This is a genomic window from Micromonospora sp. PTRAS2, from assembly GCF_054052245.1.
The window spans coordinates 514,169-629,511 of sequence record NZ_JBSWBU010000002.1 but is presented as its reverse complement, the minus strand read 5'-3'; the positions used below and the strand labels follow the sequence as shown (position 1 = coordinate 629,511).

Annotated in this window: 95 protein-coding genes and 1 pseudogene (2 of these 96 running past the window's edge); 62 read left to right on the top strand and 34 right to left on the bottom strand. The window is 74.7% G+C overall.

Annotated elements, in window-relative coordinates; translation table 11 throughout:
* The 8 genes from ACVMYR_RS08705 to ACVMYR_RS08670 form a co-directional block, all read left to right on the top strand.
* Nucleotides 1-5,400 carry the 3' portion of an amino acid adenylation domain-containing protein gene (locus ACVMYR_RS08705; RefSeq protein ID WP_457121515.1) on the top strand. Its footprint begins 2,664 nt before the window's first position, so only the last 5,400 of its 8,064 coding nucleotides appear in the window; its start codon lies off the left edge, out of view; the stop codon is at nt 5,398-5,400.
* Nucleotides 5,397-13,220, top strand: a complete 7,824-nt coding sequence (locus ACVMYR_RS08700; RefSeq protein ID WP_457121514.1) for an amino acid adenylation domain-containing protein — start codon at nt 5,397-5,399, stop codon at nt 13,218-13,220. Before ACVMYR_RS08705 ends, ACVMYR_RS08700 begins: the two co-directional genes overlap by 4 nt.
* A 5-nt stretch (nt 13,221-13,225) precedes the next feature.
* Nucleotides 13,226-15,037, top strand: a complete 1,812-nt coding sequence (locus ACVMYR_RS08695) for a carbamoyltransferase family protein (RefSeq protein ID WP_457121513.1) — start codon at nt 13,226-13,228, stop codon at nt 15,035-15,037.
* Nucleotides 15,034-18,576: a non-ribosomal peptide synthetase gene (locus tag ACVMYR_RS08690; protein ID WP_457121512.1), complete on the top strand. Its 3,543-nt coding sequence runs from the start codon at nt 15,034-15,036 to the stop codon at nt 18,574-18,576. Before ACVMYR_RS08695 ends, ACVMYR_RS08690 begins: the two co-directional genes overlap by 4 nt.
* On the top strand, nt 18,557-19,759 hold the full coding sequence (locus tag ACVMYR_RS08685; protein ID WP_457121511.1) for a cytochrome P450: 1,203 nt from the start codon (nt 18,557-18,559) through the stop codon (nt 19,757-19,759). Before ACVMYR_RS08690 ends, ACVMYR_RS08685 begins: the two co-directional genes overlap by 20 nt.
* A complete protein-coding gene (locus tag ACVMYR_RS08680) occupies nt 19,760-20,983 on the top strand; it encodes an MFS transporter (RefSeq protein ID WP_431892446.1) in 1,224 nt (407 codons plus the stop codon).
* Nucleotides 20,980-22,701 carry a condensation domain-containing protein gene (locus tag ACVMYR_RS08675; RefSeq protein ID WP_457121510.1) on the top strand — a complete coding sequence of 574 codons (1,722 nt, stop codon included), beginning with the start codon at nt 20,980-20,982 and terminating at the stop codon, nt 22,699-22,701. The genes ACVMYR_RS08680 and ACVMYR_RS08675 overlap by 4 nt, the downstream gene beginning before the upstream one ends.
* A 62-nt stretch (nt 22,702-22,763) precedes the next feature.
* The gene (locus tag ACVMYR_RS08670) at nt 22,764-23,714 is read left to right on the top strand and encodes a lytic polysaccharide monooxygenase auxiliary activity family 9 protein (protein WP_457121509.1); all 951 of its coding nucleotides are present in this window, start codon (nt 22,764-22,766) and stop codon (nt 23,712-23,714) included.
* Nucleotides 23,715-23,720: 6 nt separating this feature from the next.
* On the opposite strand, the gene ACVMYR_RS08665 is transcribed toward ACVMYR_RS08670, so the two are convergent.
* Nucleotides 23,721-24,074: a hypothetical protein gene (locus tag ACVMYR_RS08665; RefSeq protein WP_396789389.1), complete on the bottom strand. Its 354-nt coding sequence runs from the start codon at nt 24,072-24,074 to the stop codon at nt 23,721-23,723.
* Nucleotides 24,075-24,204: 130 nt separating this feature from the next.
* On the opposite strand from ACVMYR_RS08665, the gene ACVMYR_RS08660 reads away from it, so the two are divergent.
* Both ACVMYR_RS08660 and ACVMYR_RS08655 read left to right on the top strand, forming a co-directional pair.
* On the top strand, nt 24,205-25,104 hold the full coding sequence (locus tag ACVMYR_RS08660; protein WP_457121508.1) for a helix-turn-helix domain-containing protein: 900 nt from the start codon (nt 24,205-24,207) through the stop codon (nt 25,102-25,104).
* On the top strand, nt 25,104-25,304 hold the full coding sequence (locus ACVMYR_RS08655) for a DUF397 domain-containing protein (protein WP_077936422.1): 201 nt from the start codon (nt 25,104-25,106) through the stop codon (nt 25,302-25,304). Before ACVMYR_RS08660 ends, ACVMYR_RS08655 begins: the two co-directional genes overlap by 1 nt.
* 171 nt (nt 25,305-25,475) lie before the next feature.
* Here ACVMYR_RS08655 and mgrA read toward each other — a convergent pair whose 3' ends face one another.
* The gene (mgrA, locus tag ACVMYR_RS08650; RefSeq protein ID WP_077936423.1) at nt 25,476-26,465 is read right to left on the bottom strand and encodes an L-glyceraldehyde 3-phosphate reductase; all 990 of its coding nucleotides are present in this window, start codon (nt 26,463-26,465) and stop codon (nt 25,476-25,478) included.
* A gap of 76 nt (nt 26,466-26,541) precedes the next feature.
* On the bottom strand, nt 26,542-27,114 hold the full coding sequence (locus ACVMYR_RS08645; protein WP_158229383.1) for a cellulose binding domain-containing protein: 573 nt from the start codon (nt 27,112-27,114) through the stop codon (nt 26,542-26,544).
* 192 nt (nt 27,115-27,306) lie between these two features.
* Here ACVMYR_RS08645 and ACVMYR_RS08640 point away from each other — a divergent pair, with 192 nt between their 5' ends.
* The 3 genes from ACVMYR_RS08640 to ACVMYR_RS08630 all read left to right on the top strand — a co-directional run bounded on the left by ACVMYR_RS08640 (nt 27,307) and on the right by ACVMYR_RS08630 (nt 31,406).
* Nucleotides 27,307-28,770 (top strand): magnesium chelatase, encoded by a 1,464-nt coding sequence (locus ACVMYR_RS08640; protein WP_431892456.1) that lies wholly within the window; start codon nt 27,307-27,309, stop codon nt 28,768-28,770.
* A 1-nt stretch (nt 28,771) separates the two neighbouring features.
* On the top strand, nt 28,772-30,724 hold the full coding sequence (locus ACVMYR_RS08635; protein WP_457121507.1) for a VWA domain-containing protein: 1,953 nt from the start codon (nt 28,772-28,774) through the stop codon (nt 30,722-30,724).
* A gap of 100 nt (nt 30,725-30,824) precedes the next feature.
* Nucleotides 30,825-31,406, top strand: a complete 582-nt coding sequence (locus ACVMYR_RS08630; RefSeq protein ID WP_396789384.1) for a hypothetical protein — start codon at nt 30,825-30,827, stop codon at nt 31,404-31,406.
* A gap of 411 nt (nt 31,407-31,817) precedes the next feature.
* Here the strand turns inward: ACVMYR_RS08630 and ACVMYR_RS08625 are convergent, their stop codons facing one another.
* A complete protein-coding gene (locus ACVMYR_RS08625) occupies nt 31,818-32,792 on the bottom strand; it encodes a GlxA family transcriptional regulator (protein ID WP_256091644.1) in 975 nt (324 codons plus the stop codon).
* Between the two features lie 70 nt (nt 32,793-32,862).
* Between ACVMYR_RS08625 and ACVMYR_RS08620 the strand changes: the two genes are divergently transcribed.
* The gene (locus ACVMYR_RS08620; RefSeq protein ID WP_457121506.1) at nt 32,863-34,182 is read left to right on the top strand and encodes an MFS transporter; all 1,320 of its coding nucleotides are present in this window, start codon (nt 32,863-32,865) and stop codon (nt 34,180-34,182) included.
* Here ACVMYR_RS08620 and ACVMYR_RS08615 read toward each other — a convergent pair.
* Nucleotides 34,104-34,388, bottom strand: coding sequence for a DUF427 domain-containing protein (locus ACVMYR_RS08615; protein WP_077936429.1), 285 nt, complete (start codon nt 34,386-34,388; stop codon nt 34,104-34,106). The two genes, ACVMYR_RS08620 and ACVMYR_RS08615, sit on opposite strands and share 79 nt — an antisense overlap.
* 54 nt (nt 34,389-34,442) lie before the next feature.
* Between ACVMYR_RS08615 and ACVMYR_RS08610 the strand changes: the two genes are divergently transcribed.
* From ACVMYR_RS08610 to ACVMYR_RS08575, 8 genes are all read left to right on the top strand, one after another.
* The gene (locus ACVMYR_RS08610) at nt 34,443-35,840 is read left to right on the top strand and encodes an FAD-binding oxidoreductase (RefSeq protein WP_077936430.1); all 1,398 of its coding nucleotides are present in this window, start codon (nt 34,443-34,445) and stop codon (nt 35,838-35,840) included.
* The gene (locus tag ACVMYR_RS08605) at nt 35,837-37,180 is read left to right on the top strand and encodes a class I SAM-dependent methyltransferase (protein ID WP_457121505.1); all 1,344 of its coding nucleotides are present in this window, start codon (nt 35,837-35,839) and stop codon (nt 37,178-37,180) included. The genes ACVMYR_RS08610 and ACVMYR_RS08605 overlap by 4 nt, the downstream gene beginning before the upstream one ends.
* An 86-nt stretch (nt 37,181-37,266) precedes the next feature.
* Nucleotides 37,267-38,115 (top strand): SRPBCC domain-containing protein, encoded by an 849-nt coding sequence (locus tag ACVMYR_RS08600; RefSeq protein WP_396789379.1) that lies wholly within the window; start codon nt 37,267-37,269, stop codon nt 38,113-38,115.
* A gap of 61 nt (nt 38,116-38,176) precedes the next feature.
* Nucleotides 38,177-38,410: a zinc-ribbon domain-containing protein gene (locus ACVMYR_RS08595; RefSeq protein ID WP_077936433.1), complete on the top strand. Its 234-nt coding sequence runs from the start codon at nt 38,177-38,179 to the stop codon at nt 38,408-38,410.
* Between the two features lie 88 nt (nt 38,411-38,498).
* On the top strand, nt 38,499-38,648 hold the full coding sequence (locus tag ACVMYR_RS08590; RefSeq protein WP_228986461.1) for a hypothetical protein: 150 nt from the start codon (nt 38,499-38,501) through the stop codon (nt 38,646-38,648).
* A gap of 276 nt (nt 38,649-38,924) precedes the next feature.
* Nucleotides 38,925-40,265, top strand: coding sequence for an MFS transporter (locus ACVMYR_RS08585; protein ID WP_457121731.1), 1,341 nt, complete (start codon nt 38,925-38,927; stop codon nt 40,263-40,265).
* A gap of 11 nt (nt 40,266-40,276) precedes the next feature.
* Nucleotides 40,277-41,404, top strand: a complete 1,128-nt coding sequence (locus ACVMYR_RS08580; protein ID WP_457121504.1) for a hypothetical protein — start codon at nt 40,277-40,279, stop codon at nt 41,402-41,404.
* Nucleotides 41,401-42,948 carry a hypothetical protein gene (locus tag ACVMYR_RS08575; RefSeq protein WP_457121503.1) on the top strand — a complete coding sequence of 516 codons (1,548 nt, stop codon included), beginning with the start codon at nt 41,401-41,403 and terminating at the stop codon, nt 42,946-42,948. The genes ACVMYR_RS08580 and ACVMYR_RS08575 overlap by 4 nt, the downstream gene beginning before the upstream one ends.
* A gap of 27 nt (nt 42,949-42,975) precedes the next feature.
* Here the strand turns inward: ACVMYR_RS08575 and ACVMYR_RS08570 are convergent, their stop codons facing one another.
* Nucleotides 42,976-43,590 (bottom strand): winged helix-turn-helix domain-containing protein, encoded by a 615-nt coding sequence (locus ACVMYR_RS08570; protein ID WP_457121502.1) that lies wholly within the window; start codon nt 43,588-43,590, stop codon nt 42,976-42,978.
* Between the two features lie 57 nt (nt 43,591-43,647).
* Between ACVMYR_RS08570 and def the strand changes: the two genes are divergently transcribed.
* Nucleotides 43,648-44,196 carry a peptide deformylase gene (gene def, locus ACVMYR_RS08565; protein WP_091274183.1) on the top strand — a complete coding sequence of 183 codons (549 nt, stop codon included), beginning with the start codon at nt 43,648-43,650 and terminating at the stop codon, nt 44,194-44,196.
* A 146-nt stretch (nt 44,197-44,342) separates the two neighbouring features.
* A complete protein-coding gene (locus ACVMYR_RS08560) occupies nt 44,343-46,637 on the top strand; it encodes a putative bifunctional diguanylate cyclase/phosphodiesterase (RefSeq protein WP_457121501.1) in 2,295 nt (764 codons plus the stop codon).
* Nucleotides 46,638-47,064: 427 nt separating this feature from the next.
* On the opposite strand, the gene ACVMYR_RS08555 is transcribed toward ACVMYR_RS08560, so the two are convergent.
* Nucleotides 47,065-48,609 carry a GntT/GntP/DsdX family permease gene (locus ACVMYR_RS08555; protein ID WP_457121500.1) on the bottom strand — a complete coding sequence of 515 codons (1,545 nt, stop codon included), beginning with the start codon at nt 48,607-48,609 and terminating at the stop codon, nt 47,065-47,067.
* 49 nt (nt 48,610-48,658) lie between these two features.
* Nucleotides 48,659-50,212: a gluconokinase gene (locus ACVMYR_RS08550; RefSeq protein WP_457121499.1), complete on the bottom strand. Its 1,554-nt coding sequence runs from the start codon at nt 50,210-50,212 to the stop codon at nt 48,659-48,661.
* Between the two features lie 247 nt (nt 50,213-50,459).
* On the opposite strand from ACVMYR_RS08550, the gene ACVMYR_RS08545 reads away from it, so the two are divergent.
* Nucleotides 50,460-51,656, top strand: coding sequence for a hypothetical protein (locus tag ACVMYR_RS08545; RefSeq protein WP_091274190.1), 1,197 nt, complete (start codon nt 50,460-50,462; stop codon nt 51,654-51,656).
* 45 nt (nt 51,657-51,701) lie between these two features.
* A complete protein-coding gene (gene yidD / locus ACVMYR_RS08540; protein WP_077936442.1) occupies nt 51,702-52,076 on the top strand; it encodes a membrane protein insertion efficiency factor YidD in 375 nt (124 codons plus the stop codon).
* Between the two features lie 97 nt (nt 52,077-52,173).
* Here the strand turns inward: yidD and ACVMYR_RS08535 are convergent, their stop codons facing one another.
* Complete coding sequence (locus tag ACVMYR_RS08535) at nt 52,174-52,551, bottom strand: VOC family protein (protein WP_077936443.1); 378 nt, start codon at nt 52,549-52,551, stop codon at nt 52,174-52,176.
* A gap of 78 nt (nt 52,552-52,629) precedes the next feature.
* On the opposite strand from ACVMYR_RS08535, the gene ACVMYR_RS08530 reads away from it, so the two are divergent.
* Nucleotides 52,630-53,634 carry a trypsin-like serine peptidase gene (locus ACVMYR_RS08530; RefSeq protein ID WP_457121498.1) on the top strand — a complete coding sequence of 335 codons (1,005 nt, stop codon included), beginning with the start codon at nt 52,630-52,632 and terminating at the stop codon, nt 53,632-53,634.
* 3 nt (nt 53,635-53,637) lie between these two features.
* Here the strand turns inward: ACVMYR_RS08530 and ACVMYR_RS08525 are convergent, their stop codons facing one another.
* On the bottom strand, nt 53,638-56,700 hold the full coding sequence (locus ACVMYR_RS08525) for a DUF3427 domain-containing protein (protein ID WP_457121497.1): 3,063 nt from the start codon (nt 56,698-56,700) through the stop codon (nt 53,638-53,640).
* A gap of 412 nt (nt 56,701-57,112) precedes the next feature.
* Between ACVMYR_RS08525 and ACVMYR_RS08520 the strand changes: the two genes are divergently transcribed.
* Entirely contained in the window at nt 57,113-57,358 is a 246-nt protein-coding gene (locus ACVMYR_RS08520) for a hypothetical protein (RefSeq protein WP_457121496.1), read from the top strand.
* Nucleotides 57,359-57,441: 83 nt separating this feature from the next.
* Here the strand turns inward: ACVMYR_RS08520 and ACVMYR_RS08515 are convergent, their stop codons facing one another.
* Together ACVMYR_RS08515 and ACVMYR_RS08510 are read right to left on the bottom strand one after the other, a co-directional pair.
* Nucleotides 57,442-58,296 (bottom strand): DUF6232 family protein, encoded by an 855-nt coding sequence (locus ACVMYR_RS08515; RefSeq protein WP_457121495.1) that lies wholly within the window; start codon nt 58,294-58,296, stop codon nt 57,442-57,444.
* Nucleotides 58,297-58,872: an RNA polymerase sigma factor gene (locus ACVMYR_RS08510; RefSeq protein ID WP_457121494.1), complete on the bottom strand. Its 576-nt coding sequence runs from the start codon at nt 58,870-58,872 to the stop codon at nt 58,297-58,299.
* A 125-nt stretch (nt 58,873-58,997) separates the two neighbouring features.
* Between ACVMYR_RS08510 and ACVMYR_RS08505 the strand changes: the two genes are divergently transcribed.
* From ACVMYR_RS08505 to ACVMYR_RS08480, 6 genes are all read left to right on the top strand, one after another.
* Nucleotides 58,998-59,324, top strand: a complete 327-nt coding sequence (locus ACVMYR_RS08505) for a hypothetical protein (protein ID WP_457121730.1) — start codon at nt 58,998-59,000, stop codon at nt 59,322-59,324.
* A gap of 65 nt (nt 59,325-59,389) precedes the next feature.
* Nucleotides 59,390-59,992 (top strand): hypothetical protein, encoded by a 603-nt coding sequence (locus ACVMYR_RS08500; protein WP_457121493.1) that lies wholly within the window; start codon nt 59,390-59,392, stop codon nt 59,990-59,992.
* Nucleotides 59,993-60,047: 55 nt separating this feature from the next.
* Entirely contained in the window at nt 60,048-60,896 is an 849-nt protein-coding gene (locus ACVMYR_RS08495) for a sugar phosphate isomerase/epimerase family protein (protein ID WP_457121492.1), read from the top strand.
* A 75-nt stretch (nt 60,897-60,971) separates the two neighbouring features.
* On the top strand, nt 60,972-61,580 hold the full coding sequence (locus ACVMYR_RS08490) for a type IV toxin-antitoxin system AbiEi family antitoxin domain-containing protein (protein WP_457121491.1): 609 nt from the start codon (nt 60,972-60,974) through the stop codon (nt 61,578-61,580).
* A complete protein-coding gene (locus ACVMYR_RS08485) occupies nt 61,577-62,473 on the top strand; it encodes a nucleotidyl transferase AbiEii/AbiGii toxin family protein (protein WP_457121490.1) in 897 nt (298 codons plus the stop codon). Before ACVMYR_RS08490 ends, ACVMYR_RS08485 begins: the two co-directional genes overlap by 4 nt.
* Nucleotides 62,474-62,531: 58 nt before the next feature.
* A complete protein-coding gene (locus ACVMYR_RS08480) occupies nt 62,532-63,848 on the top strand; it encodes an AAA family ATPase (protein WP_457121489.1) in 1,317 nt (438 codons plus the stop codon).
* Between the two features lie 47 nt (nt 63,849-63,895).
* On the opposite strand, the pseudogene ACVMYR_RS08475 reads toward ACVMYR_RS08480, so the two are convergent.
* Together ACVMYR_RS08475 and ACVMYR_RS08470 are read right to left on the bottom strand one after the other, a co-directional pair.
* Nucleotides 63,896-64,054: pseudogene (locus tag ACVMYR_RS08475) on the bottom strand (dihydrofolate reductase family protein); the annotation flags it as partial.
* Nucleotides 64,055-64,227: 173 nt separating this feature from the next.
* Nucleotides 64,228-64,866, bottom strand: coding sequence for a pentapeptide repeat-containing protein (locus ACVMYR_RS08470; protein ID WP_457121729.1), 639 nt, complete (start codon nt 64,864-64,866; stop codon nt 64,228-64,230).
* On the opposite strand from ACVMYR_RS08470, the gene ACVMYR_RS08465 reads away from it, so the two are divergent.
* Nucleotides 64,852-65,247, top strand: coding sequence for a hypothetical protein (locus ACVMYR_RS08465; protein ID WP_457121749.1), 396 nt, complete (start codon nt 64,852-64,854; stop codon nt 65,245-65,247). The genes ACVMYR_RS08470 and ACVMYR_RS08465 overlap by 15 nt on opposite strands.
* A 483-nt stretch (nt 65,248-65,730) precedes the next feature.
* On the opposite strand, the gene ACVMYR_RS08460 is transcribed toward ACVMYR_RS08465, so the two are convergent.
* A complete protein-coding gene (locus ACVMYR_RS08460; RefSeq protein WP_457121488.1) occupies nt 65,731-67,149 on the bottom strand; it encodes a hypothetical protein in 1,419 nt (472 codons plus the stop codon).
* Between the two features lie 142 nt (nt 67,150-67,291).
* The gene (locus ACVMYR_RS08455) at nt 67,292-68,200 is read right to left on the bottom strand and encodes a fibronectin type III domain-containing protein (RefSeq protein ID WP_228986455.1); all 909 of its coding nucleotides are present in this window, start codon (nt 68,198-68,200) and stop codon (nt 67,292-67,294) included.
* Between the two features lie 112 nt (nt 68,201-68,312).
* Here ACVMYR_RS08455 and ACVMYR_RS08450 point away from each other — a divergent pair, with 112 nt between their 5' ends.
* Both ACVMYR_RS08450 and ACVMYR_RS08445 read left to right on the top strand, forming a co-directional pair.
* Nucleotides 68,313-68,882 (top strand): GNAT family N-acetyltransferase, encoded by a 570-nt coding sequence (locus ACVMYR_RS08450; protein WP_457121487.1) that lies wholly within the window; start codon nt 68,313-68,315, stop codon nt 68,880-68,882.
* A 122-nt stretch (nt 68,883-69,004) separates the two neighbouring features.
* Nucleotides 69,005-70,093: an FAD-binding oxidoreductase gene (locus ACVMYR_RS08445; RefSeq protein WP_431892482.1), complete on the top strand. Its 1,089-nt coding sequence runs from the start codon at nt 69,005-69,007 to the stop codon at nt 70,091-70,093.
* 63 nt (nt 70,094-70,156) lie between these two features.
* On the opposite strand, the gene ACVMYR_RS08440 is transcribed toward ACVMYR_RS08445, so the two are convergent.
* Both ACVMYR_RS08440 and ACVMYR_RS08435 read right to left on the bottom strand, forming a co-directional pair.
* Nucleotides 70,157-71,008, bottom strand: a complete 852-nt coding sequence (locus ACVMYR_RS08440) for an aldo/keto reductase (protein WP_077936463.1) — start codon at nt 71,006-71,008, stop codon at nt 70,157-70,159.
* A gap of 146 nt (nt 71,009-71,154) precedes the next feature.
* Nucleotides 71,155-72,357 carry an endonuclease gene (locus ACVMYR_RS08435; protein WP_457121486.1) on the bottom strand — a complete coding sequence of 401 codons (1,203 nt, stop codon included), beginning with the start codon at nt 72,355-72,357 and terminating at the stop codon, nt 71,155-71,157.
* A gap of 271 nt (nt 72,358-72,628) precedes the next feature.
* Here ACVMYR_RS08435 and ACVMYR_RS08430 point away from each other — a divergent pair, with 271 nt between their 5' ends.
* The 4 genes from ACVMYR_RS08430 (at nt 72,629) to ACVMYR_RS08415 (ending at nt 75,096) form a co-directional block, all read left to right on the top strand.
* Nucleotides 72,629-72,952: a hypothetical protein gene (locus tag ACVMYR_RS08430; RefSeq protein WP_457121485.1), complete on the top strand. Its 324-nt coding sequence runs from the start codon at nt 72,629-72,631 to the stop codon at nt 72,950-72,952.
* 87 nt (nt 72,953-73,039) lie between these two features.
* Entirely contained in the window at nt 73,040-73,702 is a 663-nt protein-coding gene (locus tag ACVMYR_RS08425; RefSeq protein WP_043962149.1) for a ribosomal eL19 family protein, read from the top strand.
* 264 nt (nt 73,703-73,966) lie between these two features.
* On the top strand, nt 73,967-74,608 hold the full coding sequence (locus ACVMYR_RS08420; RefSeq protein ID WP_431892488.1) for a DUF6642 family protein: 642 nt from the start codon (nt 73,967-73,969) through the stop codon (nt 74,606-74,608).
* Nucleotides 74,609-74,631: 23 nt separating this feature from the next.
* On the top strand, nt 74,632-75,096 hold the full coding sequence (locus ACVMYR_RS08415; protein ID WP_077936465.1) for a PPOX class F420-dependent oxidoreductase: 465 nt from the start codon (nt 74,632-74,634) through the stop codon (nt 75,094-75,096).
* 11 nt (nt 75,097-75,107) lie between these two features.
* Here the strand turns inward: ACVMYR_RS08415 and ACVMYR_RS08410 are convergent, their stop codons facing one another.
* Nucleotides 75,108-75,752: an NAD(P)-dependent oxidoreductase gene (locus ACVMYR_RS08410; protein ID WP_077936466.1), complete on the bottom strand. Its 645-nt coding sequence runs from the start codon at nt 75,750-75,752 to the stop codon at nt 75,108-75,110.
* A gap of 106 nt (nt 75,753-75,858) precedes the next feature.
* Complete coding sequence (locus ACVMYR_RS08405) at nt 75,859-77,085, bottom strand: serine hydrolase domain-containing protein (protein ID WP_396791762.1); 1,227 nt, start codon at nt 77,083-77,085, stop codon at nt 75,859-75,861.
* Nucleotides 77,086-77,157: 72 nt separating this feature from the next.
* Here ACVMYR_RS08405 and ACVMYR_RS08400 point away from each other — a divergent pair, with 72 nt between their 5' ends.
* From ACVMYR_RS08400 to ACVMYR_RS08390, 3 genes are all read left to right on the top strand, one after another.
* Nucleotides 77,158-77,751, top strand: a complete 594-nt coding sequence (locus ACVMYR_RS08400; protein WP_077936468.1) for a pentapeptide repeat-containing protein — start codon at nt 77,158-77,160, stop codon at nt 77,749-77,751.
* A gap of 388 nt (nt 77,752-78,139) precedes the next feature.
* Entirely contained in the window at nt 78,140-79,081 is a 942-nt protein-coding gene (locus ACVMYR_RS08395; RefSeq protein ID WP_256091654.1) for a hypothetical protein, read from the top strand.
* Nucleotides 79,082-79,202: 121 nt separating this feature from the next.
* Nucleotides 79,203-79,541 carry a hypothetical protein gene (locus ACVMYR_RS08390; RefSeq protein ID WP_077936469.1) on the top strand — a complete coding sequence of 113 codons (339 nt, stop codon included), beginning with the start codon at nt 79,203-79,205 and terminating at the stop codon, nt 79,539-79,541.
* Nucleotides 79,542-79,797: 256 nt separating this feature from the next.
* Here ACVMYR_RS08390 and ACVMYR_RS08385 read toward each other — a convergent pair whose 3' ends face one another.
* Nucleotides 79,798-80,523: an MIP/aquaporin family protein gene (locus ACVMYR_RS08385; protein WP_077936470.1), complete on the bottom strand. Its 726-nt coding sequence runs from the start codon at nt 80,521-80,523 to the stop codon at nt 79,798-79,800.
* A gap of 238 nt (nt 80,524-80,761) precedes the next feature.
* On the opposite strand from ACVMYR_RS08385, the gene ACVMYR_RS08380 reads away from it, so the two are divergent.
* Nucleotides 80,762-81,040, top strand: a complete 279-nt coding sequence (locus tag ACVMYR_RS08380; RefSeq protein ID WP_077936471.1) for an iron-sulfur cluster biosynthesis family protein — start codon at nt 80,762-80,764, stop codon at nt 81,038-81,040.
* Here ACVMYR_RS08380 and ACVMYR_RS08375 read toward each other — a convergent pair.
* Nucleotides 81,027-82,100: a beta family protein gene (locus tag ACVMYR_RS08375; protein WP_431892491.1), complete on the bottom strand. Its 1,074-nt coding sequence runs from the start codon at nt 82,098-82,100 to the stop codon at nt 81,027-81,029. The genes ACVMYR_RS08380 and ACVMYR_RS08375 overlap by 14 nt on opposite strands.
* Before the next feature lie 87 nt (nt 82,101-82,187).
* Between ACVMYR_RS08375 and ACVMYR_RS08370 the strand changes: the two genes are divergently transcribed.
* The 3 genes from ACVMYR_RS08370 to ACVMYR_RS08360 all read left to right on the top strand — a co-directional run bounded on the left by ACVMYR_RS08370 (nt 82,188) and on the right by ACVMYR_RS08360 (nt 85,733).
* Nucleotides 82,188-83,081 carry a sulfotransferase domain-containing protein gene (locus ACVMYR_RS08370; RefSeq protein WP_457121484.1) on the top strand — a complete coding sequence of 298 codons (894 nt, stop codon included), beginning with the start codon at nt 82,188-82,190 and terminating at the stop codon, nt 83,079-83,081.
* A 302-nt stretch (nt 83,082-83,383) separates the two neighbouring features.
* Complete coding sequence (locus ACVMYR_RS08365) at nt 83,384-83,776, top strand: cupin domain-containing protein (protein ID WP_077936473.1); 393 nt, start codon at nt 83,384-83,386, stop codon at nt 83,774-83,776.
* 172 nt (nt 83,777-83,948) lie between these two features.
* Complete coding sequence (locus ACVMYR_RS08360; protein WP_077936474.1) at nt 83,949-85,733, top strand: glycoside hydrolase family 15 protein; 1,785 nt, start codon at nt 83,949-83,951, stop codon at nt 85,731-85,733.
* 25 nt (nt 85,734-85,758) lie between these two features.
* On the opposite strand, the gene ACVMYR_RS08355 is transcribed toward ACVMYR_RS08360, so the two are convergent.
* Nucleotides 85,759-86,949, bottom strand: a complete 1,191-nt coding sequence (locus ACVMYR_RS08355) for a threonine synthase (protein WP_457121728.1) — start codon at nt 86,947-86,949, stop codon at nt 85,759-85,761.
* 161 nt (nt 86,950-87,110) lie between these two features.
* Between ACVMYR_RS08355 and ACVMYR_RS08350 the strand changes: the two genes are divergently transcribed.
* Complete coding sequence (locus ACVMYR_RS08350) at nt 87,111-87,896, top strand: aldo/keto reductase (RefSeq protein ID WP_431892494.1); 786 nt, start codon at nt 87,111-87,113, stop codon at nt 87,894-87,896.
* A 76-nt stretch (nt 87,897-87,972) separates the two neighbouring features.
* On the opposite strand, the gene ACVMYR_RS08345 is transcribed toward ACVMYR_RS08350, so the two are convergent.
* Together ACVMYR_RS08345 and ACVMYR_RS08340 are read right to left on the bottom strand one after the other, a co-directional pair.
* The gene (locus tag ACVMYR_RS08345) at nt 87,973-89,091 is read right to left on the bottom strand and encodes a GH12 family glycosyl hydrolase domain-containing protein (RefSeq protein WP_077936476.1); all 1,119 of its coding nucleotides are present in this window, start codon (nt 89,089-89,091) and stop codon (nt 87,973-87,975) included.
* A gap of 130 nt (nt 89,092-89,221) precedes the next feature.
* Entirely contained in the window at nt 89,222-90,043 is an 822-nt protein-coding gene (locus tag ACVMYR_RS08340) for an IclR family transcriptional regulator (protein WP_457121483.1), read from the bottom strand.
* Between the two features lie 229 nt (nt 90,044-90,272).
* Between ACVMYR_RS08340 and ACVMYR_RS08335 the strand changes: the two genes are divergently transcribed.
* Both ACVMYR_RS08335 and ctaD read left to right on the top strand, forming a co-directional pair.
* Nucleotides 90,273-91,379, top strand: a complete 1,107-nt coding sequence (locus tag ACVMYR_RS08335; RefSeq protein WP_077936478.1) for an FAD-dependent monooxygenase — start codon at nt 90,273-90,275, stop codon at nt 91,377-91,379.
* 203 nt (nt 91,380-91,582) lie between these two features.
* On the top strand, nt 91,583-93,340 hold the full coding sequence (gene ctaD / locus ACVMYR_RS08330) for an aa3-type cytochrome oxidase subunit I (protein WP_077936479.1): 1,758 nt from the start codon (nt 91,583-91,585) through the stop codon (nt 93,338-93,340).
* A gap of 346 nt (nt 93,341-93,686) precedes the next feature.
* Here the strand turns inward: ctaD and ACVMYR_RS08325 are convergent, their stop codons facing one another.
* The 4 genes from ACVMYR_RS08325 to ACVMYR_RS08310 all read right to left on the bottom strand — a co-directional run bounded on the left by ACVMYR_RS08325 (nt 93,687) and on the right by ACVMYR_RS08310 (nt 99,758).
* Complete coding sequence (locus ACVMYR_RS08325) at nt 93,687-95,000, bottom strand: MFS transporter (protein ID WP_457121482.1); 1,314 nt, start codon at nt 94,998-95,000, stop codon at nt 93,687-93,689.
* A 72-nt stretch (nt 95,001-95,072) separates the two neighbouring features.
* Nucleotides 95,073-95,654 carry an isochorismatase family protein gene (locus tag ACVMYR_RS08320; protein ID WP_396791635.1) on the bottom strand — a complete coding sequence of 194 codons (582 nt, stop codon included), beginning with the start codon at nt 95,652-95,654 and terminating at the stop codon, nt 95,073-95,075.
* Nucleotides 95,655-95,698: 44 nt separating this feature from the next.
* Nucleotides 95,699-96,985 (bottom strand): nicotinate phosphoribosyltransferase, encoded by a 1,287-nt coding sequence (locus ACVMYR_RS08315; protein ID WP_043962169.1) that lies wholly within the window; start codon nt 96,983-96,985, stop codon nt 95,699-95,701.
* Nucleotides 96,986-97,001: 16 nt separating this feature from the next.
* Nucleotides 97,002-99,758 (bottom strand): LuxR C-terminal-related transcriptional regulator, encoded by a 2,757-nt coding sequence (locus tag ACVMYR_RS08310; protein ID WP_457121481.1) that lies wholly within the window; start codon nt 99,756-99,758, stop codon nt 97,002-97,004.
* Nucleotides 99,759-99,956: 198 nt separating this feature from the next.
* Here ACVMYR_RS08310 and ACVMYR_RS08305 point away from each other — a divergent pair, with 198 nt between their 5' ends.
* From ACVMYR_RS08305 to ACVMYR_RS08255, 11 genes are all read left to right on the top strand, one after another.
* Nucleotides 99,957-101,543, top strand: a complete 1,587-nt coding sequence (locus ACVMYR_RS08305; RefSeq protein WP_457121480.1) for a hypothetical protein — start codon at nt 99,957-99,959, stop codon at nt 101,541-101,543.
* 127 nt (nt 101,544-101,670) lie between these two features.
* Entirely contained in the window at nt 101,671-101,961 is a 291-nt protein-coding gene (gene clpS, locus ACVMYR_RS08300; RefSeq protein WP_043962170.1) for an ATP-dependent Clp protease adapter ClpS, read from the top strand.
* Nucleotides 101,962-101,963: 2 nt separating this feature from the next.
* A complete protein-coding gene (locus ACVMYR_RS08295) occupies nt 101,964-102,458 on the top strand; it encodes a DUF2017 domain-containing protein (RefSeq protein ID WP_176734059.1) in 495 nt (164 codons plus the stop codon).
* A 54-nt stretch (nt 102,459-102,512) separates the two neighbouring features.
* The gene (locus tag ACVMYR_RS08290) at nt 102,513-103,001 is read left to right on the top strand and encodes a Mov34/MPN/PAD-1 family protein (protein WP_074473645.1); all 489 of its coding nucleotides are present in this window, start codon (nt 102,513-102,515) and stop codon (nt 102,999-103,001) included.
* Nucleotides 103,002-103,077: 76 nt separating this feature from the next.
* Nucleotides 103,078-103,446: a MoaD family protein gene (locus tag ACVMYR_RS08285; protein ID WP_077936488.1), complete on the top strand. Its 369-nt coding sequence runs from the start codon at nt 103,078-103,080 to the stop codon at nt 103,444-103,446.
* An 11-nt stretch (nt 103,447-103,457) separates the two neighbouring features.
* Nucleotides 103,458-104,423 carry a PLP-dependent cysteine synthase family protein gene (locus ACVMYR_RS08280; RefSeq protein ID WP_043962174.1) on the top strand — a complete coding sequence of 322 codons (966 nt, stop codon included), beginning with the start codon at nt 103,458-103,460 and terminating at the stop codon, nt 104,421-104,423.
* Nucleotides 104,424-104,688: 265 nt separating this feature from the next.
* Nucleotides 104,689-105,435, top strand: coding sequence for an MBL fold metallo-hydrolase (locus tag ACVMYR_RS08275; RefSeq protein WP_077936489.1), 747 nt, complete (start codon nt 104,689-104,691; stop codon nt 105,433-105,435).
* 98 nt (nt 105,436-105,533) lie between these two features.
* Nucleotides 105,534-106,682 (top strand): glycosyltransferase family 4 protein, encoded by a 1,149-nt coding sequence (locus tag ACVMYR_RS08270; RefSeq protein WP_457121479.1) that lies wholly within the window; start codon nt 105,534-105,536, stop codon nt 106,680-106,682.
* 175 nt (nt 106,683-106,857) lie between these two features.
* Nucleotides 106,858-107,583, top strand: a complete 726-nt coding sequence (gene rph / locus ACVMYR_RS08265; protein WP_229403925.1) for a ribonuclease PH — start codon at nt 106,858-106,860, stop codon at nt 107,581-107,583.
* Nucleotides 107,580-108,197 carry an RdgB/HAM1 family non-canonical purine NTP pyrophosphatase gene (gene rdgB / locus ACVMYR_RS08260; RefSeq protein WP_043962179.1) on the top strand — a complete coding sequence of 206 codons (618 nt, stop codon included), beginning with the start codon at nt 107,580-107,582 and terminating at the stop codon, nt 108,195-108,197. Before rph ends, rdgB begins: the two co-directional genes overlap by 4 nt.
* Before the next feature lie 34 nt (nt 108,198-108,231).
* Nucleotides 108,232-109,152, top strand: coding sequence for an AEC family transporter (locus tag ACVMYR_RS08255; RefSeq protein WP_077936492.1), 921 nt, complete (start codon nt 108,232-108,234; stop codon nt 109,150-109,152).
* 79 nt (nt 109,153-109,231) lie between these two features.
* Here ACVMYR_RS08255 and hutH read toward each other — a convergent pair whose 3' ends face one another.
* The 5 genes in view from hutH to hutU are tightly spaced (at most 16 nt apart) and all read right to left on the bottom strand, a layout consistent with a single transcriptional unit that may run on beyond the window.
* Nucleotides 109,232-110,770, bottom strand: a complete 1,539-nt coding sequence (gene hutH, locus ACVMYR_RS08250) for a histidine ammonia-lyase (RefSeq protein ID WP_457121478.1) — start codon at nt 110,768-110,770, stop codon at nt 109,232-109,234.
* Nucleotides 110,758-111,936 (bottom strand): imidazolonepropionase, encoded by a 1,179-nt coding sequence (gene hutI, locus ACVMYR_RS08245; RefSeq protein ID WP_077936499.1) that lies wholly within the window; start codon nt 111,934-111,936, stop codon nt 110,758-110,760. The genes hutH and hutI overlap by 13 nt, the downstream gene beginning before the upstream one ends.
* Complete coding sequence (locus ACVMYR_RS08240; RefSeq protein ID WP_457121477.1) at nt 111,936-113,324, bottom strand: formimidoylglutamate deiminase; 1,389 nt, start codon at nt 113,322-113,324, stop codon at nt 111,936-111,938. Before ACVMYR_RS08240 ends, hutI begins: the two co-directional genes overlap by 1 nt.
* A gap of 16 nt (nt 113,325-113,340) precedes the next feature.
* Entirely contained in the window at nt 113,341-114,582 is a 1,242-nt protein-coding gene (locus ACVMYR_RS08235; RefSeq protein ID WP_457121476.1) for an allantoate amidohydrolase, read from the bottom strand.
* Nucleotides 114,576-115,343: the 3' portion of a urocanate hydratase gene (gene hutU / locus ACVMYR_RS08230; RefSeq protein WP_457121475.1), read on the bottom strand. 930 nt of this gene lie beyond the right edge of the window; the window shows 768 of its 1,698 coding nt (coding positions 931-1,698); the start codon falls outside the window, past its right edge; its stop codon occupies nt 114,576-114,578. The genes ACVMYR_RS08235 and hutU overlap by 7 nt, the downstream gene beginning before the upstream one ends.

Here is a 115,343-nt window from a genome sequence, read left to right as displayed (position 1 = left end):
GGCTTCCGGGTGGAGCTGACCGAGATCGAGGCCGTCGCCCACCAGTTCCCCGGCGTCACCGGCACTGCCGTCACCATCCGGCCCGACGACGCGGGGGCCCCGCAGCTCATCGCGTACGTGGTGCCGGAGGCCGGCTCGACGGTGCCGGTCGCCGAGCTGCGGCAGTGGCTGGCCGACCGGCTGCCCGACTACATGGTGCCGGCGCGCTTCGTGGAGCTGGCGGCGATCCCGCTGACGCCGAGCGGCAAGACCGACCACCGGCGGCTGCCCGACCCCGTCGAGGAGGCCCGCCCCGCCGGCAGCGGCGACTACGTCCCGCCGCAGGGCCCGGTGGAGCGGCGGCTCGCCGAGATCTGGGTCGACGCGCTCGGCCCCGTCCAGGTGGGCCGGCACGACAACTTCTTCCACCTCGGCGGCGACTCGATCCGCAGCATCCGGGTGCTCGGCGCGGCCCGCGCCAGCGGCATCTCCTTCGAGCTGCAGGAGCTGTTCCACCGCCCCACGATCGCCGAACTCGCCGCCGCCTGCACGGTCGTCGACGTCCCCGACGCGCCGACGCGCCGCCCGTTCGAGCTGGTCGACGCCGCCGACCGGGCCCACCTGCCGGGCGGGCTCGTCGACGCGTACCCGATGACGGCGTTGCAGGTCGGCATGGTCTACGAGATGACCCGCGACCCGGAGCGGCTGCCGTACCACAACGTCGACAGCATGAAGGTGCGCGCGCCGTTCGAGGCCGACGCCTTCTCCCGGGCGGTCGCGCACGTCGTGCGCCGGCACCCGATCCTGCGTACGGCGCTGTCGCTCACCGACTACAGCGAACCGCTGCAGCTCGTGCACGCCGAGGCGGTCCTGCCGGTCGGCTGCGACGACCTGCGCGACCTCGACGAGGCGGCGCAGGACGAGATCGTCCGGGCCTACCTGGAGCACCAGCGGGTCACCCCGTTCGACCACGACCGCCCGCCGCTGCTGCGGATGCACGTGCACCGCCGCTCCGACGACGTGTTCCAGTGGACGCTCACCGAGCACCACGCCGTGTTCGACGGCTGGAGCCTGCACTCCACGCTCAGCGAGATCATGCGGGTCTACCAGGGCCTGCGCGACGGCGTCGAGCCGGCGGACCCGCCGCTGACCGCGCAGTACCGCGACTTCGTCGAGCTGGAACGCGCCGCCCTCACCTCGACCGAGACCGAACGGTTCTGGCGCGAGCGGCTGGCCGAACCGCCGGACACCCGGCTGCTGCGCTGGCCCGACGGGCCCGTCCCGGAGCTGCCCGGCGAGCAGCGCTTCCTGGGCGAGTGGTGGTATGCCACCGACGCCCGCCAGCGCTACGGCTCGGTGGAGACCGTGCTCAGCCCCGAGCTCTGCGCGGCGCTGGGGGACCTGGCCAACCGGTGCGGCACCCCGCTGAAGGCCCTCTTCGTCGCGGCCTGCCTGCGTACGGTCGGCTACGCCACCGGCGCGACGGACGTGCTGGTCGGCGTGACCGCCAACGGCCGGCCGGAGGAGGCCGGCGGCGACGACGTGCGGGGGCTGTTCCTCAACACGCTGCCGTTCCGGCTGACGCTGCCCGACGGCAGGTGGACGGACCTGATCGCCGCGGTCTTCGCGGCCGAGCGCGACATGCTGCCGCACCGCCGCTTCCCCATGGCCGAGATGCAGCGCCGGCTCGGCATGGACCAGCCGGTCAACGTCAACTTCGTCTACAACCACTTCCACGTGATGGCCGAGATGCTCTCCGGCCGGGGCACCGAGATTCTCGACGGCAAGATCGGCAGCTTCTCCACCGTCCGCGCCGAGCCGACGAACTTCCCGCTCAACATCGGGGTCGTCCGCGACCCGGTCTCCGACCGGGTGCTGCTGGCCATGGACTTCCACACCGACGCCGTCCGGGCCGAGCAGGTCCGGCTGCTGCGCGACTGGTTCGTGGCCGCCCTGTGGGACATGGTGACCGCGCCGGACCGCCGGTACCTGCGCGAGCCGCTGGCCGGCGCTGCGGAGCGGTCCCTGCTCGCCTCCTGGTCGGCGGCGGCCGCGCCGCCCCCGGAGCCCGCCGACCGCGCGCTGCTGGTGCACGAGTTGGTGGGTCGGTGGGTGGAGGGGTCGCCGGGTGCGGTGGCGGTGGTGTGTGGGGAGGTGGTGTTGACGTATGGGGAGTTGGGTGCGCGGTCGGATGTGGTGGCGGGGTTGTTGCGGGGGTTGGGGGTTGGTGGGGGTTCGTTGGTGGGGGTGTGTGGTGGGCGGTCGGTGGAGTTGGTGGTGTGGTGTTTGGGGGTGTTGAAGGCTGGTGGGGCGTATGTGCCGTTGGATGTTGATTATCCGGCGGAGCGGTTGTCGTGGATGTTGGTGGATTCGGGTGTGTCGGTGGTGTTGGGGGCTGCGGGTGCGGCAAGCCGGTTGCCGTCGGGTCCGTGGCGGGTGGTGGAGGTTGACGGGGAGGTTGTGGGGCCGGTCGGCGAGGTCCCGCCGCCGGTAAAGGTGACTGCGGACAGTGCGGCGTATGTGATCTACACGTCGGGGTCGACCGGCCGCCCCAAGGGCGTCGTCGTCCCGCACTCGGCCGTCGCCCGGCTGCTGCACTGGGGCGAGGAGTTCCTGACCGCCGGCCCCGACGACGTCTGGTCCATGTTCCACAGCTCGTCGTTCGACTTCTCCGTGTGGGAGATCTGGGGCGCGCTGAGCACCGGCGGCCGGGTCGTCGTGGTGCCCTACTGGGTCTCCCGCAACCCCGAGGACTTCCACCGCCTGGTCACCGACGCCGGGGTCACCGTGCTCAACCAGACCCCCTCCTCGTTCGCCCAGTTCGAGGACGTGGACTCCCGGTCCGACCGGCCCCACGCGCTGCGCTGGGTGGTCTTCGGCGGCGAGGCCCTGGAGCACGCCTCGGTGCGCCGGTGGGCCGCCCGGCACGGCTGGGACCGCCCGCGACTGGTCAACATGTACGGGATCACCGAGACCACCGTGCACGTCACCGCGCGCACCCTCGGGCCCGACGACGTCGGCGACGGCCTCAGCCGGATCGGCCGCGAGGTGGCCGGCCTGACCGCCCACGTCCTCGACCCGAGGCTCGTGCCCGTGCCGCTGGGCGCGGTCGGCGAACTCTACGTCGGCGGCGCGCGGCTGGCGCGCGGGTACGTGGGGCGGCCCGGACTCACGGCGGAGCGGTTCGTCGCCGACCCGTACGCCCGCCCGCCCGGCGGCCGGCTGTACCGCACCGGCGACCGGGTGCGGCTGCGCCCCGACGGCGACCTGGAGTACGCCGGACGCGTCGACAACATGGTCAACATCCGGGGCTTCCGGGTCGAACCCGGCGAGGTCGAGGCGACGATCGCCCGGCACCCGGACGTCGGCGCGGCCGTCGTGGTGACCCGCCCCGACGAGGCGGGACGCGCCGGGCTCGTCGGCTACGTCACCCCCGCCGGCTCCGCCACCCTCACGGCGGCGCAGGTCCGCGAGTGGCTGCGCCACCAGCTTCCCGAGTACCTGCTGCCGGCGCGGCTCGTGGTGCTCGACGCGCTGCCGCTGACCCCGACCGGGAAGGTCGACCGGGCGGCGCTGCCCGAGCCCGAACTCGACGGGTCGCTCACCGGACCGGCCCCCCGCACCCCGGCCGAACGCATCCTGTGCGAGCTGTTCGCCGAGCTGCTCGGCGTGCCCGAGCTGGGCATCGACGGCAGCTTCTTCGGCCTCGGCGGCGACAGCATCATGTCCATCCAGCTCGTCAGCCGGGCCCGGCGCGCCGGCCTGCAGCTCAAGCCGAAGGACGTCTACCAGCAGCGCACCGTGCGCGCCCTGGCCGCCGTGGCGACCACCGTGGACGGCGTCGACGCCGGCCCCGCCGACGACGGCACCGGCACCGTGCCGCTGACGCCGATCATGGCCTGGGCGCGGGAGGAACTCGGCGGCCCGCTGGACGCGTTCAGCCAGTCGATGCTGGTGCGGGTGCCCGCCGGGCAGACCGTCGAGCGGGTCCGCGAGGCCGTGCAGGCGCTGCTCGACCACCATCCCGCGCTGCGGATGCGGGCCCGCACCGGGCCGGGCGACGGGCCGTGGGAGCTGGAGATCCCGCCCGCCGGGGCGGTACGCGCCGACGACTGCCTGCGCGTCGTCGACCTCGCCGACGCCGACGCGGCCGACCGGCCGGCGCTCATCGCCGCGCAGGCGCGGGCCGCCCGCGAGCGGCTGCGCCCCGCCGACGGCGTACTCGTGCAGGCCGTGTGGTTCGCCGCCGGCCCGCACGTCGGGAACCGGCTGCTGCTGGTCGTGCACCACTTCGCCGTCGACGGGGTGTCGTGGCGGATCCTGCTGGCCGACCTGCGCGCGGCCTGCGCCGCGCTCGACGCGGGGCGGCGGCCGGAGCTGGAGCCGGCGGGCACCACGCTGCGCAGCTGGGCGCGGCAGGTCGCGGCGCTGGCCGGGGAGCCGACCCGCGACGACGTGCCAGACCGCGACGACGTGCCAGACCGCGACGACGAGGCGACCCGCGCCGACGAGCTGGCCGCCTGGACGCGGCTGCTGGACCGGCCCGACCCACCCCTGGGCGACCGGCCCCTCGACCGCCGCGTCGACGTCCACGGGCGGCTGCGCAGCGTCACCCGCACCGCGTCGCCGGCCTGCACCTCCGCCGCGCTGACCACCGCGCCGGCCGCGTACCGGACGGGGGTGGACGAGATCCTGCTCAGCGCGCTGGCGCTGGCGCTGCCGCCCTGGCTGGCCCGGCGGGGCCGGGGCGGCTCCGACGGGGTGCTGGTCGCCCTGGAGGGGCACGGCCGCGACGGGCTCGTCCCCGACGCCGACCTGTCCCGCACGGTCGGCTGGTTCACCCGCATCCACCCCGTCCGGCTCGACCCGGGCCCCGTCGACGGGGCGCAGGCGCGCACCGGCGGCCCGACCGTCAGCGCCGCCGTCAAGCGCGTCAAGGAGCAGCTCAACGCCCTGCCCCCGGCCGGCGGGTACGGCGTGCTGCGCTACCTCGACCCCCGGACCGGCCCCGCGCTCGCCCGGATGCCGGCCCCGCAGGTGGCCTTCAACTATCTCGGCCGGTTCCCCGCCGCCGAGCCGGACGACTGGGGACCGGCGGAGGAGGGCCTCGTGCTGCGGGGCGGGGCCGACCCGGGCGACCCCGTGCCGCACGCCCTGGAGATCGGTGCCGTCACCGTCGACGGCCCGGCCGGGCCGCAGTTGCGTACCACCTGGTCGTGGCCGGCGGGGCTGCTGGCCGAGACCGACGTGGCCGACCTGGCCGACGACTGGCACGCCGCCCTGGAGGCCGTCGTGGCCAGCTCGGCGACACCGTCCGCCGGCGGTCACACGCCGGCGGACCTGCCGCTGGTCTCGCTGACCCAGGACGAGATCGACGACCTTGAGCAGGAACTCGCGGCGGAACAGGGAGCGGTGTCATGACGACGTCGAACATCGAGGACATCCTGCCGCTGGCGCCGTTGCAGGCCGGGATGATGTTCCACTCCTGGCAGCGCAGCGCCGGCCCGGAGGTGCAGACCGCGCAGCTCATCCTCGACCTGCACGGTCCCCTGGACGCCGCCGCCCTGCGCGCCGCGGCGGAAGGGCTGCTGCGCCGGCACCCCAACCTGCGGGCCAGCTTCCGGGAACGCCGCTCCGGCGCGCCCGTGCAGGTGATCACCACGGGGGCGGGCCTGTCGTGGACGGAGGTGACCGTCGAGCCGGGGGAGGACCCCGACGCCGCCCTCGCCCGGCACACCGAGGCCGACCAGGGCCGCCGCTTCGACCTGCGCCGGGCCCCGCTGATCGTGTTCCGGCTGATCCGCGTCGACGGCCACCGGCACCGGCTCGTCGTCACGTACCACCACATCCTGCTCGACGGCTGGTCCACGTCCCTGCTGATCCGCGAGCTGTGCGCCCTCTACGAGCACGGGGGCGACGGCGCGGCGCTGCCGCCACCGGTGCCGTACCGGGACTTCCTCGCCTGGCTCGCCGCGCAGGACCGGCCGCGCGCCGAGGCGGCCTGGCGGGCGGCGCTGGCCGACCTGGACGGGCCGACCCTCGTCGCCCCCGCCGACCCCACCCGCGCCCCCGTCTGGCCGGGCAGCCTGCCCGGCGAACTCGGGCCGCAGGACACGGCGGACCTCGTCGCGTTCGCCCGCCGGCACGACCTCACCGTCAACACCGTCGTCCAGGCCGCGTGGGCGCTGCTCGTCGGCCAGCTCACCGGGCGCTCCGACGTGACGTTCGGCGCGGCCGTGTCCGGGCGGACCCCCGAGCTGGCCGGCGCGGAGAGCATGGTCGGCCTGCTGATGAACGTCGTGCCGGTGCGCGTGCGGCTGCGCCGCGACGAACCGCTGTCGGCGCTGCTGACGCGGATCCAGCACGAGCAGGCGCACCTCATCGAACACCACCACCTGGGCCTCGCCGACGTGCAGAAGGTCGCCGGGACGGGCGAGCTGTTCGACACCTGCGTCGCGTTCGAGAACTTCCCCGAGTCCGGGGAGCTGCGCTGCGGGCCCCTGCGCGTCGAGGCGGGCGCGGACGACGCCGCCCACTACCCGCTGAGCCTCAACGCGGCGGCCGGCACCCGGCTGCGGCTGCGGCTGTCGTACCGGCCGGACCTGTTCCCGGCGGCCTTCGCCCGGGGCCTGCTGCGCCGGTTCACCCGGCTGCTGACGGACCTGCCCGCCGCGACGGCGACCCGCACCGGGCGGCTCGACCTGCTCGGTGTCGAGGAGCGGCACCGGCTGTCGACCCAGTCCCGCAACCCCGACCCGGTGCCCGTGGCGACGCTGCCGGCCCTGGTGGAGGCGTGGGCCGCCCGCACCCCCGACGCGGTCGCCGTGCGCTGCGGCGCGCGCAGGCTGACGTACGCCGAACTGAACGCCGCCGCGAACCGGCTCGCCCACGCGCTCGTCGCCCGGGGCATCGGCCCGGAGCGGCTCGTCGCGCTCGCCCTGCCGCGCGGCATCGACCTCGTCACCGCGATCCTCGCCGTCACCAAGGCCGGCGGCGGCTACCTGCCGGTCGACCCGGAATACCCGCGCCCCCGCGTCGAGCAGATGCTCGCCGACGCCGAGCCGGCCTGCGTGGTGTTCGCCGGGGCGGACGCCGCGCCGGTGGCCCGCGCCGCCGCCGAGGCCGCCGGCCTGCCCCGCCTCGACCTGCACGACCCGGCGCTGGCGGCGGAACTGGCCGGCCGCCCCGACCGCGACCCGACCGACCGGGACCGCCGCGTCCCCCTGCTGCCGACGCACCCCGCGTACGTGATCTTCACGTCCGGGTCCACCGGCCGCCCCAAGGGCGTCGTCGTCACCCACCGGGGCGTCAGCAGCCTCGCCGCCACCCAGGCCGCCCACCTCGGCGTCGACGGGCGGGCCCGGGTCCTCCAGTTCGCCTCGCCCAGCTTCGACGCCTCCTTCTGGGAGCTGTGCATGGCGCTGACCTGCGGCGCGGCGCTGGTCGTGCCGACCGAGCGGCTACTCGTCGGCGAGCCGCTCGCCGAGTGCGTCCGGGCGCACGGGGTCACCCACGCGACGCTGCCCCCGGCGGTGCTCACCCAGCTCGCCGTGCAGCCGCTGCCGACCCTGCGCTCCCTGGTGCTGGCCGGCGAGGCGCTGCCCGCCGAGCTGGTGACCCGCTGGGCGCCGGGCCGCCGCATGGTCAACGCGTACGGCCCGACGGAGACGACGGTGTGCGCCACCATCAGCGCCGACCTGCGCGCCGACCGGGTCGGGGCGGGGGCCGCCGTGCCCATCGGCCGCCCGGTGCGCAACTGCCAGGTGTACGTCCTCGACGACAGCCTCCGGCTCGTCCCCGCCGGGGTGGCCGGCGAGCTGTACGTGTCGGGGCGGGCGCTGGCCCGCGGCTACCTGCGCCGGCCGGGGCTGACCGCGACCCGGTTCGTCGCCGACCCGTACTCGGGGCCGGGCGAGCGGATGTACCGCACCGGCGACCTGGTGCGCTGGCGTCCCGACGGGGAACTGGAGTTCGTCGGCCGGGTCGACGACCAGGTGAAGGTGCGGGGGCACCGGATCGAGCCCGGCGAGGTGGAGGCGGTGCTGACCCGCCACGACGCCGTCGCCCAGGCGGCGGTGGTCGTCCGCGAGGTCGGCACGGGCGGCCGGCAGCTGGTCGCGTACCTGGTCGGGGCGGCGGGCGGACCCGCCCCCGACCCGGCGGCCGTGCGCGCCTTCGTCGCCGCCCACCTGCCCGAGTTCATGGTGCCGAACATCTTCGTGCGGCTCGCCGCCCTGCCGCTGACCCCCAACGGGAAGGTCGACCGGCTGGCCCTGCCCGCGCCCGGCCAGGAGCCCGCGCCCGGCGACGACCTGCCCGGCACCGCCACCGAGAAGCTGCTGTGCGACCTGTTCGCCGAGGTCCTCGGGGTGCCCACCGTCGGCGTGCGGGACAGCTTCTTCGGCCTCGGCGGCGACAGCATCTCCTCGATCCAGCTCGTGAGCCGGGCGCAGAGCGCGGGGCTGGCCATCCGGCCCCGGGACGTCGTCGCCCACCCGACCGTCGCGCGGCTGGCCGCCGCCGCCGACCTCGCCGCCGACGTCGCCGCCGACCGCACCCGCGACGCCGCCGTCGCCCGCGCCGACGACGGGGTCGGCGAGCTGGACCCGACGCCGATCATGGAGTGGCTGCGGGCGGCCGGCGGGCCGGTGGACGGCTACTACCAGTCGATGGTGGTGCGCGTGCCGGCCGGGCTCACCGAGGCCGACCTGCGCGCCGCCGTGCAGGCGGTCCTCGACCGGCACGACACGCTGCGGATGCGGCTGGACCGGCCGTCCTGCCCCGACGGCCCGTGGCGGCTCGACGTGGCCGCGCCGGGCAGCGTGCCGGCCGCCTCGGTGCTGACCCGGGTGCCCGTCGACCCGGCCGATCCGGAGCCGGCCCTGCGGGCGGTCGTGGCCGCGCACGCCCGCGCGGCGCAGGCCCGGCTCGCGCCGGCCGCGCGGGTCATGCTCCAGGCCGTCTGGCTCGACGCCGGCCCGCAGGCCCGGGGCCGGCTGCTGCTGGCCGCCCACCACCTCGCCGTCGACGCCACCTCCTGGGGGATCCTGCTGCCCGACCTGGCCGCCGCGTGGGCCGCCGCGTCGGCGGGCACCCGGCCCGAGCTGGCCCCGGTCACCACCTCGTACCGGCGGTGGTCGGCGCTGCTCGCCGAGGAGGCGACCCGGCCGGCGCGCGCCGCCGAGCTGGACCTGTGGCGCGGGGCGCTCGCGACACCCCCGCCGCCCGTCGGCACCCGCCCGGCCGACCCGGCCCGGGACACCGCCCGCACCGCCCGCAGCCTGGCCCAGACCGTGCCGGCGGAGCTGTCGGCGGCGCTGCTGCGCCGCGTCCCCGACGCGTTCCACGCCGGGGTCGACGAGGTGCTGCTGGCCGCGCTGACCATCGCGGTCGCGTCCGCCCGGCCCGGCGGGCTGCTCGTCGACGTCGAGAGCCACGGCCGGCAGCCGCTGACCGAACACGTCGACCTTTCCCGCACCGTCGGCTGGTTCACCAGCCTGTTCCCGCTGCGGGTGGACCCGGCCGGCGTGGACTGGGCGGACGTGTGGGCGGCCGGGGCGGGCGTCGGCACCGTCGTCAGGGAGGTCAAACAGCGGCTGCGGGCCGTGCCCGACAACGGCATCGGGTACGGGCTGCTGCGCCACCTCAACCCGGCCACCGGCCCCGAACTCGCCGGGCTGGGCCGCCCACAGCTCGGCTTCAACTATCTCGGCCGGCTCGGCGGCGGCGCGGCGGAGGCCGACTGGACGCCCATCGCGCAGGACGCCCTCGGCGGCGACGTCGACGCGGACATGCCGCTGCCGCACGCCGTGTCGCTGAACGCCGTGACCGTGGACACCGCCGACGGGCCCCACCTGCGGGCCACCTGGACCTGGGCCGGCGACGCCGTGCCGGAGCACCGGGTCCGCGAGCTGGCCGACGCGTGGCTGCGCGCGCTACAGGTGCTGGCCGACAGCGCGGCGGCACCGGCGGCGGGCCGGATCCCGTCGGACTTCGACCTGGTCGACGTCGGGCAGGCCGAACTCGACGCCATCGGGGCCGAGTACCCGCGCCTGACGGACCTGCTGCCGCTCGCGCCGCTGCAGGAGGGCATCCTCTACCACGCCACGTACGCCGAGGCCGGCGCGGACGTCTACACCGCCCAGCTCACCCTGGAGCTGACCGGCCCGCTCGACGCGCAGGCGCTGCGCCGCGCCGCCCAGGGCCTGCTCACCCGGCACCCGCACCTCGGGGCGGCGTTCCGGCAGCGGCTCGCCGGCCCACCGGTGCAGGTCATCGGCGACGGCGTGGAGCTGCCGTGGCAGGAGACCGACCTGTCGGCGCTGCCCGACGCGGAACGCGACGCCGAGGCCGCCCGGATCGCCGACGCCGAACGGCGGCGGCGGTTCGACCCGGCCCGGCCGCCGCTGCTGCGGTTCAGCCTGGTCCGGCTCGACGCCGGGCGGCACCGCCTCGACTTCACCCACCACCACATCCTCCTCGACGGCTGGTCGCTGTCGCTGGTGGTGCGCGACCTCATCGCCGGCTACGAGCACCACCGGGGGGCCGCCGCCCCGCCGCCGCCCGCGCCGTTCCGCAGCTATCTGGCGTGGGTGGCCCGGCAGGACCGGTCCGCCGCCGAGGCGGCGTGGCGGGCGGCGCTGGGCGGGCTGGCCGAGCCGACCCTGCTGGCCGGGCCGGGCGCGGCGCACCCCACGGTGCTGCCGCGCGACGTCGACCTGGAGCTGGACGAGGAGCTGACGGCGGCGCTGACCGCCCTGGCCCGGGCGCGCGGCGTGACCGTCAACACCGTGCTCCAGGGGGCCTGGGGCGTGCTGCTCGGCTACCTCACCGGCCGCACCGACGTCGTGTTCGGCACGCCGGTGGCGGGACGCCCGCCGGACCTGCCCGGCGTCGAGCAGATGGTCGGGCTGTTCCTCAACACGCTGCCGGTGCGGGTGCGCACCGGCCCGGGGGAGACGTTCGGCGACCTGCTGACCCGGCTGCACGGCGAACAGTCGGCCCTCGTGCCGCACCAGCACCTCGGGCTGGGCGCGGTGCAGCGGCTCGCCGGCACCCAGGGCACCCTCTTCGACACCCTGTACGTCTTCGAGAACTACCCCGTCGCGCTCGACGGCGCGCCGGCCGTGGGCGAGGCCCGGATCACCGCCGTGGCGGGCCGCGACGCCACCCACTACCCGCTGGCCGTCGTCGTGCTGCCCGGCGCCCGGATGCGGGTCCGCGTCAGCCACCAGCCCGACCTGGTCGACGCGGCGACGGCGGCGGCGGTGCTGGAGCGGCTGGCGGCGCTGCTGCGGGCGGTCGTCGCCGACCCGGCCACCCCGGTGGCCCGGCTCGCCCCGCTCACCGGCGCGGAACTGCGCCTGCTCGCGGACGCCAACGACACCGCCCACCCGGTCGAGGCCGCCGACGACCCGGCCGACCCGGCCCCGCCGCTCACCCTCGCCGGGCTGGTCGAGGCGCAGGCGCGGCGCACCCCCGACGCGGTCGCCGTCCGCTGCGGCGACGAGGAGCTGAGCTACGCCGGCCTCGACGCCGCCGCCAACCGGCTGGCCCACCTGCTGATCGCGCGCGGGGCCGGCCCGGAGCGGGTGGTGGCCGTCGGGCTGCCCCGCTCCCCGGCCAGCCTCGTGGCGATCCTCGCCGCCGTGAAGGCGGGCGCGGCGTACCTGCCGGTGGACCCGGACTACCCGGCCGCGCGGCGGGCGCTCATGGTCCGTGACAGCGCGGCCGTCTGCGTCGTCGCGACCCGGGACACCGCCGGACAGCTGGTCGCCGACGGCTGCCCCGCCGACCGCTGCGTCGCCGTCGACGACCCGGCCGTGGTGGACCTGCTCGACCGGCAACCCGCCACCGCACCCACCGACCGGGACCGGCGCGCCCCGCTGCGCCCTCAGCACCCCGCCTACGTCATCTACACGTCCGGCTCGACCGGGCGGCCCAAGGGGGTGGTCGTCCCGCACGCCGGCATCGTCAACCGGCTGCGCTGGATGCAACAGGAGTACGGGCTGAGCGCCGCCGACCGGGTCCTGCACAAGACCAGCCTCAGCTTCGACGTGTCCGTGTGGGAGATGTTCTGGCCGCTGTCCACCGGCGCGGCGGTCGCCGTCGCCGACGCCGAGGAGCAGCGCGACCCGACCCGGCTGGCCCGGCTGATCGCCCGGCACGGGGTCACCACCGCCCACTTCGTGCCGTCGGTGCTCGCCGCGTTCCTGGCCGAGCCGGTCGCCGCGCACTGCGCCGGCCTGCGCCGGGTGATCTGCAGCGGCGAGGCCCTCGACCCCGACCTGGCGCACCGCTTCCACGCCACCTGCGGCGCGGAGCTGCACAACCTGTACGGGCCCACCGAGGCGTCCGTGGACGTCACGTACTGGCCCGTGCCGGCCGGCGCGCGCCCGGCGTACGTGCCGATCGGCCGGCCCATCTGGAACACCCGGGTGCACGTGCTCGACGGCTGCCTGCGCCCCGTACCGCCGGGCGTGGTGGGCGACCTCTACCTGTCAGGCGTCGGCCTGGCCCGGGGCTACCTGGGCCGGCCCGCCCTGACCGCCGGGCGGTTCCTGGCCGACCCGTTCGGCGGCCCGGGGGAGCGGATGTACCGCACCGGCGACCGGGCGGCCTGGGACGCCGCCGGCCAGGTGGTGTTCCACGGGCGCGACGACCAGCAGGTGAAGGTGCGGGGCTTCCGCGTCGAGCTGGGCGAGATCGACGCCGCGCTGGCCCGCTGCGCGGGCGTGGCCGCCGCGGCGACGACGGTCCGGGAGGACGTGCCGGGCATCCGCCGCGTCGTCGGCTACGTGGTGCCGCAGCCGGGGACCCCGTTCGACCCGGCCCGGCTGCGCGCCGAGCTGGCGGCGAGCCTGCCGGCGTACCTGGTGCCGGCGGCGCTCGTCGAACTCGCCGCGCTGCCGCTCGCGCCGAACGGCAAGCTCGACCGCGCCGCCCTGCCCGCGCCGCTGCCGCCGGCCGCCGAAGCGGACACCGCAGCCGGGGCCCACGCCGGGGCGGTCACCGCCTGGGAGGCCCGGTTGTGCGCGCTGTTCGGCGAGGTGCTCGGCGTGCCCGCCGGGGTCGACGACGACTTCTTCGACCTCGGCGGGGACTCGCTCACGGCGATGCGGCTGGTGCACGGCGTCGAGGCGCTCGGCGTCGACCTGGAGGTCCTGGAACTGATGCTGCACCCCACCCCCGGCCGACTGGCCGCGCACCTGCCCGAACCCACCCCTGCGAACGAAGGTTGACGACAATGCTGACGCTGGGATTCAGCGGCCTCGACCGCGGCACGGCGCTCAAGCGCGCGATACTCGGCGACGGGTGGCGGCGGGAACAACGGATCGTCCAGGGCCTGGACTCCGCGGCGGCCCTGGTCGACGAGACCGGGGTGATCGCCGCCGCCGCGCAGGAACGCTACGACGGCGACAAGGGCACCGGCCGCTTCCCCCACGACGCGATCGACGCCTGCCTGCGGGCGGCCGGGGCGACGATGCGCGACGTCGAGGTCGTCGCCCACGGCTTCCGGTACGAGCCGTCCCCCGTCTGGCGGCTCGACCACCTCGCCACCCGGTGGTACGAGGAGGTGTACGCCCAGCGCGTCCAGCGGGACACCTTCCGCGCCCACTACCCGCCCGCCGTCGCCGAACCCCGCTTCGTCCACGTGCGCCACCACGTGGCCCACGCCGCCAGCAGCTACTACCTCAGCGGCTTCGACGAGGCACTGGTGGTCGTGGCCGACGGCATGGGCGAGCAGGAGTCGCTGACCGTGTTCGAGGGCCGGGGCGCGTCGCTCGACCAGTGCGGCAGCTACCCGATCATGAGTTCGCTGGGCATCCTCTACAGCGTCTTCACGCACTACCTGGGCTTCCAGCCCGGCATGGACGAATACAAGGTGATGGGCCTGGCCCCGTACGGGGACCGGCAGCGCTACCGCGGCCCGCTCGACGAGTTCGTCCGGCTCGACGCCGACGGCCGGTTCGCCGTGCCGCTGCTGTCGGCCAACAAGTCCCCGATGGAACGCGAGACGCACCAGGGCGTGCTGCGCCGGCTTGAGGAGAAGCTCGGCCCGGCGCGCGAGCCCGACGCCGAGCTGGCGCAGCACCACATGGACGTGGCCGCCGCCCTCCAGGACGCGCTGGAACGGACGCTGCTGCACGTGCTCACCGAGTACCGCCGCCGCACCGGGTTGCGCCGGCTCTGCCTGGCCGGCGGCGTCGCGCTCAACTGCTCCGCCAACGGGGTGATCCTGCGCAGCGGCCTCTTCGACGAGGTGTTCGTGCAGCCGGCCGCCGGTGACGACGGCACCGCCCTGGGCGCGGCCCTGGCCGCGCTGCGCGAGGCGCGGCCGGCGGCGCCGGCCGGCATGGACATGCCGTACTGGGGGGACGACCTCGCCGCCGCCGACGTCGCGGCGGCGCTGCGAGACCTCGGCCCCGGCTTCGCCGTCGCGCGGCACGCCGAGGAGGACCTGGTCCGCGAGACCGTGGCGCTGATCGAGGGCGGTGCCACGGTGGCGCTGTGCCAGGGCCGGATGGAGTTCGGCCCGCGCGCCCTGGGCAACCGCAGCATCCTCGCCGACCCGCGCTCGCCGACGATGCGCGCCCACCTCAACACGGTGGTCAAGCAGCGCGAGGAGTTCCGCCCGTTCGCCCCGGCGGTGCCCGTGGAGGACGCCGCCACCTACTTCGACATCCCGCCGGGGACGCAGGCGGCGTTCCGGCACATGCTGATGGTCACCGGCGTGCGGGAGCCCTACCGGGACCGGCTGCCCGCCGTCACCCACGTCGACGGGTCCGCCCGGGTGCAGGTGGTGCAGCGCGAGTCCGCGCCGCTGTTCTGGGGGCTGCTGCGCGAGATGGGCCGCCGGACGGGGCTGCCGGTGCTGGTCAACACGTCGTTCAACCTGCGGGGCCAGCCGATCGTCCGCACCCCCGCCGAGGCGGTCGCCACGTTCGCCCGGTCCACCCTGGACGCGCTCGTCCTCGGCGACCACCTGGTCCGGCGCACCGGCACGGGTGCCGGCGCCGGTGCCGGTGCGGGTCACGACGCGGGGAGCGCCGCGTGAGCATCGACAACGAGCCGGCGACGGCCGACGCCGCGCCGTACGCCGAGATCGTGCACGCCGCCTTCGGGCAGGTGCTGCGGCGGGACCGGATCGACCCGTACGCCGACTTCTTCGACCTTGGCGGGCAGTCCCTCCAGGCCGTCGAGGTGGCCCTCGAACTGCGCCGGCGCACCGGCATCGCCGTCGACCTGGACCTGCTGTTCACCTGCCGGCGGCCCGTCGACGTGGCCGCGCACCTGGCCCGGCACGCGCCGTCGGCGCGCGAGACCTCGATGTCGCCCACCGAGGAGCGGCTGCTGTTCTCCGACCGGCTGCACCCGGGCTCGCCGCTGTACTGCGTCCCGGTGCGCTACCGGTTCGCCGGCGACGTCGACGCCGAGGCGCTGCGCGCCGCGCTGCAGGACCTGGTGGACCGGCACGAGGCGCTGCGCACCTGCTTCACGGCGGACGGCCGGCGGCTGGTCCGGTCGGCCGCCGCGCTGCCGTGGACGGTCGTGGACCTGTCCGGGGAGGAGCCTGCACGGGCCGCCGCCGAGGCCCGCCGGTACGTCGCGGAGGAGGCCCGCCGGCCGGTGCCCACCGACGTGCCGCCCCTGGCGCGGGCCTGCCTCGTCACCGAGCCCGGGGACCGCGCGGTCCTGCTGCTCACCCTGCACCACCTGATCGCCGACCAGCACTCGCTGGACCTGCTCGACCGCCAGCTCCAGCAGTCGTACGGCGACCGCGTCGGCCTGTCCCGGGACCTGCCGCCGCTGCGCCGCCGGGGCCTGGCCGGACGCCCCGACGCGGCGGCGGCGCGTGCCCACTGGCGGGGGCAGCTCGCCGGGCTGGGCGGCCGGATGGCGCTGCCGGCCGACCGGCCGCGCCCCGACGTGGTGGGCCCGGCCGGCGAGGTGGTGACCGCCCCGGTCGACGCCGCGCTGGTGGCCCGCCTCGCCGAACTCGCGGCGGCCTGCGCGGCGTCGGAGTTCATGGTGCTGCTCGCCGCGTACGCGGCGTTCCTCGCCCAGGTCGCCGCGCCCGGGGGCGCGGCGCATGCGCCGGAGGTCGTGGTCGGCGCGCCGCTGGGCGGGCGGACGGCCGACGACGAGGACACCGTCGGCATGTTCGTCAACGTCCTGCCGGTCCGGGTGCGCGTCGGGCCCGACACCACGTTCCGGCAGCTCGTCACGCAGGTGCGCGGGCAGGTCAGCGCGGCGCTGGCCTACCAGTGGACGCCGTTGCAGGAGCTGGTGGCCGACGCGACCGCCGCAGCCGGTGCCGCCGGGCACCCGCTGACCCAGGTCAGCATCTCGCACGTCGACGACCGCGCCTGGCACTGGGCCCCGGCCGGGGCCACCGCCGCCCGCGACGTGCTGTCGACCGGCACCGCCAAGTACGAGCTGCTGTGGACGGTCACCACCGGCGCGACGGCGGCGACGTCGGCGCTGGAGGCCGCCGCCGACCTGTTCACCCGGGGCCGGGCCGAGGAACTGCACGGCCGGCTGCTGGCCGACCTCGCCCGGCTCAGCGCGGCCCCGGACGCCCCCGTCGCGGCGACGCTGTCCATCCCGGAGGCCCCGCCCGCGCCGGTCGCGTCGGCCCCGTCGGCCGCGTCGGCCCCGTCCCGGCCCGTCGGCCGGGTCCCCGGCGGGTACACCCGCCAGCCCGCCGACCGGCCGGTGCACGAGCTGGTGGCGCAGCGGGCGCGCGCCTACCCGGAGGCGGTCGCCGTCCGGCACGGCGGAAAGAGCCTGCGCTACGGCGAGCTGGACGCCGCCGCCGCCGGGCTCGCGGGGCACCTGGTCGAGGCGGGTGTACGGCCGGGGGAGCGGGTCGCCGTGGCCGCCGAGCGGGGCGCGGACGCGGTCACCGCGTTCCTGGCCGTGCTGCGCGCCGGGGCGGCGTACGTGCCCGTCGACGTCGCCCAGCCGCCCGCCCGCAGCCGGACGATCCTGCGCGACAGCGGCGTGCGGCTCGCCCTGTGCCAGCCCGGCGCGCAGGAGCACGTGCCGGCCGGGGTGCCGACCGTCGACCTGGCCGCCGCGCTGGCCGGGGCCGCCGACCGGCCCGCCCCGCCGCCGGTGCCGGTGACCGTCCGGCATCCCGCCTACGTCATGTACACCTCCGGCTCCACCGGGACGCCGAAGGGCGTGGTGATCCCGCACGAGGCGATCCTGCGGCTGGTGCCGCGCTCCAACTTCCTGAGCCTGCACCCGGAGGACGTCGTCGCGCACCTGTCGAACACCGCCTTCGACGCGGCCACCCTGGAGGTCTGGGGCGCGCTGTGCGCGGGCGCGACGCTGGCGGTGGTGCCCCGCGACGTGGCCCTGTCGCCGCACCGGATGGGGCGGTTCCTCGCCGACACCGGCGTCAGCGTCATGTTCACCACGAACGCCCTGCTCAACGCCATCGTCGCGCACGTGCCCGACGCGTTCGCCGGGCTGCGGGTGCTGCTCATCGGCGGCGACCAGTACGCGCTGGAGCCCGTGCGGCGGATGCTGGCCGCCGGCGCGCCACAGCACCTCGTCAACGCGTACGGGCCGACGGAGAACACCACCTTCTCCGCCGCCCACGAGGTGACCGCCGCCGACCTGGACCGGGGTGTCCTGCCGATCGGCGGGGCCATCGACGGCACGTACCTGCGGGTCCTCGACGACCGGCTGGCCCCCGTCGCGCCCGGCGGCACCGGCGAGCTGTACGTCGGCGGCCAGGGACTGGCCGACGGCTACGTGGGCGACCCGGGGCGCACCGGCGCCGCGTTCGTCGCCGACCCGTTCGCCGCCGAGCCCGGGGCGCGGCTCTACCGCACCGGCGACCTGGTGCGGCTGCTGCCCGACGGCGGCGTCGTGTTCCTCGGCCGCCGCGACGACCAGGTCAAGGTCAGCGGGTTCCGGGTCGAGCTGGGCGAGGTGGAGCGGGTCCTCGGCGACTGCCCCGAGGTGGGCGAGGGCGCGGTGCTGGCGGTCGCCGACGCCGACGCCGTGGAGCTGGTCGCCGTGCTGACCGGCCCGGCCGACCCCGGCGAGGTGCGGGAGTTCCTGCGGGCCAACCTGCCGGCGTACATGGTGCCGGCGCGGTGCCACCGGGTGCGGCGGCTGCCGACGACCAACAACGGCAAGGTGGACCGGCCGGCGCTGCTGGCGGAACTGGGCCGCGCCGCTGCCCCCGCCCCGGACCCGGCCCCGACACCCGCCGAGGTGGCGTCGGTCGACCCGGTCGCCGCCGGCCTCGCCGACATCTGGCGGGACCTGCTCGGGGTCGCCGACGTCGCCGCCGACAGCCACTTCTTCGCCCTGGGTGGCACCTCCATCAAAGCCCTGCACCTGGTCGGCGCGGTGCACCGGCGGTTCGGCGTGGACCTGCGGATCGTCACCGTGTTCCGCCGGCCCGCCTTCGCCGACCTGGCCCGCGAAATCGCCGACCTGGCCCGCGAGACGACCGACCCGGCGGGGGAGACCACCGACCCGGCGGGGGAGGCCGCCGGCCCGGCCGGGGAGAGCACCGGCCTGGCCGGGACCGAGCGGAGGGGGCACGGCGATGGACCTGGGCGACCCTGACCTCTACCTCGACCCCGACCGGTTCGCCCGCTGGCGCGACCGCGCCGCCGCCGACGCCGTGCTGTGGAGCGATGCCGGCACGTCGCCGGGCGGCTTCTGGTCGGTGTTCTCGCTGGCCGCGTGCCGCGCGATCCTCGCGCCGAAGGCGCCGTTCACCTCCGAGTACGGGATGATGATCGGCTTCGACCGCGACCACCCGGACAAGGCGGGCGGCGGGATGCTCGTGGTCGCCGACGGCCCCCAGCACGGCCGGCTGCGCAGCGTGATCATGCCGTTCCTGTCCCGGGCGATGGCCGAGTCCCTCGACGACATCGTCCGGCAGGAGGTGCGCCGGCTCGTCGCCGACGCCGTCTCGGCCGGCGGCGTCGACGTCGCCGCCTCGCTCGGGCCGGTGATCCCGGCGAGCGTCGTCTGCCGGATCCTCGGCGTGCCGGCGGACGACCGCGACATGCTCATCGAGCTGACCAACCACGCGTTCGGCGGCGCGGACGACACCTTCGACCGGATGTCGCCGGAGGCGGCCCACTCGGAGATGATCCTCTACCTCGCCGACCTGGTGGCCGACCGGCGGCGCAGCCCGGGCGACGACCTGATCAGCGCGCTGGCCGCCGACAGCCGGTTCGACCTGCGCGAGGTGCTCCTCAACTGCGACAACGTCCTCGTCGGCGGCAACGAGACGACCCGCCACGCGATCGCCGGCTGCTTCCACGCGCTCGCCACGTCCCCGGGGACCCTCGCCGGCCTGCGGGCCGACCCGGGCCTCGTCGGGCCGGTCGTCGAGGAGGTCATCCGGTGGACGTCGCCCGCGATGCACGTGCTGCGGGTCGCCACCGACGACGTCGACCTGCCCGGCCAGCGGGTGTCGACCGGCGACGCGGTCGTGGCGTGGCTGCCGGCGGCCAACCGGGACCCCCGCCACTTCGACGCCCCCGACGAGTTCCGCCCCGGCCGCACCGCCAACCACCTGGGCTTCGGGTACGGCCCGCACCACTGCCTGGGCGCGGCGCTGGCCCGGCTGGAACTGCGGGCGCTGCTGCTCGCCCTGGCCGAGTTCGCGGGGGCGGTGGCCGTGCTCGGGGAGCCGGTGCCGCTGCGCTCCAACCTGGTCCACGGCTATCGCCACCTTCAGGTGCGGCTGGAACCCGTCGGCCGCCCCGCCAACCACCGAGAGGCGCTGAGTTGAGTGACCGCGTTCAGGGACGGCCGGTTTCGGCGGCTGTACATCGGCGACGCACTGTCGGGCTTCGGCGACACCGCGCTGCTGCTGGCCCTCGGCATCTGGGTCAAGGACCTCACCGGCAGCAACTCGGCCGCCGGCGTGGTCTTCCTGGCCATGGGCCTGCCGGTGCTGTTCGCCCCGCTGGCCGGGCGGCAGATCGACCGGGTACGCCGCAAGACACTGCTGATGGTCACCAACGGCATCGCCGGGCTGGTGGTGCTGGCGCTGCTCGGGGTGCGCAGCGCCGAGGACACCTGGATCATCTACGCCGTCGCCATCGTGCACGGCTGCGTCGCCACGGTGCTCACGGCGGGGCGCAACGCCCTGCTCAAGGACCTGCTGCCCGACCGTGACCTGCCGTCGGCCAACGCGGCGTTCGGCACGCTGTTCGGGTTCACCCGCATCCTCGCGCCGCTGGTCGGCTCCGGCATCTACGCCGCGTTCGGCGGCCACCTGCTGGCGCTGATCGACGCGCTGACCTTCCTCGCCGCCATCACCGCGCTCGCGTCCGTACGCGTCGCCGAGTCGCCGCCGGAACCCACCGGCGAACGGTTCGGCACGGAGCTGCTCGCCGGCCTGCGGCACATCCGGTCGGTCCCGCTGCTGTCCCAGGTCACCCTGGTCAGCGCCGTCGCGTTCGGGGCGGTGGGGTTCCTGGAGCCGATCATCTTCGTGGTGGTCGAGGACGGGCTGCACCGGCCGGCGGCGTTCTTCGGGGTGATCGTCAGCGTCCAGGGCATCGGCTCCATCGCCGCCGGGTTCACCGGCGCGTGGCTGCTGCGCCGCGCCGGCGAGGCCCGGGCCATCGGCGGGGCGCTGGTCGGCCTGGGGCTCGGCTGCGCGGCCCTGGCCGTCGGCGCGACCCCCGTCGTGCTGGGCGGGGCGATCGGGATCGGGCTCGCGGTCACCTGGTTCTCGATCGGCTGGAACACGCTGCTGCAGCGGCACACCCCCTCGCGGCTGCTGGGCCGGGTCTTCACCACGGCGGGCATGCTGGTGACGGTCCCGCAGACGGCGTGCATCGGGGTGGCCGCCGTCCTCATCGGCGTCGTGGACTACCGCGTCCTGCTGGCCGTCCTGTCGCTGGTGATCCTGCTGTCGGGGCTGCGGCTGCTGACCCGCCCGAGGCCGACGCCCGTGCCCGCCGAGGAGAAGACCGACCAGACCGAGCTGGAGGTGGCCCCGTGACCGCGGCCGAGACCCCGACCCTCCACCGGACGGTGCGGGTGCCCTTCGCGGGGCACCGCGCGGGCCGCTGGCCGCTGCCCCACGGGCAGAGCAACGTCTTCGACTGGATGCCGCACGAGGGCACCGGCGCGGTGTTCGTCGTCCACGCCGACCTGCCCGCCGGCCGCACCGTCGACGACGTGCTCGACGCGGCCGGCGCGCTGGTGTCCCGCCACGAGGGGCTGCGAACGGTCTACGAGGTGGGCCCCGGCGTCGAGCGGGCCCAGGTGGTGTCCCGGTCCGGCCACGTCGAGGTGACGCTGCTCGAACTCGGGCCGCAGGCGCGCGACCGCACCTGGATCACCGATCCGCCCCGCCCGTTCGACCACGGCGCCGACTTCCCCGTCCGGATGGCGGTCACCACCGACGCCGGGGTGCCGGTGCGGGCCGTCTTCGAGTTCTCCCACACCGTCGCGGACCTGGTGGGGGCGAACATCGTGCTGGACGAGTTCGTCGGACTCGTCGCCTCGCCCGCCGACCGCACGGCGGGCGGCCACGCTGACCAGCATCGAGCCGACCCGCCGGCCTGGCAGCCCGCCGACCAGGCCGAATACGAGCAGACCCCCGAGGCCCGCCGGCGGATGACGAGGACGCTTGACTACTGGCGCAGGCAGCTGGAGACCATGCCGCCCTGCCTCGTCTCCACCCCGGCCCGCCGGGAGGGGGAGCCGGAGCACCGGCTCGCGACGCTGCGCTCCACCCCCGTCGCCGCGGCCCTCGCCGAGATCGCCAAGCGGGCCAGGGTCACCCCGGCCAGCGTCCTCGTCACCACCACGGCGACGCTGCTGTGCTGGTGGACCGGCACCGACCGGGCGATGCTGGAGGCCCTCTACAGCAACCGGGCGCTGCCCCGCATGCAGAACTTCGTCGGCAGCATCGCGCAGAGCGCGCTGGTCCCGTTCGCGCCGGCCCCCTCGTTCCACGAGACCCTGCGGCAGACGCACCTCAACATCTTCAACGCCTACCAGTACGCCTACTTCGACGCGACCGCCGTGGAGGAGCTGGTCCAGTCGATCGGCTCCCAGCGGGGCTGCCAACGGCACCGCGACCTGGTGATCAACGACATGAGCACCTCCCGGGGCGGCGTCTTCGACGGGCGGGCCGGGGTGCCGGTGCGGGGCACCGAGGTGGAGAGCGGCCTGGAGACGCAGACCACCGGCCCGGTGCAGCTCGTCATCCTGCGTACCCGGCCCACCGTCGTGGTCGGCCTCACCCACGACGTACGGCACGTCACCACCGACGAGGCGGCGGAGCTGCTGTGGTCGATGGAGCGGATCCTGCTGACCGCCGCCGAGCGGGACATCGACTACAGCATGCTCGGCGACCTCGTCGGGCTCGACCGGGTCACGCGCGGCGACAACTGGGTGGAGATCGACTCCGCCTGGATCGACCTCGCCCTCAGCGAGCAGGTGCTCCGGGAGGCGACCGGCGACCCGTACGCCAGGATCGTGCTGCGGAACGGGCCCGTCGGCGCCCGGTCGCTCGTCGGGTACGCCGCCCCGGCCGACCCGCGCACGGGCCCGCGCGACGTGCACCGGGCGATCATGGCGACGCTCGGCGGCCGGCACGGCGCGACCGCCCCCGACTCGTACGTCCTCTGCGCCCACCCGCCCCGCCACCCCGAGGACCCGGCCGCCTGGCAGGCGCAGCCGTTCCGCGCGGCGGGCACGGGCAGGTAGGGGCAGCGCCCGTCGAACCTTTGCCGCCCCGCGTCCGTACCACTGTGCGGGAGGTCGACACCATGGCCGTACGCCGCACGTTCGCCGCCGCCGCCGCGGTCGCCGCCGCGACCGTGGCGCTCGCCGCGCCCCCGGCGTACGCCCACGGGGCCCCCACCGACCCGCTGAGCCGCGCCGCCGCGTGCCGGCCCGGCGGCCCCCACGCCGCGACCCCCGCCTGCCGGGCGGCCGTGTCGGCCGGCGCGGCGGTCCGCGAGTGGGACAACATCCGGGTGGCCCGCATCGACGGGCGGGACCGGCAGCGCATCCCCGACGGGGAGCTGTGCAGCGGCGGGCTGTCCGCCTACCAGGGGCTGGACCTGGCACGCTCCGACTGGCCGGCGACCGAGCTGACGGCGGGCGCGAAGTTCACCTTCCGCTACCGCACGACGATCCCGCACCGGGGCACGTTCCGGCTCTACTCGACCGTTGACGACTACGACCCGAAGCGGCGGCTGACCTGGGTGGACCTGGAGACCGAGCCGTTCCTCACGGCGACCGACCCGCCGATCCGCGACGGGGCGTACACGATGACGGGCCGGCTGCCGGCGGGCCGTGCCGGGCGGCACCTCATCTACACGATCTGGCAGAACTCCGACACCCAGGACACCTACTATTCCTGCTCCGACGTCATCTACCGCGAAGCTGCGGCCCCTCGCGGCGGCGCGGCGGCGGAGAAGCCGGCGACCACCGCCGCCGCATCGGCGGGGGAGACGGAGCCGGCGAACGCGCCCGAGGTGCTGGCCGCCGACGCGGGCACGCTGGGCGAGACCGTCGGGGGCGCGCCCGGGGTTCCGGTGTCGTCGGTGAGCCGGCTCGGCCCGGGCGGGTGGCCGGTCGCGGCGGGCGCGGCGGTCGCGCTGGTCGTGTTGCTGGCCGCCCTGGTCGTACGCCTGCGCCGGCCCGCCACCCCGCCACCCGGCCGCCCCTGCGGGGTACGCAACCACCGCGCGGGCCGCCGCCGGGTCTGGTGACGTTGCTTAACCGAGGCGGCTGTCGATCTCGGCCGGCTTCTCGACGGGGACCAGGACACCGCTGCCGGACCAGTTGATGTCCTCGCTGGCGAGGGCCTTGTCCGGCTCGCCGTCCTCGTCCAGGGTGGAGTAGCCGGCGTGGTAGCGGCCGAAGCCGTATCCACCGGCCGCCAGGGTGGCCAGCGCCCAGGGCAGCAGCCCGTCGCGCAGCTTGTCCGGCACCTGCTGGTCGACGGGCACCCGGACGACCCCGAGCAGGTCGTACCACTCGTCGGGCGTGCCCGCTTTGCGCACCCGGCAGAGCGAGAACGCGTGCCGCACCTCCGGCTCCAGACCAATCCACCTGACCTCGTTCAACATGCTGCCTCCTCGGTGACGGTCTTGGAGAGAGCATCGCCGATGATGGCGCTTATATCAAGAGCGTGGTGTGCGGTGAGTCTTTGTACTATGGTCGCCGATGTGCCTGCGACCGTGAACGGATGGGGTTGAGATGACGACGAACGCCGCAAGAACCCGCCGCAAGTCGACGCCGCCGCTCGCGTCGCCCACGGTGCAGGCGTGGGAGCTGGGGCTGCGCCTGCGGGAGCGCCGCGAAGAGGTGGGCATGACGGCGGTCGCGGCGGGCCGCGCCAGCGGCATCACGCAGGCGTACATCTCCGGGGTGGAGGCCGGGCGGGTCAAGCTGCCGGGCGACCGGCTGGCCCAGCTCGTCAAGATCTACGAGATCGACCCGTCCGACGCCGCCGAGCTGGAGGCGCTGCGGGTCGGTGCGATGCAGCGGGCCTGGTGGCACCAGTACTCGCAGCTCTTCCCGGCCGACTTCCTCCGCTTCCTCGGCTACGAGGCGGGCGCGGAGCACATCCGCACCTACGACAACGAGCTGCTCCACGGGCTGTTGCAGACCGAGGGGTACGCCCGTGCGGTCATCCGGGGCGGCAACACCTACGTCCGGCTGACCGAGATGGACCGGCGGGTCGCCGCCCGGATGGCGCGGCAGCGGCGGCTCGGCGACGACCACCCGATCCGCGTGACCACCGTGATCGCCGAGGGCGTGCTGCGGCAGCAGGTGGGCGGCCCGGCGGTGATGCGCGCCCAGCTCGACCACCTCGACCGGCTGCTCACCGAGCGCCCCGAACAGATCGAGATCCGGGTGATGCCCTTCACCGCCGGGGCGCATCCCGCGCTCGGTGGTCCCTTCCAGATCCTGTCGTTCCCCTCGCCCCGGCTGCCCGACCTCGTGTGGCAGGAGGTGCTCACCTCCAGCGACATCATCGACCAGTCCAGCCGGGTCGCGGACTATGTCGTGACGTTCGCCGAGGCGCGGGAGCGGGCGTTAGGCTCGGCGGAGTCGCTGGAGCTGATCCGGCGGATCGCGAAGGAGATGACGTGATGGCCGCTCTCCCCACCCCCGACCGTGGCTGGTTCAAGTCCTCCCGCAGCTCCAACAACGCGGCGTGTGTCGAGGTGCGGTTCGTCGGCGGCGCGGTCGACGTCCGCGACACCAAGGACCGCACCGGCCCGACGCTCGCCTTCGACAGCCGCTCCTGGGCGAGCTTTGTCGCCGGGTTCAAGGCTGGCGCGGCGAGCTGACGAGTTCTCTCCCGCCTGCGCCCAGAGCCGCCATCCCTCCGGCGCTGGCGGCCACGAGGGATCGAGCGGCGAACCGGGGGTGAATCTTGGAAGAATTCGGCCCCCAGAGGGGCCCTTTGCTTCCAAGATCTCCCATTTCCGACCGCACCCCACCCTCTCGGGTGGTGACGCTCAGCCGAGGTGGCCGTCGATCTCGGCCAGCTCCTCGGCGGTGAAGTCCAGGTTGTCCAGGGCGGCGACGTTCGCCTCCAGTTGGGCGACGCTGCTCGCGCCGATGATCAGGCTGGTCATGCGCGGGTCGCGCAGCGCCCAGGCGAGCGCGAGCTGGGCCAGGGACTGCCCGCGCCGCGCCGCCACCTCGCCGAGCGCCCGGATGGTGGCCATCTTCTGCTCGTCGAGGTCGCTCTCGTTGAGGAAGACGCTGGTGCGTACCCGGGAGTCCTCGGGGATGCCGCTCAGGTAACGGTCGGTGAGCAGCCCCTGGGCGAGCGGGCTGAACGCGATGCAGCCGGCACCCACCCGCTCCAGCGTGTCCAGCAGGCCGTCGCGCTCGGTCCAGCGGTCGAGCATCGAGTACGACGGCTGGTTGATCAGCAGCGGCGTGCCGAGGTCCCGCAGGATCGCGGCGGCCCGCTCGGTCTTCTCCGAGTCGTAGTTGGAGATGCCGACATAGAGGGCCTTGCCGGAGCGGACGATCGCGTCGAGCGCGCCCATCGTCTCCTCCAGCGGGGTGTCCGGGTCGAACCGGTGCGAGTAGAAGATGTCGACGTAGTCCAGCCCCATCCGGCGCAGCGACTGGTCCAGCGAGGCGATCAGGTACTTGCGTGAGCCCCACTCGCCGTACGGGCCGGGCCACATGTCGTATCCGGCCTTGCTGGAGATCACCAGCTCGTCCCGGTAGGGCTTCAGGTCCGTGGCGAGCATCCGGCCGAAGTTCTCCTCCGCCGATCCGGGCGGGGGGCCGTAGTTGTTCGCCAGGTCGAAGTGGGTGATGCCGAGGTCGAAGGCGCGCCGGACGATGTCCCGCTGCCGCTCGTACGGCCGATCCGGCCCGAAGTTGTGCCACAGCCCGAGCGATACGGCCGGCAGCCGCAGCCCGCTGCGCCCGCTGCGCCGGTAGGTCATCGTCTGGTAGCGCTCGTCCGAGGCAAGGTAGGTCACGGTTTTGACCCTATCGCCGGGCCGGTGGCCGGGACAGCGGCAGCTCGTCGGCGCTGCCCCGGCCATCGTGCGGCCGTCAGACGGCGATGCAGCTCAGGGTGGGTGCGGTGGCGGGGCCCGTGCCGATCATCCCGAAGGCGGTGCTGGCCCCCGGGGCGATCCGGCCGTTCCAGTCGGTGTTGCCGATGGTGACCACGCCGTCGATGGTCGACGAGATCGTGGCGTTCCAGATGTCGCGTACGCCCTGGCCCTCGGGGAGCGTCAGGCGCACCGCCCAGCGGGCCATCGGCGAGGTGCCGGTGTTGCGCACCGTCACCTCGGCGTGGAAGGCCCCCGGCCAGTCGCTGACCAGCCGCCACGTCGCCGAGCAGCGGAGCGCGGTCGTCGGCGTGGGGGTGGGGGTCGGGTAGTCGGTCGGGTACGGCGGGCCCGTGGTCGGCGTCGGCGTCGGGTTCATCGGCGTCGTGCTCGGCGTCGGGGGAGCCGGCGTCCAGGCCGGCACCACTGCGGGCGGGGCGGCGGCACCGGCTGCTCCCGCCGCCTCGGCGGCGGTGGCCGCCGAGGCGAGGCTCGGGGCGACGGGCGCGAGCAGCAGCGCGCCGGCCAGCACCAGCAGGCCGGGACGGAATCTGGGACGCGGACGGTTCATGGCGGCCTCCGGGACGAGAGCGGCGATTGGTGTTGCTGGGAGCGCTCCAACCATCGATGTGCGCCTATCAAATTGTCAATCGGTGATCCGTCTCGTCGCGCCGGTCCCGCCGTTCACGGCGGTTAGGAAGGGGCCCTTCCTCTACAGAATGCGTTAACAGGGGGCCCTTCCTTGCAACGTGGGCGCGCTAGCGTGGGTCGGGTGACTGAGCCCAACCAGGTTCTCCCGGTCCCGCCCGCCGACCTGCCCGCCACCCTCGGCGCGCTGCGGGCCGCCGGGCACCACTACCGCACGGTCAAGCAGGAACTCCGCGACAACCTCCTCGCCCGGCTGCGCGCCGGCGGGGACCGCTTCCCCGGCATCGTCGGCTACGACGACACGGTGCTGCCCGAGGTCGAGCGGGCGCTGCTCGCCGGCCATGACATGGTGCTGCTCGGCGAGCGCGGCCAGGGCAAGACCCGGCTGATCCGCTCCCTGGTGGCGCTGCTCGACGAGTGGACCCCGGTCATCGCCGGCTCGGTGCTCAACGAGCACCCGATGCACCCGCTCACCCCCGCGTCCCGCGCCCTGGCCGCCGAGGCCGGCGACGACCTGCCGATCGCCTGGCTGCACCGCAGCATGCGGTACGGCGAAAAGCTGGCCACCCCCGACACCAGCGTCGGCGACCTGATCGGCGACGTCGACCCGATCCGGATCGCCCAGGGGCGCACCCTCGGCGACCCGGAGACCATCCACTTCGGGCTGGTGCCGCGCACCAACCGGGGCATCTTCGCCGTCAACGAGCTGCCCGACCTCGCCGAGCGCATCCAGGTGGCGCTGCTCAACGTGCTGGAGGAGCGCGACATCCAGGTGCGCGGCTACCAGCTGCGGCTGCCGCTGGACCTGCTCCTGGTGGCCAGCGCCAACCCGGAGGACTACACCAACCGGGGCCGGATCATCACCCCGCTCAAGGACCGCTTCGGCGCGGAGATCCACACCCACTACCCGCTCGGCCTGGAGCTGGAGCTGGCCCTGATCCGGCAGGAGGCCGACCTGGTCGCCGACGTGCCGGAGCACGTGCTGGAGGTGCTGGCCCGGTTCGCCCGCGCGGTGCGCGACTCCCCGTCGGTCGACCAGCGCTCCGGCGTCTCGGCCCGGTTCGCGATCGCCGCCGCCGAGACCGTCGCCGCCGCCGCGCTGCGCCGTTCCGGCCTGCTCGCGGCCGGTGCCACCACCGACGGGGTACGCGAGGAGGCGCCCGTCGCCCGGGTCGGCGACGCGGTGTCGGTGACCTCCACGCTGCGCGGCAAGGTCGAGTTCGAGAGTGGCGAGGACGGGCGGGAGGTCGAGATCCTCGCCCACCTGCTGCGTACCGCGACCGCCGACACGTTCCGGGCCCGGCTCGCCGGGCTGGACCTGTCCGGCTTCACCGCGCTGGTGGACGACGGCCGGGTCGTGGAGACCGGCGAACTGGTCGCCTCGGCCGATCTGCTGCGCCAGGTCGGCACCGTGCCGGGGTTGGCCAAGGCCCTCGACCGGCTCGGGCTGGGCGACGCGCCGACGCCCGAGCAGGCGGCGGCCGGCGTCGAGTTCGTGCTGGAGGGGCTGCACCTGACGCGCCGGCTGGGCAAGGACGTCACCGACTCCGGGCGCACCGTCTACGGCGGCCGGGGCTGAGGTGGCCGGCAACCGGTTCCGGTACGGCCAGTGGCGCGGCGGCCCCGACCCGCTCGCCCCGCCGTACGACGTGCGGGCCGCCGTCGACTCGGTCGGCGCGGAGGTGCTGGCCGGCGGCAACCTCCGCGAGGCGCTGCGCGACCTGCTGCGGCGCGGCCCGCAGGGGCGCGGCGGCCTCGACGACCTCGCCGCCCGGGCCCGGCGGCTGCGCCGCGAGGCGCTGCGCCGGGGCGACCTCGACGGGGCGGTGACCCGCGCCCGGGCGCTGCTCGACCAGGCCCTCGCCGCCGAGCGGGACGAGCTGCGCGGGCGCGACGACGAGGCGGCCCGCTTCGCCGAGGCGGTGCTGGACAACCTGCCCCGGTCCACCGCCCGCGCCGTGCGGGAGCTGGCGGGCTACGAGTGGGCCAGCGAGGAGGCCCGGCAGACGTACCGGCGGATTCTCGACGGGCTGCGCGGCGACGTGCTGGAGCAGCGCTTCGCCGGCCTGCGCGACGCGGCGCGGGCCGCCGGCGACCCGCAGGTCCAGCGGCAGCTCGCGGAGATGATGCGCGACCTCAACGAGCTGCTGGCCCGGCACGCCCGGTCGGAGGACACCACCGACGCGTTCGCCGAGTTCATGCGCCGCCACGGCGAGTTCTTCCCGGAGCAGCCGAGGGACGTCGACGAGCTGGTTGACGTGCTGGCCCGGCGGGCGGCGGCCGGGGAACGGCTGATGCGGTCGCTGTCGGACCGGCAGCGCGAGGAGCTGGCCGGGCTGATGCGCGAGTCCCTCGGCGAGCGGCTGGCCGGCGAGCTGGCCGCGCTCGACGCGAACCTGCGGGCGTTGCGCCCCGACCTGCACCGGGGCGGGGGCGAGCGGGTCCGCGGCGAGCAGCCGCTCGGCTACGGCGAGGCGACCGGGGCGCTCGCCGAGATCGCCGAGCTGGACGAGCTGCTCGACGCCCTGGACCAGGAGCATCCCGGCGCGACTCTGGACGACGTGGACGTCGAGGCGGTGGCCCGGACGCTGGGCCGCGACGCGGCCGACGACGTGCGCCGGCTGCGGGAGCTGGAGCGGGAGCTGCGCCGGCAGGGCTGGGTGACCCGGGACGCCGACGGGCTGACGCTCAGCCCGAAGGCGCTGCGCCGGCTCGCCGGGACCGCGCTGCGCCAGGTCTTCGCCGACCTGACGGCCGGGCCGCGCGGCCAGCACGACCTGCGTACGGCGGGCGCGGCCGGCGAGGTCAGCGGGGCGTCGCGGCAGTGGGAGTACGGCGACGAGCAGCCGATCGACGTGGTGCGCACCCTGCACCGGGCGGTCCGTCGGGCGGGGCCGTCGGTGCCGGTCCAGCTCGCCGCCGAGGACTTCGAGGTGGCGGAGACGGAGCGCCGGGCGTCGGCGGCGGTGGCGCTGTGCGTGGACCTGTCGTACTCGATGATCTCGCAGGGGCGGTGGGGGCCGATGAAGCAGACGGCCCTGGCCCTGTCCCACCTGATGGCGACCCGTTTCCCGCAGGACGCGCTGCAGATCATCGGGTTCGGCCGGCAGGCCGCGCCGCTGACCCAGGCGGAGCTGGCGGCCGTCGAGCCGGACATGCAGCAGGGCACCAACCTCCAGCACGCGTTACGCCTGGCGGGTCGGCACCTGCGCCGGCACCCGGGTGCGGAGCCGGTGGTCCTCGTGGTCACCGACGGCGAGCCCACCGCCCACCTCGACCCCGACGACGGCCAGGCGTACTTCCACTGGCCGCCACTGGAGGAGACGATCGCGGCGACGATCCGGGAGGTGGACCGGCTGACCCGGGCCGGCGCGATGCTCAACCTGTTCATGCTCGGCGAGGATCCCGGCCTGCGCCGCTTCGTCGACGCGGTGGCCCGCCGGTCCCGGGGCCGGATGTTCACCCCTGACCTCGGCGACCTCGGCGAGTACGTGGTCAGCGACTACCTGCGTGCCCGCCGGGGCCGCCGCTGAGCGCCCGCCGGCCCGGCTGCGCCGGTGACCCGGTCCCGTCCGGGTGACCCCGGTGCGGTAGCGCTGCCCGGCCGGGCCGGCACCGGGGTTGACTGACATCGTGGACAGCGAGGCTCTGCGGCGGGCGTACGACGAGGTGCTCGCCGAGGTGGCGGCCGGCGGGTTCGAGCCGCCCGGCGACGGGGAGCTGAGCGCCGAGCAGATCGTGGCGCACCTGGTGGCCAACGACGAGCTGATGAGCGAGGCGACCGAGGCGGTGCTCGCCGGCTCCCCGTTCGCGTACTACGACCTGGACGCCATCCACCGCCCGCAACTCGACGCCCTCGTCGCCGAGTACGCCGACCCGGGTGCGGGCGGTGGATGGCCGGCGGCGGGCGGGTCGGCGGCGCTGGGCGGGTCGGCGGCGGCGGGCGGGTCGGCTGCGCTGAGTGGGTCGGCTGCGCTGGGCGGGCTGGCCGACCGGCTGCGGGAGACCAGCCGGCGGCTCTGCGCGTTGGTCGACCGGCTGGGCCCGGCGGCGCAGACGCCGGTCGAGACCAGGCTGCACGAGGACGTCGACCTGCGGGTCGACGAGACCCTGCCCTGGGCCCGCACCCTCGACCTGCACGCCCGGGTCCACCTGCCGAAGCACCTCGCCCAGCTCCGGGCCCTGCGCCCGCAGTTCCACGCCCACCGCGCCTGACCCGGCGACGGCAACGGCAACGGCGACGACGGCGGCGGCCCGGCAGCTCTGGCAGGCGCGGCTGGGCCGGGAGCCGCGCCCGAGCACCGAGCCGAATCGCCTTCGGCACGCGCCACCCCCACCAACCGGCAGGTGACACGCTGCAACCGCAGCCGCCGGGGCCACACACCCGCGCGCCCCCTTTGCTCTGCACCCGCATACGCAACGCTTACGCTGCGCAATCCGCCTCGCCCCCGCCCGAAGGCTCGCGCCTTGGGTATCTGGCCAGTTCAACGGCGCTGCTGCGTGGGTGGGTGCAGAGCAAAGGGAAGGGGATCGGTGGGGCGAGGTGGGAGAAGGGTGACGCAGCGTCAGCTCGGCCGGTCGGGCGTACGCGGCGGTCAAGGAATTACGCCGTGTCACCGAGCTGGGTCAGGCGCGGGTCCGGAAGGCCCTGCGGTATGCCGACGGGGAGACGCCGACCCGCCCGTGCAGGCGTTGGCGCAGTGCGGTGGCGGTGCCGAAGCCGGACCGGTGGGCCACCTGCTCGACGCTGAGGTCCGTCGTCTCCAGCAGCAGCCGGGCGTGATCGGTGCGCTGCTGCAGCAGCCACTGGGCCGGGCTGAGCCCGGTCTCCGAGCGGAAGTGCCGGGTGAAGGTGCGCACGCTCATCCGGGCGTGCGCGGCCAGGTCGCGCAGGGCCACCGGCTCGTGCAGCCGCTGCCGGGCCCACTCGCGGGTGGCGGCGGTGCCGTTGGCCGGGTCGCGGGGCACCGGGCGCTCGATGTACTGGGCCTGCCCGCCGTCTCGCCACGGCGGCACCACGCAGCGCCGGGCCGCCCGGTTCGCCACGTCGCTGCCGTGGTCGGTGCGCACGACGTGCAGGCAGAGGTCGATGCCGGCGGCGACCCCGGCGGAGGTGAGCACGTCGCCGGAGTCGATGAAGAGCACCTCCGGGTCCAGCTCGATCGTGGGGTGCAGCCGGCGGAACAGCCCCGCGTACGCCCAGTGGGTGGTGGCCCGCCGGCCGTCGAGCAGGCCGGCGGCGGCGAGCACGAACGCGCCCGTGCAGATCGACATGACCCGGGCACCCCGGGCGTGGGCGTCGCGCAGCGCCGCCGCCACGGCCGGGTCCACCGTGCCGTCGGTCATCGGCCCGCCGCCGTGCACCCCGGGCACGACCACCGTGTCGGCGGCGGCGACCAGCTCCAGCCCGTGGTCGGGCAGCACCTGGAAGCCGGCGGTGCTGCGGACCGGCTGGCCGCCTGCCGTGCAGGTGCCTACCGCGTAGAAGCGGTCGCCGTCGGGGGTGCGGGCCGCGCCGAGCACCTGGGCCGGGGTGCCGAGGTCGAGGCCGACCACCCCGTCCACGGCGAGCACCGCGACCCGGTGCGGGGCGAACGTCATGGCCCGATTATTGCGCACCATGGCAGTCCGGCCACTCGTCGCCGGGCGGTCGGGGCCCGAGACTCGGTGCGTGACCCGTACCCGTCGTTTCCACCCGGCCTGGGCCGTGGCCGCCGTCGCCTTCGTCGCGCTGGTCGGCGCGGCCGGCTTCCGCGCCACCCCGTCGGTGCTGCTGCACCCGCTGCACGCCGAGTTCGGCTGGCCGCTGGCCACCGTCTCCGCCGCTGTCTCGGTCAACCTGCTGCTCTACGGGCTCACCGCACCCTTCGCCGCCGCCCTGATGGACCGCTTCGGCATCCGCCGGGTGGTGACCGTCGCCCTGGTGCTGGTGGCCCTCGGCAGCGGGCTGACGGTCTTCATGACGGCGAGCTGGCAGCTCGTCCTCTGCTGGGGCGTGCTGGTCGGGCTGGGCACCGGGTCGATGGCGCTGGCCTTCGTGGCGACCGTCACCGGGCGCTGGTTCGTCGCGCGGCGGGGCCTGGTGACCGGGGTGCTGACCGCCGGCGGGGCCGCCGGCCAGCTCGTCTTCCTCCCGCTGGTCGCCGTGCTCGTGCGCGACCACGGCTGGCGCGCGGCGGCGCTCGTCGTCGCCGGGGCCGCGCTGGCGGTCGTACCCCTGGTGGGGTGGCTGCTGCGGGAGCACCCGGCGGATCTCGGCGTGCCCGCCTACGGCGCGGCGGAGGTGGTCCCGCCCGCGCCGCCGACGGGCGGCGCGGCGGCGCGGGCGGTCGACGTGCTGGCCGCCGCCGCGCGGACCCGGCCGTTCTGGCTGCTCGCGGGCGGCTTCGCGATCTGCGGCGCGACCACCAACGGCCTCGTCGGCACCCACTTCGTGCCGGCGGCCCACGACCACGGCATGGCCGAGACCACCGCCGCCGGGCTGCTCGCCCTGGTCGGGCTGTTCGACATCGTCGGTACGGTCGCGTCCGGCTGGCTCACCGACCGGTTCGACGCGCGGCTGCTGCTCGGCGCCTACTACGCGCTGCGCGGCGCGTCGCTGCTGGTGCTGCCGAGCCTCTTCGCGGGCACCGCCGAGCCGAGCATGCTGGTGTTCGTCGTCTTCTACGGCCTGGACTGGGTGGCCACCGTCCCGCCGACGGTGGCGCTGTGCCGGGAGTGGTTCGGCGCGTCCGGCGCGGTGGTCTTCGGCTGGGTCTTCGCCGCCCACCAACTCGGCGCGGCGTTCGCCGCGACCGGGGCGGGACTGGTCCGCGACCGGCTCGGCGACTACGCCGTCGCCTGGTACGTCGCGGGCGCGCTGTCGATCGGCGCGGCCGGGCTCTCCCTGCTGCTGCGCCGGCGCGGGCCGGCTCAGTCGACGACCGAGACGTCCTTCCAGAACGCCACCCGGTCGCGGACCATCTCGGCCTCCGGCAGCGGGTCCGGGTAGTACCAGACGGCGTCGGCGCTGCTGCGCCCGTCGTGCTCCAGCGAGTAGTAGGAGGCGGTGCCCTTCCACGGGCAGAAGGTGTGCGTCGTGGACGCGCGGAGCACGTCGTCGCGCAGGGCGGCGCGGGGGAAGTAGTGGTTGCCCTCGACCACCACCGTGTCGTCGCTGTCGGCGATCACCAGGTCGTTCCAGACGGCTTTCGGCATGCGCCCCAGGTTAGCGTCCCCACCGGAACGATCGTTCGCGCGTACAGTGATCTCATGCGCGCAGGCCGTGTGGATCATGCAGTTGACCACGACGGAGCGGTGGACCTGCTGCGGCAGTCGTACGCCGCGGTGCCCGCCGGCGAGACCGTTCGACTCGCCAAACGCACCTCCAACCTGTTCCGCCCGAGATCCGCCCCGAGCGCCCCCGGCCTGGACGTCAGCGGCCTCGGCGGGGTGATCGGCGTCGACCCGGTCGCCCGCACCGCCGATGTGCAGGGCATGTGCACCTACGAGCGGCTGGTCGCCGCGACCCTGCCGCACGGGCTGATGCCACTGGTGGTGCCGCAGCTGCGCACCATCACCCTGGGCGGCGCGGTCACCGGCCTCGGCATCGAGTCCACCTCGTTCCGGCACGGCCTGCCGCACGAGTCCGTCCTGGAGCTGGACGTCCTCACCGGCGCGGGCGAGATCGTCACCGCCCGGCCCGACGGGCCGCACGCCGACCTCTTCGCGGCCTTCCCCAACTCGCTGGGCAGCCTCGGCTACGCCACCCGGCTGCGCATCGAGCTGGCCCCGGTCCGCACGTACGTGGCCCTGCGCAACGTCCGCTTCACCGACCTCGACGCGTTGACCGCGGCGATCGGCGAGGTGACCGCCACCGGCTCCTGGGCCGGCGAGCCGGTCGACGCGATGGACGGGGTGATGTTCAGCCCCGGCGAGGCGTACCTCGTGCTGGCGACCTTCACCGACGACGCGCCGCAGGTAAGCGACTACACCGGCCAGGGCATCTATTACCGCTCGCTGCCCCGGCGCACCCGCGACTGGCTGACCACCCACGACTACCTGTGGCGGTGGGACACCGACTGGTTCTGGTGTTCGGCGGCGTTCGGCGCGCAGCACCCGGTCGTGCGGAGGCTCTGGCCGGCCCGGTTGCGGCGCAGCGACGTCTACCACCGCCTCGTCCGGCTGGAGCACCGGCACCAGGTGGCGGCCCGCATCGACCGGCTGCGCGGCCAGCCGGCCCGCGAGCGGGTGGTGCAGGACGTGGAGATCCCCCTGGAGGGCACCGCCGGCTTCCTGCGCTGGTTCGCCGGCGAGGTGCGGATGTCCCCCGTCTGGCTCTGCCCGCTGCGGCTGCGCGAGCCGGCCGGCCCCGGTTCGGCGCGGGCCTGGCCGCTATATCCGCTGCGTCCCGGCCAGAACTACGTCAACATCGGCTTCTGGGGGACCGTGCCGATCACCGGGGGCGCCGCCGACGGCGACGTCAACCGGCTGGTCGAGCGCGCGGTGTCCGACGCGGGCGGCCACAAGTCGCTCTACTCGGACGCGTACTACGACCGCGAGGCGTTCGACCGGCTCTACGGCGGGGACACCTGGCGCGCGGTGAAGGACCGTTACGACCCGGACCACCGGCTCACCGGACTTTACGAGAAGGCGGTAGCGCGAAAATGAGCCTGATTGACCGAGAACAGGGGGCGGCCGACGTCCCGTCCGTCCCGCCGGCCGGGAGCCGGCGCGCGACCCCGACCGTGGCCGACGTGGTCCGTGCCGTCACGGCCGGGGCCCTGCCGGTCCAGATCACGGGGTACGACGGCAGCTCCGTCGGCCCCGCCGACGCCGACATCACCCTGGCCGTCCGCTCCGAGCGGGGCCTGTCCTACCTGCTGACCGCCCCGGGCGACCTGGGCATGGCGCGGGCGTACGTCAGCGGCGACCTGGAGCTGGGCGGCGTGCACCCCGGCGACCCGTACGAGGCGTTGCGGGTGCTCAAGGACGAGCTGAAGCTGCGCCCGCCGTCGCTTGCCGAGGGGCTGGCCCTGGTGCGCGGGCTGGGCTGGGAGCGGCTGATGCCGCCGCCGCCCCCGCCGCAGGAGGCCGCGCCGCGCTGGAAGCGGATGGTCAACGGGCTGCGGCACTCCCGCATCCGGGACAGCACCGCCATCTCCCACCACTACGACGTGTCGAACGCCTTCTACGAGCTGGTGCTCGGGCCGTCGATGACGTACACGTGCGCGGTCTTCCGCAGCCCCGACGACACGCTGGAGCAGGCCCAGGCCGCGAAGTACGACCTGGTCGCCGGGAAGCTCGGGCTGAAGCCGGGGATGCGGCTGCTCGACGTCGGCTGCGGCTGGGGCGGCATGGTCCGGCACGCGGCCCGGGAATACGGCGTGAAGGCGCTGGGCGTGACCCTGTCCCGGGCACAGGCGCAGTGGGCGCAGGCGGCCATCGAGCGGGAGGGGCTGTCGGAGCTGGCCGAGGTGCGGCACCTGGACTACCGGGACGCCCCGCGTGAGCAGTTCGACGTGATCTCCTCGATCGGCCTGACCGAGCACATCGGGGTGCGCAACTATCCGGCGTACTTCCGGGCGCTGGGCGGCCGGCTGCGCGTCGGCGGGCGGCTGCTCAACCACTGCATCACCCGGGCCGACAACCGGGCCCCGCACCGTTCGGGCGCGTTCATCGACCGGTACGTCTTCCCCGACGGCGAGCTGGCCGGCCCCGGGCGGCTGATCAGCGAGATCCACGACGCGGGGCTGGAGGTGCACCACGAGGAGAACCTGCGCCAGCACTACGCGCTGACCCTCGCCGGCTGGTGCCGCAACCTGGTGGCGCACTGGGACGAGTGCGTGGCCGAGGTCGGCCAGGGCACCGCCCGGGTGTGGGGCCTGTACATGGCGGGGTCGCGGCTGGCGTTCGAGCGCAACGAGATCCAGTTGCACCAGGTGCTGGCCACCCGCAACGGCCCGCGCGGGGCGAACGGCTACCCGCTGCGGCCGGACTGGTCGGCCTGACCGGCGGGCACTGACGAAAGGGGACGGCCGCACCGGCCGTCCCCTTTCGTCGAACCCATTGACAAGAAGTTTTTGTACGTACAAACATGACTGAACCGATGACCGTGCGCGCCTGCCTCGCCGCGCCCGCCGAGGCCGTCCACCGGGCCCTCACCGACCCGGCCGAGCTGCGCGCCTGGCTGGCCGAGCACGCCGAGGTGGAGCTGCCCCACCGGTACGCGTTCTGGGGGCGCTACACGCCGGAGGGCGACGCACCGCACCAGCGGCTGCTGCACGCCGACGAGCGGACGCTGCGCTTCGGCTGGCTGCTCGACGGGGTGGAGACCACCACCGAGTTCACCCTGGAGCCGGACGGCGACGCGACGATCCTCACCCTCCGGCAGAGCCACTTCGACTTCGCCGAGGCGATGAGCGGCAGCACGATCCGGGGCGTGCTCCAGACGTACTGGGCGTTGGCGGTCGCCAACCTGGCCGCCCGGCTGGAGGGCCGCCAGCTCCTGCCGCGCACCGACTTCACCACCGCCGACCTGCGCGGCGAGCTGCTCATCGCCGCCCCGCCGGCCAAGGTGTACGAGTCGCTGATCGACTCGGCGCAGGCCAGCGCCTGGTTCGGCTACCCGATCGGCATCGAGCCCTGGGTCGGCGGCCGGTACGCCATGGGCGGCTTCGAGTCCGGCTACGCGGCCAAGGTCGTCGACCTGGAGCCGGGCCGCCGGATGTCGATCGACTGGGGCCCGACGGGCGTCACCACCTGGGAGCTGGCCGAGTCCCAGGGCAAGACGAAGCTCACCTTCGTGCAGAGCGGCTTCGACGAGCAGAACCCGCCGTACGCGGCGTGGAGCGGCACGGTCGCGGGGTTCGGCGAGCTGGTCCGGTTCCACGAGCTGCCCGACTGGCAGCCGATCTGGCTCCCGGACCCGACCCCGGTGCCGTAGGCATCTACCCGATCTTCGCCTGGCAGGTGCAGAAGCGGGCGCGGGTGGGTACTGCGGGGCGATGTTCTTCATATTCGGGCTCCGCACCAAGGTCGACCGCTCGGGTGTGGCGCAGCAGGTGTGCCGCAACTGCGGCAACCACGCCGCCCAGGTGATCAGTCGTCGGTCGACGAAGTTCACCCTTTTCTTCGTCCCGCTGATCCCGATCCGCACCCGCTACGTCCAGCAGTGCACCTTCTGCGGCGCCCAGTACGACATCTCCGCCGCCGAGGCCGCGCGTCTCCCGGTCGGGTGATCCGCCGATGGCCCGTTTCCTCTGCTGGCTGATCGGCCGCCGCCCCCTGATCGGCGGCCACCCCGTAACCGGCCCTCAACCAGTGACCGTGCCCGAGACACCTGTGCCCGAGGCGTCCGCGCGCACCGCCTCCCGCCCGCCCTGCACCCCGGGCCGCCGGCCCCGCCGCCGCGCCCGCCGCCCGCTGGCCGGCACCGCCCTGCCCCGCTCGCCCTGGAACCGCTCCGCCGACCGCTGACCCCTGACCGGGCCGCCGACCGCTGATCCGACCGGCAACCGCCGCCGGTTGACCGCTTGCCGCTGCCTGCCTGACGACGGCCCGGGCAGCCCTCGCCCGCCCCGCCCGCATGCCGCCCAGCCCGACCGCCTCCGGCCTGCGGCGATGCGCTGTGATCTCCGCCCCGAACCCGGTACCGCCCCGCACGCGACACCTAGGCTGGGGCCGCCGCGAAGAACGGGGAGAATCGTGCGCAACCATCCGGCCGTCGTGCTGGTCGCCGTCCTGCTGTCCACCATGTCGTTGCCGATCTCGCTGACCGGCGCGTCGGTCGCGTTGCCCGACATCGGCCGCGACCTCGACGCCGGGCTGGCCGGGGTGCAGTGGGTGGTGAACGGCTACAACGCCACCTTCGCCAGCTTCATGCTCGCCACCGGCGCGCTCGCCGACCTGCTCGGCCGCCGCCGCGTCTACGCCACCGGCCTGGCGCTCTTCGCCGTCGCCGGGCTGGCCGGCGCGTTCGTCGACGACATCGTGCTGCTCGACGCGGCCCGGGTGCTCGCCGGCATCGGGGCGGCCGCCGCCGCGACCAGCGCCGCCGCCCTGCTGGCCGGCGCGTTCCAGGGGGCGGGGCGGGCCCGCGCGTTCAGCCTGTTCGGCACGGCCATCGGCACCGGCCTCGCGTTCGGCCCGTCGATCGCGGGGCTGCTGATCGAGGCGTTCGGCTGGCGGGCCGTGTTCGTCGTCCCCGCGCTGGTCGCCTGCGCGGTCCTCGGCATCGTGCCGCTGCTGCCGGAGTCCCGCCAGCCGCATGCCGGGCGGGTCGACTGGCCCGGCACCGTGTCGTTCACGGCCGCGCTGCTGCTGCTCATCTTCGGCTTCGTGCAGGGCCCCGAGTTCGGCTGGTCCGCCCCGGTGATCGTGGTGGCCTTCGTCGCGGCGGTCGCCCTGCTGGTGCTCTTCGTGCGGGTGGAGCGCCGCCGCGCCGCGCCGATGTTCGACCTGGCCCTGCTGGCGAACTCCCGGTTCGTCGGCGTCTGCCTGGCGGCGGCCACCATCGTCGCGGTGCTGGTGCCGCTGCTGGTCTACCTGCCGTCGTACCTGACGACCGTCGTCGGGCTGAGCCCCGGGGCGGCTGGCGGCACGCTGATCCTGCTCACCGCGCCGACCCTGGTGCTGCCCCTGCTCAGCGGCGCGCTGACCCGGCTGGTGCCGGCCCCGGTCGTCATCGTGTGCTCCGTGGTGGTGGTCGCGGTCGGGGCGGCCTGGGCCACCGTCATCGCCCCGGACAGCGGCACCGCGTCGCTGGCCGGGCCGCTGTTGACGATGGGCGTGGGCATCGGCCTGTCGATCGGGCTGCTGGACGCGATCGCGATCGGCAGCGTCGAACCGGCGCGGGCGGCCACCGGCGCCGGGATGATCAACACCGCCCGGCTGGCGAGCGAGACGATCGCCATCGCGGTGGTCGGGGCGGTGTTGGCCAGCACCACCGCCGGCCGGCTCGCCGACCCGGGCTTCACCTCCGGCCTGCGTACGGTGCTCTGGGCGATGGCCGGGGCGGCGCTGACCGCCACTGTCGCGGTGGCCGTGCTGCTCTGGCGCGGCGCGGCCCGCGCCGAACGGGCGCGGACCGCCTAAGGTGGCGTGTCGTGACGAGCACCGCGCGGCGACTGGCCGAGATCCGGGGCGGCGGTGCGCCGCGCCGGCACAACGCCCGGACGATCGCCGCGCTGACCGGCAACCCCGGCTGTGACCGCCGGGCCGTGCTGGACAGCGCGGGGGCCGACAAGCCGGGGCTGGCGGAGCGGGTCGGGTTCCCGGCCCGGTTCGGGCAGTCCCGCTTCGCGATCACCCGGGGCAACGCCTTCGAGGCGCAGGTCAAGGCCGACGGCGGGGCCGAGCTGCTGCGGCTGGTCGCCGAGCGGCTGGGCGTGGACCCGACCGGCCCGGCGACCTGGACGGACCTGGGCGCGGAGGACCGCGGCGATCCGCCCGACGCCACCGGCCAGCTCGGCCGGGCCGCGCGGTCCCGTGCCGCGCTGGCCGCCGCCGCGCCGGCCGGCGCCGACGACCCGGCCGCCCTGTTCGACCATCCGCTGCTCGGCCTCGACGTCGCAGGCCAGCGGGTGCACCTGGAGCCGGGCCTGGTGGCGGCCCGACTCGCCGGCCGGTTCCACGTCGTGGAGATCAAGTCGTTCCCGGTGATCGACGGGCAGGCCGACCCGGGCAAGGTGGCCGCCGCCGCGATCCAGTCCGCCGTCTACGTGCTCGCGCTGCGCGAGCTGCTCGCCGCCGAGGGGCACGACGCGGCGCTGGTCTCCTCCGACGTGGTGCTGGTCTGTCCGCGCGACTTCGCGAACCGGCCCGTCGCCAGCCTGGTGGACGTGCGCAAGCAACTGCTGGTGCTGCGCCGCCAGCTCGACCGGATGGCCCGCGTCGACGACCTGCTGGCCCGGCTGCCCGCCGACTTCACCGCCGACCCGTCGACCGACCCCGAGCGGCTGCGCCGGTCGCTGACGTCGGTGCCGGCCCGCTACGCCCCCGACTGCCTCGCGGCCTGCGAGCTGGCGTACTTCTGCCGGCACGAGACCCGCGCCGAGACGGCCGCGCTGGGCCGGCCCGTCCGCGAGGCGCTCGGCGGGGTCGCGACGGTGGCCGAGGTCCTCGCGCTGGCCGCCGGCTCCGACCCGGGCGCGCCCGGGCAGGCGGAGGCCGCCGCGCTGCTGCGGGCCGCGGCCCGGCTGCGCGCCGACGCCCTGGCCGGTCAGCCCGCATGAGTACGCTGCGCGCGCTCGCGAAGGCCCAGGCGCTCGCCGCCGGGGTGGCGCAGCCGGTGGCCACCGTCCGGCACCTGCACCTGTCGGACCGGCCGCTGGTGCTGGTGCCGTTGACGATGGCGGGCGAGGCGAACGCCCCCCTCGCGGTGCTGGTCGGCGACGCCCCCGACGCGGCCCGGCTGCTGATCGTGCCGCAGCCGCGCAACCGCGACCAGCGGTTCGCGTTCGCCGCCGAGCTGGCCGGGATCGTGCTGCCCTACCTGGACTCGTTCCGGGGCGACACGGAAGCGGTCGCGGTCGACCGGGGGCGCGACGTCCGGCACCGGTACGTCGACGCGCCGCAGCTCGTCGTGCCGAACCCGGGCGGGGTGACGTTCCTGCGGCTGTTCGGCCGTTCCACCCGGTTCCGACGCACCGACGGCGACTACCCGGTGCACCCGGCGGTGCCGCTGCTCGGGCGCTGGCTGACGTTCTTCGCCGAGCGGGCCGAGCAGCCCGGCTCGTCGGCGCTGCTGGCGCTGACCGACGCGCTGACCCTGCACTGGGCCACCGGGCAGAGCGCGGTGGAGGACCAGCACCTGCCGGCGGTGCTGGGCTGGCTCGACCCGCCGCCGGGGCTCACCGGGGCACAGGCGGCGGCCCGCGCCGAGGACCCGGCGCGCTGCCCGCCCGCCGGCCCGGCCACCGACCCGGAGTTCGACAACCGGGTGCTTGCCCCGGCCATCGCCGCGTACGCCGACGCGGCCGACGACGAGGCGGCGCGGCGGTCCGCGTACGCGGAGCTGGAGCTGGCGCTGCGCGGCCAGCTCGCGCCCACCTGGGAGCTGGTGTGGCGCGGCCTGGGGCTGCTGGCCGCCCTGCCGCCGGGGGCGCGGGTGGCGGGGCGGTGGGCCGGCGACCGGGACGCCTTCACCGGTTACGCGGAGCACGTCGACGCCGGCGGCGGGCCGCAGCCGCGCCGCGACGGCGCGGTGGCGGCGGCCGTGCGCCTGCACCGGCTGGAGCGGGCCGCGGCCTCGTACGCGGTGCAGCGCGCCTACGACGACCCGCTGGTGATGGCCGAGCACCGGCTCACCGGGGAGGCGTTCGTCGGGGACGTGACGCTCGCCGACCCGGCGCGGGTCGACGACACCGGCAAGCGCCCGGTGCTGCGCCCCCGCATCCAGGTGGTGACCACCGAGCCGGTGGCGGTGCCGGTCGGCGCGACGCTGTACTCGCCGGCCCGGCCCGGGCAGAAGGCGCGGGTGGTGTTCCTGACCCCGGCGGCCGACGGCAAGACCGAGGTGGTGCTGGAGCTCTCCGGCGGGATGGGCCGGGGGCTGACCGCCCCGCCGGGCACGGTGCCGGAGGTGGGGGAGCGGCTCTGCCTCACCACCCTGTCGGACGGGTTCCTGCCGGCGGGGTCGTTCCCCACCCCGGAGGAGACGCCGTGGACGCACGGCGGCCCGCCGGCCGCCCCCGTCCTCTCCGATTCCGCCCCCGGCCCCGGCCCCAGCCCGGCGGCCGGGCCGGCGGACGGTGACCCGGCGGAGGAGTGGGCCTGACGGCTCTCCCGGCGGTGGCCGGCACGTTCAGCTCTGCGGGTCGGTGTCGCCGGAAGGGTCCCCGCCCGGCCCGGCGAGGTCCGGTTCGAGGAGCGGGAACAGGCGGGCCACGACCGCGACGGGCGCGGAGCCCGGTGGCCGGGTCAGCGGCCGGTGCTCCCGGTGCCGGTAGCGGTTGACGAGCTCCCGGACGGCGGCGCCGATTTCGGTCAGCTCGCGGGGCGTGAGGTAGAGGACCTGGCTGAACGCCTCGTCGTGCCGCCACCGCTGCGGTGCCCGGTCGCGCTGGGCGAGCCAGTTGCGGTAGGCCTCGTCCTCCAGCCCCCGGGCCAGGCCGGACAGCTCCTCCTGCGGCTCCGGCTCGGCGACGGGGGCGGCCAGCCGCCACGGGCGCACCCGGCCGGGGCCGTGCGGCGCCTCCTCGATGAACCCGTAGCGGGCGAGTTGCCGCAGGTGGAACGAGTGCTGGCCGCTGTTGCCGCCCAGCTCGCGGGCGGCCTCGGTGGCGGTGAGGGTGCCGCGCCGGCGGACGAGGTCGAGCAGCGCCGCCCGCACGGGATGGTTCAGGGCCTCCTCAGCCACCCGGTCGAACCCGCCCTGCTGCGGCGCGTCGGTTTCGTCGGGGGTCTGCGCGTCGGTCACCTTGCAAAGTATCGTGCTTTGCAAACAGAGGGTCAAGCCAACCCGAGAGGAACCCCCATGGCCGTCCTGCCTGTACGCCTGCTCGGCGATCCGGTCCTCACCCAGCCGGCCGAGGAGGTGACCACCTTCGACAAGGAGCTGCACCGGCTCGTCCGCGACCTCACCGACACGCTGGACGACGAGCGGGGCGCCGGCCTCGCGGCCCCGCAACTCGGCATCGGGCTGCGCGTCTTCGTCTACCACGTCGAAAACCTGAAGGGGCACCTCGTCAACCCGGTGCTGCGCTTCCCCGACGAGGAGGAGCAGGACGGACCCGAGGGCTGCCTGTCGATGCCCGGTCTCTACTTCGACACCAGGCGCCGCATGAACGTGGTGGCCAAGGGATACAGCCGGCACGGCGACCCGGTGCAGGTCGTCGGCTCCGGCTACCTGGCCCGGTGCCTGCAACACGAGACCGACCACCTCGACGGTGTGCTGTTCATCGACCGGATGGACACCGAGCGGCGCAAGGCGGCGATGAAGGCGATCCGCGCCGCCCGGTGGTACGGCAAGCCCGAGCCCCGGGTTCAGATCAGTCCCCACCCGATCTTCGGGCGGCTCGCCTGACGGTCGCGCCGGCCGGAGCCGCGCCACCGTCCTCTGTGCACCCGCCTGGCGGCCCGCCCTGCCGCTGGCTACGCTTTCGTGGTTCGCCGTCAATCACCGGTCCTCGCCGTCGAGGGTGCGCGCAGGAGAGAGAGCCGGACGACACTGTGCTGCCCCACGACGCACGTCCCGCCTGCGCGGCTCCCGCCGGGGCGGCCCGGCCCGGCCGGGCCGGGCTCGCCGTGGCCGCGGCGATCCTGCTCGTCGAGCTGACCTGGCTGGCCGTCGCCCTGCCCGGCGCGGCCCTGGTCAGCGACCTCACCGCGATCGCCGTGGCGGGCTGGGCCGGCCACGCCTGCGTCCGGGCCGCCCGCCGGCACCCGGCGCCGCTGCGCCGGTTCTGGGTGCTGCTCGCCGTCACCATGGGCCTCGCCGCCCTCGGCCGGACGGTGTGGACGGTCCAGCGGCTCGGCGACGACGCCCTGCCGCACACGGTGCTCATCGGCGCGCTGTTCACCCTCGGCATCGGCACCGGCACCGCCGCGCTGCTCTGCTGCGCCGCCACGTCCCGCAACGCCGTCGGTCGGGCCCGCACCGTGCTCGACGGGGTGATCGTCGGGCTCGCCCTCATCCCGATCGGCTGGGTGGTGGTGTTCCGGGACATCGCCGACGCCGACCTGGCCGACCCGGTGCGCACCTTCGGGCTGCTCTACCCGATGCTCGACCTGATGCAGCTGACCATCCTCGTCGCGGTGGCCGGCCCGGCCCGCCCGATGTGGCGGCCGCTCGCCGCGATCGGGGCGAGCCTGGGCACCCGGGCGGTCGCCGACGCCGCGTACGTCTCCCTGTTCGCCCACGGCAGCTACGCCCCCGGCCATCCGATCGACGTGTGCTGGCCGCTGAGCTACCTGCTGATCGGCGTCGCCGCCCACTATCCGCCGCCCCCGGCCTGGGACGCCGCCGAGGAGGCCGTCGAGGCGCCGCTGCCGCCGTGGTGGCGCGTCGCCCTGCCCTACCTGCCGGTGGGCGGCGCGATCGTGGCGGTGGTGCTGGCCCGCCGGCCCACCGGACAGACCCCGCACCTGGTCTTCGTCGGCATGATGGCCCTGCTCGGGGTGCTCGCGCTGCGGCAGGGGCTGGCCGCCAACGAGAACCTGCGGCTGGTCGCCCGGCTGCGCCGCCTCGCCTACACCGACCAGCTCACCGGCCTGCCCAACCGGTTGACCTTCACCCGCCGGCTGCGCCGGGCGCTGCGCGACGGGCCCCCGGTCGCCGTCCTGCTGCTCGACCTGGACGGCTTCAAGCAGGTCAACGACCGGTTCGGGCACGTCACCGGCGACGACCTGCTGACCAGCATCGCCGGCCGGATGAAGGCGGCCGTGGCCGACGACGGCACCGTCGTCCGGCTCGGCGGCGACGAGTTCGCCGTCCTCGTCGACGGCGACCGGGAGGTCCGCCCCGAGCACCTGGCCGAACGGCTGCTCGACGCCCTGCAACCCTCCCCCGGCGAGGAGGAGGCCGGCGTGCACCCCTCGGCCAGCATCGGCATCGCCGAGTACGGTCCGCAGCACGCCTCCCACACCGACCTACTCCGCGACGCCGACATCGCCATGTACGCGGCCAAGGCGGCCGGCAAGTCCGCGTACCGCACGTGCACGGCCGCGCTGCGGGAGGCGGCGGTGGGCCGCGCCGAGCTGATCGCCGACCTGCGTCGCGCCGTCGACGAGGAGCAGCTGCACCTGGAATACCAGCCGATCGTCGACCTGGCCACCGGCGAGGTGCGCAGCGCGGAGGCGCTGGTGCGCTGGCGGCACCCCCGGCTGGGGCTGCTCACCCCCGCCCGGTTCCTGCCGCTGGCCGAGGAGACCGGGCTGATCCTGCCGATCGACCGCTGGGTGATCCACGAGGCGTGCCGGGCCGCCGCCACCTGGCGGGACCGCAACCCGGACGCCACCGTCGCGGTCAACATCGCCGCCGCGCACCTGCGCCGACCCGACCTCATCGCCACCGTCACCTCGGCCACCGCCGGCGCCGGCCTCGCTCCCCGCGCGCTCACCCTGGAGCTGACCGAGTCTGCCCTGATCGAGGGCAGCGACGCCGTGCTCGACCGGCTGCGCCAGCTCCGCGAGCTGGGCATCCGCATCGCCATCGACGACTTCGGCACCGGCTACTCGTCGCTGAGCTACCTGCACCGCATCCCGGCCACCGAGCTGAAGATCGACCGGTCGTTCGTGGCCCGGCTCGGCGAGGACTCCCGCGCGTACGCCACGGTGGAAATGGTGACCCGGCTCGCCGACGCGTTCGACCTGACCGTGGTGGCCGAGGGGGTGGAAACCGACCGGCAGCACGAGGCGGTCACCGCGATCGGCTGCGTGCACGGCCAGGGCTGGCGGTACGGTCGCCCCACCGGCCTCGCCGGCCTGCGCGCCGCCCTCACCCCAGCGGCCCGCAACCGCACCTGACCCCCCGCCCGGCGTCCACCCGACGCGCCCCGGCTTCCGTCACGCCACCGCCGGCCGTCGCCCGGCTGGTCGGCCCGGTGCGGACTTCGGGCGGCTCGCCTCGGCGCCGTCGCCCCACTGTTGGCTTGGTCATCGCCCGGCGCGGGCCCGCGCCGGCCGGGGCAGGGCGGGTCCATGGTGGTCCGGCCTCGGTCCTTCCGGCCTCGGTCCTTCCGGCCCCTAGGGAGCTGAGTCGTTTACGACATCACCGTCGGGCACCGGGCGTGCGCCCGGTCTGATTGCGGCGTGCTCCCGGCCGGGGGCCTGTCTGGAGACCCCGATCTGAATCATCCACGACATCAGCTCCCTAGGGAGCGCGACGACCATCCCCACCTCCGGCCGGCACTGGCGAGCAGGCCGCCCACCGCCCGCAGGTCACAACGGCAGGTCACAGCAGCAGGTCAAGCAGCAGCACGCCCGCGAAGCCGACCACCGAGATGATCGTCTCCAGCACCGACCAGCTCTTGATGGTCTGCCCGACGGTGAGTCCGAAGTACTCCTTCACGAGCCAGAAACCGGCGTCGTTCACGTGCGAGAAGAACAGCGACCCGCAGCCGATCGCCAGGGCCAGCAGGGCGACCCCCGGCCGGTCCATGGTCGTGGCGAGCGGGGCGACGATGCCGGCGGCGGTGATCGTGGCCACCGTCGCCGAACCCGTCGCGACCCGGATGCCGACGGCGACCAGCCAGCCCAGCAGCAGCGGCGACAGGCTGGCGTCCTTCGCCGCGTCGGCGACCAGGTTGCCCACGCCGGCGTCCACCAGCACCTGCTTGAACCCGCCGCCGGCCGCGACGATCAGCAGGATGCCCGCGATCGGCGGCAGCGACCCGCCGAGCACCGACGAGACCTGCTTGCGGCTGAAGCCGGCCTGGAAGCCGAGGGTGAACATGGCCACGATCACCCCGGCCAGCAGCGCCACGATCGGGGTGCCGATGATGTCGAGGACCCGGCGGCCCGCGGTGTCCTCGGCCAGGGTCAGCTCGCCGATGGCCCGCAGCAGCATCAGCACCACCGGCAGCAGCACCGTGATCACCGCCGGCCAGAACTTCGGGGCCCGCCGGGCGGTCTCGGTCCCGGAGTCGTCCACGGGCGCGCCGGGGCGGCCGGTGCCCGGGTTGACCAGGTCGTCCTCGGTGAGCAGCTCGCCGTCCACGTCGGCCTGCCGCCGCCCGGCAGCCCCCGGCCCGGCCGCTCCCCGCTCCGCAGCCCCCCGCTCCACCCCGCCGACGGCGGCCGGCGTGCGGGTCGGCAGGAGGGCCTCAGGAATGGTCGCGGGCACGTACCGGGAGATCATGTTGCCGAAGACCGGGCCGGCGACGATCACCGTCGGGATGGCGATCAGCAGGCCCAGCCCCAGCGTGAGGCCCAGGTCGGCGTTGAGCGACGAGATCGCCACCAGAGGCCCCGGGTGCGGCGGCACCAGGCCGTGCAGCACCGACAGGCCGGCCAGCGCCGGGATGCCGACCTTCATCAGCGACACGCCGGTACGTTTCGCGACCAGCAGCACGATCGGCACCAGCAGCACCACGCCGACCTCGAAGAACAGCGGCAGGCCGATCAGGGCGGCCACCCCGGCCATCGCCCACGGCAGCCCCCGGCCGGAGACCCGGTCGACGATGCGGGTGACGATGCCGTCCGCGCCGCCGGACTCGGCGAGCAGGCCGCCGATCATCGCACCCAGGGCGATCAGCAGTCCCACCCCGCCGACGGTGGAGCCGACGCCGCCGCTGAACGAGGTGACGATCGCCTCGGCACCCACCCCGGCGGCGACGCCGAGCACGCCCGCGCCGAGGATCAGCGCCAGGAACGGATGGACCTTGCCCCAGGCGATCAGGACCACCACCGCGGCGATGCCCAGGACGGCCGCGACGATCAGTTGGGCGTCACCGGCGTCGGTGAGGGGTTCCGCCGGTGCGGCGAGCAGTGTGACCACGGTTATCACGACCTTCGGACGGCGTCCGTGCCGGCGGCGGCACGGGCGATCACATGGGTGGGGCGGTGGGTGGTGGCTCCGGCGGGAGGCTCGGGGCCAGCCGCCGCAGCGACGTGAACGTCGGGACGAGCGCGTCGTACAGCTCGGCGTGCAGGGGGAGCAGCGCGGCGTACGTGGCGGCGGCGGCCGGGTCGGGGCGTATCGTCTCGTCGATGCGGACCAGGTCGGCGGCGACGTCGACGGACGCGATCAGGCCGAGGGCCTGCATGCCCAGCAGCGCCGCGCCGAAGCTGGACCCCTCGTGCCCGGCGGGGAAGCGCACCGGCATGCCGAGGGCGTCGGCGAGCAGCTGCCGCCACAGCGGGCTGCGGGCGAACCCGCCGCTGGCCCGCACCTCCCGCACCTCGTTGCCGGCGGACCGCACCGACGCCAGCACCAGGGCGAGCTGCTGGCAGACCCCCTCCAGGGCCGCCCGGACCAGGTGCTCGCGGCGGTGGCCGTGGGTCAGCCCCACGTACGCCCCGCGCGGCAGCGCGCTCCAGTGCGGCGCGCGCTCGCTGAGCAGGTACGGCAGCATGATCAGCCCGCCGGAGCCGACGGGGGCGCGGGCGGCCAGGGCGAGCAGCTCCTCCTCGGAGTCCTCGCCCAGCTCGGGGGCGAGGGCGTCGCCGGCCCACTGGAGCACGATCCCGCCGTTGTTGATCGCGCCCCCGACGACCCAGCGGTCCTCGGTCAGCGCGTAGCAGAACACCCCGCCGAGCGGGTCCACGGCGGGGCGTTCGACCATCACCCGCATCGCCCCGCTGGTGCCGATCGAGCAGGCCACGACGCCCGGATGCACCGCGCCGAGCCCCAGGTTGGCCAGCGGCCCGTCCCCGGCCCCGACCACGATCGGGGTGTCCGCGGGCAGGCCGGTGGCGGCGGCGTACTCGGCGGTGAGCCCCGGCAGGACCATGGTGGTCGCCACGAGCTGCGGCAGCTGCTCCTCGGTGATGCCCGCGATGCGCAGCGCCTCGGCGTCCCAGGCGCGGGTCTGGATGTCCATCAGGCCGCTGGCGGACGCGACCGAGTGGTCGGTGACCAGGGCCTCGCACAGCCGCAGCAGCACGTAGTCCTTGATGCCGACCCAGTGCGCGACCTGCTCGAACAGCTTCGGCTCCTGCTCGGCGAACCAGACCAGCTTCGGCAGCGGCGCCATCGGGTGCACCGGGGTGCCGGTGCGCCGGTGCAGCGCCAGCCCCGACCGCGCGGCGCGCAGCCGTTCGGCCTGCCGGCTGGCGCGGGAGTCCGCCCACGTCACCGACGGGGTCAGCGGCTGCCCGTCGGGGTCCAGCCCGATCAGGCTGTGCATCGCCGTGCTGAACGACAGCCCCGCGACCGGCCCGGGCAGCTCGGCCACCACCGCGCGGACCGTCTCCACCACCGCGTCAAAGATCAGCAGCGGGTCCTGCTCGGCGTAGCCGGGCTGCGGCTCGTCCAGCGGGTAGCCCACCGAGTGGCTGGCGAGCTGTCGCCCGTCGGTGTCGTACGCGACGCTCTTGGTGCTGGTGGTGCCGATGTCGACCCCGATCACCACGCGCGGGTGCTGGTCCGGGTCGGCCACGGCTCCTCCTCGGCGTCGGCGGTGCCGGCACGCCTGCCGCGCCCGGCTGCGGAAGGCGATACCCAGTGATCCACCTCCCCACACGGTTCCCGGCGGGGAACGTGAATCGACGCGCTGTCATCCGCCTACCGTGCTGTTTGGTCCACCGATCGGGTGATTAGCCTGTTTTGGTGGGTCCGTCTGGTTCGTCGCTGCCGTTGATCCCGGTGACACCCCGGTTGGTGGCTCGCGCGGCGAAGGAGTCGGCGTGGCGAAGACTGATTCGACGGGTTCCACCTGGCGGCCTTCGGCGGCCCCCACGTGGCGGTACCGGTGGGCGCACCGGCAGAACGAGCGGCGGCAGCGGACGTACCGCGACGCCGAGCGGGCCTGGCGGCGACGCGACGACGAGCTGCGGCGGCTGCGCGCGGCGGCGGCCGACTTCGGCCGGCAGGCCACCGCCGGGGCCGGCCTGCCCCTGGAGCTCGCCCCCGGCGAGCGGGTGTTCTGGGCGCTGCCCGCCGTGCAACTGGTCGAGCTGCGGCACACCGCCGTGCTCCCCGCCCCCGACCTGTGCGTCGACCCCGGCCGGTCCGCGCTGCACCACCGCCGCCCCGACGGGGTCAAGGTCACCGACGCCGGCCTCGCCGTGCTCACCGACCGCCGCCTCGTCCTGCTCGGCGGGCGGGGCCGGCGCGACTGGGCGTACGGGAGGATGACCGGTCTGGCCCACGACCCGGCGGCGCCGGTCACGCTGATCCAGGTCCTCGACCGGCGGCGCACCTCCGGCCTGCTGCTGCCCGCCGACGCCGCCGCGGAGTTCCGGTTCACCCTCACCCTGGCCTTCGCCGAGGCCATCGAGCAGCGGGGCGCGGTCCTGGCGCAGCTCGACGAGCTGATCGCCGAACACGACCAGACGCGCCCGTTCCGCCCCGCCATCGCCACCCCCGCGCAGGCCCGGATCACCTCCCTCGTGCCGGGCGGTCGGCGTACCGTCGCGGTGGCCGCCGCCGTGGCGCTGCTGGTGCCCGTGGCGCTGTTCGAGTCGGACCCGCCGGTGCGGCCCGGCTCGGACGTCGCCGCCGCCGCCACCGCAGCGCCCACCCCCGGGGCGGCCGTGCTCCCCACCGCCCGGCCCGGCCCGACGGCGTCGCCGAGGCCGCGGCACGGCACCGCGTCGTCCACCGCCGCGTCGTCCGCCGCGCCGCCGCCCGCCGGCCCGCCGGCCGCGAAGCGCGACGGGCTCTGCGGCGCGCCGGCCAACCCCTTCGGGTACGACTACTGCGGCGGCTCCCGCATCCGCCGGCCCGACGTGCGGGTCTGCGACTACTTCGACTGCGGGCAGGACTTCTGGGCCGGCACGGGCTATCTGGTGCAGTGCCGCGACGGCGCGCTCACCCTCACCGGTGGGCGGCCCGACGTCTGCGCCGCCCACGAGGGGCTGCGCCGTACGGTCTGGTCCTGACTCCTCCGTTCGGTCAGGTGGCGCGCGTGCCGCACCATCGTCGGCATGCTCAACCTCAAGCGGGACCGCCACCGCAAGAAGAAGCGGCGCGGCGTCGACTCCTGCACCGACTGCGACTGCGACGGCCCGGACTGCTGCGACTTCGGGCTCTTCTCGTTCCTGCTCACCCTCGGCTCGGTGGCCGCCGGGGCGACCCGCGCGCCGGTCGTCGACCGGGCCGGCCGGGCCGCGATCCTCGGCTACCGGCGGTGGCTGTCGCACCGCTGGCCGGGCCAGTGCCGCTACACCCCGACGTGCAGCGCGTACGGGCTGGCCGCCGTCGAGCGGCACGGCCTGGCCGTGGGCGGGCGGATGGCCGCCGAGCGGCTGCGCCGCTGCAAGCCGCACGTGCCCCGGGGCACCCACGACCCGGTCCGCTGACCGCTCCTACCCGGACCGCGGGCATCCGCCGACCGCCCCTACCGGACCTTGGACAGTTGTCGTCCGCCGGTGACGACAACTGTCCAAGGTCTCGTTGTCACTCCGGGGCGTGGCAGACGGCCTCGACGTTGTTGCCGTCCGGGTCGCGGACGAACGCGCCGAAGTAGGTCGGGTGGTATTCCGGCCACACCCGGGGCGCGTGCAGCACCTCCGCCCCGACGGCGACCGCCGCCTCGTGGAACGCCCGCACGGCCGCCCGGTCAGGGGCGGTGAACGCGATGTGCGCCTCGTGCGCCGCGCCCGTGGCGCCCGTGGCGGTCGTGGGGCTCAGCCAGAAGTCGGGCTTGTCGCTGCCGTAGCCGAGCACGTCGCCGAACTCCATCAGCCGGCGCGCGCCCAGCGTCGCGAGGACGGCGTCGTAGAAGGCGGCGCTGGCCGGGACGTCGCGGACCTGGATGCCGAGATGGTCGAGCATGGGTGATCTCCTCGCGAGTGATGGGCCGGTTCAACCATCCCGAACCAGTTCCTGACATTCCGTTTCTACGCTCCCGCTATGACATCGAAGCCAACTTTCGGCTGGCGCAGCCGCATCGGCGTCGCGGGCGCGGTCACCGTGCTCGTGACGACCACCCTGGCCGGGACCGCCCCACAGCCCGTGGCCGCCAAGCCCGGTCCCGTCGCCACCCACGCCGTGGCCTTCACCGCGGCGGAGCAGCAGGCCGTGCTGGCGTACTGGACTCCGCAGCGGATCGCGGCGCTCAGGACCCCGTCGGCGGAGGTGCCGGCCGTCGCCAGGCCGGACGGCGCGCCGTGGACGCGGGCGAACGCCGTCCCGCGTACCGTCGGGCGGCTCTTCTTCACCGACCACGGCGAGGACAGCAGCTGCACGGCGACCGTGCTCGACAGCGCCAACCGCAGCACCGTGGTGACCGCCGCCCACTGCGTGAACAACACCGACCTGATCGGTGAGGACAACCAGTGGTCGAGCAACGTGCTGTTCGTCCCCGGCTACCGGGACGGCGGCGCGCCGTACGGCACGTTCGTCGGTCGTCTTTCGGTGGCCCCCTCGACGTGGCTGCGTAACGACCAGATCGACAGCCTCTACGACTCGTACGACCAGGCGTTCGTGGTGCTCCACCCGAACAGCGACGGACGCCGGGTGCAGGACGCCGTCGGCGCGGCCCAGCGGATCGGCTACGACGTGCCCGGCGCGCGGGTGGTGCACCAGTTCGGCTACCCACGGGCCAGCTCGGACAAGGCCCGTGAGGGCCTGCCCGAATACACGGGTGAACGCCTCGCCTACTGCACGGGCCCGGCGGTGGAGCAGCAGTCCACCGAGGACTGGCCGGAGCCGCCCGGCCAGTGGGGCACCGAGTGCGTGATGGGCGGCGGCTCCAGCGGCGGCCCGCGGTTCGCGGACTTCGACCCGCGCACCGGGCTCGGCGTCGTGGTCGGCGACAACTCCCACGGCTGGCTCCCCGGGAAGCGCTACCTGGTGGGCCCGCAGTTCACCAGGGAGATCACCCAACCGGTCTTCCACCGGGCACAGCACAGCTGACGTTCATGCGGCGATGGCGCGGGCTGCCGCGTACAGGTCGGCCGGCAACGGATGCGCCAACTCCCAGACGATGCGCATCGGCCGGTCCCCGGTGTGCCGCCGGTACGCCATCGGCCCGGCGTACAGGTAGGCCGGCGCGCCGAGGTCCCGGTCCGGCACCCGCGTCTCCCGCACGAACAGGTGCACCGTCGAGCCGTGCGAGGCGTGGTGGACGTAGCGCTGCCCGGTTGCCGACGCCGCCGACGTGGTGCTCTGCGACTCCCACTGGAACAGCCGGTCGGTGACGGCCCGGTCCGCGTACATGGTGGTGGGGGAGTAGTGCCGCTCCGACTTGACCAGCGTGACGAAGAACAGGTCCGCCCGCTCGGACTCCAGCCACTTCACCCCCTCCCGCAGCGACCCCGGGTTCGGCATCCCGAACGCGGCGCACGCCTCGTTGCGGCTGTAGCGGGCGTGCACCCGCAGCGCGCCGACGGGCACGGTGACCCGGTGGATGCGGTCCCGCAGCACCCCGGCGAGCTGCCGCAGCTCGGCGCAGCGCGCCGGCTCCGCCCACAGCCGCGCGAGCCGTGCGTCCCGGTCGCTCAACGGTGCCTGCGGACCCCACAGGTCGAAGTGCAGCATGTCCCACAGCCGTCCCGGCTCCGGCCGCTCACCGGCGGCGACCCGGGCCAGCAGGTCCAGCCGGTCGGCGTCATCCAGGTGCAGCATCCGCCCGATGGCCCGCCCCAACTCGCGGTCGTCCGGGCCGGGGGCCGGGGTGTCCAGCCCGGCGAGCCGCCGCAGCCCGGTCCACCCGCCGACCGAAGCCGACCGGTAGACGTCCTCGACCTCGAGGCCGGTCTCCCGCAGGAAACCGGCGAGGTCGACGTCCCCGAGCTGCCGCAGCTCGGCCACCAGGCCCCTCCTCGACGTGGGCAGGGCGCTCTTGAGGTTGGCCAGCACCACCTCCTTCGCCACCCGGTCCAGCTCGACGTGGCAGCCGCTGGGCAGCATGGGAAAGTCCTGCTCGACCGCGTCCCGGACCGCCCGCCGGCTGACCCCGGTCAGGGCCCGCCAGCGCAGGTCGAACCGGAAGTTGGCGTGCTGCCCGCCGATGAAGTCCAGCACCGTGAGGCAGGGCTTGTCGTCGTCCAGGCGCAGGCCCCGGCCGAGCTGCTGGAGGAAGACCGTCGCGCTCTCGGTGGGCCGCAGCATCAGGATCGTGTCGACCATCGGCAGGTCGACGCCCTCGTTGAACAGGTCGACGGTGAACAGCACCCGCAGCTTCCCGGCCCGGAAGTCGCGCAGCAGGCCGTGCTGCGCCGCCCGGTCCGTCCGGGACGTCACCGCCGCCGACGGCACGCCGTGCCGAGTGAACCAGTCCGCCATGAACTCGGCGTGCCCGATGCTCACGCAGAAGCCGAGCGCCCGCATCCGCCCCACGTCCACGGTGTCCCGCACGGCCCGCAGGATCAGCCGCGCCCGCGCGTCGTCGCCGGTGTAGATCGCGCCCAGCTCGCCCAGGTCGTACCCCTGGCCGCGCCGCCACCGCAGGTGCGACAGGTCCACCTCGTCGTGCACCCCGAAATACTGGAACGGGGCCAACAACTGCCGCTCCAGGGCCTCCCACAGGTGCAGCTCCACGGCGGCGCGGCCGTCGAACCACCGCCGCACGTCGCCGCCGTCGGCCCGGTCGGGGGTCGCCGTCAGCCCCAGCAGTACGCGCGGACGCAGCCGCTCCAGCAGCCGCGCGTATGTCGGCGCCTCCGCGTGGTGGAACTCGTCGACGATCACCATGTCGTACGCCCCGGGGTCCAACTCGCGGCGGTGCAGCGACTGGATCGAGGCGAAGACGTGCGTCCAGTTCCTCGGCTCGCTCCCGCCGACCAGCAGCTCGCCGAAGCTGCCGTCGCCCACCACCTGCCGGAACGTCGACAGGCTCTGCCGCAGGATCTGCTCCTGGTGGGCGACGAACAGCAGCGAGTCGACGGTCTTGTTCCTGTTTAGCCGCCGGTAGTCCAGCGCCGCCACCACCGTCTTGCCGGTCCCGGTCGCCATCACCACCAGGTTGCGGTGCCGGCCGTGCACCTGCCGCTCCGCGTCCAGCTCGGCCAGGATCTCCGCCTGGTACGGGTACGGCCGCACGTCCAGGTTCGCGATCTGCGTCGGCGATTCCTCGCTCCGCTCCCCGCTGAGCGCCTGCCGCAGCCGCTCGCCGTCCCGCCCGGCGTCGTACGCCTCGAACGCCGGATCGTTCCAGTAGTCCTCGAACGTGGCGGTGAACGTGTCGATGACGTGCGGCTGCTCCACGTCGGAGATGCGGACGTTCCACTCCACCCCGTCGACCAGCGCCGCCTTCGACAGGTTGCTCGACCCGACGTACGCCGTGGTCAGGCCGTTGTCGCGGCGGAACAGCCACGCCTTGGCGTGCAGGCGGGTCGTCCTGGTCTCGTAGGAGACCTTGACCTCGGCGCCCAGCTCGGCGAGCCGGTCCAGCGCCCGCTGGTCGGTCGCGCCGAGATACGTGGTGGTGATGACGCGCAGCGTCCCGCCCCGGCCGATCAGCTCGCGGATGGCCGGCTCGACGATGCGCAGCCCGTGCCACTTGATGAACGCGCACAGCAGGTCGACCCGCTCGGCCGAGGCCATCTCGTGGGTGACCTCGTGGCCGATGCGCGGCTGGTGGCGGCCGTTGACCAGCAGCGCGCCGGTGGAGAGCGGGGTGGTCGGCCGGGCCGGGAAGGTCGGCTGCGCGGGCGGGGTGGGCGGGGCGGCGATGGCGTGCAGCAGGTTGCGGGCATCGGCGACCAGGTCGTGGTGGTCGGTGGCGATGGGGCTGAGGGCGGCGACGGCCTCGGCGATCCGGTTGGTCAGGTCGACCTGGCGGCGCAGCTTGTCGTCCCCGTTGGGGACGGCCTGGAGCGCGCGGCTGATCAGGGCGGCGAGGTGCCGGGTCAGGGGGTGGTGGGAGTCGGCGGGGTCCAGGGGGTGGTGCTGGACGAGCACGGCGTCGAGGTGGTGGAGCTGCCCGGCGAGATGGTGGGTGATCAGGTGCTCGTAGACGCCCCGCTCAAGATCCGCCACACGGGCCACCGTAGCGGCACGGGCGACTGCGCGGTGCCCTGCGCCGGGGCGGTCGAAGCCCATAGGATTGCGAATGGCCCGCCTATGGGCCGTTCGGGCAACCGGGAGGTAGCCGATCGGTGTCGCCGGCTCGACGATCTTGCACGCCGAGGGCGGCCGGATGACCTACTCGATGTCGGCACGGCGTCACGATCGCCGGAGCGCCGATCCACGGCCACTGGGCTGACCCCCGAACGGGAACAGCCCCCGGTTGCAGCCGGAGGCTGTGGTTTCCCGTGATGGACCCACGACATGGATCGGAGCCACCATGTCCAGTCTAGGCCTGGGCGAACCTGACCAACAGGGTACGGAAAGATCACCTCTCTCGCCGGGCGGCGGGGCAACGCCGACCAAGTTGATCCTCGGGATCAGCGTGGCCGGCACTGCCGCCACCCTCATGTCGAGCGAACTCGGCATCCCCCGCTGGGTGACGATCAGCCTGTTCGGGGCGTACGCCCTGCTCGTGGCGGGTCTGGTCGCGCTGGCGCTGTTCAGCACGACGAATCCTCCACGGCAGTGGCTGGCGTACCGGCTGCTCAGGGTCGTGACCCGGTGGTTGCCGGAGCTGGCCGAGGCCGTGAAGCCAGAGCAGGACGCCGGCACCACCGGCGCGGCCTGAGGACGACGCGTGGGCTGGTGGCTCCTACCCGGGCATGGGCCACCAGCCCCGCGATCTGCTCGTGCGGGAAGCAACCACGCTCATCAGCCGACTCTTGTCCCGTGCGGCAGTGGCCGGGGGCCGCTGGTGAGCGGCAGTGTCCTGACCATCGCTGCCAGTCGACCCCGTGCCGGTTGCCGCGCGGCGGGAGGAACCGCCGGTTGCTGGCCCGGTCGATCACCCTTCGCCGCAAGAATGGCCTGGCACAGCTCGGTGAACGTCTCCTCGTCCGTGGACCAGAACACCTGCACCGTCAGGCCACGATAGCGGGCCCACAACTCGTAGGACCGTTGCCGCCTGCGCCAGAGCAGCCAGGAGAGGACGAAGGCGGTGAGGGCCACCGCCACGCCGACCGCGACCCAGACGCTGTGGCCCTGCCAGGGCAGTGGTAGGAGCCAGACCGCGGTTATCAGGGGAATGGTCAGCAACGGCGGGCGAATGGGTTGTCGAGCCACGCGGAAGTCGTCGAGGTCGTCCAGGTCGTACCTCTGACCGCTCAGGGAGACGAACAGACTGGTCACCCTGACGTCGTGTGCCCGGTAGTAACACCTGTTGCCTCTGAGGCGCGCGTACCCGGGGCTCAGCGGCCGGGGCGGTTCCGCGTTTGCGGCGATCGGGTCGGTGCGCCATGCCGTGTCGGGAACGGCGCGCGCACCCGCCTGGCTCCGGGCAGTCCACGGCCAGGTCTCCGGCGGCGGCGCCGCATTTCCCGGTCCCCCGTCCTTCACCCTCGCGAGGTTCTTGGCGATCTTTTCCTCGGTGAGGAACTCGCTGGCCACCGCATCCACGCTGAGAAGGAAGCGCTGGAGCGCCGGAGCGTTCTCCTCCAGCGCCTCGGCAAGCGGGTCGAACGTGGAACCGTCCTCCAGGTAATCTCGGTCGTTCTCGGCGGGATTCATTCATACCTCCTTCGGGGACTCGTGGGGCCGGGCCGGAATCTCCGCCGGGCGTTCCTGCGCCCTGCCGCGGAGGCGTCGGCGCGCCTGGTGGAGATTGGTGCGTATCGTCTGCGGGTCCTTCCCCAGCAACTTGGCGATCTCGGCGGGGCTGTATCCATCGAAGGTCAGCGCCATGACCTCCATCTGGGCCGCCGGCAGATCGCGGAGCTGCTGCAGGACCCAGGCGCGTTCGTCGACGTCGGGGTCGTTCTTCGGCGCGATCTCGGCCGGGGCCGTGCGGGCGGCAAGGGCCTGGCCCTGCCGTTCCCGTTCGATGTACTTGATATATGCCCGCGTGGCGGCCACGCGCACGTATGCGGGCGGGTGCTCCACGGTGTGGAATCGGGGATAGAGAGTGCTCATCACCGAGGAGACGGCATCCTCCGCCTCCTGGTAACTGGCACCCAGCTTCATCAGCATCCGGACGCTGCTCGGGAAGTTCTTCTTGAAGAAGCTGTCGAAGTCGACATCCGCAGCGGGGGACTTCTCGGGTTGGGCGGGTTGGTCGCCCAGCAGGCGGTTATCGGAATGCACCACGCAGCGACCTCCGCATCGGACCCTTGGTGGTTCTGTCACCCTGTAGGTCCGGACGGCTCCGAGAACGTTCAAGATCGACTTAGCTTTTCTCCGTCACCCCAGGCGAATGCCGGTGGCGGCCCGGCCTGTGGCATCATCACCGCCGGCACCCGATCGAATCGTCGCCGGCCGATCGCGGTCTGCTGCTCCGGGCCGACGTGCACGACCTCTTCGACCGGGGCCTGATCTGGATCGACGAGCAGTTCCGCGTCCGGGTCAAGGCGGCGGCGGGGCACTACGAGATGGCGCGGCGAGAAACTGCGTCCACCGGCCAGCTCGGCGGACCATCCGGCCGCCGCCGCGCTGCGGGCCCACCGTCAGGAGGTGGCCGGGATGCGGTGAGACCCTGGCCCGGCATCGACCTTCGTGAGACCGTCTATGTCGGAACGTGTGCGACAGGACACGAGGAGTGATCGGTGTGGGTGTTGCCGACGGGCCGTCGCGATGGTCGATCGAAAAGTTCGGGTTCGCTCAGGCGGTGGCGCTGCGCAAGCGCGTCCCGGCGGCCCTCAAGCGGGCGGTGGAGCGCGCCATGGATGCCCGGGAGGCGTCCGAGATGACCAGCGACCACGCCTTCGGTTCCGTGCGCTGGCTCGTGCAGTACGAGGAACTGCACCAGCACCTCCGGGAGTTGCCCGACGTGACGGACCTGCGGCCGCCGGGTGCCCAGTTCAGGATCACGGTCTGCGCAGGGCACCTGCTGCTGCCCTGGCACTACTCCACCAGGAGCGACGCCGATATCGCGCGGACCCGGCCGGAGCGTACCCTCAGCCGCTTCGCCCGCGCCCTGCTCGCCCTGTGCGGCCCGGAGCCGCGCTATCAGCAGGACACCCTGCCGCTCATGCCGCTCACCGATCAGGAGGCCGATGCTCGGTCGGAGCTGCGGGAGGCCGTCGAGCGGCTCCCTGTCGAGCCGAAGGTGCTGCTGATCGGGTACGCCTGCAACTCGGAGGCCGGCCTGCTCCGCGTGTGCTGGGGTGAGGCGGCGTTGCGGGGGAACGGCGACCTGGAATGGCAGCACGTGGAGGAGCTGCCGATTCCGGGTGACGCGGCCCAGGGGCGGCGTGGCGTCGCCGCCTGACCGGCGGCCCTCTACAGTCGACGGGATCTGTTGATCTTGCGGCGAGAGGATGCGGATGCGGATCGGCATCAACACGTGGGCGTGGGCGGCCCCGCTGACCGACCGGGCGCTCGCCCGGTTGGCCCCCCGGATCAGGGCGTGGGGCTTCGACGCCATCGAGCTGACCGTCCAGGCGCCCGGCGACTGGGATCCCGCGTCAGCGGCCGACCTGCTCGCCGGTTTGGAGCTGGCCCCCGCCGTCTGCGCGGGCCTGCTGCCCGAGCACGACCTGCTCGCCGACGACGAGGAGGTCGTGCGGCGTACGGAAGGATTCGTGCGGCACTGCGTGCGGGTCGCGGGGCGGGTGGGCGCCGTCGTGGTGGCGGGCCCGCTCTACGCCCCGGCCGGCCGGCGGTGGCTGCTCGACGCGGACGCCCGGCGGGCCGCCACCGCCCGCCTCGTGGCGCGGCTGCGGCCGCTCGCCGACGAGGCCGCCGGGCAGGGCGTGACGATCGCCCTCGAACCGCTCAACCGGTTCGAGACGAGCCTGCTCAACACCGTCGAGCAGGCGCTGGAGGTGGTGGACGGCGTCCCCGGGCTGGGCCTCGCGCTGGACACCTTCCACCTGAACATCGAGGAACGTGACCTGCCGGCCGCGATCCGGCTGGCGGGCGGCCACCTCGCGCACGTCCAGGTGTGCGGCAACGACCGGGGGGTGCCCGGCGGCGACCACCTCGACTGGCCGGGGATGTTCGACGCCCTGACCGGCATCGGCTACTCCGGCCAGGTGAACATCGAGTCGTTCACCGCCGAGGCCCTGGCCGTGCCGATGTCCGTGTGGCGGCCCCTCGCCGCCGGCCCCGACGCGCTCGCCGTCGAAGGGCTGGCGTTCCTGCGTGGCCTGACCGGGCGTGATCTCCCGTAGACCTCGGGCGGGCGTCCCGCGTGGCGCGCCAGGGAAATCCGCTACAGATCACCCTGACATGTATAGAGTTTCCCCGTGGGTTCAGTGGATCAGTCGGGGGCAGGGGGCAGGGCACTTGCCCGTCTCCCTGCCACCTTCAGCTACTCCGAGGCTCTAGCCGCCGGCGTTACTGAGTGGCGGCTGTACCAGCTGCGCGATCAAGGACTCATCGAGTCCCTCGGGCGGGGCCTGTACCGTCGTCGTGACGCCGAGGCAACGGACCTTGACCTCGTCGAGACTGCCCGCCGTGCGTCAGCGGCTACGCTCTGCCTGACCACCGCCCTGGCTCGCCACGGCCTGACCGACGAGATTCCCGCTCGCATCGACGTCGCGTTGCCTCGCGGGCGGCACCGACCGGTCACCGTCGCGCCGGTTGCCTGGCACTGGTTCGATCCCGCCACGTTCCAGATCGGGCGTACGGAGTTGCCGCTCGATCCTGAGACGTCCATCGGGCTGTACAGCCCCGAACGCAGCATCATCGACGCCGTTCGGCTGCGGCACAGAGAGGGGCCGGACTTGGTCTACGCGGCGCTCAGGCGGTGGTTGAGACGACGGGACGCTTCACCGGCAAGCCTGTTGGGGATGGCCCGGAACTTCCCCAGGGCGGAGCGACCACTCCGAGAGGCGCTGGAGATCCTGCTGTGACCGTTCGTCCGACGCGGGCCACTGTCGCCGGCTGCGTCTACCTTGACCTCCAGAACCTTGCCCGCCGTACTGGCCGGCCGACCGACGAGCTGCACCAGATCTACGGGTTGGAGGGATTCCTCGCCCGTCTGGCTCAATCCGAGTATGCGCACAGGCTCGTCCTCAAGGGCGGCGTGCTGCTGGCTGCCTACTCCGCCCGGCGCCCCACGCGGGACGTGGACCTCCAGGGCCGATGGATCTCGAATGACAGTGGCCAGGTGCTCGACATCGTTCGACATGTCGCAGCCGTGGAACTTGACGACGGCTTGGTGCTCGATGCGGAGGCTGCGACGGCCGAGACGATTCGGGATGACGACACCTATGCCGGGGTGCGGGTCAGTCTTACCGGAAGCCTCTCCGCGGCGCGGCTGACCTGCCACGTCGATGTCAACGTTGGCGACCCGATCTGGCCGGAGCCGCAACCGATCAAACTGCCGCGCCTCCTTGACGGAGAGATCGTCCTAACGGGCTACCCGTTGGCCATGGTGTATTCGGAGAAGCTGGTGACGGCGTTGCAGCGCGGCCTGGCGAACACCCGCTGGCGTGACTTCGCCGATGTCTACCTGCTCTCAAATCGCCACGATATCGACGGTGACGAACTAGTGACGGCCATCCAGCAGGTTGCCCAGTACCGGCAGGTGGTGCGTGAGCCGCTGAGCAAGGCCCTTGACGGCTATGCGGCGCTCGCGCAGTCGCGGTGGGCTTCGTGGCGGCGTAAGCATCGCTTGGACAGCCAGCTTCCCCCGGAATTCGACGTGGTGTTGCGGCGTGCGTCCGCACTCGCCGACCCCGCGTTGACCGGGCGTGCACGGGGCCGAACCTGGATCGCAGCGACCTCGGGTTGGGCTATGTGACGCCGGGAGCGGTCAAGGTCAGCCAGGTAGAGTGCGGATTCGCTGGGGGAGGTGGGCAGTGACCGTCGCGCTGGAGGTGCCGCCGTCCGTCGAGGCGGAGCGGGTCGTCAACGCGGTGCTGGCCGACCTGCGCACCGGTGACCACCGGGGCGTCGTCGTCGACTCGCCGCCCGGCGCCGGCAAGTCGACCCTCGTCGTCCGCGCCGCCGTCGAGTTGGCCGCCGCCGGCGAGCCGCTGATCATCGTCGCGCAGACCAACGAGCAGGTCGACGACCTCATCGACCGGCTCGCCCGCAAGGCCCCCGGGCTGCGCATCGGCCGGCTCTCCGCCACGGAATACAAGCCGACCGACCGGGTGAAGGGCCACCCGACGGTCAAGGTGGCGGCGAAGGTCGCCGACCTCGGCGAGCCGGCCGTCGTCATCGGTACGGCCGCCAAGTGGGCCATGGTCACCGAGGGCTGCTGGCCGTGGGCGATCGTCGACGAGGCGTACCAGATGCGGTCTGACGCGTTGTTGCGCGTGGCCGGCAGGTTCGAGCGGGCCCTGTTCGTGGGGGATCCCGGGCAGCTCGACCCGTTCTCCACGGTCGAGACCGTGCGCTGGACGGGCCTGACCTGGGACCCGATGCAGTCCGCGGTGGCGGTGCTGCTGCGGCACAACCCGCAGTTGCCGGTGCACCGGCTGCCGGTGTCGTGGCGGCTGCCCGCGTCGGCGGCGCCGGTGGTCGCTGCGGCGTTCTACCCGTTCACCGGGTTCCGGGCGGGCACCGGCCGCGACGATCGGGTGCTCGCGTTCACCGACGCCGGGCCGGGGGACGCCGTCGACGCGGCGGTGGAGCTGGCGGCGTCGACGGGCTGGGCGCTGTACGAGCTGCCGGAGCGGCACACCCCGCGTACCGACTCCGAGGCCGCCGCCGCGTGCGCCGCGCTGGCGCTGCGGGTGCTGGCGCGCGGCGCGGTCGCCGTCTCCGAGCACGCGCCGGCCGGCGCGCCGGTCACCGCCGACCGGATCGCCGTGGGGGCCGCGCACCGCGACCAGGTCGCCGCCATCCGCGCGCACCTGGGCGCGGCCGGGGCGGGCATCACCGTGGACACCGCCAACCGGCTCCAGGGCCGCGAGTACGACGTGACGATCGTGCTGCACCCGTTGTCGGGCCGGCGGGACGCGACCGCCTTCCACCTGGAGTCGGGGCGGCTGTGCGTGCTGACGTCCCGGCACCGGCACGCGTGCGTGGTGGTGGCGCGGGCGGGCATCGCGGAGCTGCTGGACGCGCACCCGTCGACCGAGCCGGTGCACCTCGACGTGCCGGTGAAGTTCCCCGACGGCTGGCAGGCCAACCAGACGATCCTCGACCACCTGCACGGCTCTGCCTAGCCCGACCCGGGGGCCTGCAACGGGCTTCGGGGCGAGGCTGGGGGCGCTCAGCGCCTGGTCTCGTACCTGGTCAGGAGCACGCCGTCGGGGAACGTCCGGGTCTCCACCAGGGTCAGGTTCACCCAGTTGTCCAGGGCCGTGAAGAACGGCGTGCCGCCACCCATCAGGGCCGGGTGGGTGACTATCGCGTACTCGTCGATCAGCCCGGCCCGGCGGAAGAATCATCGGTCAGGCCACGCCGAGGGCCGGTTCACCATCATGCCAGGACCCAGGATCCCGTAGCGCCAGGACGGCGATGCGATCTCCGTACTTACCCTCGGACCAAACCGTCAAGCAACACCTGGGACTGATCCGTCAGGCACCAGGTGGGACTCGACACCTACGTTGTTGGCAGCTCCAGGTTCGCGCCCTTGAGCTGCGCCCCGCCCAGGTCCGCGTCTCGGAGTTGTGCGTCACGCAGGTTTGCGCCCTTGAGCTGCGCCCCCCGCAGGTCCGCGCCCTTGAGCTGCGCCCCGCCCAGGTCCGCGTCCTGGAGCTGCGCGTCACGCAGGTTCGCGCCCTTGAGCTGTGCCCCCCGCAGGCTCACGCCCCAGCGCAGCGCCTCACGCAGGTTCGCGTCTTGGAGCTGCGCCCCTCGCAGGTTGGCGCCCTGGAGGTATGCCCCCTGCAGGTCCGCGCCCTGGAGCTGCGCCTCACGCAGGTCCGCGCCCAAGAGCTGCGCCCCCCGCAGATTCGCCCCTTGGAGCTGCGCCTTGCGCAGGTACACGTCGTGGAGCTGCGGCTCACGCAGGTTCGCGCCGAGCTGCGCCGCGATCAGGTTCGCGTCCTGGAGCTGTGCCCCCCGCAGGTTTGCCCCCTGGAGCTGCGCCCCCCGCAGGTTCGCCCCCTGGAGCTGCGCCCCATCCAGGTCCGCGCCCTGGAGCTGTGCCTCCCGAAGGTCCGCGCCTTGGAGCTGCGCCCCATCCAGGTTCGCTCCCTTGAGCTGCACCCCACGTAGGTTCGCATGCGGGAGATGCAGGCCTGTGAGGTTGATGTGGTTGCGTTCGCGGCGGTGGGGTCGGTGGGCCAGGGCGGTGAGGGCGGCTTGTACATCCGGTTCGGGTTCGGTCGGGAGGGGCGGGCGGGGGTGGATCGGGGAGTCTTCGTCGTCAGGGGTGCGGGGGACTCGCTGGCGGATGAACGCCACGAGGACTTCGACGATGTCGGCGTGGTGGTCGGCCGAGTCCCGGAGCACGTGTTCGAGTGCATGGATGCCGCCGATGCGTATGTACAGTTCGTCGGATCCGAGCCGTTCGAGGGCCTTGGTGAACCGGTCGGTGACCTGCCCGCGGTGAGCGAGGCGGTAGTTGCGGGCGGTGTAGAGCAGACCGGCAAGCACCACCATGGCGCCACCGAATGAGATGGCCAGGAGCCGGGTGTTGTGAATCGCGGTCAGCTGCTCCGCCGATGTCAGCGTCGGCGGCTTCTCCGGTGGGGATGCCACGTCCGACGGGAGCAACAACTCGGGCGCACGCAACACCATGACCACGTATCCGGCCAGAACCAGCACGCTGAGCCCCGTCACAGCGAGCGCCCACATCACACGAATCGGCTTCGACACGCTACCCATAGTGACCGATCGACGCGAGGCGGCTCAGGCACGTGCTTGTTCGACGATCGCCGCCTGGCCAACCGCCGCCGTTCGCGGCGACGCGCGTCAGCCGACGGGCTCCGGCACGGCCGTCGAGGAGCAGCAGCGGATCGGCCGGCCTGCGGAGCGCCACACGCAGACGCCCAGAGAGCGCGCCATCCCCGAGTGGACCACCGCCACCGGGCAGTTAAGAAGGGGCCCTTCCTCTACCGAATGCGTTAACAAGGTGCCCTTCCTTGCATCCGGGCGGGGTCAGGGCACACCGAGGGCCGCGGTTGCCCACAGCGCCATGCCGGCCAGGGCGAGCAGCGCTGCCGCGAGCAGGCACCAGAGGAGCACCTGGCGCGGTGACGCTCCCGGTGACCTCGTCCGGGCCGCCGGGACGGCGGGAGCAACGGCGTTCGGCGGGCTCACCGGCCACCTGCCCACGGCGGTGGCGGGAGCGGCCGAGGCCGCGTACCCAATGGGGTTCTCGTCGAGGTGGGCCTGCATGGCCCGCGCCGCGAGCCGCAGACACCACAGGCCCCGGTCGGGCCGCAGGTCCTCGAAGGTGGTGCAGGTCAGGGCCTGGGCGATCAGGGAGACACGGGCCTGCCTGCGCCACGTGGCCGTGCCACCGGGCCCCGCGTAGGCGGTCCCCACCTCGTCGGCGATCCGGACGAGTTCCGCGACGGGTCCGGGCAGCGCGCCCGGTCGCCCCCGCTGCGGGTGGACGAGGTAGTCGATCAGCGCCTCGGACTCGTCGCGGGTGAGTCCAGGGACGTACCGGAGCACGGTGGCCAGCAGCAGGGCGGCGACGTCGCGGGTCAGCGGGGCGTCCGCGTCGACGGCGCTCACCCCGACCAGCGAGAACCGCTCGGGGTGCGACCGGCCGTCGGCCCCGCAGGGCACGAGCACGTTGCCGCCGTGCAGGTCGCCGTGGGCGAAGCCGGCATGGAAGTCGACCGGCTGGCGGTGGTGCGGCGACGCGGGGTCGACGGGCCGCAGCGGGTTCGGCAGGGGCCGCGAGTCGATGAGCAGCGACTCGGCGCCGCTGTGGAACCCGAAGATGCTCAACGCGTGATGGATCTTCTCCCACGCGCCAGCCGCCCGCAGTTCCCGTTCGAGGTACGGGCCGAGCGTCGTCTGGCGCGTCGGCGGGCCGGCGGTCGGTGCGACCTTGTTCCACTCGTGCAGCACCGCCTCCAGCACGGCCCGGAATGCGGCGAGCAGGTCGTCGCCGTCCAGCTCGTCCAGGCCCCGCACCCGGGCGTCGTCGTCGGTCGGCTCCTGGAAGTCGCTGGTCGGCTCCTGGAACATCAGCCGGCGGCCGTCGCGCAGGTCGATCGGCGGGAAGATCTGCTCGGCCAGGTGCTGCCGGGCGAAGTCGCCCACGGTGGCGCGCGCGGTGGCCCGTGACCACTGCTGACCGCGCACCTCCCGGTGCCGCGAGCGGGCCGGCAGGACCTTGACGAAGACCTTCCGGCTGGGCTCCCGGCCCGGCGGCGCCGGCTCGGTGAGTCGCGCGACGAAGAGTGTGCCGCCGCCGTAGCCCCGGTCGAGGCGGGTCTGCGGCGGGACGCTGATCTCCCGGTCGCACTGCTGCCCGAAGTCCTCCAGCGCCGCCCTGAGCGTGGGGTCGGGTACGTAAGGTTCGAGGGGTTCGCCCATGTCCGCCGTCGGGCCCTTCACGAGTGAAAGTGAATGTGGACGATCGGGATGCGTCGTCCAAGAAGGGTGTCGCGCGCGGAGTAGAAGCTACCTCAGGGCGGGGCGAATCAGGGGGATACTCGCAGCGAGCTGCCAACGTACTTAAAAGTGGCTCCGGCCGGGCTCAGCCGGCGTACTGGTCGCCGAACTCGCGGACACCGTCGACGTCGACGGTGATCCGGCTGTTGTCGGCCCAGGTGCCGGTGGCGGCCCGCCAGCTCGGGTCGTCCCGCTCGTCGATGGCGGTCCAGTTCTGCCGGTGGAAGCGGAGCTGGATCGGCCCGCTCGACTCGCCGGGGGCGAGGGTCCCGCCGGTGAAGGTGAGCCGGACGTATCCGGGTACGGGCGTGCCCGGCACCGGGTACCGCGTCGCGGTGGGGACCGGTGTGGGGCTGCTCCCCGGGGGCGGGGGCGGCGGCGCGGGCGGCGGGAAGTAGAACAGCTGCCGCTGGATCCTGTCGCAGCCCAGCGCCGCCCAGTCGCACTCCGTCACGAGGGACGTGTTGCCGCCCTCGAAGCGCACGTGGTAGTCCACCCGCACGGTGCGCAGGTCGAGCGGCTGCGTGCCGGTGTTGACGACCTGCGCGACGAACTGCACCTGGTTGTCCGTGGGCGCCCAGTCGAGGTTGAGGTAGCTGACCTTCGCCCGGCCGTACGCGGTGCGCAGGTCGGTGGTCGCCGACGTGTCGGAGTATCCGCCCAGGGTGTGGGCCTGGATGGCCACCTGGTATTCGGTGCCGGGCGGCAGGGCGGTCAGCGTGATCGAGGGCGTCTGCGTGCTGCCCAGTCCCCGGTACGTGTTGGGGCCCAGCGGCACCAGCACCTCGTACGTGATGGGTTCGGTGCCACCCGGCTCGCCCACCCACGCCGACGGCGTCCAGGTGAGGGTGAGCTGGTGCGGCTCGTTGGCCACGACGACCGGCGCGCCGGGCGTGGTGAGGGCCGGGCCGTCGTCGGCGCGGGCGGCGGTGACGGCGAGCAGGCTCAGCAGGCCGGCGACGGCGGCTGCGGCGGTGACGCGACGGGCACGCATGACCGGTAGCCTATTGGTCGATGGCCGTCGATGAATATGGCCGACCGGTCCGATGCGGCCGTCCGACCGTCCAGGGGCGGCGGGGCCGCGCCCACGCCCCTACGATCGGTCGATGTTCCGTCCGACCTATCCGATCCGCACCGCCCGGCTGGCCCTGCGCCCGGTCGCGCTGGGCGACCTCGACGACGTGCACGCCTACCAGGGCCGACCCGACGTCACCCGCTGGATGCTCGACGCCGAACCACGCACCCGCGCGCAGGCGCTCGCCTCGGTGACCGCCATGGCGGGCGAGGACGCGCTGCGCGCCGAGGGCGACTGCCTGGCCCTCGCCGTGGTCGCCGACGCGCGGGTGATCGGGACCGTCGAGCTGGTCTGGCGCAGCGCGGCCGACCGCACCGCCGAACTCGGGTACGTCCTGCACCCCGACCACCACGGGCGCGGGCTGGCCACGGAGGCCGCCACGGCCCTGCTGGACTGGGGGTTCGGCGAGTTCGGGCTGCACCGGGCCTACGCGCGGTGCCACGCCCGCAACGAGGCGTCGGCCCGGCTGATGGCGCGGCTCGGCATGCGCCAGGAGGCGCGCCACGTCGAGAGCTACCTGTTCCGCGGGGAGTGGGCCGACCGGCTCGTCTTCGCGATCCTGGCCCGGGAGTGGCGGGAGCGCCGACCTCCGCAGGGGTGATCGACTGATCACCCTCGGTCAATGGGGTGAACCATCGATGGTCACCGTCCGTACCCATCGCCGTGAAGACGACCGAGCTGCGAGCGGGGCCGACAGTCAGGGTGGCGGAGACGATCCGGGCGGTGAGCGCCGACCTCGGGCCGTCCTGGGCGGCGACCGCCGCCGCCGTCGACCGGGCCGCCGCCAACTTCCTGGACACCGTGAGTGACCGCCTGCCCGGCCTGCTGCCCGAGCGGGACCACACCGTGGTCTTCGCCGCGCTGGGCCGGCTTGCCGGCGGCGTCGACGACACGGCCGGGCGGGCCGCCGCGCTGGCGGTCCTGGCCCGGGCCCACCGCGGCGTCGGCCTGCTGCCGCAGCACGCCGACCTGCTCGGCGACGCCCTGCTCGCCGCCGTCGCCCGGGAGAACCGGGCACACTGGACGGCCGCCCTCGCCACCGGCTGGGAACGCGGGCTGCGTCGGGCGGTCACCGCCGTGCGCCGGGCCGCCGCCCGAGTCGGCGACGGGCCGGCGTGGTGGCGGGCCGAGGTGGTCGCCCACGACCGGGCCGCCGACGGCGTGGCCGTGCTCACCGTACGCCCGCGCCGGCCGCTGCCGTACCGGCCGGGGCAGGCGGTGCCGGTCTGCGCCCCGAGCCGGCCCGGCGCCTGGCGGTGGTACTCCCCGGCGAACGCGCCCCGCCCCGATGGCACAGTGGAGTTGCACGTGCGCGCCGTCGCCGCCGGCACCGTCTCCGGCGCCCTCGTCGACGGGGTACGCCCCGGCGAGCCGCTGCTGCTCGGCCCGCCGTGCGGGATCAGCCTGCTGCTCGACCCCAGCCCCTGGCACGACCTGCTGCTCGTCGCCGGCGGCACCGGACTGGCACCCCTGCGCGCCCTCGTCGAGCAGCTCGCCGCCGCCCCGGACGGTCGGCGGGTGACCCTGGTCGCCGGGGCGCGCACCCCGGCCGACCTCTACGACCGGGCCACCCTCGCCGAGCTGGAGGCCGCCCACGAGTGGCTGACGGTGGTGCCCGCGTACTCCCACGACCCGGCGGCCGGCCCCGCCGAGCAGGGCGACGCGCTCACCGTCGCCCTGCGCCACCACGCCGGCGACCAGGAGGTGCACCTGTGCGGGCCGCCGCCGATGGTGGCCGGCGCGCGGCTGCGGCTGCTCGCCGCCGGGGTGCCCGCCGACCGCATTCACCTGCCCGACACCTTCGACCGCTGACGGCCCCGGCCGGACGCGCCGGCGGCGGGCCTGCCGTGGCAGCCCGCCGCCGGGTTCGCCCGCTCAGGCGGGCACGTAGTCGAACGTGTCGGGGTTCGGGCCCTGCCGGCCCGCCTCGCCCCGGTCCAGGCCGGTGACCCGCTCCATCGTCGCGTCGTCCAGCTCGAAGTCGAAGATCTGGAAGTTCTCCGCCATCCGCTTCGGGTTGACCGACTTGGGGAAGACGATGTCGCCGCGCTGCACGTGCCAGCGCAGCACCACCTGGGGCACGGTGCGCCCGACCTCCTCGGCGATGTCGACGAGGGTCGGGTCGTCGAGCACCGCGCCCTGGGCGATCGGCGACCACGCCTCGGTGAGGATGTTGTGCGCGTGGCCGTACGCCCGCACCTCCTCGTTGCCGAGGTAGGGGTGCACCTCGATCTGGTTGACCGCCGGCACCACGTCGGCCTCGGCGGCCAGCCGCTCCAGGTGCGGCACCTGGAAGTTGGACACGCCGATCGAGCGGGCCCGGCCGTCGCGCCGGAACTCCTCCAGCACCTTCCAGGTGGAGACGAAGTCGCCGTCGTAGAGGGTCGGCAGCGGCCAGTGGATCAGGAACAGGTCGATGTGGTCCATCTTCAGCGCGGCGAGGGTGGAGTCGAACGCGCGGCGGGCGTCGTCGGGGCGGTGGAAGCCGTTGTTCAGCTTGCTGGTGACGAAGACCTCGTCCCGGTCCAGGCCGGAGGCGCGCACCGCCTGGCCCACCTCGGCCTCGTTGCCGTACATCTCGGCGGTGTCGATGTGCCGGTAGCCGATCTCCAGGGCCCGCCCGACGGCCTCGGCGGTGTCCTCCGGCGCGATCTGGTAGACCCCGAAGCCGAGCTGGGGGATGGTGTTGCCGTCGTTGAGCGCGATGTCGGGAACCGTGTTCGCCATGTCGGCCGTCTCTCCCATCGTCAGGGGCCCGGGGCGCGCGGAGGTCGCGCGGCCGGGCCGTGCCACCCGGTTGTCCTACCCCGCCCCGGCCGCCATCTCACGACCGGGCGGGGTGATCCGCGACAACCGGGTGGCCCCGGGCGGGGTCAGCCCCAGATGGCGGTGGCCCACTCCGGGTGGTCGACGAACGGGTTGCGGTTGCCCTGCCAGCGATCGTAGATGACCTGGTTGCGGCGCTTCTCGAAGGCGTCCGGCGGGTCGGCCAGGTTCCAGGCGAGCAGCACCGACAGCTTCCCGTGGTACGGGGACGTGCCGTTGGACACCGAGTTGTTGATCTCCAGATTCGGCCAGCCGTCGTCACCCTCGTACCGGATCGCCATATACATGATCATCCGGGCGACGTCGCCCTTGACCGCGTTGCGCGGCTCGAACGAGTCGGCGTCGGAGTAGCAGCCGGTGCACTCGGACACCCCGCTGCCCCCGGCGTCGAAGTCCTTGTTGCCGCGCGTCGAGTTGACCGAGACGTCCTCGGGGCGCAGGTGGTGCACGTCGGTGCCGGGGCCGGTGGCGGTGCCGAAGTCGCCGTGCGACTTGGCCCAGACGTGCTCGCGGTTCCAGTCGTTGGCGTCGCCGCCGTTGCTGGTCTTGCTCTGCGAGCGGCCGCTGTAGAGCAGCAGCACGTTGTTGGCGTTGGCCGGGTCCTGGTCGGTGTCCTTCAACGCCTCCCACACCTGGTCGTAGTTGAGTTTCGTCTGCGTCCTGATGATGGCGTGCAGGGAACTGCGCAGCGCGCTGCCGGTCTTGCCGATCGCGCTGGCGTAGTACGTCGAGTCGTACGGGCCACCGCCGCCGGTCGGGCTGGGCGACGGGTTGGGCGACGCGGTGGGCGTCGGCGTCGGGCCCGGGGTGGCACCGCCGAGGCTCATCGCGGTCGGGTTCTTCAGCCCGCCGTGGCTGAAGTACGCGGTCAGCGTCCCGGTGGCGGTGACCTGCCGGCCGCGCAGCCCCGGGTTGGTCAGCAGCCCGAAGGTGCTGCGGTAGGCGGCCGTCACCTGGACGTAGAGCATCCTGCCCGTGCCGGTCTCGGCGGCGCTGTCGGCGAGGGCGATCGCCGTGTCCGCCGTGTAGCCGGAGGTGATCACCGTGGTCGTCGCCGTCGGCTGCCCGACGACGTACCCGGTGACGGTGGCCGTGCGGCCGTCCTGGGCGGCCAGCGCCTGTGCCACGGTCAGCGTGGTCGCCGCCGACGCGGAGGTGCTCGCCACGACGGGTGTCAGCACCGTGACGGCCAGTGCGAACGCCGTGATCAGCCGCCCGGATCGCGAGCGGGTGATGCTCTTTGTATTCATGGTCAGCGATGTTATCGGCGCTGGCGTGAACAGCGGGAGAGCGCCGGGAAACTTTACGGGGGTGAAACCGCTGCCCACGGCCGCGTGCCTGGGGCCCGCCCTCCGCGCCCCGCCTTGGCGCCGCCGCGTGCCCTTGATCGACACCATGTCGGCGACATCGCGTGATCATTCGCCCTCGGATGCCGCCACCTGACCGTCATGGCCTTGGTATCGCCCCTGATGCCCTCAAGCTTGGCGGGGGCGGGCGATCGAACCCGCCGTCCGGGAGGCGTTGCGCCGGCTGCCCGCCGACCCTTTGCCGGAGGGAACATCGGCCGTCGGCGGGTTCTGGACCCGGACGAACAACCCCGAGATCGACCTCGTCGGCGCGGACCGGGAGCCGGTGGCCCGGCGGGTGACCTTCGTGGGCTCGATCAAGTGGCTGGAGCGGCGTGCGTTCGACGGTCACGACCTCGGGCGGCTGCTGCTGCACCGGTCGCTGCTGCCCGGCGCGGACGAGCGGACGGAACTGGTCGCGGTATCGCGCGCCGGGGTCGACGTGGACGGGGTGCGGGCGCTGTCGGCGGAGGATCTGCTGACCGCCTACCGCGATTGAACTCCTCGCCCCCGCGCGCCGTACCACTGCGCGAGGATGTGGTGCGGCGGGTCGGCCGCACCGCTGCCGAGCTGCGGGAGGCCTGCCGTGCGAGTTGGTGAGCAGTCGACGGATCCCATCGACCAAGTGCTGGGTGAGGTGCCGGTCCCGGCGTCCCTGACACCCGAGGACGTCCGGCTCGCGGTCCGGGCGGTGGTGGTGCACACCGCGGAGGAGTGGCCGTCGGGGGCGTTGTGCCGCAACGACGGAGCGTCGTACCCCTGCCGGTTGCACCGGTGGGGCCGGCGGGTGCTGGAGGCCCACGGCCTCAACGGGCGTCAGATCGACGCCCTGATCCGGCACGGGAACCCGTTCGTGCACGTGCCGTTCCCGTTCACGGCGACCGGTCCGTCGCGCGCCGACCGGCCCGCCGCCCACCCGGCGGCCACGCAGTCCGGGCGGGGCGCGACGCCCCCGGGCCGCGCCGCCAACCCGGGCGGTCGTACGCCCATGCCGCCGGGCCGGGTCTCCGCGTCCGGCGGACGGATGCCGACACCGCCGGGGCGGATGCCGACGCCCCCGGGACGCATGCCGACACCGCCCGGGCGGGTGCCCACTCCGCCGGGGCGGGTGCCGACACCCCCTGGACGGGTGCCCCCTGCGCCTGGGCGGGTCTCCGTGCCCACCGGGCGGCCCGTGGTCCGGCCCGGCCTGCCCAGCCGGCCGGTGCCCCCCAACGCCGCCGCGCCGCGCTGGCCTCGGGCGAGCTGACGGCGAACGCGTCGCGTCGGCCCGGTCGTGGGTGCACCCCGCGACCGGGCCGACGCCGTGCGGGCAGGGTCCTGCTCGATCACGGATCGAGTGGCCTCCTGCGCCCCGCGAGGCCACTCGTTCCCCGATCGAGCGCGATCTTGCGCCGAGACGACGCGACGACGCGACGGGGGGCGGCGAGCTCGCAGCCGACTCCTACGGAGGGTGATCCCCGAGGTGGCGGCGGCTGGCGGTAACGTCAGCGGGGGCTCGGGGAGGTGGCTGGTGGCGCGCGGTGGTGTCTTCTGTGTCGAGGGGCAGTGGCACCGTGACCTCAACGAGCGCGGTTCGGTCCTGCCGACCCTGGAACTCCTCGAACGGCTGGGCAAGATCCGCTTCATCCACAAGGACGCGGCGACCCGCGACGAGCTGTTCTACTTCCTCGACCGCTGGCTGCTCAAGCAGTACGCCGACTACCGGGTGGGCTTCTTCGCCATGCACGGCGAGCCGAGCCGCCTCTGCCTCACCGACTGGGACTCGGTCGACCTCTCCGACGTCGCCGAGCGGATGGCCGGCCGCTGCGACGGCCGCCGGCTCTACTTCGGCAGCTGCTCGGTGCTGCGGGCGTCCGACGCCGTGCTGCGCGACTTCCTCGACGAGACCGGCGCGGCGCTGATCTGCGGGTTCACCCGGGAGGTCGACTGGGTGGAGTCGGCGGCCTTCGAGACCGTGCTGCTCGACGTGCTGGCCAACGGGCAGCGGCACAACGCCGCCGAGCTGCGGATGGGCTCGGCGCACTGGGCGCCGCTGGCGGCGTACCTGGGCTTCCGGGTGATCTACGCCAACGGCCGGGCCTGGCGGCCCACGGTGCGTCCCCGGGTGCCCGCCCAGCCGGCGGCCGGGCGGAGCACCGCCCGGCCCAGCTGACGGCGCTGCTGGTAGAAACGGGTATGGCACGCAGCATCGCGAGCAACACCCGGGTCGACCGGGCCGCCCTGATCGACTTCATCCGTCCCCGGCACCGGGTCCTGCTGATGACCACCCGGTCCGACGGCCGGCCCCAGTCCTCCCCGGTGGCGTGCGGGGTGGACCCCGAGGGCCGGCTGGTGATCTCGACCTACCCCGAGCGGGCGAAGGCCCGCAACGTCCGGCGGGACCCGCGCGTCTCGGCCTGCGTGCTCTCCGACGACTGGGACGGGCCGTGGGTGCAGGTGGACGGCACCGCCGAGGTGCTCGACCTGCCCGAGGCGCTGGAGCCGCTGGTCGCGTACTTCCGCAGCATCTCCGGCGAGCACCCAGACTGGGACGAGTACCGGGCGGCGATGGTCCGGCAGGGCAAGTCGCTGATCCGGGTCACCATCGACGGCTGGGGCCCGATCGCCACCGGCGGCTTCCCGGCCCGCCTCGCCGACTGAAGCCGGCGGGCTCAGTAGCCGGCGGTGAAGCGCATGTTCTCGAAGCGCGGGTTCTCGATCTCGTCGACGACGGCGACGGCCAGGTCCTCGTAGCTCAGGGCCGCCCGGCCCCGCTCGTCGGTCACCGGCTCGTCGAGGCCGGTGCGGTAGTGGCCGGTGCGCTCGCCGGGGTGGAACTCGAGCGGCGGCGGGGAGACGTACGTCCAGGTGACCCCGTCGGCAGCCGAGCGGTACCAGGCCAGGGCGTCGGCCTGGCCCAGGGCGGGCTCCCGGTACTCCTCCGGGAAGTCCGGTTCCTCCAGGTACGGGGTGCCGCGGGGCGTCAGCAGGGTCGCCCCGCCGCCGACGTGGATGATCCGGGGCGGGTTCGGCACCTCCCGCAGCACGGTGACGAGGTTCTCGGCCGCGTCCCGCCACAGCGCCCGGCCCTCGTCGCCGCCCACGGCGACCACCATCACGTCGGCGGCCGGGGCCAGCTCCCGCACGCTGTGCGCCGAGGTGACGTCCCCGGTCACCAGGTCGACCCCGGCCGGCAGGTAGCTGGTCGCCTCGGGGCGGCGTACGGCTGCGGTCACCCGGTGGCCCCGGGCGACCGCCTCGGCGGTGATCCGCGACCCCGCCGTGCCCCCGGCGCCGAACACCACGACGTTGCTCATGGCCCCAGGCTAGGAGCCGGCCGGGCCCGGCGGTGCCGTTCCGGCGATCCCGGCCGCGCTTCCCCGGCGTCGGCGACGGGGCGGGCGGCGGGCCCACCGGCCCGGCTCAGTCGACCAGGGCGGAGTAGACGAGCTGGCGCAGCTGGGGCCGCAGCGGATGGGTGCTCGACGGCATGAGCTGGGTGAACAGCATGGCGGTGACCTCCTCCGCCGGGTCGACCCAGAACGCGGTGCTGGCCATCCCGCCCCAGTAGTATTCGCCGGCGCTGCTCGGCACCCGGGACGGGACCGGGTCCTGCACCACGGCGAAGCCGAGGCCGAAGCCGATGCCGTCGAGGACCGTCTCGGCGAAGCCGGTCGGCGAGTATGAGGCCAGGTCGCGGCCGTCGGGCAGGTGGTTGCGGGTCATGAAGCGCACCGTGCGGGGTCCGAGCAGGCGTACGCCGTCCAGTTCCCCGCCGCGCAGCAGGAACTGGGTGAACCGGTGGTAGTCGGCGGCGGTGGAGACCAGCCCGCCGCCACCGGAGAGGAAGTCGGGCGCGGTCAGCGCGAGCCGGCCGAGCGCGTCGGCGCGGATGGCCTGCCCGGTCGCGGGGTGCGGGAAGTAGAGCGCGGCGAGCCGCTTGGCGTCGGCCTCCTCGACCCACCAGCCGGTGTCGGTCATGCCCAGCGGCCGGAAGATGCGTGCGGCGAGGAACTCGTCGAGGCGCTGCCCGGAGACGACCTCGATCAGCCGGCCGAGCACGTCGGTGGAGACCCCGTAGTTCCAGCCGGTGCCGGGCTGGAACAGCAGCGGCAGCCGGGCCAGCCCCTGGCTGGCGGCGGCCAGGTCGGCCCCGACGGGCACGCCGAGGTCGAAGCCGGCCGCCCGGTAGAGGCCGTCGACGACGGAGACCTGGGCGAAGCCGTACGTCAGGCCGGACATGTGGGTCAGCAGGTGCCAGATCCGGATCGGCTCGACCGCCGGCACCGTGTGCGGCTTGGTCACCGGCCCCTTGTCGTAGACCCGGACGTCGGCGAACTCGGGCAGCCAGCGGCCGATCGGGTCGGTGAGCTCGAAGCGGCCCTCCTCCCACAGCATCATCGCCGCGACGGAGGTGATCGGCTTGGTCATCGAGTAGACGCGCCAGATGGTGTCCGGTTCGACCGGCAGCCCGGCTTCCCGGTCGCGCATGCCGTAGGTGGCGGAGTGGGCGATCTCGCCCCGGCGGGTGACGACGATCTGCCAGCCGGCGAGCCGGCCGTCGTCGACGTACCTGCCGAAGTGTTCGTCGATCCGCGCCAGCCGGGCGGGGTCGAAGCCGATGCGGTCGGGGTCGGTGCGCAGGGCCAGGCTCACCCACCGAACCTACTAGCCGGTACGCGCCGCGCGGAAGACGTCGGTGGCCGCCGTTAGGCTGGCCGGGTGCCGGAGCCCACCGAGGACGCGACCTTCCGCCACGACGACTGGTACGCCGAGGATCTGGCCGACCGGCACTTCGTGCGCTGCGAGTTCTTCCACGTCGACCTGACCGAGGCGGTCAGCCGGGGCGCGGTCTTCACCGAGTGCGTCTTCGGCAACGTGGCGTTCAACGCCTCCCGCCACGTCGACTCGGCCTTCACCCGCTGCGTGTTCAAGCGGTGCAACCTGTTCGAGGCCGAGTTCACGGGCTGCAAGCTGGTCGGCAGCAGCTTCGAGCAGTGTGACCTGCGGCCGTTGCGGGTCGACGGCGGCGACTGGTCGTTCGTGGCGCTGCCCGGCGCCGACCTGCGCGGGGTGCGCCTGACCGACGTCCGGATGCGCGAGGCGGACCTGGCCGGCGCCGATCTGACCGACGCCACGGTGACCGGCGTCGACCTCTCCGGCGCCCAGTTGCACGGCTCCCGCCTGCTGCGCGCCGACCTGCGGGGCAGCGACCTGTCGGCGCTGGATCCGACGACGGTGCAGCGGGCCGGCGCGCTGATCGACGCCGAGCAGGCGGTGCTGCTGGCGCGGGCCCTCGGCTTCCAGGTGGGCTGACCGGCGGCTCAACCGGGGCCCGCCCCGGTTCGTGGACTTCGCCGCTTTCGCGCTTAACGTGACCTCCAGTACGCTCAGCGCAGCCGGCGGCGCCACCACCGCCTCGGCGCGTCGCGGTGCGCCCTGCCTGTCTCGCCGCGACGTCGGCGCCTGTCCGGCTGACCCCCGCCGACGTTCCCGCGCCCGTCCGGTGAACCGGCACCGTGGCGCAGTCCGCCCGGTCGCCGGTGACCCGGTCGTGCGCCGGTCCCTACCGGACGGTAACGAAGTGGAAACGCCCGGCGGGACACCCCTGGCGTCCGGGCGGGGGTGGTGCCAACGTGATACGGCTCACGCCGGTGTGCGGCGGTCGCCGGGACCGGGACACCGGGTGGGGAGTGGAGGCCAGGTGGCGCAGGAAGACCTCACGCGGGGCGTCGGCCCTGGTGGGCGCGGGGTGACCGACCCGCCGCACCGGGTCGGGGAGCTGGCCGACGGCCGGACGCGCTCGGAGCAGCGCCGGCTGGCCCGGGCCCGGCAGCGCCGACGGTGGGCGGTCGAGGGCCTGGTGGTACTCGCCTGTCTCGTCGCCCTCGGGGTGTACGCCGCCGCGCCGGGCGGCCCCGCCGCCGGACCGGACGACGAGGCCGTGCTGCCGGCCCCCGCGGGCCGGCCCAGCGGCGGGTTCCCGGTGGTGGACCGCCCGGGCTCGCCGGCCGACGCGGCCACTCCCGGCCTGCGTCCCCGGCAGCGGACCCCGACCGCCCCGCCGCCGTCGCCGTCGAGCCCGGTGGCGCCGCAGCCGGCGGCGGTCCACCTCGACGTCGCCCAGGCCGACGTGCCGGCCGACGTCGACCTGACCGCGGCGGGCACCCGGGACTGGGTCCACTGGGGACTGCGGGGGGCCGACTCGACGGTCCGCAAACGCGACGGCTCGGGGGAGATCGCCGACGAGGGCGGCCGTGGTGACCGGGTCGGCCACGACGTCAGCCCGGAGACGTTCAGCTGGCGCGACGGTTCGCCGGTGACGTCGTCCACGGCGACCACGACCGGCGTCTCCGCCTGCGGCGTCGGCAGCGGCTTCGCGCTCGCCGTGGACGGCGGGGGCGAGGCCCGCACCGTGCGCCTCTACGCCGGCCTGTGGATGGCGCGCGGCCGGCTGGAGGCGCGGCTGTCCAGCGGCGGCGAAACGACCGTCCGCCGGCTGGAGGATCCGCACACCACGCACACCGCCGAGTTCACCGTGCGGTTCCGGGCCCCGAAGGGGGCGAAGCTGCTGCTCACCTGGACCGTCGAGGCCACCTTCGGCGGTTGCGGCAACGTCAACCTGCAGGCGGTGGCGCTGCGCTGAGCCGGTTCCGGGTGGTCGGCGCCTACCCGGCGGTCGGGACAGTTTGTCCGTCATGCCGCCTCTGGACGGTCGTAGGTTTTCCGCTGACCTGGTCCGTCCGTCCTCTGTGGAGGCTTGCCCGATGAGCAGCACCGCCACCCCCACCCGTGCCGTCCGTTCCGCCGCCGTCCCCGGCGCCCGCGAGGAGTCGGGGGAGGGGCTGTGGGACATTCCGCTGCCGCCGTACGTGACGGGGGAGGACGCCCAGTTCGCGGTGCGGGCGGTCGTGGTGCACGCCCCCCGGCGCTGGTCCGGCGGGACGGTCTGCCGCAACGACGCCAGCCCGCACCCCTGCCGGCTGCACCGCTGGGGCCGGCGGGTGCTCGCCCTGCGCGGCCTGCGGGCCGCCGAGATAGACCTGCTGATCGAGCGGGGCGACCCGGCCGCCACGGTGCGCCCGCCGGACCGCCCCGGCGCCTGACGCGCCCGTCGATCCGTGGGGCGCCCGTGGGCCCGGGCCCCTTCCTCCGCACCCGGAAGGGGCCCGGGCCGGTCTGACAGGTGACGCCTGCACGCGTTCGGGCCTGCGGCGTAACGCTGCATGCGCTGATGCTGCCATGGAGAATTCTGCCGGCCAACCCCATCGGGCGAAGGTTAGTGCCGAATCGGGAGGTGCCGGGGGTTCCCGGCGGCGCAGGCGGGCGTCTTTCGTCCCGGTCCTGCACCCGTCGGCCGGGTCAGGCGGTCCTCGGTGCGGGGCCGGTGGGCTCCTCCGGGTCGGCGCGGTAGTGCGGGTTGCGCCGCACCACGAGCGGCGCCGCGAGGGCGGCCAGCGCGCCGCCGAGCAGCGGGAAGACGACGAACACCCAGAGCTGCCGCAGGGCCGTGCCACCCTCGAACACCGCCGGGCCGAACGACCGGGCCGGGTTGACCGAGGCGCCGTCGAGGGTCAGGCCGACGGCGATGCAGGCCGCGAGGGCCAGCCCGATCGCCAGCCCCGCGAACCCGGCATGCTCGGCCCGACTGGTCACCACCAGCACGACGAGGACGAACAGGAAGCTCAGCACCGTCTCCAGCACCGCCGTGCCGCCCAGGTTGATGTGCGCGCCGTAGCCGTTGGTGCCGAGCGCGCCGGTCTGGTCCACCACGCCGCCCCACCGGGTCAGCCCCCAGATGATCAGGCCGGACACCGTGGCACCGGCGAACTGCGTGATCCAGTACGCCACCGCGCCGACCGGGGAGATCTTTCCCGACAGCAGCACCCCCAGGGTCACCGCCGGGTTGACGTGGCAGCCCGAGAGCGGGCCGATGGTGTAGACCAGCGCCAGCACGATGAAGCCGAAGGTCAGGGCGACCACCACCACGCCGCCCTGGACCTGGGCGAAGACCGCGCTGCCCACGCCGAAGAAGACCAGCAACAGGGTGCCGACGAACTCGGCCGCGTACCGCCTCGCGTCGTCCATGGCTTCAGCGTAGGGAGCATCCGGGCAGCTCGGAGCCGGTTCCGCCGCAAGGGGTGATTGAACTCGTTCCATTTGACGGATGCGGCCGCAGCGGGCACGGTGGGTGCAGGGGCGCGCTCCGAGCAGCCCCGTTCCGCCCGGTGACGGCACTGCCGTCACCCGAGCTCCCCCGTGTGATCGTCCGCGGGCTGAGCCCGGTCTGCACCGACCGCGACCGAGAATCCACGAGGAGTGCCCCATGCTGACCATGACCGACAACGCCGTGCTGGTGATCCGCGACCTGACCGCCCAGGAAGACGTCGCCGAGGGCGGCGGCCTGCGCATCGCCGCCGACACCGACGCGGGCTCGCTCACCATCGAACTGGTGCCCGAGCCCGTCCAGGGCGACCAGGTGGTCGACCACCAGGGCGCCCGGATCTTCCTCGACTCCGACGCCGCCGACCTGCTCACCGACACCTCGGTCGACGCCACCGTCGACGACGAGGGGGTCGTGCAGTTCGGCTTCACCGAGAAATAGTCGGCCCCTCGCCGCGCCGGCCGGCCGCGCGCGCGGGTCGTACGGTGGGGCGGCGTTCGCCGCCGTCCCGGAGCTGGTGCAGCACGTGGGCCAGGTGGTGCGAGGTGCTCCAGGCCGCCCAGTTCGTCGTCGAGCCGGCCCCGGCCACCCGCCGGGCCCGACGCAGGATCTCGTGGTCACCCCACGAGAAGGCCGCCCCGGCCGCCGGCCAGTGCGCCGCCGACACCAGCGTCCGGCACAGGTCGGCCACCCGCTCGTCGCCCCGGCCGCCCCGCCGCGACCAGCGGTAGAGCCACCACTCCCGGTCGGTGGTGTAGCGGACGGTCGGCAGACGGTCGGACAGCGGCTCGCCGCCGGGCACCGCGCAGCCGACCGCGTAGTCGCCGTACCGGACGCCGAGGTCGGCCAGCCGACGCCAGAGCAGCCAGTCCCAGCGTTCCAGGCGGACCGGCTCGTCGGTGGGAAACCCGGACCCGGTCGGCGGCAGCCCACCGGCCGCCACCGTCACCGACCGCCAGGCGTGCCGCCGTGCCCAGTCCACCAGCCGCCGGACGCGCGGCTCGGCCAGCCGGACGTCCGCCGGGCAGCAGACGTCCCCGGAGTCGACGAGGAGTTCGCACTGCTCGGGCACGAGCCGGGTGAGCCGCCAGATCCGTTCCACCGAGGCCGTCGCGGCGTCCGGACCGTGCCGGTCGCTGCGGGCCCGCAGCCGCACCACCAACCGCCCGGCGTACGCCCGGGCCGCCACGCCGTGCGCGGCCAGCCGCGCGTCGCTGTCCGCGAGCCCGGCCACCGGCACCAGCGGTACGTTCCACCGGGCCAGCTCGGCGTCGGGCCCGTCGGGCAGGGCGGTGACGTCGACCGCCGGCAGCAGCCCGGGCGGGAGCCGGGTGAACGCCTCCGCGAGGGCGCGGTCCAGGATGGACACGTCGAGGACCGGGGCGATCAGGGCGGCCGTGGCGCTGTCGAGGTGGCGGAGCGCCTCCAGTTCGCCGCGGTGGCAGGCGAGGATGGGATGGTAGACCGGTTCCGCCGCCCGGCTCCCGTGGGCGGGCACCATAATTCAATGTAGCGACACATCGGCGCTCGTCACAGGGTCAACGGCAAATGCCGGGCGTCCGGCCAGGGGCGATCGTACGATCCCCGGATGCCCGACCAGTCCTTTCGTTACCGATCGTCCGAAGAAGACAGCGCCCGCTGGGCCGGATTCCCGTTCCGCGACGGCGACATCGTCATCAGCACCCGGTCCAAGAGCGGCACCACCTGGATGCAGATGATCTGCGCCCTGCTGGTGTTCGGCACGCCCGACCTGCCGGCCCCGCTGTCGCACCTCTCGCCCTGGCTGGACTGGCTGGCCGAACCCCGCGACGAGGTGTACGCCCGGCTCGCCGCCCAGCGGCACCGCCGGTTCGTCAAGACCCACACCCCGCTCGACGGGGTGCCCCTGGACGACCGGGCTCACTACGTGGTGGTGGCCCGGCACCCGCTGGACATGGCGGTCTCGCTCTGGCACCAGAGCGGCAACCTCGACCGGGCGCGGCTGGCGGAGCTGACCGGCCGGCCCGCCCCGGCGGGGCCGTCCGCCCCGCGTACCCCGTTGGTGGAGTCGTTGCGACGGTGGGTGGACCGCGAGGTCGACCCGCGCGCGGAGCTGGACTCGCTCGAGGGGGTGTTGTGGCACCTGGGCGACGCCTGGGGCCGTCGCGACCGGCCCAACGTGACCCTCGTGCACTACGACGACCTGGTGGCCGACCTGGCGGGGCAGATGCGCGCCCTGGCCGGGCGGCTCGGCGTCGAGGTGGCGCAGCCGCGCTGGCCGGAGCTGGTCGAGGCGGCCACCTTCGACCGGATGCGCGAGCGGGCGGACCTGCTGGTCCCGGATCCGGCGGGCGTGCTGAAGGACCGGAACGCCTTCTTCCGGCGCGGCCGTTCGGGGCAGGGCCGGGAACTGCTGGACGCGGCGACGCTGGCCCGCTACCGGGCGCGGACCGCCACTCTCGCCCCACCGGACCTGCTGGCCTGGCTGCACCGCGACCGCTGAAGCGCGCCGGGTGGCCGCGCGGGCGGCCCGAGTCCGTGATCGGCGGGCGCTCGGTGGCCGGCTCCGGACAGGAGCGCACGGCGCCGCCGCGACCCGGGGGTCGTAACGTCGCCGCGCTCCGGCCGTCTCCCACCACCGCAGCCGTACGGCGGTACGCCGGCGGGGACCTGGCTCGACCGAACGGGTGCGTCGGTCGAGGTGTCGATGCCCGGTCCGGGCGGGTCCAAACCTCGGATCAGTGGGAAATTCCACCATCCGTCGTTCCCGGCGTGACGCGGGGCGGGACGGGGTATGTGCGGGCCATGGAGCATTTCACGATCGCGACCGTCGCCGAGAAGAGCCCGGATTTCCGGCGGGTGCTGTGGACCGGCGACCACACCCAACTGGTGATCATGACGATCCCGCCGGGCGGCGAGATCGGCGAGGAGGTCCACGAGGGCATCGACCAGATCCTCACCTTCGTCAGCGGCACCGGCGAGGCCCGCGTCGCCGGGGAGAAGAAGGAGGTCGCCCAGGGCGACCTCGTGGTGGTGCCGGCCGGCACGAAGCACAACTTCGTCAACACCGGCCCCAACCCGCTGGTGCTCTACACCGTCTACGGGCCGCCCGAGCACGCCGACCAGGCCGTCCACCACACCAAGGAGGAGGCCGACGCGGCGGAGGCGGCCGGCGAGGACGAGCCGCCCACCTCCTGAGCCGACGGCCGGGGGCCGGCCCGCCCGCGTGCCGGGCCGGCCCCGCCGCCGGTCCGCGCCGTGCCGCCTGACCGGTGCGCCGCCCGGGTCGCGGGTCCCGCTGCCTGATCGGTGCGCCGCCGGGTTGCGGGTCCCGCTGCCTGATCCGGGCCGGCGCGGGTACCCCGGCCGGGTGGAACAGCCGCCCATCTCCGACTACGCGTTCCTGTCCGACTGCCGCTCCGGCGCGCTGGTGGGCCGGGACGGCTCGGTCGACTGGTGGTGCCCGGACCGGTTCGACGGGTCCGCCGTCCTCGCCCGGGTGCTGGACCCGGCGGCCGGGCACTGGCGGCTCGCCCCGCTCGCACCGTCGCGCGTCGAGCGGGCGTACCGGCCGGACACGCTGGTGCTGCGCACCGTCCACCACACGCCCTCCGGCAGCGTCGCGGTCACCGACGCGCTCGCCGCCGAGGCCGGCGCGCGCGGCCACGAGCTGGGCATGAACTCCCCGGCCGTGCTGCTGCGGGTCGTCGAGGGGCTCACCGGCCGGGTCCGGATGGGCCTGGACCTCGCGCCCCGGCCGGAGCACGGTCTGCTCACGCCGTACCTGCACGAGCAGGCCGACGGCAGCGTGCTGGCCGCCGCCGGCCCGGCGGTGCTGGTGCTGGCCGGGACCGGGCCCGCCCTGCGCGCGGACCGCGACCGGGTCCGGCAGGAGTTCGCGGTCGCGGCCGGTGAGACCGTCGGCTTCACCCTCGCGTACGCCCCGGCGTACGGCGACCCGCCGGTGCGCCTCGACCCGGTCGCCGCGCTCACCGACACGACCCGGGCGTGGCAGGCGTTCCGCGAGTCCCACCACTACGAGGGCGAGTACGTCCCGCAGGTGCGGCACAGCGCGGTGGTGCTCACCGGCCTCACGTACGCCCGCAGCGGCGCGGTCGCCGCGGCCCTGACCACGTCGCTGCCGGAACGCCTCGGCGGCGACCGCAACTACGACTACCGGTTCTCCTGGCTGCGCGACTTCGCGGCGACGATGCGCGCCCTGTGGGTGGCGGCCTGCCCGGAGGAGGCGTCGCGCCTGTTCGCCTGGGCGGCCCGCTCGATCGGCCGCATCGGCGACGCGCCGGTGCCCGTGCTGTTCGGGCTGGAGGGGGAGCGGGACCTCTCCGAGCACGACTGCCTCCACCTGCGGGGATACGCCGACAGCCGGCCCGTCCGCCTCGGCAACGACGCCTGGCGGCAGCGGCAGCTCGACGTGCCGGGCGAGGTCATCTCGGCGGTCTGGCGGCTGCACGAGCAGCTCGGCGACACGCTCGCCGACGAGCTGGCGGAGATGGTGGTCGGCCTCGCCGACCAGGTGGCCGCGACGTGGCGGCTGCCGGACCGGGGGATGTGGGAGACCCGGGACGCCGACCGGCACTACCTGTCGTCCAAGGTGCTCTGCTGGGTGGCGCTGAACCGGGCGGTGGCGCTGGCCCCGCAGCTCGGCGGGCGGGCCGACCCGCGCCGCTGGGCGGCGACCCGCGACGAGATCCGCGCGACCGTGCTCCGGGAGGGCTGGAACGAGCGGGTCGGCGCGTACACGGGGGCCTTCGGCTCGCCGGAGCTGGACGCCTCGGCGCTGCTGCTGCCCCTGGTGCGCTTCGCCGACGCGACCGATCCCCGGATGCGCGCCACCATCGAGGCGGTCGAGCGCGAGCTGGGCGCCGGCAACGGCCTGGTGCGGCGCTGGTCCACCGACCCCGCCGGCTTCCTGCTGTGCTCGTTCTGGCTGGTGGAGTGCCTGGTGCTGACCGGCGAACGGGACCGGGCCCGGCGGCTGTTCGAGCAGCTCCTCGGGCACGCCAACGACGTGGGGCTGCTGCCCGAGCAGATCGACCCGGGCACCGGCGCCCACCTGGGCAACACGCCGCAGGCGCTGTCGCACATCGGGCTGGTCAACGCCGCGTGGCGACTGACCGACCCGACCACGAGCTGACCCGGCCCGCCCTGCGGGTCGGCCGTCAGGCCACGACCGGGGCCGCCGAGACGTCCACCGTCTCCGGATACTTCAGCCCGGCGCCGGTGTTGAGCACCACCACCCGCTCGCCGGCCCGGATCCAGCCGCCCTCGCGCAGGTGCCGGGCGGCGGTCAGGCAGGCCGCAGCCTCCGGGCAGAGCAGCAGCCCCTCGTCCGCGCCGAAGTGCCGCAGGTCGGCCAGGAGTTCCGCGTCGTCCACCGCGATCGCGGTTCCGGCGCTGGCCCGCAGCGCGGCCAGGATCAGCTCGTCGCCGAGGGGCGCCGGCACGGTGATCCCGTACGCGACGGTGCGCGCGTCGGCCCACGGCCGCGCCCGGTCCTCCCCGGCGGCGAAGGCGCGCACGATCGGCGCGCAGCCGGTCGACTGCACGGCGACCAGCCGGGGCGGCCGGTCGGTGATCCAGCCCAGCCCGTGCAGCTCCTGCATCGCCTTGTGGATGCCGATCAGCCCCACCCCGCCGCCCGTCGGGTAGACGATCACGTCGGGCACCTGCCAGCCGAGCTGCTCGACGATCTCGTACCCCATGGTCTTCTTGCCCTCCAGCCGGTAGGGCTCGCGCAGCGTGCCGGCGTCGAAGACCGCGCCGCCGGCCGACGCCACGAGCGCGGCCACGTGCCGGCCGGCGTCGCTGATCAGCCCGTCGACCAGGCGCAGGTCGCCCCCGGCGGCCAGCACCTCCCGCCGGCAGATGGCCGGCGCGTCCAGCGGCATCACGATGGTCGACGCGAGGCCGGCGCGGGCCGCGTACGTCGCCCAGGCCGCGCCCGCGTTGCCGTTGGTCGGCATGGCGATCCGCCGTACGCCCAGCTCCCGGGCCCGGCTCACGCCGACCGCGGCGCCCCGCGCCTTGAACGACCCCGTCGGGGTGAGCCCCTCGTCCTTGACGATCAGGTCGGGAATGCCGATCCGGGCCCCGTACGCCGGGGCGCGCAGCAGCGGCGTCCAGCCCTCGCCCAGCGTGGTGACGTGCCGGGGGTCGGCCACGGGCAGCAGCTCCCGGTAGCGCCACAGGTCGGCCGGGCGCAGCGCGAACCGCTCCGGGGTGACCGCGGCGGCCACGGCCGCGAGGTCGTAGCGCGCCAGCAGGGGCGACCCGCAGGCGCACAGGTTCTGCGGCTCCGTGGCCGGGTACGCCCGCCCGCAGCGCGGGCACTCCAGGTGCGTCAGGTACACGGTGCGCTCTCCCGCTGTCGGCTCGCGGCGCGAGCGGTAGTCCTCCAGGCGGTCGGCCACCCCCGCATTCTCCGCCGAACCGGGCGGTCGCGCAGCCGGTGCGCCGCGCCGCGCGGGCCGCGGCGGGCATGGGCGGCGCGATCAGGGGTAGGACAGCGGCCATGGACACCCTCGACCAGCCCACCGTTCTGCTTTCCGGCGACGTGCGGATGCCGCTGCTCGGCTTCGGCACCTGGCAGGCCACCGGCGAGGCCGGGCACGCGGCGGTGCTCGCGGCCCTCGACGCCGGCTACCGGCACGTCGACACCGCCACCATGTACGGCAACGAGGCGGAGGTGGGCCGGGCGGTCCGCGACAGCGGCCTGCGCCGGGAGGACGTCTTCGTCACCACGAAGCTGCCGCCCGACCGGGTGGGTCGGGAGCGCGAGACGATCGAGGCCAGCCTGCGCGCCCTGGGCCTCGACCACGTCGACCTCTGGCTGATCCACTGGCCGCCGTCGGCGGCGTCGGACAGCATTCCGGTGTGGCGGGAACTGCTCGCCGCGCGGGACGAGGGCCTGACCCGCGCCGTCGGGGTGAGCAACTACGGCACCGCGCAGCTCGACGAGCTGATCCAGGCCACCGGGGAGGTCCCGGCGGTCAACCAGATCCGCTGGGGTCCCGCGCTGTACGACCGGCGGCGGCACGCCGAGCACCGGGACCGGGGCGTGGTGCTGGAGGGGTACAGCCCGTTCAAGACCACCGACCTGGCCGACCCGGTGCTGACCCGGATCGCCGCCGCGCACGACGTGTCGCCGGCCCAGGTGGTGCTGCGCTGGCACGTCGACCACGGGATCGTGGTGATCCCGAAGTCGGTCACCCCGGAGCGGATCCGCACCAACGCCGACATCTGGGGCTTCTCGCTGACCGCCGAGGAGATGCGCGACATCGACGCCCTCGGCGGCTGACGTCCACCGGGGGTGGGGGCGGCACACGGCGCGGGGGCGGCCCGAGACCGGGCCGCCCCCGTCGTGCGGTGGCTGGTCAGGAGCGGGTGCAGGTCATGCCGTTGAGGGTGAAGCTGCTCGGCGACGAGTACGCGCCGCTCAGCGTGCCCTGGTAGCCGAAGGTGGCCGTGCCGCCCGGGGCGAGCGTGCCGTTGTGGCTGATGTTGCGGGCCGTCACGGCCGAGCCGCTCTGGGACACGGTGGCGTTCCACGAGCCGGTGATCTGCTGCCCGCCCGGCAGGTTGTAGTTGAGCGTCCAGCCGTTGAGCGTCGCCGTGCCCGTGTTGGTGATCTGCACGTCGGCGGTGAAGCCGTTGTTCCACGAGTTGGCCGTGTACTTCACCGCGCAGGCGCCGGTGCCCGGGGGAGGCGTCGGGTTGGTGGTGGGCGGGGTGCCGCCGGTGTTGACGCTCTGCGAGAAGTTCGTCACGGCCAGTCCGGCGCCGCCCTGCCAGGGCTCGAAGCCGGCCTGGATGCTGGTCAGGTACCAGGAGTTGGTGATCGCGCCGCGGTTGCGGGTGTCGTTGATGAAGTGCAGCACGTCGAAGCTCAGGCTGGGGATCGCCGACGACGCGACGTAGGAGATCACGTTGTTGCCGCCGTTGTTGCCGCGCCAGACCTCCCAGTTGCGGCCGGCGATGTTGGCGTTGCCCACCGGGGAGCCGATCGGCTGGATCGGGCCCTGCCGGTTGAGCCAGATCATGATCTCCATCTGGTTCACCCCGTCCCGCTTGGGGCTCGGGTCCAGCCAGATGTCGTACGAGGCGTTGTAGATGGCCCCGCTGACGTAGCGGTAGTTGATGCTGCCGGGGGCGCTGCTGATCTGGCTGACCTGCACCGGCAGGTTGGTCCCCGGCGAGCAGTTCGTGTAGTGGCAGCCGACGAAGATCGACGGGTACGCGGTCGGCGCGCCGTTGGTCGGGCTGCTGCCGTTGAGGGTGGTGATCTCGAAGCCCGTGCTGGTGGCGTTGATGCACTGCTGGGCGGTGGTGCCCCAGCGGTTGTTCTGCACGACGTACTTGCCGCCGATGACCGTCGAGCCGAACTGCTCGCAGATCTGGGTGTCGGCGGAGGCGGTGCCGCCGACGGCGACGGCGACGATCGAGGCGGCCGCGAGGAGGCCGGCGGCCGCGAGTGCGCGGAGTGGACGCTTCATGATGCTCCTTGCTGCGACGGCGAAAGGCTCGGGACAGGTCGGGACGGGACGGGTCGGTGTGCGGTGCGGGAGCGCTCCCACGCTCCGCCGACACATTTACATGTTTGAAACCGTTGCGCAAATGAAACGGTTAAGCTAGCGGAGGATCGCCGTTCGGCCCGTCGAACGGCGGCCACGAATCCCCGGCCAGCAGGGGTCGCCCCGCGCCCACCCGCGCGGCCACCTCGACCAGCGCGGCGGCCATCCGCGCCCGGGTCTGCGGCCCCAGCCGCGCGACCGGCGCGCAGAGCGCGATCGCCTCCGTCGCCGGCTGCCGCAGCGGCACCGCCACCGCGACGGCCGCCAGCCCCGGGTCGCACTCCTGCGCCTCCGCCGCCCAGCCCCGCTCGCGCACCGCCGCCAGTTCGGCGCGCAGCCACGCCGGCCCCGTCACCGTGCTCGCCGTCCGGGCCGGCAGCGGCCAGCTCAGCAGCCGGTCCACCGCGTCGTCCGGCCGCTGCGCGAGCAGCGCCCGGCCCGCCGCCGTGGCGTGCGCCGGCAGCCGGCAGCCGATCGGGTGGTACGCGCGCAGCGCGTGCGGCGACTCCCGCCGGCCCAGCAGCACCACCGACCCGCCGTCGAGCCGGAACAGCTGCGCGGTCTCGCCGAACCGGGCCGTCAGCCGGTCGAGCACGCCGCCCAGCAGGCCCGTCGCGCCGTCGCGCCCCAGGTACGCCGCGCCGACCTCCAGGGCCCGCAGGCCGAGCGCGAACCGGCCGCCGCCGTCGTCGGTCTCCACCCAGCCCCGCGACAGCAGGGTGCGCAGGAGCGCGTGCAGGCTGCTCTTGGGGATGCCGAGCGTCCGGCTCAGCTCGCTCAGCGGGCGCGGGCCGCCGGCCGCCGCCAGCGCCTCCAGCACGTCCAGCGTGCGACCGGCCGACTTCACCGCCCGGTGCGCGTCGTCCGCCGTCACCCTCGACACTTTAGTGGTCGTCGATGGATCGGCGCACCGACGGAACAGCGTTCACCTCGCGGAACAACTTTTTCGCCCAGCCGGCCGGTCCGTGGGCCGTCCCCCGGCAATCGACGCAACCCGTCGAGGGTCGACCCGCCCGAGACGAACGGCCCTGGCGTGCGTCGATCGCACCGAGTAGTGTCTTGCCTCCAACGCGTGCCGCTACCCCCCGGAGGCGTACACCACGATGGGTGGCTCCCCCCTGCGCATCCTCGTCGTCGGTGCGGGCATCGCCGGTCTGGCCGTGGCCCGGGCACTGCGGAGGGTGGGCCTCCGGCCCGACGTCACCGAGCGCCTGCCGGCCTCGGCCCTCGTCGACACCGGTCTCTACCTGCCCGGCAACGCGGCCCGCGCCCTGCGCGGGCTCGACCTCGACGGCCCCGTGCGTCCCCTCGGGCAGGTCATCCGCCGGCAGTGCTTCCTCGACGCCGCCGGCGACCCGCTCTGCGAGGTCGACCTGGGCTCGCTCTGGGCGGACGTCGGCGAATGCCGCGCCCTGCCCTGGTCGGAGCTGCACCGGGTGCTGCTCACCGGGGCCGGCGGCGAGGTCCGCCACGGCGTCGAGGTGCGGGAGGTCGAGCCGCTGCCGGCCGCCGTCGGTATCACCTTCGCCGACGGCACCACCGCCGAGTACGACCTGGTGATCGGCGCCGACGGCCCCCGCTCGGCCGTGCGCGCCCTCGCCGCGCTCGGCGGGCCGCCCCGCCCGGCCGGGCACGTCGTCTACCGCGGCGTCGTCCGGGGCGGCCCGCGCGTCGACGAGTGGACCGCCCTGCTCGGCCAACAGGCCGGCTTCCTCGTCGTGCCGCTCGGGGCCGGCCGGCTCTACTGCTACGCCGACGAGGTGGGCACCGCCGCCCCCGCCGACCCCATCACGCGGCTGACCGAGCTGTTCGGCGCGTACGCCGGCCCGGTGCCCGAGGTGCTCGACGCCCTGGAGCAGGTGCACGTCGGCATCACCGAGGAGGTCGAGCTGGGCCGGTGGTCCCGGGGGCGGGTGCTGCTCGTCGGCGACGCCGCGCACGCCACCGCGCCCACCCTGTCGCAGGGCACCGCCATGGCCCTGGAGGACGCCGTGGTGCTGGCCGAGTCGCTGACCACCACCGACACGGTCGAGGAGGCGCTGGTCGCGTACGAGAGCCGCCGTCGGCCGCGTACCCAGTGGGTGCGGGACCGGACCCGGGACCGCAACCGCACCCGCGACGTGCCGCCGGCCCTGCGCGACCCGTTCCTGCGCCGGCGCGGGGCGGAGATCTTCGGCGCGCACTACGGGTTGCTGGTCAAGCCGGTGTGAGCGGGGCCGTGGGTCGCCCCGGCGCGCGGGGGCGGTCGGTCGCGCCTCGGTCGCGCCGGCGCGAGCGCGCGCGAACGGGGCGTGATCGTAGCCGGCCACCCCACGCGGCACCCCCACCTGCCGGGGACTATCCTCCTTGCGGATGACGGCTCGCAGATAACCAGGGCGTGCCGAGCGGGACAACCCAGAACCGGAGGCCACTCGTGACCACCGTCGCACCCAAGCCGGTCGTGACCCGGCCCTGGCCGGTCCGAGAGCCGGTCAAGGGGTCGGCAATCGCGCGGCTGCTGCGCACCACGGACGCGAAGCAGATCGGGATCATGTACATGGTCACCGCGTTCGCGTTCTTCATGATCGGCGGCCTGATGGCGCTGATCATGCGGGCCGAGCTGGCCCGCCCGGGGCTGCAGTTCCTGTCGCCGGAGCAGTACAACCAGCTGTTCACGATGCACGGCACGATCATGCTGCTGTTCTTCGCGACGCCGATCGTGTTCGCCTTCGCGAACTACGTGGTGCCGCTGCAGATCGGCGCCCCGGACGTGTCGTTCCCGCGGCTGAACTCCTTCGCGTACTGGCTCTACCTGTTCGGCGGCACGATGGCGACCGCCGGCTTCCTCACCCCGGGTGGCGCGGCCGACTTCGGCTGGACCGCGTACACCCCGCTGAGCACCGCCGAGCACTCGCCGGGCGTCGGCGCGAACATGTGGGTCGTCGGCCTGGCCATCTCCGGTCTGGGCACCATCCTCGGCGCGGTCAACCTGATCACCACGATCCTGACCCTGCGCGCCCCCGGCATGACGATGTTCCGGATGCCGATCTTCACCTGGAACATGCTGGTCACCAGCCTGCTGGCGATCCTGATCTTCCCGCTGCTGGCCGCCGCGCTCTTCGCGCTCGCCGCCGACCGGCTGCTCGGCGCGCACGTCTACGACCCGGCCACCGGCGGCCCGATGCTGTGGCAGCACCTCTTCTGGTTCTTCGGCCACCCCGAGGTGTACATCATCGCGCTGCCGTTCTTCGGCATCATCACCGAGGTCATCCCGGTCTTCTCCCGCAAGCCGATCTTCGGCTACAAGGGGCTGGTCGCCGCGACCATCGCCATCGCCGCCCTGTCGATGAGCGTCTGGGCGCACCACATGTTCTCCACCGGCCAGGTGCTGCTGCCGTTCTTCAGCTTCCTGAGCTACCTGATCGCCGTGCCGACCGGCATGAAGTTCTTCAACTGGATCGGCACCATGTGGCGGGGCCAGATCACCTTCGAGACGCCGATGCTCTTCGCCATCGGCTTCCTGGTGACCTTCCTCTTCGGCGGCCTCACCGGCGTGATCCTGGCCAGCCCGCCGCTGGACTTCCACGTGCACGACTCGTACTTCGTGGTGGCGCACTTCCACTACGTGCTCTTCGGCACGATCGTGTTCGCCGTCTTCGCCGGCATCTACTTCTGGTTCCCGAAGATGTTCGGCCGGATGCTCGACGAGCGCCTGGGCAAGATCCACTTCTGGCTGACCATGATCGGCTTCCACACCACGTTCCTGGTGCAGCACTGGCTGGGCAACGAGGGCATGCCCCGGCGGTACGTCGACTACGCGCCCCAGGACGGCTTCACCACGCTCAACATGATCTCCACGATCGGGGCGTTCATCACCGGCATCTCGACCCTGCCGTTCATCTGGAACTGCTGGAAGTCGTACAAGACCGGCCCGGTGGTCGAGGTCGACGACCCGTGGGGCCACGGCAACTCGCTGGAGTGGGCGACCACCTCGCCGCCCCCGCTGCGCAACTTCGACCGGATGCCCCGGATCCGCTCCGAGCGCCCCGCGTTCGACGCGAAGTTCCCCGAGCTGGCCGCCGGCCAGAGCCTCGCCGGCCCGCCGGAGGGCGGCTCCAAGCCGCTGACCAGCGAATCCGACAACGGGGCCAGCTACCAGGAAGACAAGGCGGGCAACCTCGACCAGCGCTGACCCGCTCGGTCAACCCGTACGACGGGCGCCGCACCCCCCAGGGGTGCGGCGCCCGTCGCCGTCCGGGCCCTTCCACCCGACGCCGGGTGCTACCCCGAACGGGCTGCCCCACCGCGCTGCCCCCACGCCCTGCCCCGCCGCGTGCCCTGCGGGCTGCGCGCGCCACCACCCGCCACCCGCCTCCCACCACCCGCCTCCCGACGAGGGGCGAGCACCGGGCGCCCCCACTCCGGTGATCAAGAGGAAAGCGTCAGAGTTGATCGGCGGGACGACTGAGCGGCGCGCGACGGGTGGGGGTCGCTTGCCATGTCGGCGACATGGCGGGGTTGGAGGGGGTGGGATACCGCTATGTCGCCGACATGGCGGGGCGATCAGGAGCCGATGACGCGGGGACCGGTTCGGCCGGAAGCGGCGGGATCGGGTCCGACGCGGGAGCCGGGGCGGCCACCGTCGGAGTGGTCACGGCCGGAGTAGCCACGGTCGGAGTGGTCATCGTCGGGGTGGTGCGGCGGCGCAGTTCGGCGGAGAGCACGGCGGCGGCGACCAGCAGCCCGATCGCGCCGGTGACCACGAAGCCCCACGGCGGGGCGGAAGCGTCGATGACCGCGCCGGCCAGCGGCGCACCGAGGGCGATGCCGACCGTCACCGCCGAACCGTGCAGGCCCATCGCCTCGCCCCGCACCTCGGCGGGGACGAGCCGGCTGACCGTGTCGGCCGTCGCGGCGAGCGTCGGCGCGCAGAGCATCCCGGCCGGGACGAGGGCGAGGCAGAGCAGCCACCAGTGCGCCCCGCCGAGCCCGACGGGGATGGTGCACAGGCTGAGCACCGTGACCAGGGCCAGGGGCGAGACCGGGCGGCTGACCGCGCCGTACGCGAAGCCGCCGACCAGCGACGCGACCGCCCACGCGGCGAGCACCACCCCGGTCCAGCCGACCTCGCCGCCGGCACGCAGCACGGCGACCACCGCGACGTCGGTGCCCCCGAGCACCAGGGTCGTGGCGAGGCTCACGGCGAGGACGGCGACCAGCCTGCCGGTCAGCCACTCCCGGCGCGGCACCCGTCGCCGCTGCGTGGCGGGTTCGTCGGCGGCGCGGGTGGGCGGGTCGAGCAGCCAGAGGGTGACGCCGGCGGCGACGATGCCCGCGCCGACCGCGTAGAGGGTGACCCGGGCGGACACGGCGGTGGACATCGCCACGGCGAGGGCCGGGCCGACCATGAACGACAGCTCCACCGACATCGAGTCCAGCGCGTACGCCGGGCGGCGGTGCTCGGGCGGCGCGAGCGCGGCGATGGACTGCCGGATCACCGAGAAGATCGGCAGGGCGAGCAGGCCGGCGACGAACGCGGCCGGCAGCAGCACCGGGTACGGCAGCGTCGGCGCGGTGGACCAGAAGATCGCCTCGGCGACGGTGGTCAGCACGAGCACCGGCCGCAGGCCGCGCCGGTCGACGAGCCGGCCGAGCAGCGGGCCGCCGAGCGCCGCGCCGACGGTCATCGCCGCACCGACCAGGCCGGCCGCGCCGTAGCCCCGGCCGAGGTTGAGCACCACGTGGAAGGTGATGGTCACTCCGGTCGCGGTGAGCGGGACGCGGGCGAGCACGGACACCAGCAGCAGCGACCGGAGGCCGGGCAGGGCGAGCGCCTGCCGGTAGGGCGACATGTTCACGACGGTGGGACACCTCCGCCCGACATCCTCGACCGGGGGTGTGACACCCGCCAGCGGTTTACCCGCTCAGGTGGCCGTGATCACCGGCGTGCCGGTCATCGCCACCCCGGCGCCGTCCATCGCCCGGAGGGCGACGTCCAGGGTCGCGGGCGCCACGGCGGCGGTGAGGTCGAGCAGCACGGTGGTGGCGAACCCCTCCCGGGCGGCGTCCAGGGCGGTGGCCCGGACGCAGTGGTCGGTGGCGACGCCGACCACGTCGACCCGGTCGACCCCGCGGGCGCGCAGCCAGTCGGCGAGGCGCTCGCCGTCTGCGGCGTGCCCCTCGAAGCCGGAGTATGCCGCCGCGTGCTCGCCCTTGTGGAAGATCGCCTCGATCCGGTCGGTGGCCAGCTCGGGGTGGAACTCCGAGCCGGGCGTGCCGACGACGCAGTGCGCGGGCCAGGAGTCGACGTAGTCGGGCGGGTTGCCGAAGTGCGCGCCCGGGTCCACGTGGTAGTCCTTCGTCGCCACCACGTGGTCCCAGCGGTCGGGCTCGGTGGCCAGCAGCCGGGAGATCCCCGCCGCGACGCCGGCGCCGCCGGCCACCGCGAGGGAGCCGCCTTCGCAGAAGTCGTTCTGCACGTCGACGATGATCAGCGCGTTCGCCATGCCAGGGGTGCTCCTTCGCGGTAGGTCGGTGGCGGGCGGGGCGGTCAGCCGGCGGGGACGACGGTCACCGGGACCGCCGGGTCACCGGCGGAGAGCTTGAGGCCCTCCCAGGGGATCGAGATGAGGCACTGCCGCAGGTGTTCCCGCGACTCGTCCAGCGTGGGCGGCTCGACCGGCTCGCCGCCGGCCACGTACGTCCGCTGCAGGAGCCGGTCGTGCGGCTGCCGGTCGGGCACGCCCTGCGGCACGATGACCTCCTCGGTCGCCGTGCCGGTGGGCTTGTGCCGGCGTACCGCGACCTTCCGGCCGCCGATGGTGGCCTTGTGCTCGGAGCGCTTGACCACCGGCCGCCCGGCCACCTCGACCAGCTTGTAGACCAGCCCGGCGGTGGGCGCGCCGGAGCCGGTGACGACGGCCGTGCCCGCCCCGTACATGTCGACGGGCTCGGCGGCGAGCGCGGCGATGGCGTACTCGTCGAGGTCGCCGGAGACGATGATCTTCGTCTCGGTGGCGCCGAGCGAGTCGAGCAGCTCGCGGGACTGCTGGGCGATCACCGCGAGGTCGCCGGAGTCGATCCGGACGGCCCGCAGCTCGGGCCCGGCCACGGCGATGGCGTTGCGGATGCCCTGGCTGATGTCGTACGTGTCGACCAGCAGCGTGGTGTCCTTGCCCAGCGTGGCGACCTGCGAGGCGAACGCGGCCCGCTCGTCGTCGTGCAGCAGGGTGAACGCGTGCGCGGCGGTGCCGGCGGTCGGGATGCCGTAGCGCTGGCCGGCGGCCAGGTTGGAGGTGAACCGGAACCCGGCGAGGTACGCGGCCCGCGCTGCGGCGACGGCCGCCTCCTCGTGGGCCCGCCGGGAGCCCATCTCGATCAGCGCGCGGCCCCGCGCGGCGGTGACCATCCGGGCGGCGGCCGCGGCGACCGCGCAGTCGTAGTTGAGCACCGACAGCACCAGCGTCTCCAGCACGACGCACTCGGCGAAGCCGCCGGAGACGGTGAGGATCGGCGAGCCGGGGAAGAACAGCTCGCCCTCGGCGTATCCGTCGATGTCGCCGGTGAAGCGGTAACGGGCCAGCCAGTCGGCGCCGGTGTCGTCGACGACGCCGGTGCGGCGCAGGAAGTCGACCTCGTCGGCGGAGAAGCGGAAGTCGCGGATCATGTCGATCAGCCGGGCGGTGCCTGCCACCACCCCGTAGCGGCGGCCGGTGGGCAGCCGACGGCTGAAGACCTCGAAGACGCACGGGCGGTCGGCGGTGCCGTCGGCCAGGGCGGCGCTGACCATGGTCAGCTCGTAGTGGTCGGTCAGCAGCGCGGGGCGAAAGGTGCTCACCTGCCCAGCCTAGAGTTCACCTCCCCGGCTCGCCCTCCTGGCCCGGGACGGGCCGCCCACCGGCGGGGCCGGGGAGGGGCCGGCCGCCGGCGGAGCCCGGGGAGAGCCGCCCGCTGGCGGAGCCGGGCAGCCAGCGCAGGGCGGCACGGAGCTCGGCCCGGCCGGTCACGCCGAGCTTGTGGTAGATCCGGTGCAGGTGGTTGTCGACCGTGCGGCTGGACAGGAAGAGCCGCTCCCCGATGGCGCGGCTGGTGACCCCCTCGGCGGCGAGCCGGGCGACCTCCCACTCCCGGTCGGTCAGGGCGGGTTCCCCGAGCCGCAGCGCGGGGGTGTCGATCTGGTCACACAGCCCGAGCAGCTCGCCGAGGCGCTCGTGCGCGGCGAGCGCCGCGCCGGAGCGGCCCGTGCGCAGCCGGTGCACCGCCGTCGCGGCCGCCTCGGCGGCCCAGACCCGCAGGTCCAGCGCGGCGAGGCCGTCGGCGACCGCGAGCAGGTCGTCGGCCGGGCCGGCGACGGCGGCCCGGGCGTACCGGGCCAGCAGCGGCGGCAGCGGGCCGTCGACCCGTTCGCTGAGCTCGGCGAGCCGCTGGGCGACCGTCCGCCGGCCGCCGTCGGTGCAGGTCGGTCCCACGGGCGTGGCGGCGGCGTCCAGCCGCACCAGGTCGTGCAGGACGAGCAGCTCGTGGCCGGTGAGCCCGTCGTCGCGGAGCCGGTCGGCGAGGGCGGCGAGGTGCTTGGTCGCGCCGGCCGGGTCGCCGCACACGGCGAGCACCGCGCCCCGGGCCTGCTCCAGCCAGGGGTAGAGCACCGCCATCCCGGGGGCGTGGGTGCGGTCCGCCTCGGCCATCGCCTCGGCGGCGTGCGCGGCGTCGCCCCGCAGCGCCGCCGCCTGCGCCCGCTCGGCGTGTGCCAGGCCCGCGTACACCCGGCTGGTGGCGAGCACCGCGCACGCCTCCAGGGCCGTCTTCAGCGCCGTGCCGCTGCTGCCGCGCAGCCGTGCCGCGTACGCCCGGAGGATGGCCAGGTAGCCGGTGCCGAGCCGGAAGTCACCCGCCCCGGCCAGGTCGGCGAACTCGTCGGCCACGATGGCGTCGATGCCGGCCAGGTCGCCGGCGAGCGCGAGCCGGGTGCCCCGGGCCAGCTCCAGCGCGAGCTGGAGGTAGGGCATGTCGCCGCGCCAGCGGGCAGCCTCGGCCTGCACCTGCTCGATGGCCGCGCCGCTGCGGGCGAGCTGCCCCTGCGCGGCCTGGAGGTGGGCGAGGGTGCAGCGGGCCAGCTCGCGGGCGGCCACGCCGGCGGCCGGGCGGTCCAGCACCGCCTGGGCCAGCCGCACCGCCCGCGCCGTGTCCAGCCGGTGCAGCCGCATGATCGCCTCGAAGGCGTGCACCCGGGCCCGGTCGGTGGCGTCGGTCAGCTCCGCCCCGCGCGCCGCGATCTCGTCGACGGTGGACTCCCGGCTGAGCCCCCAGTAGCTGACCATCCCGCGGACGGTCAGCCACCGCACGCACCTCGCCTGCTCCGTCGCGTCCGGCGCGACGGAGTCGAGCATCGCGATCGCCTCCTCCGGCCGGTCGGCGAACATCAGGAGGGTGGCCAGCAGCTCCGCGGCGTCGAAGCCGCCGTCGGCGTCCAGCGCCGCCCGGGCCAGCCGGGTCGCCAGGGGTACGTCGTACCGGGCGAACGCCTGCGCGGCCGCGCCGAGCAGCAGCGCCGGGTCCTGTGCGGTGCCGGAGTCGAGCCGCCAGACCGCCACCCGCAGCAGGTCGTCGCGGCGGCGGGCCCCCACCGCCTCCAGCAGCGCGGCCAGGCGGGCCTGCAGGCGGCGGGTGCGGCTGACCGGGCAGCGGCGGCGCATCATCTCCCCGTAGAGCGGGTGCGCCAGCCGCACGTCGATCCGGCGGTCGTTGTGCTCCACCGCGATCAGCCCGCGTTCCTCGGCGGTCTCCACGTCGGCCGGCTCCACCGCCTGGTCGAGCAGGTGCAGCCCGAGCGGCTCGCCGAAGGCGACCAGCTCCAGCACCGCCCGCACCCCCGGCGTGAGCCGCCCGATGCGGGTGTCGATGAGGTCGGTGAGGCTGGGGGCCAGCGCCGGCCGCCCGGTCCACCGCCAGACGCCGTACGTGCGGGTCAGCTCGTCGGCCGGCGCGGCCATGACCAGCTCGCGCAGCAGCAGCGGGTTGCCGCCGGAGAGCCGCCACAGCCGGTCGGCGGAGCCCGCGTCGACGGGACCGCCGAGGATGGCGGCGAGCAGCCCGACGGTGTCGGAGCGCCCCAGCGGGGCCAGCTCCACGTGGTCGACCAGGCCGTCGGTCCACAGTGCCCGGATGGGCAGCGGCAGTTGCTCGCCGTCGCGCAGCGTCCCGATCACCGTGGTGTTCTCGGCGCGGGCGACCAGGTGCACCAGCGCGGCCGAGGGCGGATCGAGCAGGTGCGCGTCGTCGACGGCCAGGACGATGCGCCGCCCGGCGGCCTGCTGTTGCAGCTGGCCGACCGCCCAGCGCAGCACGCCGGCGGGGGAGAGCCCCTGCGGCGGCTCGGCGGGAAGCACCTGGACCATGCCGCCGAAGGGCAGGGCGGCGGTGGTGGCGCTGGCCGAGACCGACCAGACGGCGTGCCCGTCGGCGGGGACGGCGGCGAGCGCCTCGCGCAGCAGCCGGCTCTTGCCGACCCCGGCGGAGCCGCTGAGGAAGAGCCCGCGTTCGGCCGCGCCGGTCGCCGCGACCAGCAGGTGGTCGAGCTCGGCGCGGCGGCCGACGAAGTCCCACCGACTCATCCGGGCAGCATATCGACCGTCATCCGTCTGTGCGGGCACCGTCACGCGGAGAAGTTGAGTAACCTGTCGATTACCGGTGAGTATCCGACGGGTGCGAACAAGCTGTCCGGAAAACGTAGCCTTTCTGCATCCGGGTGCTACCGCCGGATGATCCACGCGGCCGGGTCCCCCGCGGCCGCCCGCACCGGGAGGCCGCTGATGAAGCCGGGCCCTCTCCCCGGGGTCGACGTGCCCGACGAGCCGGGCGGTCCCGCCGCCCTGCCGCGTCGCGCCCCGCTGCCCACCCGGCTCGGGGTCACCGAGCCGCCGGCGGGCGAGCCCATCGCCGTGGTCGCCGCCGGCCCGGCCGGCGCCGCGCGCCGGGACGTGCTCGCCGCCCTGCTGGGGCTCGCCCCGGAGCGGCTCGCCGTGCCACCCGGGAGCTGGCTGCTGGTCGACCACGCCCGGGTGCCGACGCGGGCCGCGTACGTGCCGGGCTACCGGCAGCCGCACGCGTACGCGCCGGACGGCTCGGCGGCGGGCCCGGCGCTGGCCCGACCGCCGCGCCGGGTCGAGCTGACCGTCGCCGAGCCGCTGCTGCGGCGCTTCGCCGTGGTCGACACGCCCGACACCGGGACCCTCGGCCTCGCCGGCGGGCGGCTGCTGCTCGACGCGGTCGGCCGGGCCGGGGCGTTGCTCTTCGTGATCGCCGCCGACCAGGCGTTCACCGCCGCCGAGCGGCACCTGTTGGCCGAGGTCGCCGGCTCGTCGGCAGAGGTCTTCGTCGTCGTCACCCCGGGGCTGTCGGGCTGGGCCGCGCCGCCCGCGCCGGCTGACTCGCCCGCGCCGGCTGACTCGCCCGAGTCGACCGGGCCGCCCGAGTCGGCTGAGCTGGCCGGGCCACCGTCCGAGCTGGCCGGGGCGGCGGATCCGGCCGGGGCGGTGGTCGCCGCGCACCGCGCCGCGCTGCTCGCCGCCGTGCCCGGGCTGGCCCGCGCGCGGTGGTACCCGGCCCGCCCGGACGACACCGAGGCGCTGCGCCGGGCCATCGTGGGGTGGGCCGCCGACGAGGGGCTGCGCCGGGGCAGCGCCCAGCCGCCGGAGCCGCCCGGCGCGCACGACCGGGTGCCGGTGCTGCCCGGCGTGGAGGCGACCGACTGGGCCGGGCAGCTTGAGCGGCAGGCCCGGTCCTGCGCCCAGCGGATCCGGCAGGACGTCGCCCTGGAGTTGGCCGACATGCACCTGCGGGTGGTGCAGGAGATCGTCTTCGGGGTCGGGTGCGCCGGGCTGCCGCAACTGCTCGACCGGGAGCTGGAGGCGCTCTCCCTGCTCGCCACCGCCCTGTGCGACCAGGCCGTGCGGGGCATCTGCGACGATGCCGCCGAGCGGGTCCTCGGCGGCCCGGTCTCCGACGGCGTACGGCGGCGGATCGTCGAGGCCGTGCGGTTCGGGCTCGACGACCATCCGGCGGGCCGGGGCCTCGACCGGGTGCTGCTGGTCACCAGCACCGCCGGGGTGGCGGAGCTGGCCGGCCCCGGCGCGGCCGACGCGCTGCGCGGCTACCCGGGCGCGGAGCGCGCCGAGGTGCTCCCGCCGGTCGCCGTGGCGCTCTCCGGCCCGTGCTGGCAGCGCTGGCGCGGCCCCGGCAACGACGACCCGGGCGGTGCCCGGGCCTGGGCGCAGCGGGCGCTGCGCGAGGTCGAGCTGGAGCTGACCCGGGAGGTGTCCCGGCGGTTCGAGGCGGTCCGCCTCTCGCTCGACACGGTGCTGGCCGATGCCCTCGACCACGGCATCCTGCTCGCCTGACGGCGGGCCCGCCGCGCGGCGGCGGTGCCCGGCCGGGCCGGCCCGGTGCGCCGGCGCGGCGGCGGATCCGGGCCCGTCCGGCGTTCCGGTTCATCGCTTCCCCGCGACCGGTGGCACGATGGGGGGCATGGCGGCTCCGCAGGTTGCGCCGGTCGAGACCCCGGACACCGAAGAGGTGCCGGTCTCCGACCGGCCATGGGTGACGATCGTGTGGGACGACCCGGTCAACCTGATGTCGTACGTGACCTGGGTCTTCCAGAAGCTGTTCGGCTACAGCCGGGAGAGGGCCGAGAAGCTCATGCTGGACGTGCACCACAAGGGGCGGGCGGTGGTCTCCAGCGGGGCCCGGGAGCGGATGGAGCACGACGCGGCGCAGCTGCACGCGTACGGGCTGTGGGCCACGGTGGAGAGGTCGTGAGCATGTTCCGTCGCCGGGGCGAGCGGTATGTCGCCACGCTGGCCGTGGACGAGGTCCGGGTGCTGCGCAAGGTGGCCTCCGAGGTGGTGGGGCTGCTCACCGAGGGCTTCGACCACACCGACCCGGTGGTCGGCCGGCTCTTCCCCGAGGTCTACCCCGACGACTCGGCGGGCACGGCCGAGTTCCGCAAGTACACCGAGGGCGACCTGAAGACCGGCAAGATCGACCAGGCCGGGGCGGTCCTCGCCGCGCTGCCCGACTCCGCCGGTGGCGAGGTGCAGCTCGACGCCGAGGCGGCCGAGGCGTGGCTGCGGGCCCTCAACGACGCCCGCCTCGCGATGGGCGTCCGGCTGGAGATCAAGGACGGCACGGACCTGGGCGCGGAGCTGGACGAGGCGGTGGCCGCCGACCCGTCGTCGAGCCGGGTGTTCCAGCTTTCGGTCTACGCCTATCTCGGCTATCTCCAGGAATCCCTGCTCAACGCCATGATCGACTGACCGTGACCCGCGCCACCTCGCTGCGGGCGTCGGCGAGGGGCTACGCTGGGCGGCGTGCTGAGCATCGACCGGTCGATCATCGACGCGATCGTCGCCCACGCGCGTCGGGACCACCCGGACGAGGCGTGCGGCGTGGTCGCCGGTCCCGCCGGCAGTGACACCCCGACCCGGCACATCCCCATGGAGAACGCCGCCCGCTCCATGACGTTCTACGAGTTCGACTCGATGGAGCACCTGCGGGTGTGGCGGGAGATGGACGACCGTGACGAGGAGCCGGTGGTGATCTACCACTCGCACACCGCCACGGAGGCCTACCCCTCCCGCACCGACGTCTCCTTCGCCGGCGAGCCGGGGGCGCACTACCTGCTCGTCTCCACCCGCGAGCCCGACACCGAGGAGATCCGCTCCTTCCGGATCGTCGACGGCGTGGTGACCGAGGAGCCGGTGGAGATCGTGGACGCCGCCGTGGACCCGCACGCCGTCCAGTCCTACATGTTCGGGCAGAGCCCGGCGACGGTCGACTACGAGTGTTCCGACCGCTGACCCAGCGGCCCCGCGACATTCCCTCTCTTCCCGTCACCGTGCAGACCGCACACCCGAACAAGGAGTACGAGACACCATGGCCATCGAGGTTCGCATCCCCACCATCCTGCGCACGTACACCGGCGGCGCGAAGGTCGTCGAGGGCGCCGGCGACACCCTGGGCGACCTGCTGACCGACCTGGACTCCCGGCACGGCGGCCTGCGGGCCCGCCTGGTCACCGACGCCGGCGTGCTGCACCGGTTCGTCAACGTCTACGTCAACGACGAGGACGTCCGCTTCCTCGGCGCGCTCGACGCCAAGCTCAACGACGGCGACAGCGTCACCATCCTGCCGGCCGTGGCCGGCGGCGCGTTCGGCTTCGCGGCGGCGGCGGCGATCGCCTCGCACAGCGCCGCGGCGGCGGTCGTTCCGCCTTCGGTGACCCCGCGCGCCGTCGTCCGCTGAGGCGGCCGGCGATGGCGCGCTACGACAGCCTGCTGGACGCCTGCGGCGGCACGCCCCTGGTGGGGTTGCCGCGGCTGTCGCCGGTGGTGCCCGAGGGGGCACCGCCGGTGCGGCTGTGGGCGAAGCTGGAGGACCGGAACCCGACCGGCAGCATCAAGGACCGGGCGGCCCTGTTCATGGTCCGCCGGGCGGAGTCCGACGGCAGACTGCGCCCCGGCGACACGATCCTGGAGCCGACCAGCGGCAACACCGGCATCTCCCTGGCCATGGTGGCCAAGCTGCGAGGCTACCGGCTGGTCTGCGTCATGCCGGAGAACGTCTCGACCGAGCGCGTCCAGCTGCTCCGGATGTACGGCGCGGAGATCATCTTCTCGCCGGCCGCCGGCGGCTCGAACCAGGCCGTCGCCACCGCCAAGCAGATCTCCGCCGAGCACCCCGACTGGGTGATGCTCTACCAGTACGGCAACGAGGCGAACGCCCGGGCGCACTTCGAGACCACCGGCCCCGAGCTGCTCCAGGACCTGCCCACGATCACCCACTTCGTGGCGGGGCTGGGCACCACCGGCACGCTCATGGGCACCGGCCGCTACCTGCGGGAGAAGGTCGACGGCATCCAGATCGTCGCCGCCGAGCCGCGCTACGGCGAGCTGGTCTACGGGCTGCGCAACATCGACGAGGGCTACGTCCCGGAGCTCTACGACGCCACGGTGCTGACCCGGCGGTTCTCCGTCGGCACCCGGGACGCCGTGCTGCGCACACGGCAGCTCGTCGAGGTGGAGGGGATCTTCGCGGGCTTCTCCACCGGGGCGATCCTGCACGCCGCCCTCGCGGTGGCGCACGAGGCGGTCCGCGACGGCCGCCGCGCCGACGTCGCGTTCGTGGTCTGCGACGGCGGCTGGAAATACCTGAGCACCGGCGCGTACGGCGGCACCCTCGCCGACGCCGAGGAGGCCCTGGAAGGGCAGCTCTGGGCGTGACGACGGGCCAGTCGACGGGCCCTGCGGGCCGCTGACGGGCGGGTCGACGCTGACGGGCCGTGACCGGGTGACCGGCGCGGCCCGTTCGTCGTCACTGACCCGGAGGCGGGCCGGGGGTGTCACGTTCGTGACAACTTCCAGCAGATGATTCTTGCGCCGGGGTGCGTCAGCGTAGGCTGCGCAGCGTGTCGTACGCGTCGGTAAAGATCATCGACGGAGCGGCGGCCGACGTGACGACTACGGTATGTGACAGCGGGACGACTCCATGAGACTGACCGTCCTGGGCTGTGCCGGGAGCTTTCCCGGACCAGACTCCCCGTGCTCGGCCTACCTGGTCGAGGCCGAGGGTTTCCGGCTGCTGGTCGACTTCGGCTCCGGCGCGCTCTCCACCCTCCAGCGCTACGCCGGGCTGCACGCCCCGGACGCCATCATCCTCACCCACCTGCACTGCGACCACATGCTCGACGCCGCCTCGTACGTGGTGGTGCGGCGGTACGCCCCGGACGGCCCGTACCCGGCCCTGCCCGTCTACGCCCCCTCCGGCGCACCGGACCGGCTCGCCCTGGCCTACGGCCAGGAGGACAGCACCGTCGAGGACGTCTACCAGTTCTACGGCCTCCAGCCCGGCACCTTCCCGATCGGCCCGTTCACCGTCACCGTCGACCGGATGAACCACCCGATCGAGACGTACGGCGTGCGGCTGGAACACGACGGCCGGGTGCTCTGCTACTCCTCCGACACCGCGCCCTGCGAGGCGCTGCTGCGGCTGGCCCAGGACGCCGACCTCTTCCTCTGCGAGGCCAGCTACCTCGACGGGGTGGAGAACCCGCCGGACCTGCACCTGACCGGCCGGGAGGCCGGCGAGGCGGCCACCAAGGCCGGCGTGGGGCGGCTGCTGCTGACCCACCTGGTCGCCGCGTGGGGCAGCGAGGCGCTCACCGTCGAGGCGGCCGGCACGGCCTACGACGGGCCGCTGGAAGTGGTCCGCGCCGGCGCCTGCTACGACGTCTGACCCGCCGGGCGGCACCGCCGCCGGGTTGTGCCGTACTGTTCGCCGGGCCGTCAGCGGCCCGTCGCCTGGCGCATCCGTGCCGCCCGCACGGTGAGGCCATGCGGATCGCCCTCGTGACCGAGTCGTTTCCCCCGGACGTCAACGGCGTGGCGCACTCCGTCGTGCGCAGCGCCGAGCACCTGCTGCACCGGGGGCACCAGCCGCTGGTCATCGCGCCCGCCCCGCCGGCCGCGCGCCGGGCGGCGGCCGACCGCCAGCCGTACCCCGTGGTGCGCATCCCGAGCGTGCCGCTGCCCCGCTACCGGGGGTTCCGGGTCGGGGTGCCCGGCGGGCGGCTCGCGGAGGCGCTGCTGGCCCACCGGCCGGACGTGGTGCACCTCGCCAGCCCGTTCGTGCTGGGGGCGCGCGCCGCCACCCTGGCCGCCCGGCACGGGCTGCCCACCGTCGCCGTCTACCAGACCGACGTCGCCGCGTACGCCCGCGCGTACCGGGTCGGCTGGGGTGAGGCGGCGGCCTGGCGTCGGCTCCGGGAGATCCACAACGCGGCCGGGCGGACCCTCGCCCCGTCCACCCGGGCCGCCGCCGACCTCATCGCCAACGGCGTCGAGCGGATCTGGCTGTGGCGGCGCGGCGTCGACGCGGAGCGCTTCCGGCCGGACCACCGCTGCCCGGCGCTGCGCCGGTCGCTCGCCCCGGACGGCCGGGTCCTCGTCGGGTACGTCGGCCGGCTGGCCCCGGAGAAGCGGGTCGACCTGCTCGCGGCCACCGCGCGGCTGCCCGGCGTACGGGTGGTGGTGGCCGGCGACGGCCCGGCCCGCCGGCACCTCGAACGGGCCCTGCCCGGGGTGACCTTCCTCGGCGTGCAGCAGGGCGCGGCGCTGGCCCGGCTCTACGCCAGCCTCGACGTGTTCGTGCACACCGGGCCGCACGAGACCTTCGGCCAGACGATCCAGGAGGCGGCGGCCAGCGGGGTGCCGGTCGTCGCACCCGCCAGCGGCGGCCCGGTGGACCTCGTCCAGCCCGGCGTCACCGGCCTGCTGGTGCCGCCCGGCGACCCGGTGGCGCTGGCCGACGCCGTCGCGGAGCTGGTCGCGGACCCCGCCCGCCGGGCCGCGTACGGGGCCGCCGCACGGGCCCTCGTCGCGCGGCGGAGCTGGTCGGCCGTCGGCGACGAGCTGATCGGCCACTACCGGGCGGTGCGGTCCGCCGGGGAGCCGGCCGACGTCCTGCCGGCCGCCTGGATGTAAGGAGGGGCCCCCTGTTAACGCATTCTGTTGTACAGGGGTCCCTTCCTAACCGCTGGGCCGGCGGGTGCGCCGATCGCGCTGGGCCGGCGGGCGCGCCGATCCGGCGTGCGCCGACGCGAGCGCGCAGGGCGGGACCCGCGGCGGCCCCGTCCGCCGCACCGCATAGGGTGCAGGGATGGCGCGACCTGACGGGCGGCGGCCCGACCAACTCCGACCGGTGACCCTGAGCCGGGGCTGGAGCACCCACCCGGAGGGCTCCGTGCTCGTCGAGTTCGGCGGGACGCGGGTGCTCTGCACCGCCAGCGTCACCGAGGGGGTGCCCCGCTGGCGCAAGGGCTCCGGGCTCGGCTGGGTGACCGCCGAGTACGCGATGCTGCCCCGCGCCACGAACACCCGCTCCGACCGGGAGAGCGTCCGGGGCAAGGTCGGCGGGCGCACCCACGAGATCTCCCGGCTGATCGGCCGCAGCCTGCGGGCCGCCATCGACCTCAAGGCCCTCGGCGAGAACTCCGTCGTCCTCGACTGCGACGTGCTCCAGGCCGACGGCGGCACCCGCACCGCGGCCATCACCGGGGCGTACGTGGCGCTGCACGACGCGGTGACCTGGCTGGCCGCCCGCAAGGCGCTGGCCGGTAAGCCGGAGAAGGTGATGCACCGCTCCGTCGCCGCCGTCAGCGTCGGCGTGATCGCCGGCGAGGCCCGGCTGGACCTCTGCTACGAAGAGGACGTGGCCGCCGAGGTCGACATGAACGTCGTCTGCACCGGGACCGGCGAGTTCGTCGAGGTGCAGGGCACGGGAGAGTCCGGCGTCTTCGCCCGCGACCAGCTCGACGCCCTGCTCGACCTGGCCGTCGCCGGCTGTGCGGAGTTGGCCGAGGCCCAGCGGAAGGCACTCTCATGACGAAGGTCCTGCTCGCCACCCGTAACCGCAAGAAGCTCGTCGAGCTGCAGCGGATCCTCGACGGCGCGCTCGGCGCGCACCGGGTCGCCCTGCTCGGCCTCGACGACGTCGAGGAATACCCGGAGCTGCCCGAGACCGGCCTGACCTTCGGCGAGAACGCGCTGATCAAGGCGCGGGAGGGCTGCCGGCGCACGGGCCTGCCGACCATCGCCGACGACTCCGGCCTCGCCGTGGACGCGCTCAACGGCATGCCGGGGGTGTTCAGCGCCCGCTGGTCCGGCAAGCACGGCGACGACCGGGCCAACCTGGAGCTGGTGCTGGACCAGATCGCCGACCTGCCCGACGAGCACCGGGGCGCGTCCTTCGTCTGCACCGTGGCCCTGGTGCTGCCCGGCGGCAAGGAGCACCTGGTCGACGGCCGCCAGGCCGGTCGGCTGCTGCGCGCGCCGCGCGGCGAGGGCGGCTTCGGGTACGACCCGATCTTCCTCGGCGACGGACAGGACCGCACCAACGCGGAGCTGACCCCGCAGGAGAAGGACGCGATCAGCCACCGGGGCAAGGCGCTGCGCGAGCTGGCGAAGCTGGTCGCGAAGGTGCTGCCGCCGGCGGCCTGACGGCGGGGCGGGCGGCGGTCGGCCGGGGAGCGACGTGCCTGGTGTGCTGACGGGCTTCGCCGTCATCGGCGCCGTCATCGGCGTCGGCTACCTGGTGGGCCGCCTCGGCGTGCTCGGGCCGGGGGCGTCCACCGTGCTGTCCCGGGTGGCGTTCTTCGTCGCGACCCCGGCGCTGCTGTTCGACACGGTCGCCCACGCCGACCTGCGCGAGGTCTTCTCGGCCGCCCTGGTCGTGACGGTCGCGGGCACCACCGTCGTGGCGACGGTGTTCGTGCTGGTCGCGCGGCTGCTGTGGCGGCGTCCGGCGGCGGAGGCCACGATCGGGGCGCTCACGTCGTCGTACGTGAACGCGGCGAACATCGGCATCCCCGTCGCGGTCTACGTCCTCGGCGACGCGTCGTTCATCGCGCCGGTCATCATGTTCCAGCTCGTCGTGATGGCACCGGTCGCCTTCGTCGTGCTGGACACGGCGGTCGGCGGTCGGCGGTCGGTGGCCCGGTCGGTGGTCGCGCCGCTGGCCAATCCGGTCACGGTGGGCTGCGCCCTGGGCCTGGCCGTCAACCTGACCGGCTGGCTGCCGCCGGAGCCCGTGCTGCGGCCGGTGGAGCTGGTGGCGGCGATGGCCGTGCCCGCCGCCCTGCTGTCGTACGGGCTGTCGCTGCACGGCGCGCCCCGGCCCGGCTCCGGGGACACCGGGCGGGACGTGTGGCTGGCCGTCGCGCTGAAGACCCTGGCCCAGCCCGTCGTCGCGTACCTCGTGGCGCGGTACGCGCTGGGGCTGCCGCAGCCGACGGTGCTGGCCTGCACGGTCACGGCCGCGCTGCCGACCGCGCAGAACGTCTTCGTCTACGCGGTCCGCTACGACCGGGGCGTCGTGCTGGCCCGGGACGCGGTGCTGCTGTCCACCGTGGCGGCGGTGCCGGTCCTGATCGGCGTGGCGATCCTCGGGAGCTGAGGCGGCGCGGGCGGGGCGGCGCGGGGCGAGGGCGGCCGGGCAAGGCGCGGGCCGGCGCGGCCAGGCGGGACGGCGACGCTCAGCCCAGCGGGCCGACCTGCCGCTCGATCGCCGCCCGCAGCTCCGGCCCGGCCACCACGGCGCGGGCGGCCTCCATCAGCGGGGCGAGGAAGACGTCCGGCCCCGGCTCACCGGCGGCCCCGCCGAGCGCCGCGAGGGCCGCCCGCCCGGCCGGGGACGGCGTGAGCGGGGCGCGCAGCTGGAGGCCCCGCACGGCGGCCAGCAGCTCCACGGCGAGCAGGCTGGTCAGGTTGTCCAGCACGGTGCGCAGCTTCTTGGTCGCCGCCCAGCCCATCGACACGTGGTCCTCCTGCATGCCGCTGGTCGGCAGCGAGTCCACCGAGGCGGGCGCGGCGAGCCGGCGGTTCTCCGCGACGATCCCGGCGGCCGTGTACTGGGCGATCATCAGCCCGGAGTTGACCCCGGCGTCGGGGGAGAGGAACGCCGGCAGGTCCCGGTTGCGGGTGACGTCGAGCAGCCGGTCGACCCGCCGCTCGGCGATGGCCCCCACCTCGGCGGCGGCGATGGCCAGGAAGTCGGCCGCGAAGCCGAGCGGCGCGCCGTGGAAGTTACCGGTCGACTCGACCCGGCCGTCGGGCAGCACGACCGGGTTGTCCACCACGGACACCAGCTCCCGGTCGGCGACCGCGCGGACGAAGCCGAGCGTGTCGCGGGCCGCCCCGGCGACCTGCGGCGCGCAGCGCATCGAGTACGCGTCCTGCACGGCGTGCGCCAGGTCGTCGCGGTGCGAGTCCATCACGGCGGAGTCCTGGAGCAGCCGGTGGATGTTCGCGGCCGACACGGACTGGCCGGGGTGCGGCCGGATCGCGTGCAGTTCCGGCAGGAACGGCCGCTCCGAGCCGAGCATCGCCTCGATGGCCAGCGCGGCCGTCACGTCGGCCATGGTGAACAGGTGGGCCGCGTCGCGGATCGCCAGCAGCAGCATGCCGAGCATGCCGTCGGTGCCGTTGATCAGCGCGAGCCCCTCCTTCGCGGCCAGCTCGACCGGGGCCAGCCCGGCCGCGTCCAGCGCGTCGGCGGCGGGCAGGCGCTCGCCGGCCGGGCCGAGCACCCAGCCCTCGCCGAGCAGCACCAGCGCGCAGTGCGCGAGCGGGGCCAGGTCGCCGGACGCGCCGAGTGAGCCGTGCTCCGGCACCCACGGGGTGACGTCGGCGTTGAGCAGGTCCACCAGGGCCTGCGCGACCAGCGGGCGGACCCCGGAGCGGCCCAGCGCCAGCGAGCGGACCCGCAGCAGCATCATGGCCCGGACCACCTCGCGGGGCATCGGCGCGCCCACCCCGGCGGCGTGCGAGCGGATCAGCGCGTGCTGCAGCTCGGCCCGTCGATCGGGCGCGACGAACGTGTTGGCCAGGGCCCCGAATCCGGTGGAGACGCCGTACACGGGGCGGCCGGCGGCCTCGATGCCGTCCACGATGGACCGGCTGGTGGCCATCGCCGCCACGGTGGACGGGTCGAGGACGACCTTCGCGGCGCCGCGCGCCACGGCGAGCACGTCGGCGGGGGAGACCCCGGTGGGCTGGACGGTCACGATCGACATTGCGGCACTCCGTTGTGCAGGACCTGGCGGATCAGGGGAACACCGGGCCGGTAGGCCAGGTGCAGGTGGGACGGGGCGTCGAGGACGATCAGGTCGGCCCGCGCGCCGGGCCGCAGCACCCCGACGTCGTCGCGGCGCAGCGCCCGCGCGCCCCCGGCGGTCGCGGCCCACACGGCCTCCGCCGGGGTCATCCGCATCTCGCGTACGGCGAGCGCGACGCAGAACGGCATCGACGAGGTGTACGACGACCCGGGGTTGCAGTCGGTGGCCAGCGCCACGGTCGCGCCCGCGTCGAGCAGCCGCCGCGCGTCCGGGTACGGCGACCGGGTGGAGAACTCCGCCCCCGGCAGCAGGGTGGCCACGGTCGGCGAGCCGGCGAGCGCGTCGACGTCGGCGTCGGACAGGTGGGTGCAGTGGTCGACGCTGGCCGCGCCCAGCTCGACGCCGAGCTGCACCCCCGGGCCGGGGCCGAGCTGGTTGGCGTGCAGCCGCACCCCAAGCCCGGCGGCCTGCCCGACGGTGAGGATCGCCCGCGCGTGGTCGGCGTCGAACGCGCCCCGCTCGCAGAACACGTCGACCCAGCGGGCGTACGGCGCGGCGGCGGCGAGCATCGGCCCGCAGACCAGGCCCACGTAGTCGTCGGGGCGGCCCGCGTACTCGGCGGGGACGACGTGCGCGCCGAGGAAGGTGGTCTCGCCGGTCACCTCGGCGGCGATCCGCAGCGACCGGGCCTCGTCGGCGACGGTGAGGCCGTACCCGCTCTTGGTCTCGATCGTGGTGGTGCCCTGCCGCATCGCCTCGCCGACCAGTCGGCGCACGGTGGCCCGCAGTTGGCCGTCGGAGGCGGCGCGGGTCGCGCCGACCGTGGTGCGGATGCCCCCGCCCGTGTACGGCTCGCCGGCCATCCGGGCGGCGAACTCGGCGGCCCGGTCCCCGGCGAAGACCAGGTGGGCGTGGCTGTCCACGAAGCCCGGCAGGACCGCGCCGCCCTGCGCGTCGACGCGGCGGTCGGCGGCGGGCGCGTAGCGCGCCGGCCCGACCCAGGCGACCCGCCCGTCCTCGATCAGCACGGCGGCGTCGCGGCGCAGGCCCAGCGGGCCGCCGTCGCCGGTGCCGGCCACGTTGGTGACCAGCTCGCCGATGTCGTCGACCAGCAGGCTGCCGATCACCGGGTCACCGCCCCGATGGCGGCGCGCAGCGCGGCCGGCACGTCCACGGTCAGGTGCCGCCCGTCGGCGACGACCTGCCGGCCGTCGACGACCACCGAGGCGACGTCGGCGGCGGTCGCCGCGAAGAACGCACCGACCGGTGGCACCCCGGCGGTGCGGGCGGTGTCCAGGCGCACGGTCACCAGGTCGGCGCGGGCCCCGACGGCGAGCCGGCCGGCGTCGGCCCAGCCCAGCGCGGCGTGCCCGGCCACGGTCGCGGCGGCCAGCAGCTCCGCCGGGGCGAAGTGCCCCCGGCGGCGGGTGCGCAGCCGCTCGTCCAGCTCCACCGCCCGGGCCTCCTCGAACGGGTCGACGACGGCGTGGCTGTCGCTGCCCAGGCTCAGGGCGATGCCCGCGTCGGCGAGCCGCCGCGCCGGCCCGATCCCGTCGGCCAGGTCCCGCTCGGTGGTCGGGCAGAGGCAGACGCCGGTGCCGGCGTCGCCGAGCAGCGTCACGTCGGCGCTGGTGAGGTGGGTGGCGTGCACGGCGGTCGTGGCCGGGGTGAGCGCCCCCCGGTCGGCCAGCAGCCGGGTCGGGGTGACCCCGTGCGCGGCCCGGCAGGCGTCGTTCTCGGTCGGCTGCTCGGACAGGTGCACGTGCAGCGGCACCCCCTCGTTGCGGGCGGCGAAGGTGGCGATCTGGTCGGCCGGCACCGCCCGCACCGAGTGCAGCGCCGCCCCGATCCGGGCGTGCGGCCGGCCCTGTTGCGCGGCGGCCAGCCGGTCGTGCCGGTCGGACCACCCGTCGACGTCGCCGTCGCCGAAGCGCCGCTGCGGGCCGGCGAGCGGCGCGCCGTCCACGGTGGCGGTCAGGTAGAGCGTGTCGAGCAGGGTGAGCCGGACGCCGGCCTGGGCGGCGGCCTCGATCAGGGCCGCGCCCATCGCGTTCGGGTCGGCGTAGCGGGTGCCGTCGGGGCCGTGGTGCAGGTAGTGGAACTCGCCGACGCAGGTGATCCCCGCGAGGGCCATCTCGGCGTACGCGGCGCGGGCCAGGGCCAGGTAGCTGTCCGGGTCGAGGCGGGCGGCCACCTCGTACATCCGGTCGCGCCAGCTCCAGAAGTCGCCCCGCCCGCCCTGTCCGCCCGGCCCGCCGTCCGCGCCCTGGGTGCGCCCGCGCAGGGCGCGGTGGAACGCGTGCGAGTGGGCGTTGGCCAGGCCGGGCAGGGTCAGCCCGGGCAGCCGTATGGCGTCGGCCAGCACCTCGACCCCGGCGGTGGGCGCGCCGCCGGCCGACAGCGGGGCGACGGCGGTGAGCCGGCCGCCGTCGGCCTCGATCAGCACGTCGGCGGTGGGCTCGGGCCGGTCGGGCAGCCACGCGTACTCGGCGAGCCAGCGGGTGGCGGTCATCGTCGCGCCTGTCCGGTCATTGGCACGTCAGCTCCGTCAGCACCCGGGCCAGGGCGGTCACCCCGGCGGCGCAGTCGGCGTCGGTGGCCGCCTCGGCGGGGGAGTGCGACACCCCGGTCGGGTTGCGTACGAACAGCATCGCCGTGGGCAGGTGCCCGGCGAGGACCCCCGCGTCGTGGCCCGCCCCGGTGGGCAGCACCGGCGCGCCGAGCAGCGCGGCGAGCCGCCCGCCGAGGTCGCCGTCGAAGCCGACCAGCGGCGTCGCCGACTCCTCGGTCACCGTCACCTCCGTGCCGTCGCGGCCGGCCCGCTCGGCGGCCTTCGCCCGGACCGCCTCGACCAGGCCGGCGACGGTCTCCGGGTCGGCGGCACGGGCGTCCAGCCAGCCGGTCACCCGCGCCGGGATCGCGTTGGTGGCGTTCGGCTCGACCCGGACCCGGCCCACCGTGGCGTGCGCGCCGCGCAGCCGGGCCTCCTTGTTGGCCGCGAGCACCGTGAACGCGTACGTGAGCATGGGGTCGCGGCGGTCGGCCATCCGGGTCGTACCGGCGTGGTTGCCCTCGCCGTGGAAGTCGAAGCGCCAGCGGCCGTGCGGCCAGATGGCGCTGGCGACCGCGACGGGCGCGCCCTGGTCGACCAGCGCGCGGCCCTGCTCGACGTGCAGCTCCACGAAGCACGACCAGCCGCCGAGCAGGTCGGGGCGGGGGCCCGCCGGCCGGTCGCCCAGCGCCTCGGCCAGGCTCACCCCGTCGGCGTCGCGCAGCCCGGCCGCGCGGTCGGCGTCGAGCGCGCCGGTGAGCAGCCTCGACCCCAGGCAGGGTACGCCGAACCGGGCCCCCTCCTCCTCGGCGAACGCGGCCACCACGAGGGGCCGGGACGGGGTGACCCCGGCGGCGCGCAGCTCGTCCACGGCGAGGAACGCGCTGACGATGCCGAGCGGCCCGTCGTACGCGCCGCCGTGCGGCACCGAGTCGAAGTGGCTGCCGGTCAGCACCGCCTGCGGCGCGTCGGGCTCGCCCCAGCGGGCGAAGAGGTTGCCGTTGCCGTCGACGGTCACCGGCATGCCCCGGCGGTCGGCCTGCGCCCGGAACCAGTCGCGCAGCGTCAGCTCGGGGGCCGTGAACGCGTACCGCAGGTAGCCGCCGCTGCCGGAGTCACGCCCGATCGGCGCGATCTCGTCCCACAGCTCCCGGAACCGCCGCTGGCTGCCGTGGTGGTGGTTAGGAAGGGGCCCTTCACCTGCAGAATGCGTTAACAAGGGGCCCCTCCTTGCGCCTCGGCCATCGGGACGCGGACGCCGGTGCGGTCGGCGACCTCGCGAGCCGCGTCGTAGCCGGCGTCGACGTGCCGGATGACGCCCATCGCCGGGTCGTTGGTGAGCACCCGTTCGATCTTCTGCCCGGCCAGGGCGGTGCCGTCGGCGACGCAGACCTGGCCGGCGTGGATGGACCGGCCGATGCCGACCCCGCCGCCGTGGTGGATGGACACCCAGGACGCCCCGCTGGCCGTGTTGACCAGCGCGTTGAGCAGCGGCCAGTCGGCGATCGCGTCGGAGCCGTCGGCCATCGCCTCGGTCTCCCGGTAGGGGCTGGCGACGCTGCCGCAGTCGAGGTGGTCGCGGCCGATCACCACCGGCGCGGACAGCTCGCCGGAAGCGACCATCTCGTTGAACCGCACCCCGGCGCGGTCGCGCTCGCCGTAGCCGAGCCAGCAGATCCGCGCCGGCAGGCCCTGGAACGCGACCCGCTCGCCGGCCAGCCGGATCCACCGGGCCAGCGACTCGTTCTCGGGGAACAGGTCGAGGATCGCCCGGTCGGTGGCGGCGATGTCGGCCGGGTCACCGGAGAGCGCCGCCCAGCGGAACGGGCCCTTGCCCTCGCAGAACAGCGGCCGGATGTACGCCGGCACGAAGCCGGGGAAGTCGAACGCCCGCTCGTACCCGCCGAGGCGCGCCTCGCCCCGGATCGAGTTGCCGTAGTCGAAGACCTCGGCACCGGCGTCGAGGAAGCCGACCATCGC

Excerpts from the sequence above, each read along its gene's own strand:
- ACVMYR_RS08465 (WP_457121749.1), top strand. The coding sequence starts at position 64,852 with ATGCGGGAGATGCAGGCCTGTGAGGTTGATGTGGTTGCGTTCGCGGCG.
- ACVMYR_RS08310 (WP_457121481.1), bottom strand. The coding sequence starts at position 99,758 with ATGAGTCGGTGGGACTTCGTCGGCCGCCGCGCCGAGCTCGACCACCTG.
- def (WP_091274183.1), top strand. The coding sequence starts at position 43,648 with ATGGCCGTCCTGCCTGTACGCCTGCTCGGCGATCCGGTCCTCACCCAG.
- ACVMYR_RS08320 (WP_396791635.1), bottom strand. The coding sequence starts at position 95,654 with ATGGCGAACGCGCTGATCATCGTCGACGTGCAGAACGACTTCTGCGAA.
- ACVMYR_RS08535 (WP_077936443.1), bottom strand. The coding sequence starts at position 52,551 with ATGCTCGACCATCTCGGCATCCAGGTCCGCGACGTCCCGGCCAGCGCC.
- ACVMYR_RS08370 (WP_457121484.1), top strand. The coding sequence starts at position 82,188 with ATGCCCGACCAGTCCTTTCGTTACCGATCGTCCGAAGAAGACAGCGCC.
- ACVMYR_RS08605 (WP_457121505.1), top strand. The coding sequence starts at position 35,837 with ATGAGCCTGATTGACCGAGAACAGGGGGCGGCCGACGTCCCGTCCGTC.
- ACVMYR_RS08390 (WP_077936469.1), top strand. The coding sequence starts at position 79,203 with ATGAGCAGCACCGCCACCCCCACCCGTGCCGTCCGTTCCGCCGCCGTC.
- hutH (WP_457121478.1), bottom strand. The coding sequence starts at position 110,770 with ATGTCGATCGTGACCGTCCAGCCCACCGGGGTCTCCCCCGCCGACGTG.
- ACVMYR_RS08240 (WP_457121477.1), bottom strand. The coding sequence starts at position 113,324 with ATGACCGCCACCCGCTGGCTCGCCGAGTACGCGTGGCTGCCCGACCGG.
- ACVMYR_RS08530 (WP_457121498.1), top strand. The coding sequence starts at position 52,630 with ATGACATCGAAGCCAACTTTCGGCTGGCGCAGCCGCATCGGCGTCGCG.
- ACVMYR_RS08695 (WP_457121513.1), top strand. The coding sequence starts at position 13,226 with ATGCTGACGCTGGGATTCAGCGGCCTCGACCGCGGCACGGCGCTCAAG.
- ACVMYR_RS08325 (WP_457121482.1), bottom strand. The coding sequence starts at position 95,000 with ATGTCGCCCTACCGGCAGGCGCTCGCCCTGCCCGGCCTCCGGTCGCTG.
- ACVMYR_RS08415 (WP_077936465.1), top strand. The coding sequence starts at position 74,632 with ATGGCACGCAGCATCGCGAGCAACACCCGGGTCGACCGGGCCGCCCTG.
- ACVMYR_RS08365 (WP_077936473.1), top strand. The coding sequence starts at position 83,384 with ATGGAGCATTTCACGATCGCGACCGTCGCCGAGAAGAGCCCGGATTTC.
- ACVMYR_RS08455 (WP_228986455.1), bottom strand. The coding sequence starts at position 68,200 with ATGCGTGCCCGTCGCGTCACCGCCGCAGCCGCCGTCGCCGGCCTGCTG.
- ACVMYR_RS08440 (WP_077936463.1), bottom strand. The coding sequence starts at position 71,008 with ATGGCGAACACGGTTCCCGACATCGCGCTCAACGACGGCAACACCATC.
- ACVMYR_RS08380 (WP_077936471.1), top strand. The coding sequence starts at position 80,762 with ATGCTGACCATGACCGACAACGCCGTGCTGGTGATCCGCGACCTGACC.
- ACVMYR_RS08660 (WP_457121508.1), top strand. The coding sequence starts at position 24,205 with ATGACGACGAACGCCGCAAGAACCCGCCGCAAGTCGACGCCGCCGCTC.
- ACVMYR_RS08615 (WP_077936429.1), bottom strand. The coding sequence starts at position 34,388 with ATGCCGAAAGCCGTCTGGAACGACCTGGTGATCGCCGACAGCGACGAC.
- ACVMYR_RS08670 (WP_457121509.1), top strand. The coding sequence starts at position 22,764 with ATGGCCGTACGCCGCACGTTCGCCGCCGCCGCCGCGGTCGCCGCCGCG.
- ACVMYR_RS08450 (WP_457121487.1), top strand. The coding sequence starts at position 68,313 with ATGTTCCGTCCGACCTATCCGATCCGCACCGCCCGGCTGGCCCTGCGC.
- ACVMYR_RS08335 (WP_077936478.1), top strand. The coding sequence starts at position 90,273 with ATGGGTGGCTCCCCCCTGCGCATCCTCGTCGTCGGTGCGGGCATCGCC.
- ACVMYR_RS08600 (WP_396789379.1), top strand. The coding sequence starts at position 37,267 with ATGACTGAACCGATGACCGTGCGCGCCTGCCTCGCCGCGCCCGCCGAG.
- ACVMYR_RS08610 (WP_077936430.1), top strand. The coding sequence starts at position 34,443 with ATGCGCGCAGGCCGTGTGGATCATGCAGTTGACCACGACGGAGCGGTG.
- ACVMYR_RS08275 (WP_077936489.1), top strand. The coding sequence starts at position 104,689 with ATGAGACTGACCGTCCTGGGCTGTGCCGGGAGCTTTCCCGGACCAGAC.
- yidD (WP_077936442.1), top strand. The coding sequence starts at position 51,702 with ATGCTCAACCTCAAGCGGGACCGCCACCGCAAGAAGAAGCGGCGCGGC.
- ACVMYR_RS08285 (WP_077936488.1), top strand. The coding sequence starts at position 103,078 with ATGGCCATCGAGGTTCGCATCCCCACCATCCTGCGCACGTACACCGGC.
- ACVMYR_RS08515 (WP_457121495.1), bottom strand. The coding sequence starts at position 58,296 with ATGAATCCCGCCGAGAACGACCGAGATTACCTGGAGGACGGTTCCACG.
- ACVMYR_RS08495 (WP_457121492.1), top strand. The coding sequence starts at position 60,048 with ATGCGGATCGGCATCAACACGTGGGCGTGGGCGGCCCCGCTGACCGAC.
- ACVMYR_RS08295 (WP_176734059.1), top strand. The coding sequence starts at position 101,964 with ATGTTCCGTCGCCGGGGCGAGCGGTATGTCGCCACGCTGGCCGTGGAC.
- rph (WP_229403925.1), top strand. The coding sequence starts at position 106,858 with ATGGCGCGACCTGACGGGCGGCGGCCCGACCAACTCCGACCGGTGACC.
- ACVMYR_RS08625 (WP_256091644.1), bottom strand. The coding sequence starts at position 32,792 with ATGACGTTCGCCCCGCACCGGGTCGCGGTGCTCGCCGTGGACGGGGTG.
- clpS (WP_043962170.1), top strand. The coding sequence starts at position 101,671 with ATGGCGGCTCCGCAGGTTGCGCCGGTCGAGACCCCGGACACCGAAGAG.
- ACVMYR_RS08655 (WP_077936422.1), top strand. The coding sequence starts at position 25,104 with ATGGCCGCTCTCCCCACCCCCGACCGTGGCTGGTTCAAGTCCTCCCGC.
- ACVMYR_RS08410 (WP_077936466.1), bottom strand. The coding sequence starts at position 75,752 with ATGAGCAACGTCGTGGTGTTCGGCGCCGGGGGCACGGCGGGGTCGCGG.
- ACVMYR_RS08350 (WP_431892494.1), top strand. The coding sequence starts at position 87,111 with ATGGACACCCTCGACCAGCCCACCGTTCTGCTTTCCGGCGACGTGCGG.
- ACVMYR_RS08345 (WP_077936476.1), bottom strand. The coding sequence starts at position 89,091 with ATGAAGCGTCCACTCCGCGCACTCGCGGCCGCCGGCCTCCTCGCGGCC.
- ACVMYR_RS08665 (WP_396789389.1), bottom strand. The coding sequence starts at position 24,074 with ATGTTGAACGAGGTCAGGTGGATTGGTCTGGAGCCGGAGGTGCGGCAC.
- ACVMYR_RS08435 (WP_457121486.1), bottom strand. The coding sequence starts at position 72,357 with ATGAATACAAAGAGCATCACCCGCTCGCGATCCGGGCGGCTGATCACG.
- ACVMYR_RS08645 (WP_158229383.1), bottom strand. The coding sequence starts at position 27,114 with ATGAACCGTCCGCGTCCCAGATTCCGTCCCGGCCTGCTGGTGCTGGCC.
- ACVMYR_RS08700 (WP_457121514.1), top strand. The coding sequence starts at position 5,397 with ATGACGACGTCGAACATCGAGGACATCCTGCCGCTGGCGCCGTTGCAG.
- ACVMYR_RS08270 (WP_457121479.1), top strand. The coding sequence starts at position 105,534 with ATGCGGATCGCCCTCGTGACCGAGTCGTTTCCCCCGGACGTCAACGGC.
- rdgB (WP_043962179.1), top strand. The coding sequence starts at position 107,580 with ATGACGAAGGTCCTGCTCGCCACCCGTAACCGCAAGAAGCTCGTCGAG.
- ACVMYR_RS08375 (WP_431892491.1), bottom strand. The coding sequence starts at position 82,100 with ATGGTGCCCGCCCACGGGAGCCGGGCGGCGGAACCGGTCTACCATCCC.
- ACVMYR_RS08280 (WP_043962174.1), top strand. The coding sequence starts at position 103,458 with ATGGCGCGCTACGACAGCCTGCTGGACGCCTGCGGCGGCACGCCCCTG.
- ACVMYR_RS08385 (WP_077936470.1), bottom strand. The coding sequence starts at position 80,523 with ATGGACGACGCGAGGCGGTACGCGGCCGAGTTCGTCGGCACCCTGTTG.
- ACVMYR_RS08685 (WP_457121511.1), top strand. The coding sequence starts at position 18,557 with ATGGACCTGGGCGACCCTGACCTCTACCTCGACCCCGACCGGTTCGCC.
- ACVMYR_RS08595 (WP_077936433.1), top strand. The coding sequence starts at position 38,177 with ATGTTCTTCATATTCGGGCTCCGCACCAAGGTCGACCGCTCGGGTGTG.
- ACVMYR_RS08585 (WP_457121731.1), top strand. The coding sequence starts at position 38,925 with ATGTCGTTGCCGATCTCGCTGACCGGCGCGTCGGTCGCGTTGCCCGAC.
- ACVMYR_RS08575 (WP_457121503.1), top strand. The coding sequence starts at position 41,401 with ATGAGTACGCTGCGCGCGCTCGCGAAGGCCCAGGCGCTCGCCGCCGGG.
- ACVMYR_RS08305 (WP_457121480.1), top strand. The coding sequence starts at position 99,957 with ATGAAGCCGGGCCCTCTCCCCGGGGTCGACGTGCCCGACGAGCCGGGC.